The sequence below is a fragment of the Micromonospora sp. URMC 103 genome (genome assembly GCF_051386435.1).
In the GTDB taxonomy this organism is placed as follows: Bacteria; Actinomycetota; Actinomycetes; order Mycobacteriales; family Micromonosporaceae; genus Micromonospora.
Window position 1 is genome coordinate 339,613 of the sequence record NZ_JBPQTR010000003.1, and the last position, 112,314, is coordinate 451,926.

Annotated in this window: 106 protein-coding genes, 4 tRNA genes, 1 pseudogene and 1 riboswitch (2 of these 112 cut by a window edge); of the genes and pseudogenes, 47 read left to right on the plus strand and 64 right to left on the minus strand. The window is 72.2% G+C overall.

All coding sequences use genetic code 11. The annotated features are described in order from the left end of the window. The 3 genes from ACSNOA_RS01980 to ACSNOA_RS01990 form a co-directional block, all read left to right on the plus strand. Window positions 1-319: the 3' portion of a hypothetical protein gene (locus tag ACSNOA_RS01980; protein WP_436655598.1), read on the plus strand. It extends 86 nt beyond the left edge of the window; the window shows 319 of its 405 coding nt (coding positions 87-405); its start codon lies off the left edge, out of view; the stop codon is at window positions 317-319. Between the two features lie 701 nt (window positions 320-1,020). Beyond that, window positions 1,021-1,422 carry a hypothetical protein gene (locus tag ACSNOA_RS01985; protein ID WP_436655600.1) on the plus strand — a complete coding sequence of 134 codons (402 nt, stop codon included), beginning with the start codon at window positions 1,021-1,023 and terminating at the stop codon, window positions 1,420-1,422. A 274-nt stretch (window positions 1,423-1,696) separates the two neighbouring features. Continuing rightward, the gene (locus ACSNOA_RS01990; protein WP_436655601.1) at window positions 1,697-2,170 is read left to right on the plus strand and encodes a YcxB family protein; all 474 of its coding nucleotides are present in this window, start codon (window positions 1,697-1,699) and stop codon (window positions 2,168-2,170) included. A 7-nt stretch (window positions 2,171-2,177) separates the two neighbouring features. On the opposite strand, the gene ACSNOA_RS01995 is transcribed toward ACSNOA_RS01990, so the two are convergent. Continuing rightward, complete coding sequence (locus ACSNOA_RS01995; protein WP_436655603.1) at window positions 2,178-2,804, minus strand: hypothetical protein; 627 nt, start codon at window positions 2,802-2,804, stop codon at window positions 2,178-2,180. Window positions 2,805-2,926: 122 nt separating this feature from the next. Here ACSNOA_RS01995 and ACSNOA_RS02000 point away from each other — a divergent pair, with 122 nt between their 5' ends. After that, the gene (locus ACSNOA_RS02000) at window positions 2,927-3,235 is read left to right on the plus strand and encodes a hypothetical protein (RefSeq protein ID WP_436655605.1); all 309 of its coding nucleotides are present in this window, start codon (window positions 2,927-2,929) and stop codon (window positions 3,233-3,235) included. A gap of 781 nt (window positions 3,236-4,016) precedes the next feature. Here ACSNOA_RS02000 and ACSNOA_RS02005 read toward each other — a convergent pair. Beyond that, window positions 4,017-4,424, minus strand: coding sequence for a hypothetical protein (locus tag ACSNOA_RS02005; RefSeq protein ID WP_436655607.1), 408 nt, complete (start codon window positions 4,422-4,424; stop codon window positions 4,017-4,019). Window positions 4,425-4,849: 425 nt separating this feature from the next. On the opposite strand from ACSNOA_RS02005, the gene ACSNOA_RS02010 reads away from it, so the two are divergent. The 3 genes from ACSNOA_RS02010 to ACSNOA_RS02020 all read left to right on the plus strand — a co-directional run bounded on the left by ACSNOA_RS02010 (window position 4,850) and on the right by ACSNOA_RS02020 (window position 7,420). Next, complete coding sequence (locus ACSNOA_RS02010) at window positions 4,850-5,149, plus strand: hypothetical protein (RefSeq protein ID WP_436655609.1); 300 nt, start codon at window positions 4,850-4,852, stop codon at window positions 5,147-5,149. After that, window positions 5,125-6,297 carry a tyrosine-type recombinase/integrase gene (locus tag ACSNOA_RS02015; RefSeq protein ID WP_436655611.1) on the plus strand — a complete coding sequence of 391 codons (1,173 nt, stop codon included), beginning with the start codon at window positions 5,125-5,127 and terminating at the stop codon, window positions 6,295-6,297. The genes ACSNOA_RS02010 and ACSNOA_RS02015 overlap by 25 nt, the downstream gene beginning before the upstream one ends. Window positions 6,298-6,952: 655 nt before the next feature. Further along, a complete protein-coding gene (locus ACSNOA_RS02020) occupies window positions 6,953-7,420 on the plus strand; it encodes a hypothetical protein (RefSeq protein ID WP_436655613.1) in 468 nt (155 codons plus the stop codon). 158 nt (window positions 7,421-7,578) lie between these two features. On the opposite strand, the gene ACSNOA_RS02025 is transcribed toward ACSNOA_RS02020, so the two are convergent. Next, complete coding sequence (locus ACSNOA_RS02025; RefSeq protein WP_436655615.1) at window positions 7,579-8,190, minus strand: GrpB family protein; 612 nt, start codon at window positions 8,188-8,190, stop codon at window positions 7,579-7,581. Between the two features lie 95 nt (window positions 8,191-8,285). On the opposite strand from ACSNOA_RS02025, the gene ACSNOA_RS02030 reads away from it, so the two are divergent. Further along, window positions 8,286-8,900, plus strand: coding sequence for a tyrosine-type recombinase/integrase (locus tag ACSNOA_RS02030; protein WP_436655616.1), 615 nt, complete (start codon window positions 8,286-8,288; stop codon window positions 8,898-8,900). Between the two features lie 89 nt (window positions 8,901-8,989). Here ACSNOA_RS02030 and ACSNOA_RS02035 read toward each other — a convergent pair. Next, window positions 8,990-9,063, minus strand: a tRNA-Gly gene (locus tag ACSNOA_RS02035). Between the two features lie 285 nt (window positions 9,064-9,348). Here ACSNOA_RS02035 and ACSNOA_RS02040 point away from each other — a divergent pair. Beyond that, entirely contained in the window at window positions 9,349-10,329 is a 981-nt protein-coding gene (locus tag ACSNOA_RS02040; protein ID WP_436655617.1) for a zinc metalloprotease, read from the plus strand. Between the two features lie 76 nt (window positions 10,330-10,405). Here ACSNOA_RS02040 and ACSNOA_RS02045 read toward each other — a convergent pair whose 3' ends face one another. Next, window positions 10,406-10,957 carry a pyridoxamine 5'-phosphate oxidase family protein gene (locus ACSNOA_RS02045; protein ID WP_436655618.1) on the minus strand — a complete coding sequence of 184 codons (552 nt, stop codon included), beginning with the start codon at window positions 10,955-10,957 and terminating at the stop codon, window positions 10,406-10,408. 78 nt (window positions 10,958-11,035) lie between these two features. Between ACSNOA_RS02045 and dcd the strand changes: the two genes are divergently transcribed. Beyond that, the gene (gene dcd / locus ACSNOA_RS02050; RefSeq protein ID WP_436655619.1) at window positions 11,036-11,614 is read left to right on the plus strand and encodes a dCTP deaminase; all 579 of its coding nucleotides are present in this window, start codon (window positions 11,036-11,038) and stop codon (window positions 11,612-11,614) included. A gap of 58 nt (window positions 11,615-11,672) precedes the next feature. Here the strand turns inward: dcd and ACSNOA_RS02055 are convergent, their stop codons facing one another. Continuing rightward, window positions 11,673-12,713: an NlpC/P60 family protein gene (locus ACSNOA_RS02055; protein WP_436655620.1), complete on the minus strand. Its 1,041-nt coding sequence runs from the start codon at window positions 12,711-12,713 to the stop codon at window positions 11,673-11,675. Window positions 12,714-12,725: 12 nt separating this feature from the next. Continuing rightward, window positions 12,726-12,860: riboswitch (cyclic di-AMP (ydaO/yuaA leader) on the minus strand. A 244-nt stretch (window positions 12,861-13,104) separates the two neighbouring features. On the opposite strand from ACSNOA_RS02055, the gene ACSNOA_RS02060 reads away from it, so the two are divergent. Then, a complete protein-coding gene (locus ACSNOA_RS02060) occupies window positions 13,105-15,126 on the plus strand; it encodes an N-acetylmuramoyl-L-alanine amidase (protein WP_436655621.1) in 2,022 nt (673 codons plus the stop codon). A gap of 64 nt (window positions 15,127-15,190) precedes the next feature. Here ACSNOA_RS02060 and ACSNOA_RS02065 read toward each other — a convergent pair whose 3' ends face one another. The 3 genes from ACSNOA_RS02065 to ACSNOA_RS02075 all read right to left on the minus strand — a co-directional run bounded on the left by ACSNOA_RS02065 (window position 15,191) and on the right by ACSNOA_RS02075 (window position 18,681). Beyond that, window positions 15,191-16,189 (minus strand): NlpC/P60 family protein, encoded by a 999-nt coding sequence (locus ACSNOA_RS02065; protein WP_436655622.1) that lies wholly within the window; start codon window positions 16,187-16,189, stop codon window positions 15,191-15,193. A gap of 184 nt (window positions 16,190-16,373) precedes the next feature. Continuing rightward, entirely contained in the window at window positions 16,374-17,375 is a 1,002-nt protein-coding gene (locus ACSNOA_RS02070) for a hemolysin family protein (RefSeq protein ID WP_436655623.1), read from the minus strand. Further along, window positions 17,368-18,681, minus strand: a complete 1,314-nt coding sequence (locus ACSNOA_RS02075) for a hemolysin family protein (RefSeq protein WP_436656189.1) — start codon at window positions 18,679-18,681, stop codon at window positions 17,368-17,370. Before ACSNOA_RS02075 ends, ACSNOA_RS02070 begins: the two co-directional genes overlap by 8 nt. Before the next feature lie 140 nt (window positions 18,682-18,821). Between ACSNOA_RS02075 and ACSNOA_RS02080 the strand changes: the two genes are divergently transcribed. After that, window positions 18,822-19,502 carry a GOLPH3/VPS74 family protein gene (locus ACSNOA_RS02080; protein ID WP_436655624.1) on the plus strand — a complete coding sequence of 227 codons (681 nt, stop codon included), beginning with the start codon at window positions 18,822-18,824 and terminating at the stop codon, window positions 19,500-19,502. A 98-nt stretch (window positions 19,503-19,600) separates the two neighbouring features. Here ACSNOA_RS02080 and ACSNOA_RS02085 read toward each other — a convergent pair whose 3' ends face one another. Next, on the minus strand, window positions 19,601-21,799 hold the full coding sequence (locus ACSNOA_RS02085) for a (Fe-S)-binding protein (RefSeq protein ID WP_436655625.1): 2,199 nt from the start codon (window positions 21,797-21,799) through the stop codon (window positions 19,601-19,603). Between the two features lie 312 nt (window positions 21,800-22,111). Beyond that, window positions 22,112-22,375 carry a cell division protein CrgA gene (locus ACSNOA_RS02090; protein WP_120783551.1) on the minus strand — a complete coding sequence of 88 codons (264 nt, stop codon included), beginning with the start codon at window positions 22,373-22,375 and terminating at the stop codon, window positions 22,112-22,114. Between the two features lie 233 nt (window positions 22,376-22,608). On the opposite strand from ACSNOA_RS02090, the gene ACSNOA_RS02095 reads away from it, so the two are divergent. The 4 genes from ACSNOA_RS02095 to ACSNOA_RS02110 are packed head-to-tail and all read left to right on the plus strand — an operon-like array spanning window position 22,609 to window position 26,036. Further along, window positions 22,609-23,418, plus strand: a complete 810-nt coding sequence (locus ACSNOA_RS02095) for a DUF881 domain-containing protein (protein ID WP_436655627.1) — start codon at window positions 22,609-22,611, stop codon at window positions 23,416-23,418. After that, the gene (locus ACSNOA_RS02100) at window positions 23,411-25,093 is read left to right on the plus strand and encodes a class E sortase (protein WP_436655629.1); all 1,683 of its coding nucleotides are present in this window, start codon (window positions 23,411-23,413) and stop codon (window positions 25,091-25,093) included. Before ACSNOA_RS02095 ends, ACSNOA_RS02100 begins: the two co-directional genes overlap by 8 nt. Window positions 25,094-25,099: 6 nt before the next feature. Further along, the gene (locus tag ACSNOA_RS02105; protein WP_436655631.1) at window positions 25,100-25,381 is read left to right on the plus strand and encodes a hypothetical protein; all 282 of its coding nucleotides are present in this window, start codon (window positions 25,100-25,102) and stop codon (window positions 25,379-25,381) included. Window positions 25,382-25,385: 4 nt separating this feature from the next. Next, window positions 25,386-26,036, plus strand: coding sequence for an aminodeoxychorismate/anthranilate synthase component II (locus ACSNOA_RS02110; RefSeq protein ID WP_436655633.1), 651 nt, complete (start codon window positions 25,386-25,388; stop codon window positions 26,034-26,036). A 150-nt stretch (window positions 26,037-26,186) separates the two neighbouring features. Here the strand turns inward: ACSNOA_RS02110 and pknB are convergent, their stop codons facing one another. From pknB to ACSNOA_RS02145, 7 genes are read right to left on the minus strand one after another with little or no spacing between them, the layout of a single operon-like run. Continuing rightward, window positions 26,187-27,998 (minus strand): Stk1 family PASTA domain-containing Ser/Thr kinase, encoded by a 1,812-nt coding sequence (pknB, locus tag ACSNOA_RS02115; protein WP_436655635.1) that lies wholly within the window; start codon window positions 27,996-27,998, stop codon window positions 26,187-26,189. Continuing rightward, window positions 27,995-29,443 carry a protein kinase domain-containing protein gene (locus ACSNOA_RS02120; protein WP_436655637.1) on the minus strand — a complete coding sequence of 483 codons (1,449 nt, stop codon included), beginning with the start codon at window positions 29,441-29,443 and terminating at the stop codon, window positions 27,995-27,997. The genes pknB and ACSNOA_RS02120 overlap by 4 nt, the downstream gene beginning before the upstream one ends. 1 nt (window position 29,444) lies before the next feature. Then, entirely contained in the window at window positions 29,445-30,950 is a 1,506-nt protein-coding gene (locus ACSNOA_RS02125; RefSeq protein ID WP_436655639.1) for a peptidoglycan D,D-transpeptidase FtsI family protein, read from the minus strand. After that, entirely contained in the window at window positions 30,947-32,440 is a 1,494-nt protein-coding gene (locus tag ACSNOA_RS02130; protein ID WP_436655641.1) for an FtsW/RodA/SpoVE family cell cycle protein, read from the minus strand. The genes ACSNOA_RS02125 and ACSNOA_RS02130 overlap by 4 nt, the downstream gene beginning before the upstream one ends. 28 nt (window positions 32,441-32,468) lie before the next feature. Next, the gene (locus tag ACSNOA_RS02135; protein ID WP_436655643.1) at window positions 32,469-33,956 is read right to left on the minus strand and encodes a protein phosphatase 2C domain-containing protein; all 1,488 of its coding nucleotides are present in this window, start codon (window positions 33,954-33,956) and stop codon (window positions 32,469-32,471) included. Beyond that, window positions 33,953-34,438: an FHA domain-containing protein FhaB/FipA gene (locus ACSNOA_RS02140; RefSeq protein ID WP_436655645.1), complete on the minus strand. Its 486-nt coding sequence runs from the start codon at window positions 34,436-34,438 to the stop codon at window positions 33,953-33,955. Before ACSNOA_RS02140 ends, ACSNOA_RS02135 begins: the two co-directional genes overlap by 4 nt. A 6-nt stretch (window positions 34,439-34,444) precedes the next feature. Continuing rightward, a complete protein-coding gene (locus tag ACSNOA_RS02145) occupies window positions 34,445-35,236 on the minus strand; it encodes an FhaA domain-containing protein (protein ID WP_436655647.1) in 792 nt (263 codons plus the stop codon). Window positions 35,237-35,443: 207 nt separating this feature from the next. Between ACSNOA_RS02145 and ACSNOA_RS02150 the strand changes: the two genes are divergently transcribed. The 3 genes from ACSNOA_RS02150 to ACSNOA_RS02160 all read left to right on the plus strand — a co-directional run bounded on the left by ACSNOA_RS02150 (window position 35,444) and on the right by ACSNOA_RS02160 (window position 37,510). Next, window positions 35,444-35,529 (plus strand) — tRNA-Leu (locus ACSNOA_RS02150). Window positions 35,530-35,594: 65 nt separating this feature from the next. Further along, window positions 35,595-36,710, plus strand: a complete 1,116-nt coding sequence (locus tag ACSNOA_RS02155) for an NAD-dependent epimerase/dehydratase family protein (protein ID WP_436655649.1) — start codon at window positions 35,595-35,597, stop codon at window positions 36,708-36,710. Continuing rightward, a complete protein-coding gene (locus ACSNOA_RS02160; RefSeq protein WP_436655651.1) occupies window positions 36,707-37,510 on the plus strand; it encodes a WecB/TagA/CpsF family glycosyltransferase in 804 nt (267 codons plus the stop codon). Before ACSNOA_RS02155 ends, ACSNOA_RS02160 begins: the two co-directional genes overlap by 4 nt. A gap of 85 nt (window positions 37,511-37,595) precedes the next feature. On the opposite strand, the gene ACSNOA_RS02165 is transcribed toward ACSNOA_RS02160, so the two are convergent. After that, a complete protein-coding gene (locus ACSNOA_RS02165) occupies window positions 37,596-39,473 on the minus strand; it encodes a S8 family peptidase (RefSeq protein ID WP_436655653.1) in 1,878 nt (625 codons plus the stop codon). A gap of 212 nt (window positions 39,474-39,685) precedes the next feature. On the opposite strand from ACSNOA_RS02165, the gene ACSNOA_RS02170 reads away from it, so the two are divergent. After that, entirely contained in the window at window positions 39,686-40,312 is a 627-nt protein-coding gene (locus tag ACSNOA_RS02170) for a hypothetical protein (RefSeq protein WP_436655655.1), read from the plus strand. Here ACSNOA_RS02170 and ACSNOA_RS02175 read toward each other — a convergent pair. The 3 genes from ACSNOA_RS02175 to ACSNOA_RS02185 form a co-directional block, all read right to left on the minus strand. Next, window positions 40,280-40,681, minus strand: a complete 402-nt coding sequence (locus ACSNOA_RS02175; RefSeq protein ID WP_436655657.1) for a hypothetical protein — start codon at window positions 40,679-40,681, stop codon at window positions 40,280-40,282. The two genes, ACSNOA_RS02170 and ACSNOA_RS02175, sit on opposite strands and share 33 nt — an antisense overlap. A 225-nt stretch (window positions 40,682-40,906) precedes the next feature. Beyond that, on the minus strand, window positions 40,907-41,128 hold the full coding sequence (locus ACSNOA_RS02180; RefSeq protein ID WP_436655659.1) for a DUF397 domain-containing protein: 222 nt from the start codon (window positions 41,126-41,128) through the stop codon (window positions 40,907-40,909). Further along, complete coding sequence (locus ACSNOA_RS02185; protein ID WP_436655661.1) at window positions 41,098-41,979, minus strand: helix-turn-helix domain-containing protein; 882 nt, start codon at window positions 41,977-41,979, stop codon at window positions 41,098-41,100. Before ACSNOA_RS02185 ends, ACSNOA_RS02180 begins: the two co-directional genes overlap by 31 nt. A gap of 490 nt (window positions 41,980-42,469) precedes the next feature. Between ACSNOA_RS02185 and ACSNOA_RS02190 the strand changes: the two genes are divergently transcribed. Both ACSNOA_RS02190 and ACSNOA_RS02195 read left to right on the plus strand, forming a co-directional pair. After that, window positions 42,470-42,754: a hypothetical protein gene (locus ACSNOA_RS02190; protein ID WP_436655663.1), complete on the plus strand. Its 285-nt coding sequence runs from the start codon at window positions 42,470-42,472 to the stop codon at window positions 42,752-42,754. Window positions 42,755-42,855: 101 nt separating this feature from the next. Further along, a complete protein-coding gene (locus ACSNOA_RS02195; protein ID WP_436655665.1) occupies window positions 42,856-43,308 on the plus strand; it encodes a hypothetical protein in 453 nt (150 codons plus the stop codon). A gap of 13 nt (window positions 43,309-43,321) precedes the next feature. Here the strand turns inward: ACSNOA_RS02195 and ACSNOA_RS02200 are convergent, their stop codons facing one another. Together ACSNOA_RS02200 and ACSNOA_RS02205 are read right to left on the minus strand one after the other, a co-directional pair. Further along, on the minus strand, window positions 43,322-44,167 hold the full coding sequence (locus ACSNOA_RS02200; protein WP_436655667.1) for a PASTA domain-containing protein: 846 nt from the start codon (window positions 44,165-44,167) through the stop codon (window positions 43,322-43,324). 103 nt (window positions 44,168-44,270) lie between these two features. After that, window positions 44,271-44,945, minus strand: a complete 675-nt coding sequence (locus ACSNOA_RS02205; protein ID WP_436655669.1) for a PASTA domain-containing protein — start codon at window positions 44,943-44,945, stop codon at window positions 44,271-44,273. Window positions 44,946-45,070: 125 nt separating this feature from the next. Here ACSNOA_RS02205 and ACSNOA_RS02210 point away from each other — a divergent pair, with 125 nt between their 5' ends. Beyond that, window positions 45,071-46,423, plus strand: coding sequence for a hypothetical protein (locus tag ACSNOA_RS02210; RefSeq protein WP_436655671.1), 1,353 nt, complete (start codon window positions 45,071-45,073; stop codon window positions 46,421-46,423). A 4-nt stretch (window positions 46,424-46,427) separates the two neighbouring features. Here the strand turns inward: ACSNOA_RS02210 and ACSNOA_RS02215 are convergent, their stop codons facing one another. Both ACSNOA_RS02215 and ACSNOA_RS02220 read right to left on the minus strand, forming a co-directional pair. Beyond that, the gene (locus tag ACSNOA_RS02215) at window positions 46,428-47,906 is read right to left on the minus strand and encodes a glutamate--cysteine ligase (RefSeq protein ID WP_436655673.1); all 1,479 of its coding nucleotides are present in this window, start codon (window positions 47,904-47,906) and stop codon (window positions 46,428-46,430) included. Between the two features lie 276 nt (window positions 47,907-48,182). Next, a complete protein-coding gene (locus ACSNOA_RS02220) occupies window positions 48,183-48,764 on the minus strand; it encodes a YceI family protein (protein ID WP_436655675.1) in 582 nt (193 codons plus the stop codon). A 100-nt stretch (window positions 48,765-48,864) separates the two neighbouring features. Between ACSNOA_RS02220 and ACSNOA_RS02225 the strand changes: the two genes are divergently transcribed. Then, window positions 48,865-49,362 carry a MarR family winged helix-turn-helix transcriptional regulator gene (locus ACSNOA_RS02225; protein WP_436655677.1) on the plus strand — a complete coding sequence of 166 codons (498 nt, stop codon included), beginning with the start codon at window positions 48,865-48,867 and terminating at the stop codon, window positions 49,360-49,362. A gap of 218 nt (window positions 49,363-49,580) precedes the next feature. On the opposite strand, the gene ACSNOA_RS02230 is transcribed toward ACSNOA_RS02225, so the two are convergent. From ACSNOA_RS02230 to ACSNOA_RS02240, 3 genes are all read right to left on the minus strand, one after another. After that, complete coding sequence (locus tag ACSNOA_RS02230; RefSeq protein WP_436655679.1) at window positions 49,581-52,214, minus strand: ATP-binding protein; 2,634 nt, start codon at window positions 52,212-52,214, stop codon at window positions 49,581-49,583. Window positions 52,215-52,307: 93 nt separating this feature from the next. Then, window positions 52,308-53,456, minus strand: a complete 1,149-nt coding sequence (locus ACSNOA_RS02235; protein ID WP_436655681.1) for an acyl-CoA dehydrogenase family protein — start codon at window positions 53,454-53,456, stop codon at window positions 52,308-52,310. Window positions 53,457-53,523: 67 nt separating this feature from the next. Further along, the gene (locus tag ACSNOA_RS02240) at window positions 53,524-55,056 is read right to left on the minus strand and encodes an acyl-CoA carboxylase subunit beta (RefSeq protein ID WP_436655683.1); all 1,533 of its coding nucleotides are present in this window, start codon (window positions 55,054-55,056) and stop codon (window positions 53,524-53,526) included. 155 nt (window positions 55,057-55,211) lie between these two features. Between ACSNOA_RS02240 and ACSNOA_RS02245 the strand changes: the two genes are divergently transcribed. Further along, window positions 55,212-55,784, plus strand: coding sequence for a snapalysin family zinc-dependent metalloprotease (locus ACSNOA_RS02245; protein ID WP_436655685.1), 573 nt, complete (start codon window positions 55,212-55,214; stop codon window positions 55,782-55,784). Between the two features lie 147 nt (window positions 55,785-55,931). Here ACSNOA_RS02245 and ACSNOA_RS02250 read toward each other — a convergent pair whose 3' ends face one another. The 3 genes from ACSNOA_RS02250 to ACSNOA_RS02260 form a co-directional block, all read right to left on the minus strand. Further along, window positions 55,932-56,843, minus strand: coding sequence for a hydroxymethylglutaryl-CoA lyase (locus ACSNOA_RS02250; RefSeq protein ID WP_436655687.1), 912 nt, complete (start codon window positions 56,841-56,843; stop codon window positions 55,932-55,934). Window positions 56,844-57,123: 280 nt separating this feature from the next. Beyond that, window positions 57,124-58,461, minus strand: a complete 1,338-nt coding sequence (locus tag ACSNOA_RS02255) for an acetyl-CoA carboxylase biotin carboxylase subunit (protein ID WP_436655689.1) — start codon at window positions 58,459-58,461, stop codon at window positions 57,124-57,126. A gap of 201 nt (window positions 58,462-58,662) precedes the next feature. After that, a complete protein-coding gene (locus tag ACSNOA_RS02260; RefSeq protein WP_436655691.1) occupies window positions 58,663-59,274 on the minus strand; it encodes a TetR/AcrR family transcriptional regulator in 612 nt (203 codons plus the stop codon). A gap of 116 nt (window positions 59,275-59,390) precedes the next feature. On the opposite strand from ACSNOA_RS02260, the gene ACSNOA_RS02265 reads away from it, so the two are divergent. Continuing rightward, the gene (locus tag ACSNOA_RS02265) at window positions 59,391-60,668 is read left to right on the plus strand and encodes an MFS transporter (RefSeq protein WP_436655693.1); all 1,278 of its coding nucleotides are present in this window, start codon (window positions 59,391-59,393) and stop codon (window positions 60,666-60,668) included. 45 nt (window positions 60,669-60,713) lie between these two features. Here ACSNOA_RS02265 and ACSNOA_RS02270 read toward each other — a convergent pair whose 3' ends face one another. Next, on the minus strand, window positions 60,714-61,871 hold the full coding sequence (locus tag ACSNOA_RS02270) for an FAD-dependent oxidoreductase (RefSeq protein ID WP_436655695.1): 1,158 nt from the start codon (window positions 61,869-61,871) through the stop codon (window positions 60,714-60,716). A gap of 103 nt (window positions 61,872-61,974) precedes the next feature. Between ACSNOA_RS02270 and ACSNOA_RS02275 the strand changes: the two genes are divergently transcribed. The 3 genes from ACSNOA_RS02275 to ACSNOA_RS02285 all read left to right on the plus strand — a co-directional run bounded on the left by ACSNOA_RS02275 (window position 61,975) and on the right by ACSNOA_RS02285 (window position 64,337). Further along, the gene (locus tag ACSNOA_RS02275; RefSeq protein ID WP_436655697.1) at window positions 61,975-62,550 is read left to right on the plus strand and encodes a TetR family transcriptional regulator; all 576 of its coding nucleotides are present in this window, start codon (window positions 61,975-61,977) and stop codon (window positions 62,548-62,550) included. 69 nt (window positions 62,551-62,619) lie between these two features. Further along, the gene (locus ACSNOA_RS02280; RefSeq protein WP_436655699.1) at window positions 62,620-63,147 is read left to right on the plus strand and encodes a SigE family RNA polymerase sigma factor; all 528 of its coding nucleotides are present in this window, start codon (window positions 62,620-62,622) and stop codon (window positions 63,145-63,147) included. Beyond that, the gene (locus ACSNOA_RS02285) at window positions 63,144-64,337 is read left to right on the plus strand and encodes a hypothetical protein (RefSeq protein ID WP_436655701.1); all 1,194 of its coding nucleotides are present in this window, start codon (window positions 63,144-63,146) and stop codon (window positions 64,335-64,337) included. The genes ACSNOA_RS02280 and ACSNOA_RS02285 overlap by 4 nt, the downstream gene beginning before the upstream one ends. Window positions 64,338-64,378: 41 nt before the next feature. Here ACSNOA_RS02285 and ACSNOA_RS02290 read toward each other — a convergent pair whose 3' ends face one another. The 3 genes from ACSNOA_RS02290 to ACSNOA_RS02300 form a co-directional block, all read right to left on the minus strand. After that, the gene (locus ACSNOA_RS02290) at window positions 64,379-65,281 is read right to left on the minus strand and encodes a sulfurtransferase (protein WP_436655703.1); all 903 of its coding nucleotides are present in this window, start codon (window positions 65,279-65,281) and stop codon (window positions 64,379-64,381) included. A 70-nt stretch (window positions 65,282-65,351) separates the two neighbouring features. Continuing rightward, window positions 65,352-66,119, minus strand: a complete 768-nt coding sequence (locus ACSNOA_RS02295) for an SGNH/GDSL hydrolase family protein (RefSeq protein WP_436655705.1) — start codon at window positions 66,117-66,119, stop codon at window positions 65,352-65,354. A gap of 105 nt (window positions 66,120-66,224) precedes the next feature. Beyond that, a complete protein-coding gene (locus ACSNOA_RS02300; protein WP_436655707.1) occupies window positions 66,225-66,554 on the minus strand; it encodes a hypothetical protein in 330 nt (109 codons plus the stop codon). A 154-nt stretch (window positions 66,555-66,708) separates the two neighbouring features. Between ACSNOA_RS02300 and ACSNOA_RS02305 the strand changes: the two genes are divergently transcribed. From ACSNOA_RS02305 to ACSNOA_RS02320, 4 genes are all read left to right on the plus strand, one after another. Then, window positions 66,709-68,478 (plus strand): proline--tRNA ligase, encoded by a 1,770-nt coding sequence (locus ACSNOA_RS02305; protein WP_436655709.1) that lies wholly within the window; start codon window positions 66,709-66,711, stop codon window positions 68,476-68,478. A gap of 57 nt (window positions 68,479-68,535) precedes the next feature. After that, window positions 68,536-68,961: a CBS domain-containing protein gene (locus tag ACSNOA_RS02310; RefSeq protein ID WP_436655711.1), complete on the plus strand. Its 426-nt coding sequence runs from the start codon at window positions 68,536-68,538 to the stop codon at window positions 68,959-68,961. Between the two features lie 66 nt (window positions 68,962-69,027). After that, complete coding sequence (locus ACSNOA_RS02315) at window positions 69,028-69,450, plus strand: SufE family protein (protein WP_436655713.1); 423 nt, start codon at window positions 69,028-69,030, stop codon at window positions 69,448-69,450. A gap of 20 nt (window positions 69,451-69,470) precedes the next feature. Next, complete coding sequence (locus tag ACSNOA_RS02320) at window positions 69,471-70,106, plus strand: DsbA family oxidoreductase (RefSeq protein ID WP_436655715.1); 636 nt, start codon at window positions 69,471-69,473, stop codon at window positions 70,104-70,106. A gap of 130 nt (window positions 70,107-70,236) precedes the next feature. Here ACSNOA_RS02320 and ACSNOA_RS02325 read toward each other — a convergent pair whose 3' ends face one another. The 6 genes from ACSNOA_RS02325 to ACSNOA_RS02350 all read right to left on the minus strand — a co-directional run bounded on the left by ACSNOA_RS02325 (window position 70,237) and on the right by ACSNOA_RS02350 (window position 73,931). Next, window positions 70,237-70,785 (minus strand): YbaK/EbsC family protein, encoded by a 549-nt coding sequence (locus ACSNOA_RS02325; RefSeq protein WP_436655717.1) that lies wholly within the window; start codon window positions 70,783-70,785, stop codon window positions 70,237-70,239. A 115-nt stretch (window positions 70,786-70,900) separates the two neighbouring features. After that, window positions 70,901-71,095, minus strand: a complete 195-nt coding sequence (locus ACSNOA_RS02330) for a hypothetical protein (protein ID WP_436655719.1) — start codon at window positions 71,093-71,095, stop codon at window positions 70,901-70,903. Window positions 71,096-71,132: 37 nt separating this feature from the next. Continuing rightward, on the minus strand, window positions 71,133-71,918 hold the full coding sequence (locus ACSNOA_RS02335) for an SDR family oxidoreductase (protein ID WP_436655721.1): 786 nt from the start codon (window positions 71,916-71,918) through the stop codon (window positions 71,133-71,135). Window positions 71,919-72,032: 114 nt separating this feature from the next. Beyond that, window positions 72,033-72,167: a hypothetical protein gene (locus ACSNOA_RS02340; protein WP_436655723.1), complete on the minus strand. Its 135-nt coding sequence runs from the start codon at window positions 72,165-72,167 to the stop codon at window positions 72,033-72,035. 30 nt (window positions 72,168-72,197) lie between these two features. Further along, entirely contained in the window at window positions 72,198-73,568 is a 1,371-nt protein-coding gene (locus tag ACSNOA_RS02345) for an MFS transporter (RefSeq protein ID WP_436655725.1), read from the minus strand. A gap of 102 nt (window positions 73,569-73,670) precedes the next feature. Continuing rightward, window positions 73,671-73,931, minus strand: coding sequence for a hypothetical protein (locus tag ACSNOA_RS02350; RefSeq protein ID WP_436655727.1), 261 nt, complete (start codon window positions 73,929-73,931; stop codon window positions 73,671-73,673). 219 nt (window positions 73,932-74,150) lie between these two features. On the opposite strand from ACSNOA_RS02350, the gene ACSNOA_RS02355 reads away from it, so the two are divergent. Beyond that, complete coding sequence (locus tag ACSNOA_RS02355; RefSeq protein ID WP_436655729.1) at window positions 74,151-78,599, plus strand: HAD-IC family P-type ATPase; 4,449 nt, start codon at window positions 74,151-74,153, stop codon at window positions 78,597-78,599. Window positions 78,600-78,645: 46 nt separating this feature from the next. Beyond that, a complete protein-coding gene (locus ACSNOA_RS02360) occupies window positions 78,646-79,455 on the plus strand; it encodes an MBL fold metallo-hydrolase (protein WP_436655731.1) in 810 nt (269 codons plus the stop codon). Between the two features lie 147 nt (window positions 79,456-79,602). Here the strand turns inward: ACSNOA_RS02360 and ACSNOA_RS02365 are convergent, their stop codons facing one another. The 13 genes from ACSNOA_RS02365 to gyrB form a co-directional block, all read right to left on the minus strand. Beyond that, window positions 79,603-80,022, minus strand: coding sequence for a CBS domain-containing protein (locus tag ACSNOA_RS02365; RefSeq protein ID WP_436655733.1), 420 nt, complete (start codon window positions 80,020-80,022; stop codon window positions 79,603-79,605). A gap of 92 nt (window positions 80,023-80,114) precedes the next feature. After that, complete coding sequence (locus tag ACSNOA_RS02370; RefSeq protein WP_436655735.1) at window positions 80,115-80,882, minus strand: class I SAM-dependent methyltransferase; 768 nt, start codon at window positions 80,880-80,882, stop codon at window positions 80,115-80,117. Window positions 80,883-81,068: 186 nt separating this feature from the next. Further along, window positions 81,069-82,025 carry a serine hydrolase gene (locus ACSNOA_RS02375; RefSeq protein WP_436655737.1) on the minus strand — a complete coding sequence of 319 codons (957 nt, stop codon included), beginning with the start codon at window positions 82,023-82,025 and terminating at the stop codon, window positions 81,069-81,071. A gap of 198 nt (window positions 82,026-82,223) precedes the next feature. After that, window positions 82,224-82,868 (minus strand): hypothetical protein, encoded by a 645-nt coding sequence (locus ACSNOA_RS02380; protein WP_436655739.1) that lies wholly within the window; start codon window positions 82,866-82,868, stop codon window positions 82,224-82,226. An 11-nt stretch (window positions 82,869-82,879) separates the two neighbouring features. After that, the gene (locus ACSNOA_RS02385; RefSeq protein ID WP_436655741.1) at window positions 82,880-83,377 is read right to left on the minus strand and encodes a sigma-70 family RNA polymerase sigma factor; all 498 of its coding nucleotides are present in this window, start codon (window positions 83,375-83,377) and stop codon (window positions 82,880-82,882) included. Between the two features lie 169 nt (window positions 83,378-83,546). Beyond that, a complete protein-coding gene (locus ACSNOA_RS02390; RefSeq protein ID WP_436655743.1) occupies window positions 83,547-84,203 on the minus strand; it encodes an HAD family hydrolase in 657 nt (218 codons plus the stop codon). Window positions 84,204-84,234: 31 nt separating this feature from the next. Further along, complete coding sequence (locus tag ACSNOA_RS02395) at window positions 84,235-84,627, minus strand: VOC family protein (protein WP_436655745.1); 393 nt, start codon at window positions 84,625-84,627, stop codon at window positions 84,235-84,237. A gap of 149 nt (window positions 84,628-84,776) precedes the next feature. Further along, window positions 84,777-84,852: transfer RNA gene (locus tag ACSNOA_RS02400), tRNA-Ala, on the minus strand. A gap of 47 nt (window positions 84,853-84,899) precedes the next feature. Further along, window positions 84,900-85,028: a DLW-39 family protein gene (locus ACSNOA_RS02405; RefSeq protein WP_436655747.1), complete on the minus strand. Its 129-nt coding sequence runs from the start codon at window positions 85,026-85,028 to the stop codon at window positions 84,900-84,902. Window positions 85,029-85,070: 42 nt separating this feature from the next. Continuing rightward, window positions 85,071-85,144: transfer RNA gene (locus tag ACSNOA_RS02410), tRNA-Ile, on the minus strand. Window positions 85,145-85,285: 141 nt separating this feature from the next. Further along, entirely contained in the window at window positions 85,286-86,161 is an 876-nt protein-coding gene (locus tag ACSNOA_RS02415) for a DUF3566 domain-containing protein (RefSeq protein ID WP_436655749.1), read from the minus strand. Between the two features lie 4 nt (window positions 86,162-86,165). After that, window positions 86,166-88,685 carry a DNA gyrase subunit A gene (gyrA, locus tag ACSNOA_RS02420; protein ID WP_436655751.1) on the minus strand — a complete coding sequence of 840 codons (2,520 nt, stop codon included), beginning with the start codon at window positions 88,683-88,685 and terminating at the stop codon, window positions 86,166-86,168. A gap of 128 nt (window positions 88,686-88,813) precedes the next feature. Beyond that, window positions 88,814-90,760 carry a DNA topoisomerase (ATP-hydrolyzing) subunit B gene (gyrB, locus tag ACSNOA_RS02425; protein WP_436655753.1) on the minus strand — a complete coding sequence of 649 codons (1,947 nt, stop codon included), beginning with the start codon at window positions 90,758-90,760 and terminating at the stop codon, window positions 88,814-88,816. A 550-nt stretch (window positions 90,761-91,310) separates the two neighbouring features. On the opposite strand from gyrB, the gene ACSNOA_RS02430 reads away from it, so the two are divergent. Further along, a complete protein-coding gene (locus ACSNOA_RS02430; protein WP_436655755.1) occupies window positions 91,311-91,892 on the plus strand; it encodes a hypothetical protein in 582 nt (193 codons plus the stop codon). Window positions 91,893-92,051: 159 nt separating this feature from the next. On the opposite strand, the gene ACSNOA_RS02435 is transcribed toward ACSNOA_RS02430, so the two are convergent. Then, window positions 92,052-92,519: a MarR family winged helix-turn-helix transcriptional regulator gene (locus ACSNOA_RS02435; protein ID WP_436655757.1), complete on the minus strand. Its 468-nt coding sequence runs from the start codon at window positions 92,517-92,519 to the stop codon at window positions 92,052-92,054. A gap of 94 nt (window positions 92,520-92,613) precedes the next feature. On the opposite strand from ACSNOA_RS02435, the gene ACSNOA_RS02440 reads away from it, so the two are divergent. Next, window positions 92,614-92,838, plus strand: coding sequence for a hypothetical protein (locus ACSNOA_RS02440; protein WP_436655759.1), 225 nt, complete (start codon window positions 92,614-92,616; stop codon window positions 92,836-92,838). A 323-nt stretch (window positions 92,839-93,161) separates the two neighbouring features. Here ACSNOA_RS02440 and ACSNOA_RS02445 read toward each other — a convergent pair. From ACSNOA_RS02445 to dnaA, 5 genes and pseudogenes are all read right to left on the minus strand, one after another. Beyond that, a pseudogene (locus tag ACSNOA_RS02445) lies at window positions 93,162-93,746 on the minus strand (DUF721 domain-containing protein); the annotation flags it as partial. Between the two features lie 106 nt (window positions 93,747-93,852). Beyond that, window positions 93,853-94,983, minus strand: coding sequence for a DNA replication/repair protein RecF (gene recF, locus ACSNOA_RS02450; RefSeq protein ID WP_436655761.1), 1,131 nt, complete (start codon window positions 94,981-94,983; stop codon window positions 93,853-93,855). 16 nt (window positions 94,984-94,999) lie between these two features. Next, window positions 95,000-95,872, minus strand: coding sequence for a phosphogluconate dehydrogenase (NAD(+)-dependent, decarboxylating) (gene gnd / locus ACSNOA_RS02455; RefSeq protein ID WP_436655763.1), 873 nt, complete (start codon window positions 95,870-95,872; stop codon window positions 95,000-95,002). A gap of 38 nt (window positions 95,873-95,910) precedes the next feature. After that, a complete protein-coding gene (gene dnaN, locus ACSNOA_RS02460) occupies window positions 95,911-97,044 on the minus strand; it encodes a DNA polymerase III subunit beta (protein ID WP_436655765.1) in 1,134 nt (377 codons plus the stop codon). Between the two features lie 784 nt (window positions 97,045-97,828). Next, on the minus strand, window positions 97,829-99,892 hold the full coding sequence (gene dnaA / locus ACSNOA_RS02465; RefSeq protein WP_436655767.1) for a chromosomal replication initiator protein DnaA: 2,064 nt from the start codon (window positions 99,890-99,892) through the stop codon (window positions 97,829-97,831). Between the two features lie 391 nt (window positions 99,893-100,283). Between dnaA and rpmH the strand changes: the two genes are divergently transcribed. The 8 genes from rpmH to ACSNOA_RS02505 all read left to right on the plus strand — a co-directional run bounded on the left by rpmH (window position 100,284) and on the right by ACSNOA_RS02505 (window position 106,652). Next, complete coding sequence (gene rpmH, locus ACSNOA_RS02470) at window positions 100,284-100,421, plus strand: 50S ribosomal protein L34 (protein ID WP_013289388.1); 138 nt, start codon at window positions 100,284-100,286, stop codon at window positions 100,419-100,421. A 36-nt stretch (window positions 100,422-100,457) separates the two neighbouring features. Beyond that, window positions 100,458-100,871: a ribonuclease P protein component gene (gene rnpA / locus ACSNOA_RS02475; protein WP_436655769.1), complete on the plus strand. Its 414-nt coding sequence runs from the start codon at window positions 100,458-100,460 to the stop codon at window positions 100,869-100,871. Window positions 100,872-100,915: 44 nt separating this feature from the next. Beyond that, window positions 100,916-101,161: a membrane protein insertion efficiency factor YidD gene (gene yidD, locus ACSNOA_RS02480; RefSeq protein WP_436656191.1), complete on the plus strand. Its 246-nt coding sequence runs from the start codon at window positions 100,916-100,918 to the stop codon at window positions 101,159-101,161. Next, the gene (gene yidC / locus ACSNOA_RS02485) at window positions 101,158-102,141 is read left to right on the plus strand and encodes a membrane protein insertase YidC (protein ID WP_436655771.1); all 984 of its coding nucleotides are present in this window, start codon (window positions 101,158-101,160) and stop codon (window positions 102,139-102,141) included. Before yidD ends, yidC begins: the two co-directional genes overlap by 4 nt. A 216-nt stretch (window positions 102,142-102,357) precedes the next feature. Next, window positions 102,358-102,954 carry a protein jag gene (locus tag ACSNOA_RS02490; RefSeq protein WP_436655773.1) on the plus strand — a complete coding sequence of 199 codons (597 nt, stop codon included), beginning with the start codon at window positions 102,358-102,360 and terminating at the stop codon, window positions 102,952-102,954. 103 nt (window positions 102,955-103,057) lie between these two features. Then, window positions 103,058-103,801 (plus strand): 16S rRNA (guanine(527)-N(7))-methyltransferase RsmG, encoded by a 744-nt coding sequence (gene rsmG, locus ACSNOA_RS02495; protein ID WP_436656193.1) that lies wholly within the window; start codon window positions 103,058-103,060, stop codon window positions 103,799-103,801. 496 nt (window positions 103,802-104,297) lie between these two features. Continuing rightward, on the plus strand, window positions 104,298-105,590 hold the full coding sequence (locus ACSNOA_RS02500) for an AAA family ATPase (protein ID WP_436655775.1): 1,293 nt from the start codon (window positions 104,298-104,300) through the stop codon (window positions 105,588-105,590). 27 nt (window positions 105,591-105,617) lie between these two features. After that, window positions 105,618-106,652 (plus strand): ParB/RepB/Spo0J family partition protein, encoded by a 1,035-nt coding sequence (locus tag ACSNOA_RS02505; RefSeq protein WP_436655777.1) that lies wholly within the window; start codon window positions 105,618-105,620, stop codon window positions 106,650-106,652. A 1,668-nt stretch (window positions 106,653-108,320) separates the two neighbouring features. On the opposite strand, the gene ACSNOA_RS02510 is transcribed toward ACSNOA_RS02505, so the two are convergent. Then, window positions 108,321-108,497: a hypothetical protein gene (locus tag ACSNOA_RS02510; RefSeq protein ID WP_436655779.1), complete on the minus strand. Its 177-nt coding sequence runs from the start codon at window positions 108,495-108,497 to the stop codon at window positions 108,321-108,323. A gap of 581 nt (window positions 108,498-109,078) precedes the next feature. On the opposite strand from ACSNOA_RS02510, the gene ACSNOA_RS02515 reads away from it, so the two are divergent. Both ACSNOA_RS02515 and ACSNOA_RS02520 read left to right on the plus strand, forming a co-directional pair. Beyond that, a complete protein-coding gene (locus ACSNOA_RS02515; RefSeq protein ID WP_436655781.1) occupies window positions 109,079-110,053 on the plus strand; it encodes a hypothetical protein in 975 nt (324 codons plus the stop codon). A 73-nt stretch (window positions 110,054-110,126) separates the two neighbouring features. Continuing rightward, window positions 110,127-110,684 carry a GNAT family N-acetyltransferase gene (locus ACSNOA_RS02520; RefSeq protein ID WP_436655783.1) on the plus strand — a complete coding sequence of 186 codons (558 nt, stop codon included), beginning with the start codon at window positions 110,127-110,129 and terminating at the stop codon, window positions 110,682-110,684. Window positions 110,685-110,711: 27 nt separating this feature from the next. On the opposite strand, the gene ACSNOA_RS02525 is transcribed toward ACSNOA_RS02520, so the two are convergent. Both ACSNOA_RS02525 and ACSNOA_RS02530 read right to left on the minus strand, forming a co-directional pair. Then, window positions 110,712-111,710: a D-alanine--D-alanine ligase family protein gene (locus ACSNOA_RS02525; RefSeq protein WP_436655785.1), complete on the minus strand. Its 999-nt coding sequence runs from the start codon at window positions 111,708-111,710 to the stop codon at window positions 110,712-110,714. A gap of 7 nt (window positions 111,711-111,717) precedes the next feature. Next, window positions 111,718-112,314: the final stretch of a PLP-dependent aminotransferase family protein gene (locus ACSNOA_RS02530; protein WP_436655787.1), read on the minus strand. The gene runs 717 nt beyond the window's last position; only the last 597 of its 1,314 coding nucleotides appear in the window; the start codon falls outside the window, past its right edge; it ends in the stop codon at window positions 111,718-111,720.

Below are 112,314 nucleotides of genomic sequence, written 5' to 3' on the forward strand. Positions count from 1 at the left end.
CGATGAGGCCTACGCCCTGGCCCTCTGGCCAGAGGCATTCATCGCTGCTGTCGATACTGCTCTTGACGCTTATGAAGCAGACGTTCGGTCCTTCTCGTCACCGTCAGACGACGAGGTCTTCGCGTCGGTCGAGCGGGTCGTCATGGCTCTTAACGCGATTGATGAGGAACACGACAGCCCGATCGAGACGGGCGAGCGCGAGGAGCTGTGTGAGTACATCGACGAGGTCCTGACAGACGCGGGTATTGATGTCGACGGTCTCACCGCCCGACGAAACATCGACCGGGCAGAACTGACCGACGAGTGGCGCGAGTGGTGAGCATTGATCCAGCCACCGGAGCCTCGCCTTCGCGTCGCCGTCGACCCGCCCTTGTGGGAGCGGGCCGCCGCCGCGGCCGCCAGGTCAAAACGGCATTGACGCACGGACGGACGCTGGCGGCCCCGGCGGTGGTCTGCTCGGCTCGTCCCGGGTCGTCGGCGGTGGGATGGGCCTACCGCAACCACCCACGGACCGTGACCCGCCGACGGAGCCCCGGCCATTTTGGAGCCGGAGCGCCCCCGCCGGAGGCGCCGTAACCGCAACCCCGCGACCACCGCCAACTCGCCGACGCAGACGGCGTGCGCTCCCCTACGCCGCGCGGGCTCTTGACCGCGCGGCCCGGCCGGCTGCCGGCCCCTGCCCAACCAATCAACGGTCTGTCGTCCCCGGCGGCCCTCCGGGCTTTCCGCTCTCCGCGCCAGCCGCCGGGCGTCAGGCGTGACGGCCGCAGAGCGACAGCGGCAGCGGCCGGCGCGCGCCCTGGCGGCGGCGCGTGCGGCCCGTCAAGGGCCGCCTTGAAGACGTACAGAAACTTTGAACAACTCGCCGGCTGCCGGCCGGCTGTCCTGCGGCGGATAATGCTTGACGTCGTGGCCTCGGAAGGCGCTAGACATGCTCCCGAGCCGGCAACCGCGCGACTCGCGGCAGATCCGGATGCCGGCTTGATTCATTGACTGATCACCGATGGGAGGCTCGGCGGTGTGATCGAACTGCCTGAGGGGTCTTGGTGGGACTGGGACGTGCTGCACTTCGACGGCTCCCAGCTTCGGTTGGCCGCGGGATACGACCTGACCTACCACCACGGCCTCGAGGTGGTCTTCACCGATGTCGCATACCTGGCCTGCCCGATCCAGTTCCGGGATCCTCGGTTCCGGGTACCTAGCCTCGACGAGCGCGCACTGGTGCGCCGGCACGTCGGTGAAGAACCACCAGTCATCGTTGCCTTTGACGTCGACGCACCGGCCGGGGCTGATCTTCTTACCTGTCTCGTCGCAGCAGGATCGGTTGAGGTGGTACCCGGCCTGGTCTACCGCTACTGGCGCGACAACCTCGCTGTTGGAGAGCGACTGGCTCCGTACGTGCGGCCGCCGGAGCCATCGTAAGGTCCGCACTTCTCGGAGCCGCGGCTGTTACTGACGGCGACACGCGACCCGGCGCAAAGCGCGCACGATCGGCGGCAGATCCGGATACTGAGTCGCCGCAGCAGGGACAGATGATCCGTCTGGCGGGCGGAGGGCCTCATGGGCGCGATGCCGGGTAGTTGTCTGACGTGGTGGACCATGGTCTTCACTCGGCAGGTTCCCGACGCTTCGGGCGGCTATCGCTGTTACCTGAGCGACGCGCGACTTGCGGCGATGCCGTGCCATACTGCGGCGCGTGCACGTGACCGGGGAAGTGCAGATGACGTACGGCTTGCTGCGGCGGATGAGCCAAGACGCACAGGGCCGCTGGCAACGCGTCATGCGGGCGCTCCTGCTCGCCCTCACCGCGCTGACTGTGCTGCTCGCGATACTGACCGGGTTCAACGGCCGGCTGCTCTACCTCGTGCTGGTGTTGTGCGCCGCGTTCGCCGTGACAGAACTCCTTCCAGCGCTGGGTTGGTTGTTGCAGCGCCGCCTCTTCGTCGAGCCGTTCCGGTACGACGTGAGCACGTCGGGCGTCGACATCCAGACCGCGAGCAGCCGGACCCAGATCGACTGGTCCGGCATCACCCGGATTCGGCGGCGACGCCACACCTGGCTGCTGAAATACGGCATGAGCCAGATCCCGGTGCCGCGGACGGCGTTCTCGCCTGAGGATCAACGGATCGTGGACGACTTCATCGTCAGGCGCCCCGAGTTCGCCGGGTGACCGTCCGTCACTGGTAGGAGATGCCTGCCAAGTGGTCGGCCAGATTGAATCGAGTACTACAACTGGGACAGCTAAACCGACCAAAGAGGCGTGTCAGGCCAACGGCGACGGACTCTCGGCCTGCCTGCACCGCCTCGGCATGTAGGCGCCTAGCCAGTTCCGACGACAGCCCCGATTCGATCCCGGAGTCCTCGGACTCCAGGTCGAGCAGCAACTCCTCGTCGCATTCGGGACATTGCACGTCGACTTCCCCGTCGTTGAGGTGATCGAGCTCTTTCCCCCATATCTCGTCACCGTCGAAACCGAGTACGGCCTGTTGTAGGTATACGAACATACTGTCGCTCGATGCATTGGGCAGGCAGTCCACCGCGAAGGCGCGCAAGGTCGTGATCTCGTCCGCGTATGCGGCGAGGCTGGCGTCATCGGCGTCCAGTGCGATGAAGCCGGCAAGCACCACCTTCTTCTCGCGATCTTCCCGGGCAAAGGCGGCGCAGGTCTGAGCCAGCCAGGGCAGCAAAACCGCGCGGGTCGGGTCGCAGGTGCCCTGATGACACGACTCTTGCCAGATGAAGTCCCAGGCAGGAGAAGTCGGGTCAGCCCCAGCAGAAGCCAGAACCTCTGAGGGGATCGTCACCGACGAAGTTTTGCACGTCTCAAGATCGGACGCACTGTCCTCGGCATGAGAGGACGTCTCGCCAGCGCGGCCCCGCAGGCAAGCGCTGGCGGTCAGACCATCGCGATCATGTAAAGCATCAGGTGAGGCCGGTCCGTCGTGACATCCGCGCACACCTGGACGACTTCGTCGACGAGGACCAGGACGCGCTCGTCTTCACCGGAGCGAAGGGAGCCACCCTGCGCCGCTCCAACTTCCAGAGCGCCTGCAAATGGCGCGATGCGGTGGCGGCGGCCGGCCTGCCTGGCTTAAGCGCAAGTAGCGGCAGCAACGATCAAGGCCCCAGCCAGGAAACCTGTCCTGAGCTGGGGCCTCGCCTGGAGCGGGTGACGGGAATCGAACCCGCACTGTCAGCTTGGGAATTGCCGATGCCCGCCTGCCTAACGGGTTGACGGCCTGCTCTCGGCGGTCTCACGTGGCCTCGGCTGACCTCTGCCGTCCTGGCCCTATGGCACGGTAATGGCACGGCGGATTGCTCTCCTCGACCGCCGGCCGGGTACGTCAGGGACCCCTGCCTTGCAAAGATCAAGACTGCTGTGGTGGACGTCAGTCACTGCCGCCGGCCTGCTCGCCGTGTCGCCGCCGTCGATCTCGGACCACCTCGGTCAGTAGGCTCGGCCGTACGGGTAGCTGTACAGCCACCTACTGATCGTAGATTCCCAAGGCCATGTCGAGGCCGTCCGGTCCGCCTGGTCCTGGTATTCGGCAGCTCGATCGGTTCCGGTCCGTCCGGTCCAGTCCGCCCCGGTGGCCCCACGGGGTGGCCCCCAGGCTGTCAGCAGTGTTTGAGATCATGCCGCAATGTCACGTGCACGCCTGCTGACGGTCAGCGGGGCTCTCCTGATGACTGCCTCGTGTCTACTTCCCTGCCTTACGGTCTGGAACGGAATCACCCTGCCTGATCAGGACCCGACACCTGAGGCTATTCAGCAGCAGAACGCGGAGGCGCTCGCGTTCGAACAGCGGTTCAAACTGGCTGCCTTGATAGCTGCCACTCTTGCGATTCTTGGTTTGGCAGCCTTCATTTACGCCTGGAAACACCGCCAGCGGCCCGTCCCGGTCGAGGCTGAGTCCGCCCCAGTGGCTCCCACGGATGGCTCCCCAGGTCAGACCCTTTGATCTGTAGCGTCCTCAAGCAGGAAAGTGTGCCTCCGACAACCACTCGGGTTCGCTTCACCGGTCTCCGTGAAGTTTCCGTTGGTAGTAGGCGGCGACCCGAGCCAAGTGCTCGCCGTACTCTGGCTCGCTCAGGTGATACTCGGTCGTCCGGTCGTCCGGTCTGGTGAGCCAGCGATGGTAGGTTTGCTCGCGTTCAGCGGCGTGGATCGTGCGGAGAATGACAGGGCGATAGACCAGCTCCGCCCGCCAGTTTCCCAAGTACTTGGCCTTGATGTGGGCAATCACCGGTCGGCGCCGGCCGTGGGCGTACCCGATCACGGTGATCGTCTCGTGTCCCATACCGGCGAAGCCGCCGACCACGCCGACCACGTAGAGCTTCGCCCCGGCCGGAAAGATCTTCTGACTGCGGTAGTCCGGCCGCGGTCCGTCTGGGCTGTACGGGTACGGCAGCAGGTTGCCCACGATGCACCACTCTGGGCTCCGTGCCTTCTCGCTCGTGGGAGGACACTAATGGGACTAAACCAACGAGCTCTGTAGCGGATCTCCTCGTCGGGCAGTCGTCAGACCATCCAGCCTCCCCGCAAGGGGACAAGGTGGAGCGCCTCACCAGCCGAACGACCTTGGCCCCGTGCGGGGAGGCTGGTAGCCCTTGTGGTGCCCGGCGAGGTTAGCCGCGGCGGCATCTCTGAGGAGGGCCGGGGTTCGGGGCAGAGCCCCGAGGTCTTCAAGCTCCTGCAGCTCGTAAACGTGGCCGGCCGGCCCGGCCGATGCCGGCCGAAGGTCGCCAGCAGGCCGGGGCCGGGCCGGCGCGGCCCGCTTTGCGGGCCGCCTTGATCGACCAGCGGCCAAACCTGCGGCCCCGAACGATCCACCTGTACGGCTGGCTGTTGAACAAGCACCTCGTGCCGTACCTGGGCGGGGTCGAGCTGGGCCGGCTGGACACGCCGATGGTCCGCGACTGGCGGGCGAAACTGCTCGGCAACGGTGTCTCGGAGAGCATGGCGGCCAAGGCGTACCGGCTGCTGCGCGCAGTGCTGATGACGGCGGTCAAGGAAGACGAGATCCTGAGCCGGAACCCGTGCCGGATCCCCGGGGCCGACCAGGAGAAATCAGCGAAGCGGCCGGTGCTCACGCTCGCCCAGGTCTTCAAGCTGGCCGAGATGTGCCGCCCCGGTACCGCGCCCTAGTCCTGGTCACCACCTTCGGCTGCCTGCGCTGGGGTGAGGTCGCCGCGCTGCAACGGCAGGACATCGACACAGCAGCCGGCACCATCCGGGTACGGCAGGCGTACACCGAACTCCGCGGGGTCGGCTTGGTGCTCGGTCCGCCGAAGTCCCGGGCCGGCCGCCGCACAGTCAGTCTGCCGCCGGCTGTCGTCGAGGTGGTCCGCGACCACCTGGCCGCCGAGGTCGACGACAACCTGGATGCGTTCGTGTTCACGACGGAAAGCGGGCGCCCGATCTGGCGCGGCAACCTGAACAAGCTCATCAGCTGGAAGGCCAACGTTGCGCGGATCGGGCAGCCGGACCTGCACTTCCACGACCTGCGGCATACGGGCAACACGCTGGCGGCCCGTACCGGGGCGAGCACCCGGGACCTGATGGCCCGGATGGGACACGACTCGACGCAGGCCGCGCTGATCTACCAGCACGCCACGGCGGAAGCTGACCGGGCCATCGCCCAGGCGCTGCACGATGCAGTGCGTGCGGACCAGAAAAAGGCCAAGAAGACGACTGGCGGCGGCAAGGACAAGGGCGGCAAGAAGTCCGTGGCAAGAAGGGCAAGAAGCGCTCGGCCGACCGGGACGAAGCCAGCGGCGAGCAGGGCTAATGGCACGCCAATGGCACGCAGGATGATCCTTGACCTTCAAGCATCGAAGGCCCTGGCTGGGGCTGTCGTCCTGGCCAGGGCCTTGATCGTGGAGCGGGTGACGGGAATCGATCCCGCACTGTCAGCTTGGGAATTGGACAAGATCGGATCGTCGTGCTGGGTAGCCGCTGGTCGGTCCGGTCCTGGGCGGCCTGGCTTGGCCTCTTGTGGCACCCGCTTGTGGCCCGTGGATGGCCCGGCGCTCCTGGCTGTCGCCGCTCTGCCCCCGTCCCCCGATAGGTGCCGGATCCTCGGCTCTCGGACGGGGTCAAGGGTGGCCGCAGGCCATCGGCGTAGCCGACGCGAAGCGCCCTTGACGCCGGCCGAGAGGCGGGGAGAGTTGAGCACCGGGGGACGGGACACGGCTCCTTGCCTGGTTGCGTCGCGCCGGGTCGACTCGACTATCAGCCGTGGTGCTGTCATGATCCCCGTCATGACGGACACACGAAAGGATCATGCCGCGTAGGCGGCCATCGCAGCTTCGCCCTGGTCCTCAGTCTCCCCCAAGGGCGCGCCACTCATCCCTGCCTGGCCTATCGGGAAAAGGGCTCGCCGCGCTCGCGCGGTTGGAGCGAACCCGGCTATGGCCTCGCGCGGCGGAAGAGGCCCTTGAGGAGTGGGCCGCGTTCGTCCAAAGTCCGTACCACCGGCTATACGACCCGAGGTACGAGGGCTGCGGCTACTGGGGCTGTTGCACGGATCCGGCGCGCGTTCGCGCCGTACTAGACGTGGTGGCGCATGCGCTGCCCACCCGCGATGCGCGGGTGTTTCGCAAGCTCGTCGCCGATCTGGATGAACTCTGGTGATCCCGCGCTGCCTGATGCGGCCGGCCGGCCCGGCCGATGCCGGCCGGAGGTCGCCAGCAGGCCGGAGCCGGCCGGCGCGGCCCGCTTGCGGGCCGCCTTGATCCTTAAGAGGTCAATTCGGCAACGCGACGCGGTCGAGCCTGTCCCTCCGTCGACTGACGTGCCACGCACTCTCCTGCCGCACTCCGTGCGCCGACTGTGGCGGATCAGTTGGCGGACTCCTGTCAGGCAGCAGCACGCCTAACCGCGGCTCGCGAGGCGAGATTAGGCATCGGCCGGAAGTAGTCATGGTCCCTCGGGTCGATACCATGAGCCATGGACGTCGACGTGTTTCGCTGCCGACCGCTCCACCGTCTCGCCGAACTACCGGCCGTCCCCTGGTTGAGCATTCACGTGCTGCTCTACCTTGGCGTGGGCGTCACGGGCTTTGTTCTATGGGATCTCCCGCCCGACAGGAACCTCGCCGAAGCTCTCGTTCTGATGATCCTCGGGGTCGTGTTCGTGCTACTCAGCCCTGGGGGGGCGTTGTTGGGTGTCGCGGCCGCCTTCTGTCTGGGAGTGCTGCGCCTGCTGTCCGAGGTTCGCTGGTACTGGTTCAGGTTGGCCGCGATCCTGCTCTTCGCCGTGCCGTTTCCTCTGCTCTTGCTCAGCGTCTATGGTCCAGAGACGGCGCTGCTCGTGGCTGCCATCCAATTGGCGGCGGCGCTCCTCATTGTTCAGCCCCGGAAGAGACCAGGCGGATGGGCGGACCGGGAACCTGCCATGGAGGACCATCGTTGGTAGCAGGATCCGGTCCAGCGGATGGCATTGAGCCGTTCCGGGGTTACCGCCCGGCGTCGCCGGTAATCGCCCTCACGTACGCTCCCGGCCTCTAGTCCGACGCGCTCATCTCGGCATGAGCGCGCGGATCGCGGCAGATCACCGCACTGTATCGAGTGTGATCATGCGGGGCCTACCTCGCCGGTTACTGCGAAGATGCGCGCGAGGATGGCATCGATGACGTCGTTCTTCGCTAGGCTGTAGTCGCTGGGATGATGCGCGGTGTCCCGTGCAAGGCGCCGCTTGGTCGAGGCGTACAGCTCCCGATCTTCGGGATGCGAGCGCAGCCAGTCGCGAAAGAGCCGGTGCCGTACCGGCTCAGGAGCGGTCTGCGGCCAAACGTGCAGATTGATGTCCTCCGTGGAGCTGACGAGCATGCGGTGTCCGTGCCACCACGGCTCTCGAAGAATGAGCCGGTACCCGATCCTTTCGAGGGTGGGGATGTAGCGGGACTCATCCGCGGTGTCCGCGATGATGAGATCGATATCGATGGTCGGCTTGGCGGCCAGGCCCGGCACCGATGTGGATCCGACATGTTCGACATCGATGATCAGGTCACCCAGAGCGTTGTGGAGCGTGGAGTTGGCAGCGGCGAATCGGTCCGCCCAGGCCGGGTCGTAGTCCTCGATGACGATGGACTTCCAACTCCTTGGCGGTTCGCCCACGAGAGCGGTAGCCATCTGCTCGGGGCTGCCGTGGAAGCGCTGCGTGACTTCCGGCGGATACTCGGTCAACTCAACCTCCGTAAGAATCAAAGTCGGCCAGACTATGACATCGGAAATTGCTGCACTGAACCCGCCTGCCCATCCGCTCTTCGGCATGTGAGTTGATGGACGAGCGGTACTGCGCCCTGGTCCTGGTGACCACGTTCGCCTGCCTGCGGTGGGGCGAGGTATCCGCGCTGCAACGGCAGGACGTTGACGCCGACGCCGGGGCGATCCGGGTTCGGCAGACGTTCACAGAGGTGCGCGGCGTCGGGATGGTTCTGGGTCCGCCGAAGTCGCGTGCTGGTCGGCGTGCCGTGTCGGTGCCGGCGGCGATCCTGCCGGCCCTGCGTGAGCACCTGGCGGCGTTCGTCGACGACAACCCGGAAGCGCTGGTCTTCACGACGCCTTCCGGCCGGCCGATTTGGCGCGGCAACCTGAACAAGGTCATCGGGTGGTCGACGGCGGTCGGCAAGCTCGGCGTTCCGGGTCTGCATTTCCATGACCTGCGGCACACGGGTAACACGATCGCGGCGCGGACGGGCGCGAGCACCCGGGAACTGATGGCCCGAATGGGTCACGACTCGGCGCAAGCGGCCATGATTTACCAGCACGCCACCTCGGAGGCGGATCGGGCCATCGCCCAGGCGGTGAGCGACGCGGTGAAGGCCGAACGCAAGAAGGCCAAGAAGGCGTCGGCCGGCTCCTCACCCAAGGGCAAGGGCAAGAAGCGTGGCTAGTGGCCCGTGGATGGCCCGCCGGGCGCTGTTGGCCGCAGCAACATCGAAGGCCCTGGCGGGGACTGTCGTCCTGGCCAGGGCCTTTCGGTTGGAGCGGGTGACGGGAATCGAACCCGCACTGTCAGCTTGGGAAGCTGATGTTCTGCCATTGAACTACACCCGCAGGCGGGACCACTGTACCCGAGTCACCAGCCTGGTGCACCCAGGTACCCCCCGTAGCCGGGCTTGATCCACACCAGGTCGCCGATGTGGCGGTATCCGGCGGTTCGGGACACCGCCAGATCGGCGATGTGGAGTGGATCAAGCCCGCGCCCCCGGCGAAGAGAAACTTTCACCACAGCAACCTATGGGCGTTCTCAAATCTTTCGATCGGTTGTAACGTCTGCCACACGTTTCACGACCACGGCGTGACACACCCCCTGTCGCGCTGCGAGAAAGAGGTAAGCCAATGGGGCTTCGTCCCAACCTGCTGACCCGGCGCACCGCCGGCGTCGCGTCGACGACCCTCGCGCTGCTGCTCAGCACCGCTGCGGTGGGCGTCGTGCCGGCGGCCTCGGCCTTCTCCGCCGCCCCGGGTGGCAGCTGCGCCGAGCCGGCGGACGTCCACGCGGATGCCCGGGTCAAGGCGGGTGGCGCCGCCAAGCACGAACCCAACGAGCTGAACGCCGCACAGGTGAAGGAGCGCGAGGCCGACCTGGCCGCGGCGCTGCGTGAGCGGGCCAACCGCCGTGCGGACGCCGTCGCCCCGCTGGCCAGCGTCACCATCCCGGTGGTCGTGCACGTGGTCCAGGAGAACAGCACGCGAGCCGGGGGCAACATCCCGGACTCGATGATCACCAACCAGATCTCGGTGCTGAATCAGGCCTACAGCGGCGGGACCGGTGGCGCGGCCACGGCCTTCGCCTTCCAGCTCACGAAGATCAACCGAGTGACGAACCCGGCCTGGTACCCGATCATCGAGGGTTCCTCGGCCGAGCGCACCATGAAGTCGACGCTCCGCGAGGGCGGCAAGAACACCCTGAACCTCTACCTGGGTGACGTGACCCCGGGCCTGCTCGGCTGGGCGACCTTCCCAGAGCGACGGCTGAACAGCATGGACGGCGTGGTGGTGCTCAACGAGTCGCTGCCGGGCGGCAGCGAGGCCAACTACAACCAGGGCGACACCGCCACCCACGAGGTCGGCCACTGGCTGAACCTTTACCACACCTTCCAGGGCGGTTGCTCGAACTCGGGCGACGGTGTCGGGGACACCCCGGCCGAGGCGACTCCGGCGTACGAGTGCCCGACCGGACGGGACACCTGCGCGGCCGCCGGCCTGGACCCGATCACGAACTTCATGGACTACAGCTACGACTCGTGCATGTACCAGTTCACGCCGGGGCAGGCGAGCCGCATGCTGACCGCGTGGAACGCCTATCGGGCCGCGTAGCGCCCACACGTACCACCGGTGCCGGCCCCGTGGCGAGGGGGCCGGCACCGGTGTCTCTCCTCCCCAGGAGCGTCTTTCAGGCGGCCGAGCGGTGCGCGTCGCGGCGACCGCGGCGGGCCGGCCGGGACCGCGGGACGACCGGCGTCGGATCGGCGGCACGCGGGTCGAGCCAGACCTGCACGGCGGGGCGGCCCCGCTCCTCGCCGGGCCCGCCGGCGCTGCCCGAGTCGCGCCGGGCCAGCATGGCCACGTCGACCGTGAACTCGAACAACCGCCAGTCGACCTGCGGCGCGGCCCCGGCGCACGCCGCCAACCGGGCCACCCGCGCCTGGTCGGTGACCGGGCGGGCGTGGCCGGCCACGTACGCCTCGTCGTCGCTCTCCTCCGGCGGGAAGGAGTGCAGCGCGTAGCGCCCGTCCCGTTCCAGGTCACGCCGCTTGGGCGAGTCGATGATGAAGCAGAAGAGCCCCTCGTCGGTGATCACCGGCGAGACCGGGTGCACCCGGGGGCCACCGTCGGCGCGGACCGTGGCCAGGTAGCCGAAGCCCGGGCCGTACTGCTGCATGAGAACGCGGATCCCGTCGGCGAGCCGGGGCTCGTCAGCGGCGAATTCGGACCAGGAAGCCATGCCGGCATTCTATCGAACAAATGTACGAGAGGCGACGGCGACGCGCAGGTCACGCAGGAGCCTCGCTATGGTGGTGCGATGCTGCTCTCCGACCGCGACCTGGTCTCCGAGATCAAGGCCGGCACGCTCGGGCTGGAGCCGTTCGAGCCCACCCTGGTGCAACCGTCGAGCATCGACGTCCGTCTCGACCGCCTCTTCCGGGTGTTCAACAACCACCTCTACACGCACATCGATCCGGCCGTGCAGCAGGACGACCTGACCTCCGTGGTCGAGGTGCCCGACGGCGAGCCGTTCGTGCTGCACCCGGGCGAGTTCGTGCTGGCCTCCACGCTCGAGGTGATCTCGCTGGGCGACCAGCTCGCCGGTCGGCTGGAGGGGAAGTCCAGCCTGGGGCGGCTCGGGCTGCTCACCCACTCGACGGCCGGCTTCATCGACCCCGGCTTCTCCGGCCACGTGACGCTGGAGCTGTCGAACGTGGCCAACCTGCCGATCACGCTCTGGCCGGGGATGAAGATCGGCCAGCTCTGCATCTTCCGACTCTCGTCGCCGGCCGAGCACCCGTACGGGTCGGCCGTCTACGGCTCGCGCTACCAGGGGCAGCGCGGCCCGACCCCGAGCCGGTCCTGGCAGAACTGGCGCACCTGGCCAACCCGCTGACCACCACGAAAGAGGGCCCGCTCCGAAGTCGGAGCGGGCCCTCTTTCGCGTACGTCGGTCAGCCCGGCCGGCCGTAGCTGTGGATCGGCCCGTCGTCGACCTTCTTCATCTTGACCGGCTGGCCCGCCTGCGAGGCGTGCACCACCCAGCCGCCACCCACGTACATGCCGACGTGGTGGATGTCGCTGTAGTAGAAGACGAGGTCGCCCGGTCGCAGCTCGCCGCGGCTCACGTCCTTGGTCACCCGGCTCTGCTGCGCCGCGTTGTGCGGCAGGGACACCCCGGCCTTCTTCCAGGCGGCGAGCATGAGCCCCGAGCAGTCGTACGAGTTGGGGCCCTCGGCGCCCCAGACGTACGGCTTGCCGATCTGGGCGCAGGCGAACTTGACCGCCACACCGGCGGCCCCACCCGGGTAGGTGGCCGGGCAGGGCGCCGGGCGCAGTGGCCCGCCGCCGCCGTTGCCGTACACCTTGATCCGCAGCTTCTGGAGCCGGTCGATCTCGGCGTTGATCTGCTTCTTCTTGGCCGCCAGCTGCGCCTCGGTGACGGCGAGCCGCGAGACCATCTCGTCCAGCGGGGCCTTCTGCCGGGCCAGCTCGTCCCGCAGCTCGACCACCTGCTGGACGTCCTGCTGCTGGTTGTGGGCGAACCGGTCGAGCATCTCGAGCTGGCCGACCACCTCGCCGGGGGTCCGGCTGCCGAGCACGGCGTTGACGGTGGAGACCGTCTCACCCTTGTACGCCCGGACGGCCAGCGCGCTGACCTTGTCCATGGCCTCGTCGACCCGCCGCTGCAGCGGCTTGATCCGGGCGGCCAGCGCGTCGGCCTCCCGGCGCTTGGCGGCCAGGTCCTGACGCGTGGCGTTGTGCTTCTCGATGACGGGTTCGAGCTTGTTCCAGTCCTCGTCGATCTGGCGCTCGATCTCGGCGACCGACGGGTCGGCGTGTGCCGCGGTGGCGCCGCCGGTCAGGACGACGGCGACGCCGATCAGGGCGGCGAGGGCGGTGGTGAAACGGGACCAGCGTGAACGCGGCGCAACCGTCGTCGGGCCGGCGGGAGCCGGCCGTCCGGACGGAGGCCGCGGGGCATGGTGGGCCACCGGGCTCCGTACTCCTTCTTCCCTACCGCCTACCGGGTTAGCTGACGGGTTCGGGCGGGAAGGGTTCGCCCTACCGCAGTGACTGCGGATTCACCCCGGAAACCTGGGTCCCCGGCTCGCTCGTGAGCGACTCGGCGGTGTCGGACCGTTACCGCCCGGGTTGGGCGGACCTGCTGCCGGCCGACGATTGACCAGAGTAGAGAGGGCCGTTATCCATCCGCAACCCGTCGGGCCGTGACACTCCGTACCGAAGAGCGGAGCGGACGCCTACCGAAGGTTTTCTTCCAAACATGCCGAGAGATGGAAAGGTATTGACCGCGCGGGGGCGGCGGGGCGAAGGTGACCACATCCTCACCCGTCCGATCCGGGGGTATCCATGCATCGATCAGCCATGTCGAGGAGCAGGCGAGCCCTGCTCGCCGCCGCGGTGGCCGCCGCGGTGGCCGTGCCGCTCACCGGCGGTCCCGCCGGCGCCGCGCCGCTCACCGCCGGTCCCGGCGCAGCGACCGGGGACCGCCAGCAGCAGTACGCCGGCGCGGCCGCCGAGTACGGCGTGCCGGAGAGCGTCCTGCTCGGCGTCTCCTACCTGGAGTCCAGGTGGGACACCCACGCCGGCACACCCAGCACGAGCGGCGGCTACGGTCCGCTGCACCTCACCGACGCCGCCCACGTCGCGAGCCTGCCCGGCAGCGGGCACGTCGACGCCGGCGAGGACCCTCGCGGTGACGAGTCCCGGCCGCTGACCCTGGCCGCACCGGCCGCGTCGAGGGCGAGCGCCCTGCCGAACGCGGCGCTCCGAACGCTCCAGGCCGCCGCCACGCTCACCGGCGCCTCCCCCGACGTGCTGCGCAGCGACCCGGCCGCCAACATCCGCGGTGGCGCCGCGCTGCTGGCCGCGTACCAGAAGGAACTGGGCGGCCCGGTCGGCGCCGGCACCGACCCCGGCGCCTGGTACGGCGCGGTGGCCCGCTACTCGGGCGCGGACGCCGAGGACACCGCGGCGGCTTTCGCCGACGAGGTGTACGCCCAGATCCGGGCCGGCGCCAGCCGGCAGACCGACGACGGCCAGCAGGTCACCCTCGCGGCCCGCGCGGTCACCCCGAAGCAGGACGCGCTGCACCGCCTCGGGCTGCGCCGGACGGAGCGGCCGGACGGGCTGGAGTGCCCCGTCGGGCTCGGCTGCGAGTGGGTTCCGGCCCCGTACGAGAAGTACGGCCCCGGCGCCGGCGACTACGGCAACCACGACCTCGCCAACCGGCCGGCCCAGCAGAAGATCGAGTACATCGTCATCCACGACACCGAGGAGTACTACGACCGCAGCGTCGACCTCGTGAAGCAGGCCGACTACCTGGGCTGGCACTACACGCTGCGGTCGGCCGACGGCCACGTGGCCCAGCACATCAAGACCAAGGACGTCGGCTGGCAGGCCGGCAACTGGTACGTCAACACGAAGTCGGTCGGCATCGAGCACGAGGGCTTCGCGGGCCTCGGCACCTGGTACACCGAGGCGATGTACCGGTCCTCGGCCAAGCTCGTCGGGTACCTGGCGCACAAGTTGAACATCCCGCTGGACCGGCAGCACATCATCGGCCACGACAACGTTCCCGGCACGATCGCGGCCAACGTCGAGGGCATGCACTGGGACACGGGCCCGTACTGGGACTGGTCGCACTACTTCGACCTGCTCAAGGCCCCGTTCCGGACCACCGGCACGAAGCGGACCGGTCTCGTCACCATCGACCCGGACTTCGCCGCCAACCGGCCGGCGTTCTACGGCTGCAACCAGCAGCCGCCGGACCTGCCCGACCCGGTGCCGCCGGCCGAGCCCTGCCCCCTGCGCGGCTCCTCGGCCGTGATCCTGCACAGCGCGCCCAGCGAGGACGCGCCGCTGGTCAACGACCGCGGCCTCCGCCCCGACGGCTCGCCCGACACCATGTACATCTCCGACCACGGCGCCCGCGCCTCGGCCGGGCAGACGTACGCGGTCGCCGAGGTGCGCGGCGACTGGACGGCGATCTGGTACCTCGGCCAGAAGGCGTGGTTCCACAACCCGGCCTCCGCCCCCACCGCGAAGTGGGCCACCGGTCTCGTGGTCACGCCGAAGCCGGGCCGCGCGACGATCCCGGTCTACGGTCGGGCGTACCCGGAGCAGGACGCGTACCCGGCCGGCGTGCCGTACCAGACGATCTCGCCGTTGCAGTACACGTTCGCGGCCGGCCAGCGGTACGCGGTGGGCGGCATCCTGCCCAGCGAGTACTACCAGGCCAGCACCTTCGACGGCTCGTCACCCGGCGACTGGACCGTCATTCGGGGCGACCTGAAGTACGTGCAGGTGCAGTTCGGTCACCGGATCATGTACGTGAACCTCGACGACGTGCTGGTGCTGCCGTCCCCGATCGGGGCGCCCCGGTAGCCGCAGCCGGAAACGCGAGGGCCCCCGGTCGGTCGACCGGGGGCCCTCGTCGTACGCGGTGGGATCAGCTGGGCCGGCGGAAGCCGGCGACCGGCATGTAGTTGATGCTCGCCACCTGGACCGGTTTGCCGGCCCGTGGCGCGTGCACCATCTTGTCGTTGCCGAGGTAGAGGCCGACATGGTGCAGGTCGCTGAAGAAGAAGACCAGGTCACCGGGGCGCGCCTCGGAGCGGGGGATGGACTTGCCCTCGTTCCACTGCGCACCCGTGAAGTGGGTGAGGGAGATGCCCGCGGCCTTGTAGGCGTACTGGGTGAGACCGGAGCAGTCGAACGAGTTCGGACCGGTGGCACCCCAGACGTACGGCTTCCCGATCTTGCCGCAGGCGGTCCGGATGGCGGTGCGGGCCGCCGCGCTGACCACACCGCTGATGGTCGGGCACCCTTCCGTCTTGACCGTGGTCACCGGCAGCAGCTTCTCCAGCCGCTTGATCTCGGCGTCGATCTTCTTCTTCTTCGCCGCCAGGTCGTTCTGCTGCTTGGTCTGCGTCGCGATCAGCGCGTCGAGCCGCTGCTTCTCACCGTCGTACTTGGCCCGGACCTTGAGCACACCCTCGACCTCCTTGTGCTCCTGCTTCGCCAGGCGGTCGAGGATGGTGAGCTGCTCGGTGAGGGTGTCCGGCTTGGCGCTGACCAGCAGCGCGCCGATCTCCTGCGAAGGGCCCTCGATGTAGTAGCGGGAGGCGAGGTCGCCGACCCGGCTCATCGCCAGCTCGCTCTGCAGAGCCAACGGCTCGATCTTCTTCCGCAGGTCGTCGGACTTCTTGCGGTTGACCTTCAGCTGCGCCCGCACCTTGTTGTACTGCTCGATCGTGGGTTCCAGCTGCTCCCACTGCTTGTCGATCTGCGCCTCGATCTCCTCGACCGAGGGCGCGGCGTGCGCCGGCGCGGCGAGCATGCCGGCACCGACGGCCGCGGCGGCGACCAGGGTGAGCAGGCGGTGGGCGACCCGGCGCAGGCCACCCGGACGAGCGGACCGTCCCGGTGCGTGACGATGGGGGGGCATGGTTGCCACCGGCACCGACTCCTTTTGCGACCGACCGCCGGGCGCCTCGCGGAGGGGAAGCGGCGAGGGCAGACGACCCACAGCGGTCGGTGCCCCACGATAGGGAAGCGCCGGAGCGGAATCAAGGCGAGGCCGCGCACCGTCACGCTGACGCAACCGCTTGCGTACCAACGGTGTTCGCCACTCAGCCGACGATGGCCATCAATACGTCGTCGAGCGTCACGACGCCCAGGGGTCGCCGGCCGTCGCTCACGAGCACCATGTGCCGCCGCTCGCGGCGCATCGCGAGCAGCAGGTCGGCCAGCGTACGCTCCGGCGGCACCACCGCCAGCGTCCGGTAGACCGCGGGCGGCACCGGTGCCCGCCGGTCCGGACCGGCGTACCCGAGCACGTCCTTCACGTGCACGAAGCCCAGCACCCGCCGTGTGGCCCGCTGCACCACCGGAAACCGGGACCGGCCCGTCCGGGTGGCCAGCACCTCCAGCGACGCCGGTGAGACGTCCTCGGCCACGGTGACGACGGTCGACCACGGTTGCAGGGCGTCCGCCGCCGTACGCCGGTGCAGCGCGAGCGCGCCCGTGATCCGCGCGTGCTCCTCGGCGTCGAGCAACCCCTCCGTCCGCGCCTGGGAGACCAGGCCGGCCAGTTCCTCGGCCGTGAAGACGGTTTTGACCGCCTCGGTCGCCTCGATGCGCCAGAACCGCAGCACGTGGCGTGCCGCCCACTTCATGGCCAGCAGGAGCGGCTTGGTGGCCAGGCAGAACGCCAGCATGGCCGGCCCCAGCCAGAGCGCGGACGGCTCCGGGCCGGCGATGGTGATGTTCTTCGGCACCATCTCGCCGACCACGGTGTGCAGGAACACCACCACGCCGAGCGCCAGCACGAACGCCACCGGATGCACGGCCCGCTCCGGCAGCCCGACCGCGTGGAACGGCACCTCCAGCAGGTGTGCCAGCGCCGGCTCGGCGATCGCGCCCAGCCCGAGCGAGCAGACCGTGATGCCGAGCTGCGCCCCCGCGATCATCAACGGGATCTGGTTCATCGCCGACAGCGCCCACCGGGCCCGCTTCGACCCGGCGGCGAGGGGTTCGAGCACCGTACGGCGTGACGCGATCAGCGCGAACTCGCTGCCCACGAAGAACGCGTTGCCGAGCAGCAGCAGCACGGTCAGCCCCAGCTCAGCCATCGACGTCCGGCTCCTCCGGGCGGACGACGCGCACCTGCTCGATCCGGTGCCGGTCGACCTCCACCACCGTGAACTCCCAGCGGCCCGCCTCGACGGTCTCGCCGACCACCGGGATGTGCCCCAACCGGGCCATCAGGAAGCCGCCGAGCGTCTCGTACGGGCCCTCCGGGAGCCGGAACCCGGTCCGCTCGGCCAGCTCGTCGGCGCGCAGCACCCCGTCGACGAGGACCGTCCGCTCGCCGCCCGGCACGGTCAGCTCGACCGGGCCGGCGTCCACCACGGCGGCCGGGTCGAACTCGTCGGCGATCTCCCCGACCAGCTCCTCCACGAGGTCCTCGACGGTGACGAGGCCGTCGGTGCCGCCGTACTCGTCGACCACGATGGCCAGGTCGGCGCCCGCGGCACGGAGCGCGGCGAGCACACCGTCGAGGTCGAGGCTCTCCGGCACGTACACCGGCTCGCGGGCCACCCCGCCGACCGTGGTGGCCGCCCGCCGGTCGGGCGGTACGCCCAGCGCGTCCCGCACACCGGCCACTCCGGTCACCAGGTCGAGCGTCTCCTCGTACACCGGAAAGCGCGTCCGACCGGTGTCCCGCGACAGGGTCAGCAGCTCGGCCACGCTCGCGGACGCCCGCAGCGCCACCACGTCGACCCGCGGGGTCATGGCCTCCGCGGCCCGCTTGTCGCCGAACCGGATCGTCCGGCGGAGCAGCATCGCGGTGTCCGGCGGCAGCGCCCCGGCCCGGGCCGAGATGGCGGCCAGCAGTCCCAGCTCCTCCGGCGAGCGCGCGCTCGCCAACTCCTCCTGCGGCTCGACCCCGAGCGCCCGGACCAGCCGGTTGGCCGACCCGTTGAGGGCCCGGATGAGCCAGCCGAACGTACGCGCGAAGCCGCGCATCGGCCCGGCCGTGGCGAGCGCGGACGGCATCGGCCGGGCCAGTGCGAGGTTCTTCGGCACCAGCTCGCCGAAGAGCATCGAGATCAGGGTGGCCAGCGCCAGGGCGAGCAGCGGGGTGAACCGGTCGGTCGCGTCGTCGGCCAGCGGACGCAGCAGCGGAGCGAAGATCCGCGCGAGCGCCGGCTCGGCGAGGTAGCCGGTGAGCAGCGCGGTGATGGTGATCCCGAGCTGCGCACCGGAGAGCTGGAACGAGAGTTCGCGCAGCGCCCGCCGGACCCCGGCCGCGGCGGTGTCGCCGCCGTCGGCCCGCCGGTCGATCTCGGCCCGGTCCACGGTGACCAGCGCGAACTCCGCCGCCACGAAGAACGCGTTGCCCGCGGTCAACGCCGCGAAGCCGGCCAGCGGCAGCAGCGTGGCGAATAGCAGACCGTCGATGATGGCCTCACCTCGGCGCGATTGTTCCACGGGGGAACCACCGGCACGAGCCCGCCGCGGCCGGCCCGTTCGTGCGCCTCCGGTCGGTGGTCGGGCGGAGTTACCGTCGGCTCATGGCGGATCTCACCCTCGCACACGAGCTGGCCCTGCTCGGGCACGACGACGCGGGCCTCAACCGGCTCGGCGCTCCGCACCTCGGCTACGGGCTGGCCGGCGCGCTCCTGCTGGAGCTCACGCTCGCCGGCCGGTTGACGGTCACCGACGGTCGGGTCACCGTGACCGGCGCCGAGCCGCTCGGCGAACCGCTGCTGGACGACGCGCTGGCCCGCATCGCGTCCGACGGGAAGCGCCGCAAGCCGAAGGACTGGGTCGGCCGGCTCGCCAAGGGCCTTCCGGAGCAGGTGCTGGACGGGCTGGTCGACGCCGGCGTGCTGCGCCGCGAGTCCGACCGGGTGCTCTGGGTCTTCCCGCGTACCCGCTACCCCTCTCCGACCGGCGCCGAGCCGGCAGTGGAGGCGGACGCCCGCCGGCGGATGCTCGCCGCCATGGCGGCGCAGGGCCCGGTGGAGCCGCGGACGGCCGCCCTCATCAGCCTGACCCGCGCTGTCGGCCTCGACCGCAAGCTGTTCCGTGACCTGCCGAAGGAGCAGGTCAAGCGACGACTAGCAGAGATCGGCGAGGGCAGCTGGGCGTCGGACGCCACGCGCCGGGCGATCATGGAGACGCAGGCGGCGGTGATGGCGGCCACCAGTGCCGCCACCACGGCAGCCGTCATCAGCACGACAGGCTCCTGACCCACCCGACGTCGACGGCGGTGGCACCGGGGGTGCCACCGCCGTCGGCGGTGCTCCTGGCGGGCGTACGCGCGCCGCTTCCGGCCGCGCCGGCGGGGTCAGCCGGCGACCGGCTCGGCCTCCTTGTCGCCCCGGGTCTGCTCGGGCTTCACGGACCGGAGCAGCACGCTCGCCACGTCGATGACCTCGACCTGCTCGCCCGCGCCCTTGCCGTTCACCCCGTCGCTGAGCATCGTCGAGCAGAACGGGCAGCCGACCGCGACCGTCTTCGCGCCGGTCGCCATGGCCTCCTCGACCCGCTCGACGTTGATCCGCTTGCCGATCTTCTCCTCCATCCACATCCGGGCGCCGCCGGCCCCGCAGCAGAAGGAGCGTTCGCTGTTGCGCGGCATCTCCGTCAGCTCACCGGCGATGGCGGTGCCCAGCACCTCGCGCGGCGGGGCGAAGACCCGGTTGTGCCGGCCGAGGTAGCACGGGTCGTGGTAGGTGACGCCGCCGTCGACCGGCTGCACCGGGGTGAGTCGGCCGGTGGCCACCAGGTGCGCCAGCAACTGGGTGTGGTGCACGACCTCGAACTCGCCGCCGAGCTGCCCGTACTCGTTGCCGAGCGTGTTGAAGCAGTGCGGGCAGGTGGCCACGATCTTGCGCTTGCTCTTCTCCCGACCCTCGAACGCCTCGTTCAGGGTCTCCACGTTCTGCTGGGCGAGCATCTGGAAGACGAACTCGTTGCCGATCCGGCGGGCCGGGTCACCCGAGCAGGTCTCGCCCTCGCCGAGGATGGCGAACGACACGCCGGCCTCGTTGAGCAGCGTGGCGACCGCGCGGGTGGTCTTCTTCGCCCGGTCCTCGAACGCGCCGGCGCAGCCGACCCAGAACAGGTACTCGAAGTCGTCCACCTCACCGACGCGGGGCACCTCGAAGTCGAGACCCTTGGTCCAGTCCTCGCGGGTGTTCTGCGGGGCGCCCCACGGGTTGCCCTTGTTCTCCAGGTTGCGGAGCATCACGCCGGCCTCCGAGGGGAAGCTCGACTCGATCAGCACCTGGTAGCGCCGCATGTCGACGATGTGGTCGACGTGCTCGATGTCCACCGGGCACTGCTCGACGCAGGCGCCGCAGGTGGTGCAGGACCAGAGCACGTCCGGGTCGATGACCCCGCCCTCCTCGGCCGTGCCGACCAGCGGCTTGTCGGCCTCGGCCAGTGCGAGCACGTCGACGTGGGCGAGCTGGGCCTCGGTGGCCTTCTCCTCGCCGGTGAGGTCCTTGCCGCCGCCGGCCAGGAGATAGGGCGCCTTGGCGTACGCGTGGTCGCGGAGGCTCAGCACGAGCAGCTTCGGCGACAGCGGCTTGCCGGTGTTCCAGGCGGGGCACTGCGACTGGCAGCGACCGCACTCGGTGCAGGTGCTGAAGTCGAGCAGGCCCTTCCAGGTGAACTGCTCCACCTGCGCCACGCCGAACTGGTCCTTCTCCGGGTCGGCCTCCTCGAAGTCCAGCGGCTTTCCGTTGCTGGTCATGGGCCGCAGCGCGCCGAGGCCGGAGCCGGCGGGCTTGGCCGGCTCCCGCTTGAAGAAGATGTTGGGGAAGGCCAGGAAGCGGTGCCAGGCCACGCCCATCGTGACGTTCAGCGAGATCACGATGAGCCAGGTCATCGAGATGACGATCTTGATGAGCGCGGCGACGGTGGCCCCGTCCTGCCACTCCGGCAGGACGGCGCCGACCGCGTGGCTGAGCGGGGTGGCCCAGACCGGGTGCGCGAAGTGGTCGGTGGCGACCTTGAAGCCCCGGATCACGAAGCCGAAGATCAGAACCAGGAGCACGACCCACTCGACGAAGTAGCCCTGCCACATCGTCGAGCCGGTGAACCGGGATCGACCGCCCGGCCGCGTGGGTCGGTTGCGGAGCCGGATGGCCATCAGCACGAGGATGCCGACCAGGCCCAGGATGCCGATCCACTCGGTGGCGAGCCCGAAGAGCGTCCAGTCCCCGATGATCGGCAGACCACCGGTCGGCGTGACCACCTCGAAGTACGCCTCGAGCACCAGCAGCGACAGCACGATGAAGCCGACCATCACGAACCAGTGCGCGGCACCCACCACGCTCCACTTCAGCATGCGGGTGTGGCCGGCGGTCTCCACCAGCATCTTCTTCGTGCGGGCGCCCTTGTCGCCGAACCTCTCCGGCGCCGGTTGCCCGAGCCGGATGACGGCCGTCATCTTCAGGACCGCGCGTACCGCAAGCCACACCGCCACGGCGGTGATGGCGGCCGCGAGGATCGTGGTCACGATCTGGACGCTGCCCATCGAGTTGGCCTCCCGGTCTGCTGCCTGTCGAGCGGCTCGGCGGCCGGGGCCGGCGTCAGGGCGCCATCGGCGAGCCGCCGTCGTCGCACCCTCGACCGGGCCGGTCGATGACCTCGCTCCGCTCGGTCATGCAGTGCAGCCTACGCGCAAGGTTACCCAGCAGTAACGTGAGTCATCTCGCACCCGGGCCGCGCCGCCCTGCGCACACCATAGGGGCCCCCGCCCGGAACTGCCGGGCAGGGGCCGCGTCGAGTGACGTGGATCGGTCTCGCGGGCCCGGGCCGGTGGCCCCGCCCGCGCGAAGGGGCGGGGTCAGCGCCAGCGGGAGAGCAGGATCAGGGAGGCGACCATCGCGCCGAAGCCCACGGCGAGGTTCCAGTAACCCCACGACATGACCGGGTACGCCTGCTCGGACAGGTAGTAGACCACCAGCCAGGCGATACCGACGACGATGAGCGCCACCGCCGTGATCGGCAGCCAGACCGGGCTAGGCTTGCGCGTCGCCGCCGTCGCCGTCGGGCGCACGTCCGTCGGCGGGGTGTACACCTTCTTCTTGCGGACCTGAGACTTGGGCACGACGCTCTCCAGAGGGGGTTATTACGACCTCGTCCGGCCTGACAACCGGGCGCGGGGGCGACGGTCCATGGCCAATAATGTTCGACAGCTAGCGTAGTCCGGAAGGCTCGCCCAATCCATGAATGGGGCCAGGCCGGTGCGCGGAGTGACCGGAAAGTGTGCAGTGTTCCAGGTCACGACGACGCCGCTCGGGCCACCGGGGGCCGACGCGGCACGACGGAAAGGGACGCTCGGTGGAGTACACAACCGGCGCGGCCTCCTGGCAGAAGGTGCTGCGGCGCGCCGTGGCCGGGCTGCTGCCACGGCGACCGCGGCAACGGCGACCTGGCTGGTCGGTCGGTGTGCCGCTGATCGCCGCCGCGGCCGGGCTGCTCTTCACCACCACGGCGACGACGGCGGGCGGCACCGCCCTGCGCGAGGACCGGCGCCCGCAGCTCAACCAGCTGATCGAGGAACGCCGGCAGCAGGTGGCCGCCAGCGAGCAGCGGGCCGCGTCCCTCCGGCAGGAGGTCGAGGAGCGGACGGACGCCCTCGCCGAGCAGGACGGCCCGATCAAGGCCCAGCAGGACCGCGCCGCCGGCACGCGGGAGGCCGCCGGCTTCACGGCGCTCACCGGCAGCGGCGTGACCGTCGAGCTGAACGACGCGCCCCGCCGCAGCGACCAGCGTCTGCCCGAAGGGGTGAGCAACGACGACCTGGTGGTCCACCAGCAGGATGTCCAGGCGGTGGTGAACGCTCTCTGGGCCGGCGGCGCGGAGGCCATGTCCATCATGAACGTCCGCGTGCTCGCCACGAGCGCGGTACGCTGCGTCGGTAACACCCTGCTGCTGCACGGCCGGGTGTACTCCCCACCATTCAAGATCGTAGCGATCGGCGACCCGGCTGCCCTGCAGAAGGCCCTCGCCGACTCCCAGGGAGTCCGGTTGTTCAAGGACGCGGTCGACCATTACCAGCTCGGTTACCAGGAGAACGTCTCGACGGTGACCGTGCCGGCGTTCGAGGATTCGACCGCCCTGCGCTCGGCGAAGGTGCTCCGTGACTGACGAGGAGCGGCCCGACGGCCGGCACCGGGGCTCCGGCGACGACCAGACCGCGCACCTGCCGAAGATCGACCGCGTCGAGTCGCCTCCGCACCGCCCCCGGGGCGCCTGGCCCGACCCGGTGCTGCCGCCGCGCGTGCCGGCGGACCGCCAGCCCGCGCCCGAGCCGCCCGTCGGGCCGGATCCGCTGCCCCGCCGGGGCACGCCGCCCACCGGCCGGGCGGCCGACACCTCGGGTGACGCCTCCGGCTGGTCGACCCCCGAGCGGCCGGCGGCCCGTCCGGGCCCGACCGACGCCCCGCCACCGTGGCCCGGCGCCACCACCGCCCGTCCCGCCGCCAGCGAGCCGCCCGCCTGGTCGGCTCCTCCGGCCGAGCGCGCCGTGCGACCGGCGACGGCGGCCGAGGGCGCGCCCCGGCCCGCGGACACGCCGGCCCGGTCGGACGCCTTCGGCGACCGCCGCCATCCCACCGAGGTCCCCGTGCGGCCGCCCGCGCCGGGGGCCCTCCCGACCCGTGCCGCCGCCGCGGACTCCGGCCGGCCGGGCGTTTCACCCCGGGCCGCGTCGCCCGAGCAGCGGACGGCCGCCGCCGGCCCGTCGCCCGAGCAGCCCACGACCGGCGCCGCGCCCGGGCGCCCGCGGTCCGTCGAGACCGAGGGCCCGACCGCGTTCCTCCCGCCGGTCGCGTCCCGCGCGGAGCGGACGCCGGCCGCGTCGGCCTCCGGCCAGCCGGGCGGGTCCGTCCCGCCGTCCGCCGACCCCGGCGCGACGGCGCTGATCCCGAAGATCCCGACCGGCGGGCAGCCACCCCGGCACCCGGCGCTCGACTCCACGGCGCTGATGGGTGCCGTACCGCTGACGCCGGAGACCGGCGACCCGGCCGAGTCCTCGCCCGGCGAGCCACCGCGACCGCGGCGGGGTGAGCGGGTCGTCCAGCTCCGCCCCGAGCAGACCGGCGAGGGTTACAAGAGCGTCTACTCCGAGCTGACCCGGCCGTCGCTCGCCTCCCGCATCCGGTCCGGCCTGCGCGTGAGCGGCGAGGTGCTGATCACCTTCGGCCTCGTCGTGCTGCTCTTCGCCGGCTACGAGGTGTGGGGCAAGTCCGCGATCGTCGACGCCCACCAGAACGACCTCAGCCAGCAGCTCGCGCAGGCGTGGGGGCCCACGGGCGACCCCACCGTCTCGGCCGCCCCCACCCCCTCGGCCAAGCCGTCGCCGCCGGTGCACGGCAAGCCCATCGCGGGTCTCTACATCCCGAAGCTCGCGAAGAACTGGGTCGTGGTCGAGGGCGTCACCCAGGCCGACATCCGGTACGCGCCCGGGCACTACCCGAAGAGCGCGCTGCCCGGCCAGGTCGGCAACTTCGCCGTGGCCGGGCACCGCAACCGCGCCACCTTCTGGCGGCTCGACGAGCTCCACGACGGCGACGCGATCGTGGTCGAGAGCAAGACCGACTGGTACGTCTACAAGGTCTCCCAGACCCGGATCGTGCGGCCCACCCAGGTCGAGGTGGTGGCCCCGGTGCCGGGCAAGCCGGGCGAGAAGCCGAGCCGGCGCATGCTCACCCTGACCACGTGCAACCCGAAGTTCGACAACTACCAGCGGCTGATCATCCACGCCGAGCTGGACCGGACGCAGCCGAAGTCCGAGGGTCGCCCGGCGGAGCTGGGAGGCTGACCGGCGATGTACTCGTGGATCTGGCGCAAGCTCCCGTTCGGGATCGTTGGCAAGCTGACCGGGTCGGTGCTGCTGCTCGCCGCCACCGTGGCCCTGCTCTGGTACGTCGTCTTCCCGTGGGCCGAGCCGCTGCTCCCCTTCGACGACGTGCAGGTGACCCAGGACGCCGACGTGACCGGCGACCCGGCGGGCGACGTGGTGCCCGGCGACGCCCCGCCGGGCGACGAGCACGACCTGCCGTACGACACGGACCGGAACAACACCCCGCCGCCCTCTCCGAGCCGGTGAGCCGATGCGCGTCCTGGTGATCGACAACTACGACTCGTTCGTGTTCAACCTCGTGCAGTACCTGGGCCAGCTCGGTGTGGAGTGCGACGTCCGGCGCAACGACGAGATCGACGTCGCCGAGGTGGGCAGCGTGGGCGCCGGCGGCGTCCTGCTCTCACCCGGGCCGGGCAGCCCCGACCGGGCGGGCATTTGCCTCGAGGTGATCCGGCGTTACGCCGGTGAGCTGCCGATCTTCGGTGTGTGCCTGGGTCACCAGGCGATCGGCGAGGCCTTCGGCGCCACCGTGGCCCGAGCCCCGGAACTCCTGCACGGCAAGACCTCGGAGGTCCGGCACCACTCGGCCGGCGTCCTCGCCGGCCTGCCCGACCCGTTCACCGCGACCCGCTACCACTCGCTCGCCGTGGTGCCGGAGACGCTGCCCGACGAGCTGGAGGTCACGGGCTGGACCGGGTCGGGCGTGGTGATGGCGATGCGCCACCGCAGCCTGCCCATCGAGGGCGTGCAGTTCCACCCCGAGTCGGTGCTCACCGAGGGCGGTCACCTCATGCTCGCCAACTGGCTCGCGGGATGCGGTTACCCCGAGGCGCTGGACCGCGCCCCGGCCCTGGCCGCCGAGGTCGACGCCCGCCGCCGAGCAGCCTTCGCCGCCGCCTGATCCCCCGGTCTCTCCCGCCTGCGGGCCCTGCTCGTAAGGGCGGCGGCTCGATCATGAAGTTATTGCGCCGACACGCCGGTGTGGCGGGCAATAACTTCATGATCAACGCGTCGGTGCGGCGCGGGCGTCGCGCTCGTGCGGGCGGGCGCCTCAGTTCTTCCAGGGGTGCGCGGACGGCGGCGGGAACACCGGAAGGCCGCCACCGGTGCCCGGCGTGGTGGGCGTCGCCGTCGGCGTGGGCGACGACGGCGTGCTGCTCGGCGGCGTCTCCGGCTCGGACACGGAGACGACGATCTTCACCGTGCTGCCTCGCGCCTTCTTGTTGCCGCCCCGCGGGTTCTGCGCGAGGACCTTGCCCGCCTCCTCGGGCGGAACCTCGTCACCGAGGTCCACGTCCACGTCGAAGCCGGCGTTCTCCAGCGTCCGCGTGGCTTCCTCCCGGCTCAGGCCCACCACGTTCGGGACCTCGCGGACGTTGCCCCTGGAGACCGTCAGGGTCACCTTGGTGCCCTCGGGCACCCGCTGACCCTCGCCCGGCGAGACGTCGAGGACGATGTCCTCGCTCTCCTCGTTGTCGATCTCCTTGATCGAGACCACGAACTTGTCCTCTTCGAGCCGGGCCCTCGCGCTCTCGACCTTGCTGCCCTTGAGCCCGGTCGGGATGGTGGCCTCAGGCTTGCCGCCGCAGACCTGGACCGTCACGGTCTGGTCGCGCTCCAACCGCGCGCCGGGCGCCGGGTCCTGACCGGCCACCGTGTCCTTCTTACAGGTGGCGTTGAAGATCGGCTCGCCGGTCTGGGGAGCCAGCCCCGCCTTCTGGATCTCCTGGAACGCCTGCGCCCGGGTCAGGCCGGTCACCGTGGGCACCGGGACCTGCTTCTCGTCGTCCTGGTTCCACTGGAGCGCGGCGGCCAGGGCGATGACGGCGAGCACGCCGACCGCCGCGAACGTGGCGATCAACCAGGACGACGCGCGGCGGCGGCGGGGATCGCCGACCCGGGCCGGGATCTGGCCGGTCGGCGGGGCGGCACCGCCCCCACCGGCGTACCCCGGCGCGGCGGCCGGCGCCATCGGCATCGTCTCCTGCTCGCGCATCACCGGCGTGGCCAGCACGGGGCGGCCGGCGGCGGCGCGGAGCAGGTCGGCCCGCATCTCGGCGGCGCTCTGGTAGCGGTTGAGCGGGTTCTTCGACAGGGCCTTGAGCACGATGGCGTCGACCGCCGGCGACACCTCGGGGTTGATGTCGCTCGGCGTGGGCGGCGCCTCCCGTACGTGCTGGTAGGCGACACTCACCGGGCTGTCGCCCACGAACGGCGGGTGGCCGCAGAGCAGTTCGAAGAGGACGCAGCCGGCCGCGTAGACGTCGGAGCGGGCGTCGACCGCCTCGCCCCGCGCCTGCTCCGGCGAGAGGTACTGCGCGGTGCCGATCACCGCGCTGGTCTGCGTCATGGTGGTGGCGCCGCTGGCCAGGGCCCGGGCGATGCCGAAGTCCATGACCTTGACCTGGCCGGTCTGGGTGAGCATGACGTTGCCGGGCTTGATGTCCCGGTGGATGATGCCGTGCCGGTGGCTGAACTCCAGCGCGGCACACACGTCGGCGCAGATCTCCAGCGCCCGGCGGGGCTGGAGCCGCCCCTCGGCGCCGAGCACCTCCTTGAGGGTCCGCCCGTTGACGAACTCCATGACGATGAACGGCAGCGTCTCGCCGGTCGGCGCGGTCTCCTCGCCGGTGTCGTAGACGGCCACGATCGCCGGGTGGTTCAGCGACGCGGCGTTCTGCGCCTCCCGGCGGAACCGCATCTGGAAGGTGGCGTCCCGGGCCAGGTCCGTGCGGAGCATCTTGATGGCGACGTCCCGACCGAGTCGGAGGTCGCGACCGCGGTGCACCTCGGCCATGCCGCCGTAGCCGAGCAGCTCGCCGACCTGGTACCTGCCACCCAGCAGGCGGGCCTGCGCTGTCATCGCGTCTGTCGTCCTTCGCTCGTCGTCGTCTCGTCGCTCGCGGGCCGGAGCCGCTCGCTGCGACGGTACGGCGTCACGGTCAGATCGTCGCGCCCGTCGGCGGGTAGCGCGCCGGACGTCACGGTCGGCGGCGTGAGCACGCCGGGTTCGCCGGCCTGCGCGCCCTTCCGCAGCTTGTAGGAAATCACGCCGGAGCAGAGCAGGACCAGTACGGCCAGGAGGACGGCCACGAACACCATCCCCGGTCGGGAGCGACCCGTGGTGGGCGGCGGCAGCGCGGGGCCGGGCTGCCGGGCGTACGCCGGTGCGGAGTCCTGGCGGGCCGGGGCCGGCGGCACCGACGCGGCGCCGCGCGGATAGCTGGCCTGGGCCACTGGGGGCCGGGGCTGCGCCACGGCGGCCGGGGCCACCACGGTCGGTCGCGGGGGCTGGGCCGGCGCCGCCACGCCGGGGCGGGGCGCGGTGGCGGCCGCCCGTGCCGGCGGTGTGCCGGTCGGCGGCCGGTGCGGCACGGCCGGCGGGCGTGCCTGCTGCGGAGGGGGCACCTGGGCGCGCCCGGGCGCGGGCGCCGGCGAGGCGGGCGCCCCGGAGATCGGGCGGGACTGCGTGTTCGCCCGTGCCTGCTGGGACAGCGCCGCCTTCGCCTGGCGGGCCACCCCGGCCAGCGCGGCGGCGCTCGGCCAGCGGGCCGCCGGGTCCTTGGACATGGCCCGCTCGACGATCGCCCGGACCTGCGGCGGGATGTCGGCCGGCAGCGACCGGGGTGAGTCCTGGACGTGCTTCATGGCGATCTCGAGCGGGTTGTCCCCCTCGAACGGGCGCCGGCCCGCGAGGCACTGGTACGCGACCACGCCGAGCGCGTAGACGTCGGAGGCGGGTGACGCCACCTGGCCCATCGCCTGCTCGGGCGAGATGTACGACGCCGTGCCGAGCACCGAGCCGGCCGCCGTGAGCTGCCCCACGAGGTCGGAGCGGGCGATGCCGAAGTCGGTGAGCACGAGCGTGCCGTTGGGCCGGACGAGCAGGTTGCCCGGCTTCACGTCGCGGTGCACGATGCCCTTCGCGTGGGCGGCGTGCAGCGCGTCGGCGGCCTGCGCGACGAGGGCCATCGTGCGGGCCGGGGTGAGCCGGCCGACCCGGCTGAGCGTCGCCGAGAGCGGGTCGCCCTCGACGTACTCCATCACGAGGAAGGCGATCTGCTGGTCGCTGCCGAAGTCGTAGACGTCCACCACCCCGGGGTGGTTGATGGTCGCCATGGTCCGGGCCTCGCCGCGGAACCGCTCGGCGAAGCCCGGCTCGTCGAGCAGTGCGGGGAGCAGGCTCTTCACGGCGACCGTCCGGCCGAGCACCTGGTCGGTGCCGCGCCAGACGTCGCCCATGCCACCGCTCGCGATGCGCTCGTCGAGGCGGTAGCGGTTGCCGAGCTGGACCCCGGGGCTGAGCATGTCACCGGCCCCCGGGGTCGGTGACGGCCGCCCGCATGATCTGACCGGCGATCCGGGCGGCCTCGGCGCTGCCGCCGGGACCGGCCTGCTCCAGCTCCACGCAGACCGCGGAGACCGGCGTGCCGTCTTTGTCGAGGGCGAAGCCGATGAACCAGCCGTGGTCGGGCCGGTCCGGCGCCGACTGGGCGGTGCCGGTCTTGCCGCCGACCGTGTAGCCGTTGAACTTCGCCTTCCCGCCGGTGCCGTTCTCGACCACGCTGACCATCATGTCCCGCAGGTCGTTGGCGACCTGTCCGCTGATCGGCCGGCGCAGCTCGCGCGGCTTGGCGGCGTCGTAGACGGTGGTCCGGTCCGGCCCGAGGAGCTGCTTGACCAGGTACGGCCGCATCTGGCTGCCGCCGTTGGCCACCGAGGCGGCGATCAGCGCGCCCTGCAGCGGGGTCATCCGGACGTTGTTCTGGCCGATGGAGGACTGGGCGAGCGCAGCCGGGTCGGTGGTGCCATCCGGGTTCAGCATGTCGCCGGTCCGGCTGGCCGCCGTGCGCAGCCCGTCCTCGCCGAGCTGGCCGACGGTCAGGTCGTCCTGCTCGAAGCCGAACTGCCGGGCCTTCTCCTTCAGCACGTCGGCCCCGAGCCGCACGCCGAGCTGCGCGAAACCGGTGTTGCACGACTCGGTGACCGCGTCCATGAGGGTGACCTGCGACTCCGGGCAGATCGACGCCGCCGCGTTGCGGATCGGGGAGCCCGAGGTCGGTGGCGTGTAGCTGGAGCCAGCCTTGATGAGCGTGTCCTTCGTGACCCCGTTCTCCAGCGCCGCGGCAGCCACCACGATCTTGAAGGTGGAGCCGGGTGGCAGGGTCTCCGAGAGCGCCCGGTTCTTGAGTGGGCCGTCCGGATTCTGCTCCAACTGGTTGTACGCCGCGGCCGCCTTGTCGATGTCGTGGCTCGCCAGCGGGTTCGGGTCGAAACTGGGCATGGAGACGAGCGCCTGGACCGCACCGGTACGCGGGTCGATGGCGATCGCGGCGCCCCGCTTCACACCCAGCTCGTTGTTCCGCAGCTGGTTGTACGCGACGTCCTGGGCCTTCTTCGAGAGGGTGAGCAGGACGTTGCCGCCGCCGGTCTGGTCGCCGGTGAACATGTCCTTGATCCGGTCACCGATCAGCTGGTCGCTGGTGCCGGCCAGGAAGTCGTTCTCGATCCGCTCGATGCCGGTGTCCGCCAGGTTGACGGGCTTGTAGCCGAGCACGTGCGCGTACTCCGCCCCGCCGGGGTAGGTGCGCAGGAACTTCAGCTTGCCGTCGGTCTCCTTGCTGGTGGCGAGCGCCGTGCCGCCGGCCTCGATGTTGCCGCGCTTGCGCTCGTACTCGGCCACCTGGACCCGGCCGTTGTAGTCGCTGTTGCGGTACTCGTCGGCCTTGTAGGCCTGGATCCAGTTCAGGTTCGCGAAGAGGAGCCCGAAGAGGATCATGACGACGACGCCGACCCGCCGCAGGGGTGCGTTCATGGCCTGATCACCTCCGTGGGGGCACCGTGCAGCTGCTCGGGCGGGCCGGCCGACGGCCGCGCCGCCTTGCCCCCGCCGCCGGTCACCGGCCGCCGCGCGCCGTCGGAGACCCGAAGCAGCACGGCGATGAGCAGCCAGTTGGCCATCAGCGACGAGCCACCGGCGGAGAGGAACGGCGTGGTCTGGCCGGTGAGCGGGATCAGCTTGCTGATGCCGCCGACGATCACGAAGACCTGGAGCCCGAGGGTGAAGGCGAGGCCGCCGGCCAGCAGCTTGCCGAACGAGTCCCGCACGGCGAGCGCGGCGCGCAGGCCGCGCTCCACGACCAGCAGGTAGACGACCAGCAGGGCGGAGAGCCCGAAGAGGCCGATCTCCTCGCCGATGCCCGCGAAGATGAAGTCGTTCTGCACCTCGGGGATCTCGAGCGGCTGGCCGCCACCGGGGCCGGCGCCGAACAGACCACCGGTGCCGAGCCCGAGCAGGCCCTGGACCAGCTGGTAGCCCTTGTTGTACGGATCGCCGAACGGGTCCAGCCAGATCTGCGCCCGCAGGTAGAAGTTGGCGAACGGGCCGCCGACCATCTCGCCGAGGAAGTACGCGAGGTAGGCGCCGCCGAAGAAGAGGATCAGACCGATCAGCAGCCAGCTGACCCGTTCCGTGGCGATGTACAGCGTCACCACGAACATGCCGAAGTACAGCAGCGAGGTGCCCAGGTCCTTCTCGAAGATGAGCACCAGGAGGCTGATCAGCCAGACCACGACGACCGGCCCGAGGTCCCGACCGCGGGGGAAGTCGATGCCGAGGAAGCGCCGACTCGCCAGCGACAGCACCTCGCGCTTGCGGACCAGGTAGTAGGCGAAGAAGACCAGCAGGGCCAGCTTGGCGAACTCACCGGGCTGGATCGAGAAGGTCGGCGTGAACTTGATCCACAGCTTGGCGCCGTTGATCTCGGAGAACCGGGCGGGCAGCACCGCCGGGATCATCACGAGCACGATGCCGGCCAGGCCCAGGGTGTAGGCGTACCGGGAGACGGACCGGTGGTCACGCATCAGCACGAGCAGCCCCGCGGCGAGGATCCCCGAGATCAGCGTCCAGGCCAGCTGGCGGCCACCCTGGCCGGCGAAGATGGCCAGGTGCTCCCGGTCGGCCGGGAGGGCCTTCGCGAGGTCGATCCGACGCAGGAAACCGACACCCAGGCCGTTGAGCAGGGCCACCGCCGGCAGCAGGGCCGGGTCGGCGAACGGTGCCAGGAACCGGATCACCAGGTGCAGGCCGAGGAAGACGGCGCCCAGCGCGGCGGCGGGAAGCCAGAAGTCCGGGGTCACCGTGTCGAGCACGTTCGCCTCGACGGTCGCACCGTAGGCCGCCACCAGCACCATGGCCAGCACCAGCAGGGACAGCTCGGCGTTGCGCCGGGACCGGGCCAGGCGTACGCCGGGCTGCTCGCCCGTGGTGGCGGGCGAGGCTGCCGGTGTGGCCGCTGCGGTCACGGAAGGATCCTCGGGGTCGGGCCGACGCTCACTCGGGCGACCGGCAGGTGGCCGGGTCGAGCACCGGCGGGGCCGAGTCGGAGGGCGGGGCGTCGGGCGTGCCGGTCGGCTCGGTGCCGGCCGGACTGCTGGTGGGACTGCCGTTCACGCTGGCGCTGGCGGTCGCGCTGGGCGCGCGGCTGCCGGCGGTCGGCGCGCCGACCGCCGCGGTGCCGGACGGAACGGGCGAGGTCGCGACGGCCGTCGGCGACGGCGTCGGCGAGCCGGACGGCACGAGCGGGTTCGCCGGGCAGATCGGCTTGAGGTTCGGGTTGGTCGGGGTGTCGCTGGTCAGCTCGGCCAGCCGGCGCTCGGCGTCGGGCTCGCTCTTCGCGGGAATGCCCTGCTTGACCTGCTCCTGGGCGGCCAGGGTCAGGTCGTTGAGCTCGGCGGGGCTGGTCGAGTGGACCGTCGACAGGTCGAGGCCGGCGATCTGACCCTGTATCCCCCGGAACACGGCCACCTGGCCGTCCTCGGTGGCGCCCACGTAGTACTGCCGCTGGGTGTAGCTCCACCCGGCGAAGAGCCCGCCGCCGAGGATCACGAGCAGGGCCACCGCCATGGCGGCGGCCCGTACCGGCCGGTGCCGGCCCCGTTCCGGTTCGTCGTCGTCGCAGGCGGCGGGCTCCTCCGGCGCGGCGGACCGGGGCGCGGAGAGCGCCGAGGCCCGGGCGGCCGGGGTGGAGTTGTCGGCCGAGGTCGCCATGCCGCGGTCCCGGGCCGCCGCGCCGCCCACGATCGGCGTCGCCTCGACGATGTCCTGGTCGGTGGCGTCCGCGATGATCACGGTGATGTTGTCGGGGCCGCCGCCACGGAGCGCGAGCTGGACCAGGCGCTCGACGCACTGCTGCGGGTCGGCGTACTCCCGCATGGTCTCGCCGATGGTGTCCGCGCTGACCACCCCGGAGAGCCCGTCGCTGCAGATCAGGTAGCGGTCGCCCGGCAGCACCTGACGGACCGAGTACTCCGGGTCGATGTCCCGCCCGTCGAGCGCACGGGTCAACAGCGACCGCTGCGGGTGGCTGCTCGCCTCCTCGGCGCTGATCCGGCCCTCGTCGACGAGCATCTGGACGTACGTGTCGTCCTTGGTGATCTGCGCGAACTCACCGTTGCGCAGAAGGTAGGCCCGCGAGTCACCGATGTGCACCATGCCGAGCTTGCTGCCGGAGAAGAGGGTCGCCGTCAGCGTGGTGCCCATCCCCTCCAGCTGCGGGTTGGCGTCCACAGTCTCGCGGAGCTGCTGGTTGGCGGTGCCCACGGCCGAACGCAACGCGTCGACGAGGGCGTCACCCGGGACGTCCTCGTCGAGGGGCGCCATGGCACCGATGACGATGTTGCTGGCGACGTCACCGGCGGCCATGCCGCCCATGCCGTCGGCGACGGCGAGAAGCCGCGGCCCGGCGTAGACGGAGTCCTGGTTACCGTCTCGGATCAGACCGCGGTCGCTGTGGGCCGCATAGCGCAGGGTCAGAGTCATGGCCGTAATTCGAGGGAAGTGCGGCCGATCCGGATCGGCACGCCGAGGGGGACGGGGGTTGGTCCGGTGACCTTAGCGCGATCCAGATAGGTGCCGTTAGTCGAACCGAGGTCCTCGACGAACCACTGCCCGTCGCGCGGCACGAGCCGGGCGTGTCGCGCCGAGGCGTAGTCGTCCGTGATCACGAGGGTGGAGTCCTCCGCACGACCGATCGTGATCTGCGCGTCACCCAGCGTGATCCGCGTGCCGGCCAGCTGACCGGCCGTCACCACCAGCTGGTGCGCGGCCCGGCCCCGCTTCACCTTGGCCGGTCGGGCCGCCTGCCCCGTCGAGGCGCCGACCGTGCGAGGCGCGGCCACCAGCCGGCCCGAGCGGGCACCCGCGAAGAGGTCCCGGCGGATGACGCCGACCACCGTGAACACGAAGATCCACAGCAGGATCAGGAACCCGAACCGGGCGACGGTGATGACGAGTTCCGGCAAGGCTGATCAGCCGTCCACGCGGAAGGTCAGGGTCGTGGTGCCGAGCTGGATCATGTCGCCGGGGTTGAGCGCGACGGCGGAGACCCGCTGGCCGTTGACCATGGTGCCGTTGGTCGAGCCGAGGTCGGTCAGCACGACCTGACCGCCGTCGAAGTCGAGCCGGGCGTGGCGCCGGGAGATCCCGACGTCCGGCAGGCGCAGGTTGGCCTGGTCTCCGCGGCCGATGACCGTCGAGCCCATCTGCAGCGGGTAGGTGCGCCCGTCGCCGGAGACCAGCCGGACGTTGCGGGTGCCGCCGCCGTGCCCGGGCGGGGGGCCGTAGCCGCCGCCCTGGTCGTACGACGGGTAACCGGGCGGGCCGGCGTCGTAGCCGGGCGCCGGGGCCGGGGCGACGTCGCCACCGGTGTAGACCTCCGCGGTGACCCGGAACATCCCGGTGTCCAGCCCTTCACCGCGCTCGATCTCGACGATCACGTCGCCGTAGACAGTCCACGCCTGCTCGCCGATGAACTCCGCCTGCGACTGCGCCAGCTCCTGGGCGAGCGCGGCGGCGTACGGCGCCAGCCGACTGTGGTCGTACGGCGAGAGATCGATCACGTAGCGGTTGGGCACCAACGTGCGCCCACCGGCCAGGATCGCCTTGTGCGCCTCGGCCTCCCGCTGCATGGCGTTGAGGATCTCCACGGGGTGGACCACCCCTTTGAAGACCTTGGCAAAGGCCCCCTCGACCAGGCCTTCCAGACGCTTCTCGAAGCGTTGCAGCACGCTCACCGGCTCCTCCTCGGGTCCCGAGGACATGATGGTATCCGGCCGGCGCGCGCGCAGCTCACACGCCGCTCGGCCGCCTGCTCCCGGCCCGTTCGGACCGGCCCCTCTCATCGTGCTACTCTTTCGTCCGCCACGAACGGTAACCGCTCGTGGCGATGACCGGGACAGCGTAATATGTGCCGGGCCCCGCCGGAGACGGCGAGGTCGGTGCGGATTACAGTGATCCGGTCGTGCCACGGGGAAGTGGCGGAATGGCAGACGCGCACGGTTCAGGTCCGTGTGCCCGAAAGGGCGTGGGGGTTCAACTCCCCCCTTCCCCACCACAGGACGAGGGCTCCGCACACAGCGGGGCCCTCGCGGCGTATCGGGGCGTGCCGGGCGTCACGCTATGCTCCGATGGTTTCTGCCTCCGATGGACCAGGAGTGGCGTGTGACTGTCGCGTTGGTGACCGGATCGGGCGGTCTGATCGGCTCGGAGGCGGTGCGGCACTTCGCCGGCCTCGGGCTGGACGTGGTCGGCATCGACAACGACATGCGGCAGACATTCTTCGGCACGGAGGCGTCGACCGCCTGGAACGTGCGGCGGCTGACCGACGAGCTGGGCGCCGCGTACACGCACCACGGCATCGACATCCGCGACCGGGACGCCCTGGCCGCGGTGTTCCGGCGGTACGGGTCCGACATCGCCGTGGTCATCCACACGGCGGCCCAGCCGTCGCACGACTGGGCGGTCCGCGACCCGTTCACCGACTTCGACGTCAACGCCGGCGGCACGCTGAACGTCCTCCAGAACGTCCGCGACCACTGCATCGAGGCGCCGGTCGTCCACTGCTCGACCAACAAGGTCTACGGCGACCGGCCGAACAGCCTGCCCTTCGTGGAGCTGGAGACCCGCTGGGAGATCCAGCCCGGGCACCCGTACGAGCAGGGCGTCCGCGAGGACATGTCGATCGACTCCTCGCTGCACTCGATCTTCGGGGCCTCCAAGGTCGCCGCGGACGTCATGGTCCAGGAGTACGGCCGTTACTTCGGCATGCGTACGGCGTGCTTCCGGGGCGGCACGCTGACCGGTCCGGCGCACTCCGCCACCGAGCTGCACGGCTTCCTCGGGTACGTGATGCGGGCCAACATGGAGCGCCGCACGTACCGCATCTACGGCTACCAGGGCAAGCAGGTGCGGGACGCGATCCACAGCTCGGACGTGGTGGCCGCGTTCGAGGCGTTCTTCCGCAACCCGCGCCCCGCCGCGGTCTACAACCTGGGCGGCGGCCGGCACTCCAACACCTCGATGCGGGAGGCCTTCGCCGAGGCCGAGCGCATCACCGGTCAGGAGATGATCTCGGAGTACGTCGAGCAGAACCGGGTCGGCGACCACAGGTGGTGGATCGGCTCGAACGAGGCGTTCCAGGCGGACTACCCCGAGTGGAAGCAGGTCTACGACGTACCGATGATCATGCGCGAGATCTACGAGGCCAACGCGGACAAGTGGGTACCGTCGGCATGATCCACGGCAAGCGCAACGTGCTCGGCGTCCTCGTGGACGCCACCGACTACGCCACGGCGACGGAACAGGTTGTCGCCGCCGCCCGGGAGCGCCGGCCGCTCGCGCTGACCGCGCTGGCCGTGCACGGGGTGATGACCGGCGTGCTCGACCCGGCGCACAACGCCCGGCTCAACTCCTTCGACGTGGTCACCCCGGACGGGCAGCCCGTCCGCTGGGCGCTCAACCTGCTGCACCACGCCGGTCTCACCGACCGGGTCTACGGCCCCACGCTGACCCTGCACGTGCTCTCGCGGTTCGCCGAGGAGGGCCTGCCGGTCTACCTGTACGGCTCCACCGACGAGACCCTCTCCCGGCTGATCCCGGCGCTGGAACGGATGTTCCCCGCGCTGAAGATTGCCGGGGTGGAGCCGTCGAAGTTCCGGGCCGCGCAGCCGGGCGAGGACCAGGAGATCGCCGACCGGATTCGGGCCAGCGGCGCGCGGCTCGTGCTCGTCGGGCTCGGCTGCCCCCGCCAGGAGGTCTTCACGTACGCCATGCGGCCGCTGCTCGACATGCCGCTCATGGCGGTCGGGGCGGCCTTCGACTACCACGCCGGTCTGCTGCGCAAGCCACCGCCGTGGATGCAGCGGGCCGGCCTCGAGTGGTTCTGGCGGCTGGGCCTGGAGCCGAAGCGGCTCTGGCGCCGGTACGTGATCCTCAACCCGGCGTACCTCTCGCGGCTGCTGGCGCAGAAGGTCGGCCTGTGGAAGGCGAGGCCGCCGGCGCCCGCCACCGAGCGGCCCGCCGGCTTCGCGGTCTGACCCGACCGCCGTCGCCCACCCGACGCGTCCCGGACACGGTGCGGGGCCCCTCCCCGGGAGGGAGGAGCCCCGCGATGGTCGCTGGTCAGAGGGTCAGCGTCCAGGTGTTGAGGTAGCCGGTGTCGCCCGCGTAGACGTCCCGCACCCGCAGCTGCCAGGTGCCGTTCGCCGCCTCGCTGGAGAGGTTGGCGGTGTACGTCGCGTTCACGTTGTCGGCGCTGTCGAAGTAGCTGCTGTTCTTCAGCCGGTACGACGAGCCGTCCGGTGCCACGAGGTCGATCACCACGTCACCGCGGTAGGTGTGCACGATGTTCACCGCGACCTGGGAACTCGCCGAGGCGTTGCGGCCGCACACGGAGATCACGATGGAGCTGGCCACCGTGGCGCCGGTGTCCGGGATGGCGACGTCGGTGCCGTTGGTGCCCGAGCAGCCGCCACCGCCCGAGCCCGTCACGGTCAGCGTGTAGGTGGCCGTACGCGAGGCCGACGCGCCGGTGCCCGTGATGGTGATCGGGTAGGTGCCGGCCGACGTGCCGGCCGACGTGGTGATGGTGAGGGTCGACGAGGCACCCGAGGTCACCGTCGACGGGCTGAACGAGGCCGTCGCACCGCTCGGCAGGCCGCTCGCCGAGAGGCTGACCGACTGGGCGGAGCCGCTCGTGGTGGCCGTGCCCACGGTGGCGGTCACCGAGCCGCCGGCCGCCGTGGAGCCGGAGGTCGGCGACACGGAGACCGAGAAGTCGTTGGTCGGCGGCGGCGTGGAGCCGTTCACCACGTACAGCAACCGGTTCGGGGTGCCGGTGCCCACGTTGCTCACCACGTTCGGGGTGGCGTTGTTGACGAGGTCGTCGCGCACCTGCTGCGGGGTCCACGTCGGGTTGGCCGAGAGCACGAGCGCCGCGGCGCCGGCGACGTGCGGCGAGGCCATCGACGTGCCGCTGATGGTGTTCGTGGCGCTGGCGCTCGTGTACCAGGCCGAGGTGATGTTGACCCCGGGAGCCAGGATGTCGACGCAGGTGCCGTAGTTGGAGAAGCTCGCGGCGGCGTCGTTGTTCTGCGTGGCGCCCACGGTGATCGCCGAGGCGACCCGGGCCGGCGAGTAGTTGCAGGCGTTCTGCCGGTTGCCGAGGAGGTCGCCGTTGCCGGCCGCGACCGCGTACGTGATGCCGGAGTTGATCGAGTTCGTGACCGCCGTGTCGATCGAGCTGTTGGCCGAGCCGCCGAGGCTCATGTTCGCCACCGCCGGCTTGACCGCGTTCGCCGTCACCCAGTCGATGCCGGCCACCACCTGGGCGTTGGTGCCGCTGCCCTGGCAGTTGAGCACCCGGACACCGACGATCTGGACGCCCTTGGCCACCCCGTACGAGGAGCCGCCGACCGTGCCCGCGACGTGGGTGCCGTGGCCGTTGCAGTCGTCGGCCGAGCCGCCGTCGACCGCGTCGTAGCCGGAGACGGCCCGTCCGCCGAAGTCGTTGTGCCCGTACAGCACGCCCGTGTCGATGATGTAGGCCCGCACGTTGGACGCCGTGTTCGGGTAGGTGTAGGAGCTGTTCAGCGGCAGGTTCCGCTGGTCGATCCGGTCCAGGCCCCACGACGGCGGGTTGGGCTGGGTGCCGGAGATCGAGACGGTGTGGTTCTGCTCGACGTACGCGACGGCCGGGTCGGCGGCCATCCGCGCGGCGGCCTTCGCGTCGACCCGGACCTCGAAGCCGCGCAGGGCGGCGCCGTACGTGCGTGCCACCGCGCCGCCGTGCCGCCCCACCAGGCGACTGGCGTTGTCAGCGACGGTGTTCCGGCTGACGGCGGTGTCCTTGAAGACGACGATGTAGCTGTCGGCCACCGCGGTGTCCCCACCCGCCGCCCGGATCGTCCCGGTCGGCTCGGCGGCCAGCGCGGGCGTGGCGGCGGCCAGCATGGCCAGCGTCGTCACCCCGACGAGCACGGACCTCTGGGCAAGAGCCATCTCTCTACCTCCCTCCGACCGGCTGCCGCCCGACGCGTTCCGCTCAGATCGACGGCCGCCGATCCAGCCGAGGGTAGATCATGACAGTGGCGAAGATAAACATGTCGAATCTTTCATAACGCGGCGGGATGCCCCCCTTACGGGACGTGTCCGGGGCGAACGGGGGTGCGGCCCGGATTCGGGAAGCGCGGCCGTGGGCAAGGCTGTCCAGCATGGAGAGTCATCTCGCCGTCCTGTTGCCGATCGCCGCGGTGTGGCTGGCCGCCGGCTTCCTCGCGGACGGGCTGCCCCGGGTGGATCAGGCGTACGCGCTGCGCCGACGTGCCGGATGGCTGCTCGTCCTCGTACTCACCGGTCTGACCCTGACCGCGGCCGTGCTCACGGCCGGGCTGCTCAGCCCCGGCGGTGCTCCGGCGGACCGCGCCGCCGCCGCCCTCGACGTCGCCGCGCTGCCAGCCCTCGTGGTCGCCGCCTGCACCGTACGCCGGGTCCGGTGGCTGTGGGCGGGCGCGGGGGCGTTCGCCACGGCGCCCGGCACCCCGGCGCCGCACGGGCTGCGTGCCGCTTCCGCGCACCCGTTGATCGGGGTGCCGTTACAGGTCACCGGCCTGCTCTCGGTGCCCGCCGTGATCGCGGCGAGCGGCAGCGACCGCCTCACCGCGCCGGGCGTCACGGGCCCGGCGATCACCGTGGGCGCCGTCGTGATCCTCGCGGTCGCGATCCGGCACGCCCTGCGGCACAACCGGCTCACGGAGCGGGCGGCCAGGCCGGGGGCGGCGCGTTCCGCCCGGCCGGAGGAGCCGGCCTCAGCGCGAGCGGGTCGCCCCCTGCACGTATAGCAGTTCGAGGATGGCTCGGGTCGCCTCGAACCAGCGGTCCAGCCACCCCGGAGGCGGCACGCTGCCCCGCGGCGGCAACTCCAGGAGCAGGCCCCGCATCAACGGGTGGTCGACCAGCGACTCGCCGACCTCCCCGGGCCAGCCGGCCGGGGGGAACGACGGTTCGTTGAGCGGGTTCGGGTCCAGCGAGGGGAGGGTGAGCGGCGGGCCGCTCTGCTCGGGCGCGGCCGTGCCGCGGTCGTCGAGATCGTCGTCGGTCGAGACCACCTCCGTGAGCACGGTGTCCCGGCGCGCCCCGCGGTACTTCCCACCGAACCGCTCCGGCTTTCCCGGCCCGTTGGTGAGGTTGTCTGACCCGATCGTCGTCATCCGTCTCGCCTGCCTCGCTCGGTTGCCGATCCCGCGGCCGGTTGTCGACCGCCGCCGTACCGACGGGTACAACGAGGCGGGGCGGCTGTGGCGACGGGACCCACCGGGGAACCTGCTGTGCGGGCCGAGGGCGGTCACGGGCCGTTCGGCGTACGGCAGGGGCGGGTCCTCGTCCGGCCGTCGACCGGACGAGGACCCGCCCCTTTCTCAGCTACGCCCGGCGGTTCAGGCCGGACCGAACACGCCGTCCCTGGTGCCGGCGACGAAGGCACGCCAGCCACCCGGAGCGAAGATCAGGGCCGGCCCGGTCTTGTCCTTCGAGTCCCGAACGCCGACCGCTCCGGTCACGTACGCCACCTCCACGCAGTTGTCACAGTTCGGCCCGCTCTTCGAGCTCTTGAACCACGTTGCCTGCGTCAGGTCCACGGGGAACCCCTTGGTCGCCATTTCCACAACGGCTCCTCTGCCAGTTTCGCGATGTGTGCGATGGATTCCTCCGGACGGATGGCCGCCGCTCGAATGTGATCGAAGATGAAGCTGTACTTCTGCAGTTCGTCGCTCTTCTCGAGGAAGAGCCCACCCGTGGCGTTCTCCGCGTACACGACATCCGGATCACCGGGCTCGGGGAAGCTGAGGATCGTGAAGGTGCCGTCCATGCCGGCGTGCGCCCCCACCTCGAACGGCAGGATCTGCAACGTCACGTTCGGCAGTTCGGCCACTTCGACGAGCCGTCTGAGCTGGTTACGCATGACCTCGTCCCCGCCCACCGGCCGGCTCACCACCGCCTCATCGAGCACCACCCACAAATCGACCGGATCGTCCTGAGTCAGCAACGACTGTCGACCGAGGCGGACACGGACACGTTGTGCGACCTGGTCCGCGCTGAAGTCCGGCCGGGCGGCGCGGATCATGGCGCTCGCGTACTCCTCGGTCTCCAGCAGCCCGGGCACGACCTGCTGCTCGTACGCCCGGATGGAGCTCGCGGCCGCCTCCAGCCCGACGTACGCGCCGACCAGCACCGTGCTGTAGGGGTGCCACCAGCCCTTCTGTCGGGCTTCCCGGGCGATCTGGACCAGCTCGTCGCTCTCCGCGCCCACCACCCCGTAGATCCGGAGCATGTCGCGCACGTCGCGCGGGGTGGCCGTGGTGTGGCCCGTCTCGATCCGGGAGACCTTCGACGCCGAGCACTCCAACTGCTCGGCCACCGCCTCGATGGTGATGCCGGCCGCCTCACGCTGGCGGCGCAGCTCCGCGCCGAGCCGGCGCCGCCGGATGGTCGGACTGCGCCGTTCGCTCACCGCTCAACCCCGATCCGCCGGCGGGCGGGCACCTCCACCCGCTCGGAAACCGGTCCTCAGTGTGCCGCCCCGGTGCGGAAGGCTTCAAGCGCCGGTTTGCGGGGCGCACTCACGTATCGGCAAAACTCGACGTGCAACTTGCATGTCGCATGCGGCTGGTGCAGTCTGTCCGTATGCGCGGGTCACTCACCGTCCCCGTCCGAACTCCCATAGTGATCATCCCATCGCGGGGGACGGTCGGAGCGGCGGGCCCGGGCCACGACAACCAGACCTGCACCGGGGAATGTCCCCGCCGCTGTACGCCAGCAGGCTGCGGCGGCGGGCGCGATACCGGGAGCAGCCGGGTGATGGTCGGGTGGCGGCACGCCACCAGCGGGCACGGCCCGACCACCACCACCGGCAGAGGCACGACCCCGTCCACCGGTGAGAGACGCCCCCGACCCCGACAAACGCCGGCCCGCACGCCGGCCGACCCTCTCCAGGAGCCCATGTGCTTCCCCGCTCTGGTGACGTACTGCACGTGACTCGCGCGGCGAGTGTCCAATTCCTCCGGCCATTCATGTTCCGGGTGATCCGGGTGCTCGACTGGCCGACCTACGACGGCTGGATCTGGCTCGACGGCTACGAGTTGAACGCGGCGGGGGACGCGGTCAACCGGCGGTCGATCTTCGTCCAGCGGCAGGGGCTGCGTCAGCTGCGCGCCGCGCCCGAACAGCGACCGCACACCGTACGGCAGCGGCGGCCCGTCGCCCGTACGCCGGTCCGGGTGGGCTGACCACCGGCGAAACCGCCGTTCGTGGGCGTGCCTCGCCTTAGACTCAAGGCACGCCCACCCCGGCACGTTCCACCCCGCGCGTCCAGGACCCCGAACCTGGGATGGCCATGGTCAATATGCCCGCCGCGCGGCGGCCCCACCGCTCCCGTATCTCCTACGCCTTCGGACTCCTGGCGCTCTTCGGCGCCGCGACCACGCTCGTGGTCCTGGTCCGCGATCCCGCTCTCTCCTCCACCCAGCTGGCCGAGCCGGTGCCCGCACCGGAGATCACGGTGATCGGCGAGGGCGCCTCGCCCGGCCCGGACGACGAAATCGGCTGGAACGGCACGCCCGCTGCCGACGATCCGACGCCGGACGCGAACAGCGGCGTCGGCACCGACGGGCAGGACCCGGCGGGCGGTGGCGCGGGCGCGCTCGCCGGCGAAACCGCGCCCGCGGCGAGCGCCGCCTCGGCAGCGGACATCCGACGCTCGCTCTTCTGGTCCGGGGTCATCGGGCTCACCATCTCGCTCGCCGGGCTCGGCCTGGTGGGCACGAGACGACGAATGTGGTGAGCCCTCCGCGCCGTCAGGGAGTGCCCGTGGCCGTGGGGCTCGCCGGCGGCGTGCTGCGCGGCACCGACGGGGCGGCCTGCGAGACCAGGAGCAGGACCTCCTCGTCTTCCGTCACCGGCTCACCGACCCCGGGCTCCGTGCCGATCACCCGCCCGGGTGGCAGCTCCGACGGGCGGTACTCCACCCGGTGGTTCAGCCCCAACCGGTCCAGCAGCGCCTCGGCCGTCTCCTGCGGCAGGCCGGCCAGCGGGGGCACCGCCACGGACGCGGGTTCCGTGGTCGGCGGGGCACTGCTCGGCGACTCCGTGGTCGGCTCGGCCGAGGTCGGGGCGGCGCTGGTCGGGGCGGCGCTGGTCGGGGCGGCGCTGCTGGTCGACGCGGGGGAGAGCGTGGGCCTCGGGTCCGTTGGGTCGCCGTCGTCGGTGGTGCTCAGAAACCACAGCCCGGTGCCCAGCAGGGCGACCAGGACCAGCGCCAGGACACCCCAGAGGATCGGCAGCCACCAGCGACGGCCACCCTGGTCCTCCGCGTACCACTCGCCCGACGGATCCCGGTAGTCCGACGGCCGGGGCGGTGGCACCTCGGCCCGGCCGGACCAGGGCCGTTCCGGCGGCGGAGCGGCGCGGGCCATGGGCGCCGTGGCGTCCGGCGGCATCGAGCCCGCCCCCGGGGCGGTCGACCCGCCGCTGTCGGCGGGAGCGGACAGCCGCCGGGTCGCGTCGGCGGGTTCCGCGGCGGTGTCGGCGGGGGCGGGAAGCCGCCGGGTCGCATCGGCGGGTTCCCCACCGGGGCGCGGCAGGGGCCGGGTCTCGTCGGCCTCGTGGTCTCCCGCGGACGGCTCCCGGTGGTCGTCGCTCATGGCACGTCCTTTCCCGAGCCGGGCGGGCGTCATGGCCCTTCGACAGCCAACCTAGCCGTCGGTGGCACGATCGGCCCGGATCGGAGTGCCGACCCGCCCGGGATCAGGGCGTCGGGGGCGTAACGGAATTCTCGGCCCCGCACCAGACCCCGACCTGGTCGTTCCAGCGCGCCACGGCGCCCGCCGTCGGCTCCTGCCGCACGACCCGGCCGCTGCGCCCGGTGGGGTACCGCGGATAGAGGCCCTGCTCGCCCAACTCCTCGGCGACGTCGTCGCAGCCGTCGCCCACGACGTCCGGCACCTCGGTGTCCGGCGCCGGCCCGGACACGTAGAGGGTCACCGTCGTTCCCCGCCGCACCGGGGCGCCGACCGCGGGGTCGGTCCGCTCGACCGTGCGGCCCGCCCCCGCCCCGAAGACCAGGCGCCAACCCAGCTTGCGGTCGTGCAACTCGTCCCGAGCCTCGACGAAGTCACTGCCGATCACCGGGGGAACGGACAGGCCGGATGCCGTCGCCGCCGACGTGCGCGGCGCGGCCGGCGTGGTGCGGGCCGGGGTCGGCCGGTGCGAGGGGGAAGCGCTCGGGCCACCCGTCGCGCTCGGCGCCGCGAGCGGTCGGTCCTCGGGTACGTCCCCCTCGCCGGCCAGTCGCCAGCCCACGGTCGCCCCGATCGCGGCGAGCAGCACGGCGACCAGCCCGCCGCCCAGCACGAGGGGAAGCCGCCCCGAGCCGCCCTCGCCGCCCGGGGGCAGGGTCCCGCTCGCGTTCCCGTCCGTCATGCCGCCACCGCCTCAGTCACCGGCGACCGTACCGGCCGCCGCCAAGCCGCCACCGCCACCGTCCAGGAGGGACGGTCGTCGGCGACGACTCGCCGCGCCGACGACGGGACGTTACGCTGCCCGGCATGGCCAGACGCGGCTGGGGAGGATCGATCGCCACGGCGGTCGGCGTTGCTGCCGGCGCCGGTGCCGCCCAACTGGGCTTCGGCTACGGCCTGGGCATCGTCGACTGGGCGCCGGCCGATGCCGGTGCGGCCCCGGCGGCCTGGGTCGCCAGCCTGGTCTGGGCCACCTGGATCGCCGCGACCTCGACCGTCCTCGGTGCGGTCTGCGCCTACCGGCTGCACGAACGGGCCCTCGCCGAGCCCCCGCCGCCGGCCGACGCGACAAACGCCGACCACCCGCCGGTCACCGGCCCGTCCGCCGGCGGGCCGGGCGTGTCGCCGCCGGCCGACCGGCCCGGGTCGGCCGCGGGGCGCCTCGGCCGTGCGGGCCTCGCGGTCGCCGCCGGGCTGGGCGGCCTCATCACCGTGCTGCTGGTCGCGGTGCCCGCGCGGGTGGCGGCGGCCCCGGACACCGGCACCCCGCAGCGCGTCGCGGCCGGATACGCGGCGATCGGCGTGCTCATGGGCGTGCTCACCGCGCTCTGGGCACTGCGGTCCCGCGCCGCGGCGGCCAACGTCATCGCCACGGTGGCCTGGCTCTGGCTGCTCGCCGTGGTCGCGGTGGTCGACGGGGTGCTCGCGGGCCGTGGCCTGGCCAGCGCCCAGCTCGGCATCTGGCAGATCAGCGCGGACCGGCCGCAGTTCTGGATCCGGGACTACCTCTACTGGCCGGGCGCCGTGCTGTCGCTCGGCTCCGCGCTGGTGATCGGAGTGCTGGCCGCCCGCCGCGCCGCCCGCGCTCCGGTGCACCGCATCGGCGCGGCGGCCTCCGGCGCGGCCGGTCCGCTGCTCGTCGCGGTCGCCTACCTGCTCGCGGTGCCGCGGCTGTCGGCCATCAGCCCCGAGCAGGTGTCGGCGCACCTCATCGCCCCGTACGCGGTGATCGTGGGCGTCGGCGGCTCGGTGCTGGTGGCCGCCCTCGCCCAGCGCGCCGGGCGGCGTCCGGCGACGCGCCACACCGGGTCGGCCGCCACCGTGGACGAGGGGACGGCTCCTGCCGGCGAACGGGCTCCCGCCCTCGCCGACGGGGCGGCCACCGAACGGCCCGCGTCCGACGTCCCGGTGCCCGCCGGACCGCAGCCGGCGCGTCCGGGGTCCGACGCGCCCCCGGCCGATCCCGGGCAGCCGGACGGCGAGGCAGCCGCCCCGGCCGCGCCGCGCACGTCCTCGGTGCCGCGGGTGCCCGCGCCGCGCACCGGCGAGGCCGACCGGCTCGACCCGGTCGACGCCGTCGCGAACGGGCCCGACGCCACCCCACCGGAGCCGGACGCGCCGGCCCGTCGGCGGGGCGGCCGTCGCACCGGCCGGAGCTGACTGCTCAGTCGACCGGCCAGGTGTGCACCGGCTCGTTGCTGCGCTGGAGGTCGGCGTAGCGCCGGAGCATGTGGTGCAGGGCCGCGGGACGGTCCATGCCCCGGTGCCGCTCGGCGGCCCACACCGCCTCGGTCTGCCAGGTCGCGCCGTTACGGCCGGTACGGCAGCGCTGCTCGATGATTCCCAGCAGCCGGTCCCGTTCGGCCGGGGCGACGCCGAACCCGTCCAGGCCGTCGGCGGCCCGCGGCAGCAGCACGTCCAGCACCAGATCGGTTACGGGCACGTCGCCGAGCCGGGGCCAGTGCAGGACGGCGTCCATCCCGCGGCGGGCGGCCGCGTGGAAGTTCTCCTCGGCGGCGCTGAAGGTGAGCTGGCTCCAGATGGGCCGGTCGGCCTCGGCGAGCGCGCGGGCCAGGCCGAAGTAGAAGGCGGCGTTGGCCAGCATGTCGACCACCGTGGGCCCGGCCGGCAGCACGCGGTTCTCGACGCGCAGGTGGGGGCGGCCGTCCATGATGTCGTACACCGGCCGGTTCCACCGGTAGACCGTGCCGTTGTGCAGGCGCAGCTCACCGAGCTGGGGCACCCCGCCCGCGTGCAGCACCTCCACCGGATCCTCGTCCTCGCAGATCGGTAGCAGCGGCGGGAAGTACCGGACGTTCTCCTCGAACAGGTCGAAGATCGAGGTGATCCACCGCTCGCCGAACCAGACCCGGGGCCGTACGCCCTGCGCCTTGAGCTCGTCCGGCCGGGTGTCGGTGGCCTGCTCGAACAGGGCGATCCGGGTCTCCGCCCAGAGCTTTCGCCCGTACAGGTAGGGCGAGTTCGCTCCGACCGCGACCTGGACCCCGGCGATGGCCTGGGAGGCGTTCCAGTAGTCGGCGAAGCTGTCCGGCGCGACCTGGAGGTGGAACTGGAGACTCGTGCAGGCCGCCTCGGGCGCGATGGAGTCGGTGTGCGTACGCAGCCGTTCGACGCCGCGGATGTCGAGTTCGATGTCCTCGCCCCGGGCGCCGACGATCTGGTCGTTGAGCACCCGGTAGCGCTCGTTGGTGGAGAGGTTGTCCTCGACCAGGTGGCCCTCGGTGAGGGTGGGGAGGATGCCGACCAGCACGATCTTCGCGTCCGACTTGGCGGCCCGCTCGTCCGCCCGGGCCAGGCTGCTGCGCAGGTCCTGCTCGTAGTCGGCGAAGCCGGTGCCCTCGATGAGCCGGGGCAGCGCGTTCAGCTCGAGGTTGAACTGGCCCAGCTCGGTCTGGAAGAGCGGGTCCGCGATGTCGGCGAGGATCTCCTCGTTGCGCATGGCCGGCTCGGCCGCCGAGTCGACCAGGTTCAGCTCGATCTCCAACCCGGTCATCGGCCGGTCGGCGTCGAAGCCGAAGTCGTCAAGCATCAGGGCGAAGACGTCGAGGCACCGCCGGACCTTCTGCCGGTAGCGGACCCGGTCCTCGCGGGTGAAGGCGCCCTGCGAGACGTCCCTGCCCATGTGCCCTCCCGGCATAAGGCGCACCCGGTCGTGCCGGCTTGGCGCGCGTTGTCAGCCAATTACGTTAGGAGCGCCCACCGCACCAGACCAGAGGCCCATTCGGGTTGTCCGTCCGCCGGACGGCCGGCTCCGGACCGGCGGGCACGCCCACGCGGCATCTCTACCCCGCCCGGGTTGCCGGCCACCGCCTCACGTGACGAACAAGTCGTGACAATCCGCACGTGCACGTCGGGCCCGCGCCGGAGTGCGGCGCGGGCCCGAGCGTACGGACGGGGTTCAGGCCTGGCGGATGGCCTCGCCCTCGATCTCGATCTTGATCTTCTTGCTGACCAGCACGCCGCCGGACTCGAGGGCGACGTTCCAGGTGAGGCCGAAATCCTCGCGGTCGATCTCGGTGTGCGCCGCGAAGCCGAAGATGTCCTGGCCGAAGGGGCTGCGGCCGACACCCTCGAACCGGACCTCCAGCTCGACCTGGCGGGTCACATCCTTGATCGTCAGCTCACCGAGGAGGACGAACTCGTCGCCGTCGCGGGACTTCACACCGGTGCTGCGGAACTCCAGCGTCGGGAACTTCTCCACGTCGAGGAAGTCACCGCTGCGCAGGTGCGTGTCGCGGTCGCCCTGGCCGGTGGTGATGCTGGCCGCCTGGATGGTGGCGGTGACCGAGGACTGCATCGGGTCCTCGGCGACGGTGATCGTGGCGCTTGCGTCGAGGAACTCGCCGCGTACCTTGGAAACCATCATGTGACGTGCCACGAAGCCGACCCGCTTGTGCCCGGCGTCGAGCGCGTAGGTGCCGGCGGTCGGGATGGTGAGGCCGTCCCAGTCGCGGGTGACCGCTCCGGTGCTGCTCGTCATGGTGCGCTCCTCCAGGAAAATTGTTTAGTAGCCCAACGGCTGCTTGAGCAACTATAGCCAGCGCAATATTCCCTGTGTCAAGGACTGGTAGGATGGACCTGTGAAGAAGGAGTTGGACGACCCCCGGCTCACCGCCATCGGCCTCCTGTACGAGGTGCACGCCGGGCTGTCAGCCCGGTTCGCCGACCAGTTCGAGGAGCACGGCCTCTCGGCGGTCGAGTTCGAGGTGCTCACCCGGCTCGCCCGCTCACCCGACAACCAGCTCCGGATGACCGACCTGGCCGCGCAGACCTCCCTCTCGACGAGCGGCGTCACCCGGGTCGTCGACCGGATGGAGCGCGACGGGCTGCTGGCCCGCCGCGCCTGTGCGACCGACCGGCGCAGCTCGTTCGCGGTGGTCACCCCGGCCGGGATGCAGCGCCTTCACGAGGTGCTCCCCGACCACCTGCGCATCATCGAAGAGTGGTTCACCGGGCAACTCGACCCGGATGCCCTGGGGGCGATGCTCGACGGGCTCCGCCGGATCCGCGACGCCGTGCATCCGTGCGCGACGGCCGGCAGCACGCGGGACGACCGGCCGGGCGGCGCCAACTGCTGACGGCCAGCCAGACTGGCACCGGCAGAAAGACCGGCAGAACTGCCGACGGCACCGGACACCGCGCCTGAAATCGGACGAACCGCCTGGTGAGGGCTGGCTAGTGTTCGCCCCAGCGGGGATTCACCGGGGGGTGACGGCGCGGGCGAACAGCGAGGGGTAGCAACGAGGGGGCTCTTCGCCCGCGCCACCCCCGGCCCCGCTCCCTCCCCGGCCCGTCGTCAGTGCGGCGGTCGCGCGCGGCGCCCGGCGACCAGGGCGTACAACAGGCCCTCCTCCTGCGGCAGCAGACGGATCCCGTTCTCCCGGCAGACCTGCTCGAGCCGGTCCAGCACGGCCGGGTCGCCGGTGCTGGCCGCCAGCCCGACAAGCGCCTCGACCACGTCCCGCTGGTGCTGCTCCTCGGCGCCCGCCTCGGCCGCGGCGAACCACTCCGCCGCCAGCTCCCGGTCACCCCGGTACAGGGCGAGGTTGCCCTCGATGAGCGCGCAGATCCCCGCCTCCGGGTGGGTCCACTCGCCGGCATAGCGGGCCGTCGACGACGCGGACCGCTGCCGGGGCACGGGGTGGGCCGACCGCGGCCGGATCCGGCCCGGAGCACAGGCACGCACCTCGGCCAGCACCTCGGCCGCCTCGCCCGCCCGGCCGTCCTGGGCCAGCGCCAGCCCCACCCGGGCCAGCACCCGGCGGTGCTGCCCCGGATCACCCAGCTCACCGAGCGCCGCCGCCACCCGCCGGCCCTGGTCCACCGCGTCGCCGTACCGGCCCTCGAGCCGGGACACCTCGGCCAGGTTCGCCCGCGCCAGCGTCCGCAGCCGCTGCTCACCGCACTCGGCCGCCAGCCGGTCCACCGCGGCGAGCCGGCGCCGGGCAGCCGCGAGGTCACCCACCCGGATCTCGTGCCAGGCCAGGTTGTTCTGCGCCACCGCCATTTCCCGAACGCGGCCGTGCCGCACGGCCAGCCGCAGCACCGACTCGGCCTGGACCCGCGCCTCGGCCTGGCCGCCCCCGGCCACGAGCAGGGCACCGAGCACCGTACGCGCCGCGAGCTCGCCCGTGACGTCACCGGCGTCGCGGAACGCGGCAAGCGCCGCCCGGGCCGCAGGAAGCTCCTCGGCGCCCGCCCCGTGCTCGGCGGCGAGCCGGGCCACCCCGAGCGAGGCCCACGCCCGCAACAGCGGGTCGGCCTCGGCGGTCCGCGGATCGGCAAGCAGACGGCGCAGCCACTGGCGTCCCGCCACGTCGCGCCCGCGAAAACGCCACCAGCGGGCCAGGCACGACGCCAGGCGCAGCGCCGTGAGCGGGTCGTCGGTGGCCGCGTACGCCAGGGCCGAGCTGATGTCGCTGCTCACCTGGTCGAGCTGGTGCACCGCGGCGGGCAGCCGGGGGCCGACCAGGTCCGGTGCCGTCCGCCCGACCAGCCCCGCGATCACCGTGGCGTGCCGCCGGCGGATGCGGGCCAGCTCGCCGGCCCCGGCCGCCTGCTCGGTCGCGAAGTCGCGCACGGCGTCCAACAGACGGAACCGGAACGGTCCGGTGCCGCGGACGCCCAGGAGGCCGAGTTCGGCGAGCCGGTCCAGAACCGGGACCGGGTCGATCGCCACGGTGCCGTCCTGGTCCGCGTCGTCGGCGAGCATGGCCTCGGCCAGGTCCACCGACCAGCGGTTGCCGAACGCGGCGAGCCGGCGCAGCGCGGCCCGCTCGGCCGGGGCGAGCAGCCGGTAACTGGCCGCCACCGCGTCGCGGAGTGTCACCACGCCCGCGCCGCCGCCCTCGGCTCCGGCCGTCTCGTCCCAGCCGCCGCGTGTCCCGCCGCCGGGCCCGGCCAGGTCGAGGACGCGATCACCGTACCGGTCGAGCAGTTCGGTGGGGTCGAGGATCCGGCCGCGCGCGGCCATCAGCTCGATGGCGAGCGGCAGGCCACCGAGCCGGCGTACCAGCGCGGCGAGCGCCGGCAGCTCGGCCGGGACGGGTGACTCCCGCCGCACCTGGGCGAGGCGGGCGATGAAGAGCGCGACCGCCGGCCAGGCGGCCAGCGCGTCCGGCCCCGACTCCTCGGCCTCGGGCGGTGGCACCTCCAGCGGCGCGACCGGCCACACCCGCTCCCCGGCCAGACCGACCGGGTGCCGCCCGGTGACCAGCACCCGGATCGACGGCACGGCGGACGTCAGGCGGTGCAGCGCCTCGGCCACCGCGTCCGGTGCCCGCTCGGCCGCGTCCACCACGAGCAGCGCCGGCCGGAACGCGAGGCGGGCCGCGAGTTCCGGCAGCCGGGACGCGTCGAGCACGGCCACCGACGCGGCCAGCACGTCGGCCGCGTCCGACCCCTCCCCGATCAGCACGCCGGCGACGCCGCCGGGATGGCTACCCGCCACCGCGTGGGCCACGGTCAGCGCCAGCGCGGTCTTCCCGACGCCCGCGAGCCCGACCAGGCTCACCAGCCGGGGTCCCAGGTCGTCGGTGAGCATCGCCGCCAGCTCGGTGACGTCCCGGTCGCGTCCGATCAGGTCGGTCGGCGGTGGAAGCGCCACCGGTGGCCCCCCGTTGCTGGGGCCGGCCGGAGCCGCGAGCCGCGGCGGTGCGGGTGGCTCGGCGACGGGCCCCCGCGCGGCCGCGAGGAAGGCCGCCCGGGCCGCGCCGTCGAGGTCGAGGGCACCCGCCAGCAGCTCGATCGTCGTGCGCTGGGGTCGCGAGGACCGGCCCCGCTCCAGGTCGCGAACCGTCCGGACGCCCACACCGGACCGGGCCGCCAGCTCCGCCTGCGTGAGGCCAGCAGCCAGCCGGTGCGAGCGCAGCAGGTCCGGCAACGCGGGACGACCACCCGGGCCGGGCGGTCGGTCGTCAGCCGGAGTCATGGGGTCGAAGAGTACGGACCTGGTACGACCAGCGGCAGCCGAGCGTCGGGGTGCCGACGCCCGATCGCCGAAACCCGACAGCTGCCGGTCGGATCAGAGACCGAGGTCGCGCGCGATGATCATGCGCTGCACCTCGCTGGTGCCCTCGCCGATCTCCAGGATCTTCGAGTCGCGCCAGAACCGGGCCACCGGGTACTCGTTCATGAAGCCGTAGCCGCCGTGGATCTGGGTGGCGTCGCGGGCGTTGTCCACCGCGATGGTGCTCGCGTGCAGCTTGGCGATCGCGGCCTGCCGCTTGAACGGCTCGCCCGCGAGCATCCGCGCGGCCGCGTCGTAGTACGCCAGCCGGGCGGTGTGCGTCCGCAGCTCCATGTCCGCGATCTTGAACTGGATGGCCTGGTAGTTGCCGATCGGCTGGCCGAACGCGTGCCGCTCCCCGGCGTACCGGACGGACTCGTCGACGCACCCCTGGGCGAGGCCGACGGCGAGCGCCGCGATGGCGATCCGCCCCTCGTCGAGGATGCGCAGGAACTGGGCGAAGCCCCGCCCCCGCTCGCCGAGCAGGTTCGCGGCCGGCACCCGGCAGTCCTCGAACGTCAGCTCGTGCGTGTCAGAGGCGTTCCAGCCCACCTTCGAGTAGGCGGGCGCCACCGTGAAGCCGGGGGTCCCCGAGGGCACGATGATCGTGGAGAGTTCCTTCGACCCGTCCGGGCGGGTGCCGGTGACCGCGGTGACGGTGACCAGCGACGTGATGTCGGTGCCCGAGTTGGTGATGAACGCCTTCGAGCCGTTGATCACCCACTCGTCGCCGTCCAGCACGGCCCGGGTCTGGGTGCCGCCCGCGTCCGAGCCGAAGCCCGGCTCGGTGAGCCCGAAGCCGGCGAGGGCCTCACCGCTGACCAGCTTCGGCAGCCACTGGGCCTTCTGCTCCTCGGTGCCGAACCGGTAGATCGGCATCGCACCGAGGGAGATCGCGGCCTCGAGCGTGATGGCCACGCTCGAGTCGACGCGGGCCAGCTCCTCCAACGCGAGGCAGAGCGTGAAGTAGTCACCGCCCATGCCGCCGTGCTCCTCGGGGAACGGAAGCCCGAACAGCCCCATCTTGCCCATCTGCCGGACCACGTCGTACGGGAAGGTGTGCTTCTCGTAGTGCTCGGCGATGACCGGGGCGACCACCTCGCGCGCGAAGTCCCGCACGCTCTCCCGCAGCGCCTCTTGCTCCTCGGTGAGCCGGAAGTCCATCGGTTCCTCCTGTACGGACGGGCCGCCGGGCGCTCGTGGCACCGGAGGCGGACGCGGGGTTGGTCGGTCAGACCGGGGTGACGCCGTGCCGGCGCCGCGAGAACTGTCGGTCCTTGCCCCGGGCGGCGGCGAACCGGCGGACGAGTTCGGCGCGCAGGTCGTGCGGCTCGACGATCGCGTCCACCACCAGCTCGCTGGCGAGCCGGACGATGTCGATGTCCCGCTCGTACTCCTCGCGCTTCGCGGCCACGAAGGCGGCGCGTTCGGCCTCGTCCGTGATCGCGGCGATCTTGTTGGCGTAGACGGCGTTCACGGCCGCCTCGGCGCCCATCACAGCGATCTTGGCGGTGGGCAGCGCGATGGTGGCGTCCGGCTCGAAGCCGGGCCCGGCCATCGCGTAGAGGCCGGCGCCGTACGCCTTGCGGACGACCACACAGATCTTCGGCACGGTCGCCTCGGAGATCGCGGTGATCATCTTTGCGCCGTGCCGGATGATCCCCTGCTTCTCCACGGCCGTGCCGACCATGAAGCCCGGTACGTCGGAGAGGAAGAGCAGCGGCACGTTGAACGCGTCGCAGAGCTGCACGAACCGGGTGGCCTTGTCGGCGGAGTCGACGAAGAGCACGCCGCCCTTGAACATCGAGTTGTTGCCGACCACGCCGACGACCTCGCCGTTCAGCCGGCCGAAGCCGATGGTCAGCTCCTTGGCCCACAGCGCCTGGATCTCGAAGAAGGAGCCCTCGTCGAGCAGGCCCTTGACGTACCGCCGCATGTCGAACGCCTGCCGCTCGCTCGCCGGCACCAGCGCCGCGAGGTCGGCCTTCTCCGGCGCCTCCGCGGCGTCTGCCGCGGGCGGCGCCTGCGTCCAGTTGGCCGGCAGGTACGACAGGTAGCGCTTCACGACGTCGAGCGCCTCGGCCTCGGTCTTGCAGAGGAAGTGACCGACGCCGGACTCGGCGCAGTGCACCTTGGCGCCGCCCATCGCCTCGAGGGTGGTCTTTTCGCCGGTGACCATCTCGACCATGCGGTCGGAGCCCAGGTACATGCTCGCGTTGCCGTCGACCATGGCCACCACGTCGCAGAACGCCGGGATGTACGCCCCACCGGCCGCGCTCGGCCCGAAGAGCGCGCAGACCTGGGGGATCGAGCCGGAGGCGCGGACCTGGTTCCAGAAGATCTTTCCGGCGCCGCGCCGGCCGGGGAAGAGCTCGACCTGGTCGGTGATCCGGGCCCCCGCCGAGTCGACGAGGTAGACCATGGGAACGCCGGTCGTGTAGGCCCGCTCGATGATCCGGATGATCTTCTCGACGGTGCGGGCGCCCCAGCTTCCGGCCTTCACGGTGGAGTCGTTGGCCATGAGGCAGACCGGCCGGCCGTCGATGGTGGCCGTGCCCGTGACCACGCCGTCGGCCGGGAGCCCGTCGGCCATGGCGTTGGCGTAGAGGCCGTCCTCCACGAAGCTGCCCTCGTCGACCAGCAGCGCGACCCGCTCGCGGGCGAACAGCTTGCCCTTCGCGGCGTTCGCCGCGTGGTACTTGTCCGCACCGCCGGCCTTGGCGCGCTTGCGCAGCTGCTCCAGTGCCTCACCGTCGAGCGTCACGCCGACTCCCTCACCGTACCGACCTGAACGATCGTTAGGCTAGCGCATCGCAGCGACCGCGGACCACTCGACCGGCTTACGCCAACGTATTGATAGATCTCTATATCTATGGCTAGGCTCCTGACACCCCGACACCTTCCGGATTGGAGTGAGCCATGACCTCACGGATCACCCGGCTCGCGGTCGCGTCCGTCGCGACGGCGGTGGCCACGCTCGGCATCACGGTCGCGAACCCCGGCCCCGCGTCCGCCGCCATGACCATCTGCTACAACACCAGCCAGGCGCCGAGCTACGCCAGCATCGCCAACCAGGCCGCCTCGATCTGGAACAACGCCACCACGAACCTGACCCTGTCGGCCAACTGCGGCTCCAACCTCCGGATCTACCAGATCACCGGGGGTGGCTCCTACGCCGTCCGGACCAGCCTCGGCAACGGGCGCGTCTACATCGACACCCAGCAGGCCCAGCAGTACAGCCCGCTGCGGATCATGACGCACGAGATCGGGCACATCCTCGGCCTGCCCGACAACTACAACGGGAACTGCGCGATCCTCATGTCCGGCGGCAGCGCCGGCACGAGCTGCACCAACCCGTACCCGAGCACCACCGAGGCCAACCGCGTCAGCAGCCTGTTCGCCGGCACCCTCAGCAGCGAGCGCGCCACGGACAGCACCGGAAGCCAGGTCTTCCGCGACAGCTGGCCGGCCGTCCCCGCGACCGTGGGCTGACCGACGGATCCCGCCACGACGGAGGGGCCGGCAGCGTGCTGCCGGCCCCTCCCCGCGTTTCCGGACCGCCGGCCGGGCCCGAGCGTCGCGGCCCACTTCCGGGCCCTGTCGCGCGTCCGGGCCATGTCGCGCCTGGTCCGGGCGTCCTCAGCCGGCCAGGCGGGTACGCGGGCCCGCGCGCAGCACCCCCGAGGGGAGCTGGCGGCCGACCAGCTTCTCGGCCAGCTCGGCCACCTCGATGAGCGCGTCCAGGTCGATGCCCGTGTCGATGCCCATGTCGTGCAGCATGTGCACCGCCTCCTCGGTGGCCAGGTTCCCGCTGGCCCCCGGGGCGTACGGGCACCCGCCGAGACCGCCCACGCTCGCGTCGAACTCGGTGACCCCGAGCTCCAGCGCGGTGAGCAGGTTCGCGAGGGCGGTGCCCCGGGTGTTGTGGAAGTGCAGCAGCACCGGGACGTGCGCGTTGCGGTCGCGTACGGTCGTCAGCAGCTCGCGGACCCGCCGCGGCGTACCCATCCCCGTGGTGTCGCCGAACGCGACCCGGTCCGCCCCGTCACGGACGACCCGGTCCACGATGCCCGCGACCCGCTGCGGGTCGATGTCGCCCTCGTACGGGCAGCCGAAGCTGGTCGCCACGATCACCTCGGCGCGCGCGCCGGCACCGTGCAGCAGGTCGATCAGCTCGGCGATGTCGTCCAGCGACTCCTCCGTCGAGCGGTTGACGTTGCGCCGGTTGTGCGTGTCGCTCGCCGACACCACCACCTCGATCTCAGTGAACCCGGCGGCCAGGGCACGCTGCGCGCCGCGGGTGTTCGGCACCAGCGCCGAGTAGCGCACCCCGTCGACCCGGCTGGCCCGCTGCCACACCTCGTCCGCGTCGGCCATCTGCGGGATCGCCTTGGGGTGCACGAAGGACACCGCCTCGATCCGCTTGACGCCGGTGCGGGAGAGCGCGTCGAGCAGGCGCACCTTGGCGTCGGTCGGGATCGGGTCCTCGTTCTGCAACCCGTCGCGGGGCCCGACCTCGCGGATCGACACGGAGTTCGGCAGGCTCGTCATAAGGGGTCACCTCACTGTGACGCGGTGCTGGTGCTGGGTTCTCCCAGCATGTCACCCCGGCGGCCGTCCCCGCCCCCGCCAACCCGCCGCCCACCCGGCACCCGCCGGGCGGGGGCGCGGCGCCCGCCCGGGCGGGGCCCCGGCGCCCGCCCGGCGGGTTGATCATGAAGTTATTGCCGCGACACGCCGCGATGAAGGGCAATAACTTCATGATCAACGAGGAAAGCCGGGGCGGGTCGGGGGGCCAGGGCGGCCCCGGCGGGGCGGGTGGGCCGGCGGGTCAGCGCATGCGGGACACGATGGCGGTGTCGTAGTCGCCCGAGACGAACTCCCGGTTCTCGAGCAGCTCGGCGAAGAACGGCAGGTTGCACTTCGGGCCGGCGATCTCGAACGCCGCGACCGCCGCCCGCGCCCGCTCGACGGCCTCGGCCCGGTCCGCGCCGCTGATGATCAGCTTCGCCATGAGGCTGTCGTAGAACGGCGTCACCGTGTTGCCCGCCACGTACCCCGAGTCGACCCGGATCCCCTCGCCGACCGGCTCCGTCCACACGCGGATGGCGCCGGGACCGGGCAGGAACCGCTTCGGGTCCTCGGCGTTGATCCGCAGCTCGATGGCGTGTCCGCGCGGGTCGAGGGCGTCCGGGTCGAACGTCGGCGCGAGCCCCGAGGCGACCCGCAGCTGCTCCTCGACCAGGTCGATGCCGTGGACCAGCTCGGTGACCGGGTGCTCCACCTGGAGCCGGGTGTTCATCTCGAGGAAGAAGAACTCGTTCGTCGCAGGGTCGAGCAGGCATTCGACGGTGCCCGCGTTGCGGTAGTTCACCGCCTCGCCCGCGCGCACCGCCGCGGCCAGGAACCGCTCCCGCAGCTCCGGCGAGACGGCCGGCGACGGGGACTCCTCGACCAGCTTCTGGTTGCGCCGCTGCACCGAGCACTCCCGCTCGCCGAGCGCCACCACCCGGCCGTCGGCGAGGCCGAGGATCTGCACCTCGACGTGGCGTACCCGGGGGAAGTAGCGCTCGATGAGCACGGAGCCGTCGCCGAACATCCGCTCGGCGAACGAGCGCACCTTGTCGTACTCCGTGCGCAGCGCCGCCTCGTCGGTGGCCACGCCCATGCCCATGCCTCCGCCGCCGGCCGCGGCCTTCACCATCACCGGGTAGCCGATCTCGGCGGCGGCCGCGACGGCCGCGGCCAGGTCGGCGGCCGGCTCGGTGGTGCCGGGTGCCACCGGCACGCCGGCCGCCGCCATGAGGTTCCGGGCGTTGATCTTGTCGCCCATCGCGGCGATCGCGTCGGCGCCGGGCCCGACCCAGGTCAGCCCGCTCGACTCGACCGTACGGGCGAAGTCGGCGTTCTCCGACAGGAAGCCGTAGCCGGGGTGGATGGCCTGGGCGCCGGTCTTCCTGGCGGCGGCGAGGATCGCCTCCACGTTGCGGTAGCTCTGGGCCGGGTTGGCCGGGCCCACGCACACCGCCTCGTCCGCCTCGGTGACGAACGGCAGGTCGGCATCGGCCTCCGAGTGCACCGCGATCGCACGGATCCCGAGCTTCTTCGCGGTACGGATGATCCGGCGCGCGATCTCGCCACGGTTGGCGATCAGCAGCGACTCGATCATGGTTTCCTCCAGCGTCCAGGGGTGGGGACGGTGTCAGAAAACCACGCGACCACCAACCCTCACAAAACCCCCGCCCCGGGCCGCACAGTCGCCTCGCCGAGTTGATCAAGAGCATTGCGTCACGCTCCGGCCCGAAATGAGGCGAAGGTCTTGATCAACAGACGCCGGCGGGCGGAGCGGGGGGTGGTGCGGGTGGGCTGATCAGGCCAGCAGGGCTGCCAGGGTGGCGCCGCGGAGCAGTTCGGCTCGACGGCGGCGGTCCACCTCGCCGCCGAGGAACGGCGTCGAGTTCATGAGGCCGAACGCCGCGTGCGCCAGCACCCGGGCCTCGCCGTCGGGCATGCCGGGGTGAAGGGCGGTGAGCACGGTCACCCACTCCTCGACGTAGAGGCGCTGGAGCCGCCGGATCCGGCGGCGCGGCTCGTCGGGAAGGCGGTCCAGCTCGTGCAGGTGCAGGGCGATCACCGCGGGGTTGGCCAGCGCGAAGTCGACGTGGAACTCGATCAGCGACACCAGGGCGGCGCGCGGGTCGCCGGGGTGGGCCGCGGCCCGCTCCCGGCCGCCGGCGAGCAGGTCCTCGCTCACCGGGACGAGCGCGGCGACCAGCATGGCCTCCTTGCCCGCGAAGTGGTGGTACAGCGCGGGCCCGGTGACCCCGGCCGCCGCGCCGATGTCGTCCATGGAGACACCGTGGTAGCCGCGGGCCGCGAAGAGCCCCATGGCGATCTCGAGGATCTCGTCCTTGCGGGAGCGGCGCCGGCCCGCGTTCGTCGCACCGCCCGCCGCGCCCCGTGCCTGCTGCTCCACCGTCACCGGGCAAGCGTAGACCCGCGCCGACGGCGAGGTGGAGGCACGGTTACCGACCGGTTCGGCCACCTTTCCGCAGGCGGCTTGACCCTCGAGCGGGTCGAGCCCGCACGGTGGCCGGCATGCCCAGGAACCGTCTCGGTCGCGACTACCACCTGCTCTGGTCGGCGGCCGTCTCCTCCCGTCTCGGCGACGCGCTGCGTACCCCGGCCCTGGCCCTGCTGGCCGCGACCCTGACGCGCGACCCCCGGCTCATCGCGGCGGTCACCGTGGCCGGGCAGGTGCCGCCGCTGCTCTTCGGCCTGTTGGGCGGCGTGTACGCGGACCGCTGGGACCGGCGACGGACGATGGCGGTGGTGGACGGGGTACGCGCCGCCGTGGTGGCCACGCTCGCCGTGGCAGTCGCCGTGGAACGGGTGGACGTCACGACCCTGCTGGTGGCGGCGTTCCTCCTCGCCACGCTGGGCACCCTCTTCGACGCCGCCTCGTTCGCGCTGCTTCCGGCGCTGGTGCCGCCGGCGTCGCTGTCCCGGGCCAACGGCCGCCTCCAGGCGGGTACGGCGATCGCCGGCGGCTTCGTGGGCGCCCCGGCCGCCGGCGTGCTCTTCGCGGCCGCGGCCGCGCTCCCGTTCGCCCTGGACGCGCTCACGTTCGCGCTCGCGGCCGCCCTCGTCCTCGCCCTCTCCCCGCGATCTTGCACTTTCCGCCCGGACGACTCGGGATCAAAGCTGCGAACCGAGGGCCGAAACTCCAAGATCGCGGACAAGGGATCGGTGTGGGGGGAGATTGGTGCGGGCCTCCGGTTCCTTCGAGGGGATCGGACACTGTGGCGGGTCACGCTCCTCGCGGCGGCCACCAATCTCGCCATCAGCGGCCTGCTCGCGATCGTCGTGCTCTACGCGCTGGAGGTGCTGCACGTGCCGCCGGCCGCGTACGGGCTGTTCACGGCCTCCGCGATCGTGGGCGCCGTGGGCGGGGCGCTCGCTGCGGGCCGGCTCGCCGCCCGGCTCGGCACGCTGCCGGCGCTGCGCCTGGTGCTGGCCGCGCAGACCGTGGCGCTGGCCGGGTTCGCGCTGGCCCGCCAGCCCGTGCCGGGCGGGATCGCGCTGGCCGTCTTCGCCGCCGGCACGTCCGTGTGGAACAGCCTCTGGGCGTCGTACGGGCAGCGGAACGTCCCGGCCGCGCTGCTCGGTCGGGTGGGCGCCGCGCAGCGCATGGTGGGGCTGGTCGCCGCCCCGGTCGGCGCGGCGCTCGCCGGGCTGGTCGCGGCGGCGTACGGGACGATTCCCGTGGCGGTGGGCGCCGCCGGCGCCTTCGCCGCGGTCACCCTCGCGGCGTGGCGGGTGCTGAGGCGACCGGGCACGCCGGCGTGGTCCCGCGAGACCGTCACCGCCGGATAGGCGGCCGTCCACGGCCGGTGCGCGAGCCCGGAGAGGCGATGCCGGCTAGCCCGGCGTCCGCTCCCGGTGCGCTAGCCCGGAGAGGCGCAGGGCGATCCGCTGCCGGGCCGGCGGCACCGCGCCGAGCAGCCGGAGCAGCAGGTCCCGCGCCGGCCGGCGGGCCGGTGGCAGGGTGGCCAGCCGGGTCAGCCCGGCGGCGAAGCGCAGGACGTCCTCGGCCAGCGGCCGCTGGCGGGCCGCGTACGCGTCGAGCAGCGCGTCCGGCCCGCCGGCGAGCACGTCGGCCAACGCGGTGCCGAGGGCCACGGCGTCGCAGATGCCGAGGTTCATGCCCTGACCGCCGGCCGGGCTGTGCACGTGTGCCGCGTCGCCCGCGAGCAGCACCGGCCCCGACCGGAACGTGGCGGCGATCCGGTGGTGCACCCGGAACCGTGAGCCCCAGAGCACCTCGGTCACCCGGTCGGGCCGGCGCGCGGGCCCCCGCTCGTCGAGCAACGCCTGGAGGTACGCGGTGTCCGGCGCCGAGGGCGCCTCCGGTGCGGTGGCCACCAGCCGCACCACCTCGTCGGGCAGCGGCGCCCAGATGAGCGGGCCCGACCGGGCGAGGAAGAGCGCCGCCTCGTCGCGCGGCAGCGCGCTGCGCACCCGGACGTCGGCGAGCACGAACGACTCCTCGTCGGCCGGCCCGGTGAAGTCGATGCCCGCCTCCCGCCGGACGGTGCTGTGCATACCGTCCGCGCCCACCACGAACCGGGCGCGCAGCTCATCGCCGTCGACGTGCGCGACCACCCCGTCGGCGGTGCGGGTCAGGGCGGTGAGCCGGCACGGCCGCCGCACCCCCACACCGAGGTCGGCCAGCCGTTCGGTGAGCACCGCCTCGGTGACCGACTGGGAGACCATCAGCGCGTAGGGAAAACGGGAGGGCAGCCGGTCGAACGGCACCGCGAGCAGCATGCGGTCGCGGTCCCGCACGGTGAAGCGCGGCGCCCGCACGCCCCGGGCGACGAGCGGCGCGGCGGCGCCGATGCGGTCCAGCATCTCCAGGGTGTACGCGTGCACGACGGCCGCGCGGGAGGTCACCGGCGGCCGGTCCAGCTGGTCGAGCAGGGTGACCTCGACGCCGCGTCGGGCCAGGGTCAGCGCGGTGGCGAGCCCGGTCGGGCCGGCCCCCACCACCAGGACGTCGGTGCGTTCGGGGAGCATGAGCCACCTCCGGTTGCCAACGCGTGTTTGCCAACGCTTGTTGACTGAACAGTAGAGGTGGGTCGTCATCGATGTCAACGCTTGTTGGCATACAGTCGCCGACATGACCGCCGCGACCCCCCGCGCCCGCCGCTCCGACGCCACCCGCGCCGCCATCCTGCGCGCAGCCCGCGAGCGGTTCGCCGCCGACGGATACGACCGCGCGACCATCCGGGCCATCGCCGCCGACGCCCGGATCGACCCGTCGATGGTGATGCGCTACTACGGCAGCAAGGAGGGGCTGTTCGCGGCGGCCGCCGAGTTCGACCTGCGGCTACCGGACCTGACCGACGTGCCGCCCGGCCAGCTCGGTGAGGTGCTCGCCCGGCACTTCGTCCGCCGGTGGGAGGGCGACGAGACGATGGCCGCCCTGCTCCGTGCCGCCAGCACGAACCCGGGGGCGGCCGAGAAGATGCGCGGCATCTTCGCCGACCAGCTCGTCGCGGCCGTGGCCGCCGCCGGCACGGACCCGGCGGACACCGCCCAACGGGCCGGCCTGGTCGCCGCGCAGGTCCTCGGCCTCGCCTTCACCCGCTACATCGTCCGGTTGCCGCCCATGGTGGAGATGTCGCCCGACGAGGTGGTCGCCTGGGTCTCGCCGACCCTCCAGCGTTACCTGACCGGGCGGCCCGGACGATGACCCAACCATTCACCGCTTCCCGTGCGTCTGGCAGGTGACGCGGAACGCGACGGCCGGGGAGGAGGGCGGATGGGACCGGCGGCGGGCGACGGGCGGGACGGTTACGTGGCCTTCGTGGAGAGTCACCAGCACCGGCTGCTGCGCGCCGCGTACCTGGTCTGCGGCAACCGGCACCAGGCCGAGGACCTCCTCCAGGACGCGTTGCTGAAGCTCGCGCTGCGGTGGTCCGCGGTGCGCGAGGGCGACCCGGCCGCGTACGTGCGGTCGATCCTCTACCGCGACGCCGTGTCCTGGTGGCGACGGCGACGGCGGGAGTGGCTCAGCGCGCACCCGCCGGAACAGGTGGTCGCCGACCGCGACGGCGCGCTCAAGCTCGCGCTGCATCAGGCGCTCGGCCTGCTGCCGCCGCGCCAACGCGCGGTGCTCGTGCTGCGCTACTTCGAGGACCTCACCGAGGCGGCGACCGCCGACGTGCTGGGCGTGAGTGTGGGCACCGTGAAGAGCCAGTGCCACGACGCGCTGCGCCGGCTCCGCCAGGTGGCGCCCGAGTTGGGCCGCGACGACGGCCTTGCCAGCGGGATGGAGGTGAACCGGTGACCGAGGAGACCATCGCCCGGCTGCTGACGAGCGCGGCAGAGGACGTCCGGCCGTCGCAGCCCGCGGCGGCGAGCTGGGAGCGGGCCGCGCGGGTCAGGCGTACCCGCCGGGCCGCCGGAGCGGCCGCCCTGGCGGTGGCGCTGCTGAGCGGCGGCGCGGCGGTGGCGCTACGGCCGGCCGCCGAACCACGTCCGACGGCGACCGCGTCACCGTCCGCCGCACCATCCGCGTCGCCGTCCGCCGCTCCCGTCGTCACGCCGCCGGCCGAGCTGCACTATCCCGGCCATCCGCTGGGCCGCCTCCTCGACCCGCCGGTCGCCCCGCTGTCGACCCGACCGGTACGCCAGGCGCTGGCCCTCTACCAGCCGATCGACCGGAACACCAGGGCGGGCGGCGTCATCCGGGTGCTCGGCGACGACGGCTTCGTCCGCACCCTTGACGTCGTCACCCCGGGGCCCACCAGGGATCGGGGCGGCAACGAGGCTGCCGCCCTCAAGCCCGGAACGCTCTCACCGGACGGGCGGACGGCGGCCTTCGCCCAGACCGGCGGGCTGATCCTGGTCGACCTGACCACGGCGACGTCCCGTCGGGTGACCCTCGACGGGTACCTGGAACTGGTGGTCTGGTCGGGCGACCGGGTGCTGGTCGGCGGCGACGACCGGACGTACGCGGTAGATCCCGCCTCGAACACGGCGACCCCGATCGACGTGTCGACCTGGGACGTGGTCGCGCCCGACCCGGCGACGCCGGCCGACACCCTGCTGGAGCTGTCCGGCGGCCGCAGCGGCATTGTGCTGACCAGGAAGTCCGCTCAGGACGGCGCGCTGCGCGCCGCCGGGTCGGCCGGCTGGAGCACGGACCTGCCGACGGACTACGAGATCAACGAGTTCTACGGACACGGCTGGCAGCACGGCTTCCAGGTGGCCCGCGCGGCGTGGCTCAAGGCGAGCCAGTTCGACGGCGTGGAGGGCGTGGCCCTGTTGGACACCCGCACCGACCACGTCACCCGCCTGCTCGATCTCGGCCGCGAGGGCCGCTACAAGGCCTGCTGCGAGGTGCTCGGTTGGGATGCACGCGGCGGCGTGCTGCTGCGGCACAACCCCGGCGGGATCATCCGGTGGCAGCCCGGGACCGGCGAGGTCACCGGCGTGCTGCCCGAGCTGCCCGGCCAGGTGTCCCTGGCGCGCTGACGGCCCGCCCCGTTTCCGGGACGGGCCGTCGGGAACGCCGGTCAGGGGTTGAGGCCGCCCGGCTGGTCGCCCTTCACGACGGGCGCCCGGACGAGGTTGCCCCACTCGGTCCACGAGCCGTCGTAGTTGCGCACCTGCGGATAGCCGAGCAGGTGCCGCAGCACGAACCAGGTGTGGCTGGACCGCTCGCCGATCCGGCAGTACGCCACGATGTCGTCGTCCGGGCTCAGCCCGAGCTGGTCGGCGTAGATGGCGCGCAGCTCGTCGGCGGACTTGAACGTGCCGTCCTCGTTGGCCGCGGACTTCCACGGCTTGTTGACGGCGCCCGGGATGTGCCCGCCGCGCAGCGCGCCCTCCTGCGGGTAGTCCGGCATGTGCAGCATCTCGCCCGTGTACTCGCCCGGCGACCGGACGTCGACGAGCGGCCGGCCCGCGGCGACGTGCGCCATGACCTGCTCGCGGTACGCCCGCAGCGGGGCGTCGTCACGCTGCGGCACCGGGTACTCGGCGCGCGGCCGGGTCACCTTGTCACGGCTCAGCTCCCGCCCCTCGGCGATCCACTTCTGCCGGCCGCCGTCGAGCAGCCGCACGTCCGGGTGGCCGAAGAGGGAGAAGACCCAGAGGGCGTACGCGGCCCACCAGTTGAAGTTGTCGCCGTAGAAGACGACGGTGTCGTCCCGGCCGATGCCCTTGGCGGCACACAGCTCGGCGAAGCTCTTGGCGTCCAGGTAGTCCCGGGTCACCTGGTCGTTCAACTCCAGGTGCCAGTCCACCTTGACGGCGCCCGGGATGTGACCGGTGTCGTAGAGCAGCACGTCCTCGTCGGACTCGACGACGACGAGGCCCTCGTCGCCCAGGTGCTCGGCCAGCCACTCGGTGGTGACCAGGCGCTGCGGCTCCGCGTACGACTGAAGGCGGGGATCAGGATCGCTCGGCACAGACATGATCCCCAAGGTACGCCCGATGGCCCGCGGCCGACCCCCAAACGTGACGGGGCAGGCAGGCCCCGAGACCTCAGTCGGCGATCGGGCCGAGCGAGGGGCGCTTCGCGGTGACCGTGTCGCCGGACGAGCGGCCGGTGAGCCGCCGCTTCAGCCAGGGCGCCAGGTGCTGGCCGGCCCACCGCAGGTCGGCGGCGCGCGCCGACAGCCACGGCGTGGGCTGCGGGTGCGGCGGCACCATGAGCCACTCCTCGTCGCAACCCACGCCGAGCGCGTCCAGCACCTGGCCGGCGACGCGGCGGTGCCCCGCCGGGGAGAGGTGCAGGCGGTCCGTGCTCCACAGCATCGGGTTGAGGTACGTGTCGTCGGCGTACAGGTCCACCATGATCGCGCCGTGCCGCTCGGCGGTCTCGCCGACCGCCCGGTTGAGCAGGTCGACCCGGGGGGCGACCAGGCGCTGACCGGGGAGCCGGGCCATCACGTCCGCGAACCGGAAGATCAGGACGTCGGCGCCGATGGCCCGGAACTGGCCGACGATCTCGTCGAAGCGGGCTACCAGCGACACCCCGTCGAAGCTTCGCCGCAGCACGTCGTTGCCGCCGGCCGCGAAGCTCACCAGGTCGGGCTTCATCGACAGCGCCTCGGGGACCTGGTTGGCGACGATGTTGGGGAACAGCCGGCCGCGGATGGCCAGGTTCGCGTACCGGAAGTCGGGGCCGGCCTCGGCGGCGAGCCGGGTCGCCACCAGGTCGGCCCAGCCGCGGTACGTGCCGTCCGGGTAGGGGTCGTCCATGCCCTCGGTGAAGCTGTCCCCCACCGCCACGAAGCTGCGCCAGCGCACCGCGGCCTCCCTCACGATCCCTGGTTGCCTGCGGCGACCAGTTTGGCACCGTGCCCCGCCTGCGCGGTGCCCGCCGAGGAACGAACGTGGCGGAGGTCATCGGTTTCACCCGGGCTCGACGATGCCCCTCCGGTACGGCCCCCAGGCGACGAACCGCTCGAGCAGATCACGCGGTGTCGGGCCGTCGTGCGGGTTCAACCGGAACAGGTCGTGACTCGCCTCGTGATAGAGCCCGGACAGATAGATCGCCAGATCGACCGGGCTGGCGTCGTACTCGACCCGGAGGAGCAGCCGAGCCTCCGCGCACGGCCACGGCCGCCCGCACGCCCGGCAGAGCCAGATCGGGCGTACGGGCAGGTGTGGCGGGCCCGGTGCTGACCTTCGACCCCCGGGCCTGGCGGGCCTTCGTCGAGCGCACCAGGGGCCACTGACCACCGCTTGATCCACACCAGATCGGCGAAGTCGCGGTGTCCGACGCACCGGGACACCGCAACTTCGGCGAAACGGTGTTGATCAAGCCCGAGTCGGCGCCGACCGAGCACCCGGAAACCCGTCGCCCACCCGGCGGTCCCGGTCGTACGCTGCGCCAATGTTGCTGCGTATGTCGACTCTGCTGCTCCGGACCCTGCGCGAGGACCCGGCGGACGCGGAGGTGCCGAGCCATCGGCTCCTGGTGCGGGCCGGCTACATCCGCCGTGCCGCGCCGGGCGGCTACGCCTGGTTGCCGCTCGGCAAGCTCGTGCTGGACCGGGTCGCCGAGGTGGTCCGCTCGGAGATGACGGCCATCGGCGACCAGGAGGTGCACTTCCCGGCGCTGCTGCCGGCGGAGCCGTACCGCACGAGCGGCCGGTGGGCGGAGTACGGCGACGACATCTTCACCCTCGCCGACCGCAGGGGCGCCGAGCACCTGCTCGCACCGACCCACGAGGAGTTGGCGGCGCTGCTCGTCAAGGACCTGTTCTCGTCCTACCGGGACTTCCCGACGACGCTGTTCCAGATCCAGACGAAGTACCGGGACGAGGCCCGGCCGCGGGCCGGCCTGCTGCGCGGGCGCGAGTTCCTCATGAAGGACGCCTACTCGTTCGACCTGGACGAGGCGGGCCTCCAGGCCGCGTACGACCGGCACCGGGCCGCGTACCGGAAGGTCTTCGACCGGCTCGGTCTGGAGTACACGGTCGTGCACGCGATGTCCGGGGCGATGGGCGGTTCGGCCTCGGAGGAGTTCCTGGCCGCCACGCCGGTCGGGGAGGACACCTTCGTCGGCTGCACCGCCTGCGACTACGCGGCGAACACCGAGGCGGTCACCACCCGGGCGCCCGCGGCGGGCGACCCGGACGCCCACTCGCCGGCCGAGGTGCACGACACGCCGGACACCCCCACCGTCGCCAGCCTCGTCGACCTGGCGAACGCCCGCCGTTACGGCGGCCGGGACGACTGGACCGCCGCCGACGTCCTCAAGAACATCGTGCTGACCGTACGCCGGCCGGACGCCGACGAGGCCGAGGTGCTGGTGATCGGTCTACCGGGCGACCGCGAGGTGGACCTGAAGCGGGTCACCGCGGCGCTGCACCCGGCCACGGTGACCGTCTTCGAGGACTGGGAGCAGCACCCCGAGCTGGTCCGCGGCTACATCGGCCCGCAGATCCTCACCAAGCTCGGGCTCCGTTACCTGGTCGATCCCCGGGTGGCGCCCGGATCGGCCTGGCTGACCGGCGCGAACGAGCCCGGCCGGCACGCCGTCGACGTGGTCAGCGGCCGTGACTTCACACCGGACGGCACGATCGAGGCCGCCGAGGTGCGGGCCGGGGACCCCTGCCCGGCCTGCGGCACCGGCGAGCTGACCATCCGCCGGGGCATCGAGATCGGGCACATCTTCCAGCTCGGCCGCCGGTTCACCGACGCGTTCACCCTGGACGTGCTCGGCCCGGAGGGCAGGCCGGTGCGGCCCACCATGGGCTGCTACGGCATCGGGGTGTCCCGGGCGGTGGCCGCGATCGCCGAACAGCACCACGACGACCGGGGCCTCGTGTGGCCGGCGTCGGTGGCGCCCTGCGACGTACACCTGGTGGCGGCCGGCAAGGGGCCGCAGGTGGAGGCGGCGCTCGACCTCGGCGGTCGGCTCGCCGCGGCGGGCCTGCGGGTGCTGGTCGACGACCGCGCGGGCGTCTCGGCCGGGGTGAAGTTCACCGACGCCGAGCTGATCGGCATCCCCTACGCCGTCGTGGTCGGCCGCCGCCTCGTCGAGGGGTACGTTGAAGTACGCGACCGGTCGACCGGCGAGCGGACCGAGCTGCCGGTGGACGAGCTGGTTGACCGGCTCGTCCACCAGGTGCGCCCGGCGCGCGGGCACCTGGTGTAGCCGGCGCGTCACGGGGTACCGCACCCGGATAGGCGGTACGCGTTCCTGGAGGCTCTCATGACCGGTTACCGGGTCAGTGACGTGATGACCAGGCAGGTGGTGTACCTGCCGGCGGAGACCACTCTGGACGAGGCGGCCACCGTGATGAAGGAGGCCGACATCGGCGACGTGGTGGTCACCGACGGCGCGAGCCTGGCCGGCATGCTGACCGACCGCGACATCGTGGTCCGGGCCGTAGCCGAGCGGGCCAACCCGGCCACCACCACCATCGGCTCGATCGTCACGCGCGAGGTGGTGATGATCGACCAGCACGCGACGGCCAACGAGGCCGCCACCCTGATGCGTGAACGCGGGATCCGGCGGGTGCTGGTCTGCGACAACGACCGCAAGCTCGTCGGCGTCGTCTCGCTCGGCGACCTGGCGATGCAGCTCGACCCGCAGTCCGCGCTCAGCGAGATCAGCGAGCAGGCGCCCACGGTGTGACGCACCGATCAGGGCCCCCGACCGGTAGCGGTGGGGGGCCCTGATCAGCGGCGGTAGCCTCGACGCATGTCTGCCATGCCGGCCAGGTTGGCCGAGATCGTCGACGAGTTCGCCGCCGCGCCCCGGGACGTGGTGCTGGAGATGCTGCTCGAGTACGCCGATGTCATTCCTCCGCTTCCGCCCGGCGACCGGGAGGGCATGGAGCAGGTGCCCGAGTGCCAGACGGCATTCTTCCTGCGCGCCCGGGTGACACCCGAGAAGACGGTCGAGACGCTCTTCGACTGCCCGCCGGAGGCGCCGACCACCCGCGCGTTCGCCGGCATCCTGGCCGAGGGCCTGGCCGGCGCCAGCGCCGACGAGGTGCTCGCCGTGCCGGACGACCTCTACCAGCGGATGGGGTTGGCCCAGGCCATCAGCCCGCTGCGGGTCCGCGGCGGCACGGCGATCCTGGCCCGGCTCAAGCGCCAGGTCCGGGAACAACTGGGCTGACGTGCGGGTTGCCACCGATCATGGAGATCGAGATCTACGCCGACGTGGTGTGCCCGTGGTGCTACATCGGCAAGCACCGGCTGGAGCAGGCCCTCGCCTCGTACGACGGTGAGGTGACGGTGCGCTTCCGGCCGTTCCAGCTCGACCCGTCGCCCGTACCCGAGCCGCTCCCGGTGGTCGACGCGCTCGCCGCCAAGTTCGGCGGCCCCGCCAACGCCCGGCAGATGGTCGCCCGTGTCACGGAGGCGGCGGCGGGCGCCGGGCTCCGGCTCGACTACGACCGGGCCATCGCCGCGAACACGTTCGACGCGCACCGGCTCGTCGCGTACGCCACCGAGCGCGGCCGGGCCGCAGAGGTGGTGGAGGCGCTCTACCGGGCGCACTTCGTCGACGGGATCGACGTCGGGTCACGCGAGGCGCTCGCCACCCTCGCCGGGCAGGTCGGGCTGGACGCCGCCGACGCGCGCCGCTTTCTCGACTCACCGGAGGGGCGCAAGGAGGTGGCCGCCGAGCTGGCGAAGGCACGCGACCTGGGCATCAGCAGCGTGCCGACGTTCGTGCTGGCCGGCAAGTACGGCATCAGCGGCGCCCAGGAGCCCGAAACGATGCTCGCCGCGCTCGCCGAGGTCGAGCGCCTGGAGTCCGGCGCGAAGTGACGCCCGTCGACCCGGTCGGCCATCGACGTCCGTGATGTTTCACGTGCAACGGTATCGACGGCGATGATCGGCCGGGCGACACCGGGCCGCCGCTGAGCCGCGACCGGCGCGCCTTCTCAGCCGCGCTTCCTCAGGCCGGACGCGCCAGGTCCTCGATCACCTGCGCCCCGGGCAGCGCGCCGAGCGCCGGGCCCGGCAGCACGATCTTGCTGTGCCGTACGCCGGAACCGATGATCACGTGCGGCGTGGCAATCACCCGGGAGTCGACCAGGATCGGCCACTGCTCGGGCAGGCCGATCGGCGTGATCCCGCCGTACTCCATGCCGGTCAGCTCGACAGCGTCCGCCATCGGCGCGAAGCTGGCCTTGCGCACGTCGAGCGCCCGGCGGGCCACCCCGTTCACGTCGGCCCGGGTCGTGGCGAGGATGACGCAGGCCGCGTAGCGGACCACGCCCTCCCGCTTGCCGGCCACCACCACGCAGTTCGCGGAGACGTCGAGCCCCACCTCGTACGCCGCGCAGAACGCGGCCGTGTCGGCGAGGTCGGCGTCGATCGGTGCGACCAGCACCTGGTCGGCGTCCACCGGAGCGTCGGCGGGCCACAGCCCGAGAGCCGCGGCGACCGGCGGAGCGAGCAGGTCGGGGCGGGTGCGGGCGGGTTCGGTCTTCAGCGTCCCCATCACGGGTGCGATCCTCGCACCCGCAGCCCGGACTCGCCCACCCGCAGCGCCGCCGGTCCGCCCGGTGGGAAGGCCGGCGGGCCACCCGGGCGGGGCCCGGACGACCCCGCCGCGGTCAGCTACCGGTGAGGAACGCGTTCTCCTTGATGAACGTACGGTCCCGGTGGGCCGCGAGTTCCTCGGCGCGCAACGCCTGGGCGCGGCGCACCTCCAGGTCCTCCATGGCGTGCCGGACGGCGACCCGGATCACGCCGTAGAGGAAGACGAAGCCGAAGCAGTACAGGATGACGGCGGTGACGACAGCGAACATGCCGTCACGTTAGGTCGAACGTGAACGGGACACGTTCTCATCTCCCGCCGGTTCCCCCGTACGTGTCCGCGAGGTGGTCCGCCCAGGTGCGGGTGCCCCGGGGCAGGGCCGTCGTGACCAGCCCGCCGTCCCGCAGGGCGCGGCCGAGCCGCCCCGGGATCCGCACGGGCAGCAGCGGCCGGCGGGAGTGCCGGGCGGCTCGCCAGGCGCGTACCGCCTCGTCGAAGCGCAGCACCTCGGGCCCCCCGTACTCCTCGATGCCGCGCAGCGGCCCCGCCGTGAGACGGGCCGCGAGCCGTGCCGCGACCTCGCCGGGGTCGACGGGCTGGGCGAGGATCGCGCGGTCCCCGATCATCGGGCCGAGCCGGCTCGACGCGCGCAGCAGGTCATCGAGGAGCTGCGGGAACTGGGTGGCCCGCAGCACCGACCACGGCACCGGGCCGGCCGCGACGACCTGCTCGGCTGCGAGCTTGTGCCGGTAGTACGGGATGGGCACCCGGTCCACACCGACGATCGAGATGTACACGAGGTGCCCGACGCCGGCGCCGCCGGCGGCGACCGCCAGCCGGCGGGTGCCGAGCACGTCGACCTGGTGGGTGCGCCGCCCCGTGTTCGTCGCGGACGCCAGGTGCAGGACCGCGTCGACACCGGCCACCGCCTCGGCCAGTCCCGCGCCCGTGGCCAGGTCGGCCACCGCCCACTCCACCGTCGGATCCGTACGCGGCCGCCGGCTCATGGCCCGTACCGTGTGGCCGTCGTCGAGCAGCCGCGGCAGCACCGCCTGGCCGAGCCGACCGCCGGCCCCGGTGACCAGCACCCTCATCTCGTCCTCCTCGTCCACGTGCCGGGCCTCGCCCGTCCCGCCACCCGGACGGGGCTGCCGGCCCCGAGGTGACCGGTTGTGCGCCACGTCACGGCGGCCCCGACCGGCACCGTCTCAGCTCACCAGGTCCAGCACGGTCACCACCGCGTAGAACGCCATCACGATCTCGCCGATCACCCAGGCGTGACGGTCCGACCAGTGCCGGGTCCGGGGCAGCTCCGCGACGGCCCGCCGACCGGCCAGAATCACGCGGGCAGGGGCGGGGCGGCCGGGTCGGGGTCAGGCCGGTCGGGGGGTTACCCGGGTGGCCAGGAGTGCGCCGAGGAGGGCCAGGCCGGCGGCCACGGCGAGGGTCGCGAGGTAGCTGCCCGCGCCGGGCGCCGACCCGGCGGCGAGCACCGCGCCGGTCAGCGCCAGCACGGTCGCCGCGAACAGCGAGTCGCCCAGTTGCAGCGACGAGCTGTTGCGACCCTGCTCACCGGGGGCGGACAGCTCCAGGGTGAGCACGGACAGCGACGGGTAGAGCAACCCCATGCCGGTCCCGGCGACGGCCCAGCCGAGCACGCCCACGGCGATCGGCGTCCCGGGCGCCACGGTCGACGCCACCGTGCCGATGCCGACCGTGATGCAGGCCAGCCCGACACGCGGCAGGGTGGCGCGGGAGGCCGGGGCGGGCATCCGCCCCTGCACCCACGAGCCGGCGGACCAGGCCAGCGCCCCGACGGTGAGCACCAGCCCGGCGGCCGTCGGCGAGAGGCCGCGCTCCCTCGACAGCATCAGCGGGATCACCACCTCGGCGCCCACGAACGCCGCCGAGGCCAGGCCACGCAGCCCGATGACGGTGGGCAGCCCACGGGCGGCCCGGAGGAAACCGGCGGGCAGGAGGCGGGGGGCGCAGACCAGCAGCCCGGCCACCGCGACCGCCGTGAGGACCACGGCCGACGCGCCGCGCTGCTGTCCCCCGATGTGCAGCAGTGCGGCGCTCACCCCCGCCCCGCAGGCCCAGCCGACGCGCGCCACCGCGCCGGCCGGTGGCGCCGTCACGGCGATCCGGGCGATCGAGCGCAGCCCGGGACGGATGAGCAGCCCGGCCGGCACGGCCACGGCCGGCACCGCCAGGAACACCCACCGCCAGTCCAGGTGCTCCACGACGAGGCCGGCCACCGCGGGGCCCACCAGGGACGGTACGACCCACGCGGCGGCGAAGGCCGCGAAGATCCGCCGGTGCAGTTCCTCCGGGTACGCCTGACCGACGATCACGTACAGCGCCACCGACAGCAGCCCGGACCCGAAGCCCTGCACGACCCGGCCGACGACGAGCACCGCCATCGTCGGGGCGGTGCCCGCGACGACGAGACCCACCACGAACCAGACGAGCCCCTGCCACATCGACGGCCGGGGTCCGCGGGCGTCGCACCAGATGCCGGAGAGCACCATGGCGAGCACGCTGGCGGCGAACGGCCCGCCGAACGCCAACCCGTACAGGGCGAACCCGTCGAGGCTGCGGGCGACCGTCGGCATCGCCGTACCGACGGCCAGGGATTCGAAGGCGAGCAGCGAGATGAGCGCGACACTGCCCACCGTCATGGCGCGCAGCCGTGGGGCGAAGAGCCCCGGTGCCGGCGGCGCGGGCGCGACCGCCGCGGTCACGGACGGCCACCGGGCGCGGCGACCCTGAGCGCAGTGTTCAGCATGCGCCCAGCCTGCGACCTCAACCCCGATTCAGGTCAACCGGGGGTGACCCGGCTCTCGTCACGCCGTCTGGAACGCCTCGCCGATGCCCTTCACGAGTCCCGAGAAGTGCTGGTCGGCGAGGAGGTGCCCGGCGGTGATCACCAGGGCCATCGGCCACTCGATGACCTGGAACGCGGCGAGCAGCCCGAGCCCCGCGTAGTAGGCGAGCTTGTCGGCGGGTGGGACCGCGACCTCGCCCAGCATCGGCACCTGGACGCGGCGGGAGTACATCTGGACGGTCTCGCGCGCTCCGTTGAGGTGTCGGGTCAGTGTGCTCATTCCGGCCTCCCCCGATCGACGCCTGACAGCCGCCGCTTTCCACGACCGATCCGGTCCATGCGCCGCCGACGGCGGAAAGTCGCGCCGCTCGGGGGGCATAACGGACGGTACGCCGGGAAGCCAGGCCGCCGGACGCGAACGAGTGGGAGGCGAGATGGCGTACGGCAGGGTCGTCGGCACCGGGGAGTCTGGCCGGTACTCGTCCGGCCGCAGCCCTCGATGACGGCGGCGGGCCGCGTCGCCGCCCGGCTCCTGCCGCCGGTCGGCGTACCGCAGCTGGTGGGGGAGGCCTCGCGGACCGTCGGCTCCGCCGCGTCGCGACTGGCCCGCTTCGCCGGGCTCGCCAACCGCCGGGTCTGGTCCCGGCCCGGCCGGCACCACATCGAGGTGCACGGTGTGTGCCAGGACGGCGGGGACGCCCTGGCCCGGCAGGTCGAGAGGGCGCTGGAGGGCATGCCCGGCGTGGCCTGGGCCCGGGTGAACGCGCCGTCCGGCCGGGTGGTGGTGGCCGTCGAGTCGCCGGAGCCGAAGCTGCGCGACCTGATCGCGACGATCGCCCGGGTCGAGCGGACCTGCCCGTACGAGCCGGACCCGGAGGTGCCCCCGCCGCATCCACCCGAGGAGGGCCCCCGCACCCCGCGGACGCTGGGCGCGCTCGCCTCGGACGCGCTGGGCCTGGCCATCTCCGCAGCCACCCGGATCCTGCCGTTCACGCCGGTCCCCGGGGAGGTCGCGGGTCTGCTCGGTGCCGTGGACATGCACCCGCGACTGCACGCCCTGGCCGGTCGCGGGCTGCGCGCCGACCCGCGCGCCGACCTGATCTTCCCGCTCGCCGAGGCGGTGGTGCAGGGCCTCACGGGCGGCTGGGCCGGGATCGTCCTCGACGGCGCGCAACGGATCGTGCAGTGGGGCGAGGACCGGGCCCAGCTCATCGTGTGGGAGAAGGCCGAGCCCCGGCTGACCGGCGACCCGGAGCGGGCCGTGGCCCGGTGGCCGGTGGCCGAGCGTCCCCGCCCGAAGCCGGACAGCCCGCTCGAGCGGTACGCGATCCGGATGATCGCGGCCGGCGCGGCGGCGACGGCGGGCGCCCTGCCGGTGGTCGGGAGGAAGCGGGCGGCGGCGCTCGGACTCTCCGCGCTGCCCAAGGCGCCGGGGAGTGGCCGCGAGGGGTTCGGCGCCCAACTCGGCCGGATCCTGGCCCGCCGCGGTGTGATCGCCATGGACCGGGGCGTCCTGCGCGAGCTCGACCGGATCGACACCGTCGTGCTGGACGCCGCCGTGCTCGGCTCCGACCGTGGCGTTCTCGCCGACCTGGCGCCACTGCCGGGCGCGGACATCGGGCAGGTGGCCGAGCGGGCGTTCGCCCTGTTCGACCCCGAGGACCCGGACCGCCTGCACGAGGCCGACGGCTGGCGGATCGGCCCGCTGGACCGGCTGGACGCCGACGACCCGGGCGACACCGACCACAGCGCGCGGCTCCGCGCCGAGCGCGGTCGACTGCTGGGACTCGCCACGGGGGGCACCCTCGCGGCCCTGCTGCGGGTGGACGCCGAACCGGCGCCGGGCGTCGACGGGCTGCCCGCCGCGGCCCGGCACGCCGGGTTGCGGCTTCTGGTGGCCGGTGACGACGAGCGGCGGCACGGCTTCGCCGACGCCGTCCTGCCCGGCGGCGACCGGCTCGCCGAGTCGGTCCGCTCGCTGCAGCGCGACGGCGCCGTCGTGATGCTCGTCTCGGGAGACCGGGCGGCGCTCGGCGCCTCTGACTGCGGTCTCGGGATCTACGGCCCCGACGACCTGCCGCCGTGGGGCGCCCACCTGCTGGTCGGCACCGACCTGCGGGTGGCGGCGCTGCTCATCGGGGCGGTCGGGGTGGCACGGCGGAACACGCGGCAGAGCATCCGCCTCGCGATGGCCGGGACCGGCCTCGGTGCGCTCAACGCGTTCACCGCCGCACCCGAGCAACTGCCCAACCGGAGCCTGCTCGCCGTGAACGGCGCGGCGGCGTTGGCCTTCGGCAACGGCGTGTGGCGGGCCAGCCGGCTGCCCAAGCCGGACGACACGCCGGCACCGGTCGTCACCGCCTGGCACCTGATGCCGGTGTCGACAGTCCTCGACCGGCTCGACACCACGCCGGACGGGTTGACCAGCGGCGAGGCGCAGCGACGACACACCGGAGGGGGCGGCGACGCCCAGACGGGCGGGCTGCTCCGCGCCTTCGTCGACGAGCTGTCCAATCCGCTCACCCCCGTTCTGGCGGCCGGCGCCGTGCTGTCCGCGGCGTTCGGCTCGCTCGTGGATGCCGCCCTCGTGGGCGGGGTGGTCGGCGGATCGGCGCTGATCGGCGCGGTGCACCAGCGCAACACGGAGCGCTCTCTCGCAGAGCTGCTGTCCCGTTCGGCGGTCACCGCCCGAGTGCGGCGCGACGGCACGGACCGGGTGATGGCGGCCGACGACCTCGTACCGGGCGACGTCATCCAGCTGGAGCCCGGGGACGCGGTGCCCGCGGACTGCCGGGTCATCGAGGCGGTGGGTCTGGAGGCGGACGAGTCCTCCCTCACGGGCGAGTCGCTGCCGGTGGGCAAGAGCGCGGACCCGGTGGTGGCCGCCGCCGTCGCGGAACGCCACTCCATGGTCTACGAGGGCACGACGATCGCCGCCGGGCACGGCACCGCCGTGGTGGTGGCTACCGGCGCCGAGACGGAGGCCGGTCGCAGTCTCGCGCTGGCCCGGCAGGCGCCCCCGTCCGGCGGGGTGGAGGCTCGACTCGGCCGGCTGACCCGAGCCGCCATCCCGCTCGCGGCCGGATCGGCGGTGGCCGTGGCCGGCGCCGGTCTGCTCCGGGGCGTGCCGCTGGCGCAGACCGCCGCGACCGCCGCGAACCTGGCCGTGGCGTCGGTGCCGGAAGGGCTGCCGTTCCTCGTCAGCGCCGCGCAGCTGGCCGCGGCCCGGCGGCTGGCCGACCACGGCGCGCTGGTCCGCAACCCGCGCACGATCGAGGCGCTCGGCCGGGTGGACGTGCTCTGCTTCGACAAGACCGGCACCCTCACCGAGGGACAGTTGCTGCTCGCCGGGGTCGGCGACGGCGACGCCACCCGGTACGCCGCGGTCGACCACCTCGACGACCGCCTGCGGCTCACCCTGGGTGCGGCGCTGCGCGCCACCCCGGGCGCCGCAAATCCCGAGGAGCTGAGCCAGCAGACGGACCGCGCCGTCCTCCAGGGCGCCTCGGCCGCGGGCGTGGTCGAGCAGACCGGCGCGGCGGGCTGGCGGGCGGTCGGTGGCCTGCCGTTCGAGCCGTCCCGGGGTTATCACGCGAGCGTCGGCGAGGGTGCGGACGGCCTGTTGCTGAGCGTCAAGGGCGCTCCCGAGTCGGTGCTGCCCCGCTGCGCGTCCCGCCGGGTCGACGGACGGGAGCAGCCACTGGACGACGCCGGCCGCGCCGAGCTGTATCGACTGCTCGCCGACCGGGCCGGCGCCGGCCACCGGATCCTGGCGGTCGCCGAGTGCCCGGTGACCGACCGGACGGTCACCGACGAGCAGGTCCGCGACCTCAGCTTCGTGGGTTTCCTGGCCCTCGCCGACGGCGTACGCAAGAGCGCGGCCCCCGCCGTGCGCCGCATCCGGCAGGCCGGGGTGCACACCATCATGATCACCGGCGATCATCCGGCGACCGCCGAGGCGATCGCCGCCACCATCACCGAGCACGACGAGCAGCGGGTGGTGACCGCCACCGACCTCGACCCGCTCGACGACGAGGCGCTCGCCGAGCGGCTGGCCCGCACCGACGTCGTGGCCCGCTGCACGCCGGCCCACAAGGTACGGATCATCCAGGCGTTGCAGAAGTGCGGCCGTACCGTCGCCATGACGGGGGACGGCGCCAACGACGCTCCGGCGATCCGCCTGGCCGACGTGGGCATCGCGCTCGGTCAGCGGGGCACCCCGGCCGCCCGGGCCGCGGCCGACCTGGTGGTCACCGACGACCGGCTGGAGACCATCATCGCGACGCTCGTCGAGGGACGGGCCATGTGGTCGTCGGTACGCCACGCGCTCAGCATCCTGGTGGGCGGCAACCTCGGCGAGATCGCGTTCAGCATCCTGACGGCGGCGGCGACCGGCCGGTCGGCGATCAACGGACGCCAGCTCCTGCTGGTCAACCTGCTCACCGATCTGGCTCCCGCCCTCGCCATCGCGGTGCGTCCGCCGGCCGCCGACCACGCCGACGACCTGCTGCGGGAGGGCCCCGACACGTCGCTCGGCGAGACGTTGAACCGGGAGATCGGCCTCCGTGCCGCGGCCACCACCCTCGGCGCCACCGCCGGCTGGACGTTGGCCCGCTACACCGGTACGCCCCGGCGCGCCGGCACGGTGGCGCTGGTGTCCCTCGTCGGTACGCAGCTCGGCCAGACCGTGCTGGCCGGCGGTACGAGCCCCGCGGTGCTCGCCTCCACGGCGGCCTCACTCGGCGCACTGGTCGCCGTGGTGCAGACGCCCGGGCTCAGCCAGTTCTTCGGCTGCACGCCGCTCGGCCCGGTCGGGTGGGGGATCGCCGCCGGTTCGGCGTTCGGCGCCACGTTCGCCAACGGCGCGCTGGGCCGGCTGGTGGAACGCCTGCCGCAGGCCACGCGCCCGGCCGACGTCGAGCACGGGGGCCACGCGCCGAAGGGGTGAATCCTCCGCATGGCGCGGTCGTTCCCGGGTACCGAAACCCGTGGAGGTGGGCGCGTTGGCAGAGCAGCCGGAGGTCATGTTCGTCGGTACCGCCACGACGGTGCTGCGCATCGGCGGGTTCACCCTGCTCACCGACCCGAACTTCCTGCATCGCGGGCAGCGGGCGTACCTCGGCAAGGGGATGTGGTCGCGACGCCGCACCGACCCGGCGCTGCGGATCGCCCAGCTTCCGTCACTGAACGCGGTGGTCCTCTCCCACCTGCACGGCGACCATTTCGACCGGGTGGCCCGCCGGGAACTCGACCGCGCGCTGCCGATCGTCACCACGCCCGCGGCCCAACGGAAGCTGCGCCGCTGGGGGTTCCGGGCTGCCGAGGGGCTGCCCACCTGGCAGTCGCACGAGCTGCACCGGGACGGCGAGACCCTCCGGCTCACGTCGATGCCCGGCCAGCACGGCCCCGGTGCCCTCGACCTGCTCCTACCCGACGTGATGGGCACGATGGTCGACCTCCTGCGCGGCGGCACCCGGCAGTTCCGCCTCTACATCACCGGTGACACCCTGAACCGGCCGCAGCTCGCGCAGATCCCCGAGCGGTACCCGGACATCGACGCGATGCTCATCCACCTCGGCGGCACGAAGGTCGCCGGGATTCTGCTCACGATGGACGCACGGCAGGGCACCGACCTCGTGGAGCTGATCCGGCCGAAGCTCACGGTGCCCATCCACTACGACGACTACACGGTCTTCCGCTCACCCCTGGCGCACTTCGTGGAGGAGGCGCGCCGCCGGGGCGTCGTCCAGGAGGTCCGGACGATCGCGCGCGGCGAGACGGTGCCGCTGACCCCGCCCGCCTGAGCGACCGGCCCACGGTCGACGGGTCGTCGCGGGCGCTGTCGAGCTGCCCCACGGGCAGCCCGGGAATGGCCGGCGTCGCGACACCCGTACGCCGATCGCCGCCCCGGCCCGGTGCCGGCGGCGGCGATCGGTGGGGCGTCGGGGCGGTCAGGCGCGCTCGGAGATGGCCTCGATGAGGTCGCCGACCGGGCGCTCCGGCAGCGAACGGGCCACGTCGGCGACGGCCACGATGCCGACGAGCTGGTGGCCGTCGATCACCGGCAGGCGGCGTACCTTGTGCTGCCCCATCGTCCGCAGGATCTCGGCCGCGTCGTCGTCGGCGCCGATGGTCACCGCCTCGCCCTGGGCCAGCTCGCCGGCGGTCACGTTGGCCGGGTCACGGCCCTCGGCCAGCACCTTCACGACGATGTCGCGGTCGGTCAGCATGCCCTTGAGCCGGTTGTCGTCACCGCAGATCGGCAGGGAGCCGACGCCGAGCTGGGCCATCTGCTTGGCCGCGGTACGCAGGTCGTCCTGCTCATGGATGCAGGTCACGTCGTTGGTCATGATCTCGCGTGCGGTCGGCATGGCACACACCTCACTTCCGGGGGTTGTTGCCGTTTCTCCTACCCCGGCCCGCCCGCGCCATGCGGAGATGGCGCGGGCAGCGGGGGCGACCGCTACAGGTCGCGGCGCCGACGGGCCAGGTGGACGGTGATGTCGGCGTCGACCTCGACCGTCCCGGGCAGCACCCGCTCGATCCGGCCGTACACCTGCTCCTGCTCGGGGGCCGGCAGTTCGAGGTAGGCCGAGACGGTCGAGAGAAGACCCACGTAGTCGCGCGCACCCAATGTGAGGCGTCGCTCGATCACGGCCTGCCGGACATCGGTGAACCACTCCGACCGCTGGAGCTCCGACCCCGGCCACTGCAGTTCCCGATCCGGCGGCGTCCCGTCCGGCGACGGAACCTCGTCGGTGTCGAGGAACGGCGCCCGCGCCGCGCGCACCGCCTCCTCGACGGCCGGGTCGGCCAGCCGCAGCGGTCCCCCGAACGAGGCGAACACGCCGCCCGGCTCCAGCAGCGCGGCCACCCGCGACCACCGCCCCCGCGGGTCCGTCCAGTGCAGCGCCGCCGCCGCGTAGACCAGCTCGTACCGCTCGCCCGGTCCCAGATCCTCGAACGCGGCGCGCACCGGCCGGACGGTCGCCGGCACGTGCCTCCGCAGCTCGGCGAGCATGGCGCCGTCGGGGTCCGTCGCGGTGACCGTGGTGCCTGGCCGGGCGAACAGCCGGGTCGCCTTGCCCGTCCCCGCGCCGATCTCGAGGGCGGTCCGGAGCGGCCGACCCGCGTACGCCGTCACCAAATCGAGAAGCGCCACGGGATAGCCCGGCCGGAACCGTTCGTACGCCCGCGCCACCGCTCCGAAACTCAGTGCGCGACCAGACATGCCGAGCATCGTGGCACGATCGCCGCCGTCGACCCGGCCTTCACCGGGCCGAGGTGCTGTTCAGTTTCGAGAGCCTGGCGGCGTACGAGCGTTACCGCGCCCGGTTAGGCACCGACCCGGAGTTCGTGGCAGCCGACCGACTGAACCGTCGGACGACGGCTGGCCGCGCCGTCCGACGGCGACCGTTCACGCCGCCGCCGTGGGAATCTTCCGCAGTTCGCCGAGGGTGTACCTGGCCACCGTCTCGACCATCCGGACGCCGGCCGCCTGCGTCTCGTGGTGGTTGGAGAGCACCGCCACGAGCCAGTCGTGCCCCGGCTCGACGAGCCGCCCGATCGTGTTGACCTGCCAGAGACCGTCGTCGGCGGAGACCGTGTCCCACCCGTTCTTGACGTACACCCCGGTGGTCGCCGCGGTGGCCGCGGCGGGAACTCCCCAGTCCTGCTCCTCGTCGACCTGGCTCATGAGCTCCAGGAGGTAGCTCCGGTTGTCCTCGTCCAGCGGGCCGTTCTCGTCCGTCAGCGAGGTGAGGAGACGGATCTGGTCGGCCGCGGTGGTCGTGGTCATCCCCCACGACGTGTTGGCCGTGGTCTCCTTCATGCCGAACGTCCTGTTCGCCGAGGTCAGTCCCGGCTTCCGGCCGATCCGGCCGTACAGGGCGGTCGCCGCGACGTTGTCGCTCGCGGTGATCATCTTCTTGGCGTTGCGCCGATCGGTCCCGGTTATCTCGTCGTTCCGCTGCTGCGCCCGCAGCAGCAGGGCGGCCAGGATGTCGACCTTGACGATGCTGGCCGTCTGGAAGCGGGTGGTGCCGACCGTGAGCGTGACGTCGGACGTCCGGTCCTTCACCGCCACCGTGAGGTGGCCGTTCCCGACCCGCTCCACGTACGCCGCGACCCGCCTCCGGGCCGCCCCCAGGTAGTCGGGCGTCGGACTGGGCGTGGGCGAGGCCGCACCTCCCCGACCCGCCGTCCGGGGCGTGGACGCGTCGTCGTCGCCGCCGGACAGCCGCCAGACGGCGCTCGCCTCCGCCACGCCGCCGCCCGTGAGGGTCAGCGCCGCGACAGCCAGCAGCCCGCGACGTGACAGGCCGCACCCGCTCGCTCGGCCCGCGCCGTCGTTGCGTCGCCGACGAGTCTTCATGAGGGTCCCCAATCGCATGACGCCACAGACGGCGCACCCCTAGAGACGGAGGTGCCGTACCGAGGGGTTGCGTGATGCGAGCCACCGGCGCGGCGGCCCGTCGGGCGCCACGACCGTGGAGCCGGCGCCGCCGACGGCCGATGAGCGGGCCCACTCACCGACCGTCATCCGCATCGTCGCGGGTCTCCTACGACGGGGTCAGGAGCCGGGCACGAACTCCTCGTCGGACCGGCAGCTCATCGGGTCGTCGTTCGACACGAGGAACTGGCCGACCTTGTTGAACTCCTCGCCTCCCCGCACGTTGAAGACGCTGAAGTAGAGGCGGCTGTTCTTTGGCATCTCGCGCGGCGTGATGACGAGGACGTACTCCTTGGGCGACCCGTCGGGCCCGTCGATCCGCTCGGTGCCGTAGACCTCGTCGGCCTGCGGCAGTTCCGCGCCCTTGGGCGTGCACAGGGCGTGGGCCTTGACGACGGCGGGGATACCCGCGTCGGTGAGCGCCGTCTGCAGACCCGCCGGATCCAGGAACTTCTTGTAGTTCAGGGTCAGCTTCACCGTGCTGTCCGGCTGCTGGGCCAGCGTGAACCCGGCCGGCACCATCGTGGTCGTGCCGCCGCCGGCCGTGCCGCCGCCGGCCGGGGCCGCGGCGGGCGGCTGGGTGGCCATCGGCAGGGCCAGCGAGAGCGCGGCCACCGCCGCGAGGCCACCGCCGGCCGCCACGCCGAACAGGCCACGGTTGCGCCGCCGCGCCCGGCCGCGCTGCTCGATCGCCTCGACCGGACGATCCATCCGTACGTCGGAAAGGGTCTGCTTCACCGCGCCCAACACCTCATCGTCGTTCATGGTCCAATCTCCTAACTGGCCACGGGCACGAGCTGCGCCCGCAGGGTTGCGGTGGCACGGGACAGATGGACGGCCACGGTCCGGGCGGAAATGCCCAACACCTCGGCCACGGCCTTGGTGTCCAGGTCGAGCCAGATGCGCAACACGACCACCTCACGCTGCCGCTTCGGCAGCCCGCGGACGGCGGTCAGCAGGGCGTCGTCCATGCCGAGCCCGTCGTCGGCGAGCTGCGCCCGGTCGTGGCCGTCGAGGGCCACCTCGCGTCTGCGCCGCCGCCACCAGGACACCCGGAGGTTCAGGGCGGTGCGCACCACCCACGCCGCCGGGGCCGGATGCCGGCTCACCTTCCGCCAGGAAGCCCAGGCCCGCGCAAACGCCTCAGCGACCAGGTCCTCGGCCAACGCGCGATCGCCCGTACCGGCCAGCACGGCGCGCAGGCAGTCGTCCCGAGAGCGCTGGTAGAAGTCCGCGAAGTCCTTCTGTTCACGTTCCACACCCGGCTTACGCACCAGCGCCCCGATCCATTTACCGCGACCCGGAGAAAAACGACGGGCCCGCCACGCACGATAGCGTGGCGGGCCCGGGACGCAGATGGGCGTCTAGCTGGGGAAACGGCCGGCTCGACCAGGGTGGGCGAGCGTGGCCGTACGGGTGGCGGTAACCCGCGGTGCCGGCGAACTAGCCGCTTGCCGCGTTGTGCTTCGCCACCAGACTCGGGAGCTCGCCCAACGAGTCGATGCGGAACAGGCACTGCTCGGACACGGCCGGCATGTCGAGGATGTAGCCCCACGGACCGCGCCGGATCAGGCAGGTCTTCATACCGGCCTCGACGGCCGGGCGTACATCGTTGTCCGGCCGGTCGCCGACGTACAGGATCGACGAGGCGTCACCACCGCCCTCCCGGACGACGTGCGCGAAGAAGGCCGGTGACGGTTTCGCCACGCCCCAACCGTGCGACGTGCCGATCACATCCACGGGCAGGGCGAGAGCACGGAGCATCCCCTCGGCATGCGCCGGCTGGTTGCCGGCCAAACCCACGAACAGGCCCTGCTCCTTCAAGGAGGCGAGGCACGATCGCGCGTCGGGGTAGAGATCCTCTTCGCCGAACGACTCCGGTTTGCCAGCGGCTGCTCGGCGTTCGAGCTCGACCGCGAGATCGAACCCTGGCCGGAAGACCCGGAACGGTTCCTGCCAGTCCAGACCCCGGGCGATCGCCGCGCCGAAGACCGCCGAAAACGTGTGCCGTGGGACGCCCAACCAGTCCGCCCAGGTCCCGAACTCGCGGGACTCGTCGAGGATCGTCCCGCCGATGTCGAAGAAGACCGCGTGGATCACGTGCGTTCCTCCGTCAGGGTCGCCGCGCGTCTCAGCCGAGCTGAGTTGGTGTAGCCGTGGCCTCCCACGTCGTCAGGCAGAACGGGTGGCCAGCGGGGTCTGCGTAGACGTAACACTGTTCGCTGTTGGGCTGGAAGTCGTACTTTGTCGCTCCGGCAGCGAGCACGCGGGCCTCGGCGGCGTCCCGGTCCACGACCATGAAGTCGAGATGCATCATGATCGACGAGGTGGGGTCGGGCCAGGCGGGTGGCGTGTATCCGGGCACCGTCTGGAAGTTGATCCGCCCGGCCGGGCTCAGCACGCAGGCCCAGCCGTCGCCGGCGTGTGTCAGGGTTCCGCCGGTGATGCTGGCGTAGAACTCCGCCAAGCCGACGGCGTCCGGGCAGTCCAGCGTGACCGCGCTGAGCCTGATCTCGTCGGACATGTCGCCTCCTGTGGTCCGGGTCGGGCGGGTGCTCGGCAGGCCCGCACCGATGCGACGACCAGCACGCTCGACAAGCCCGGATGTCGGCGAGGAGGGCACGGCGTGACCGATTGGCTGCACCCGGACCGGAGATCAACCAAGGAAAGTGCTGGTGGAGCCCAGGGGACTCGAACCCCTAACCCCTGCCTTGCAAAGGCAGTGCTCTGCCAGTTGAGCTAGGGCCCCGAGGGCGGCGTTGCCGCCGGTGTTACTGGCCGCCGAGGCGGAGCGCCTCAGCGCAGGTCGGGGGCGGTGGTCGCCTCGTGCCAGAGGGCGCGCTCGTCGTTGGACGCCTTGATCCTCTTGGCCACGACGGCGGCCACGCCGACAACGCCGACCAGAATCAGAAGCTTCTTGACCATGGGGCGACCCCTCGCGCTCGGCTGCCGTCGGACGACGTGCGGTGGGGCTAGCTGGAATCGAACCAGCGACCTCAGAGTTATCAGCTCTGCGCTCTAACCGACTGAGCTATAGCCCCGCGATGCGACGAGCAAGGTTAACCCATCCGCGGGTGCCGCCCCAAATCGGGGTGCGCCCGCGCGCCGCCGTCGCGTCGAACCTACCGGAGTACGGAACGCCGGGGCGACCGCTTTCCGCGGCGCCCCGGCGTCCGGTTGTCTCAGTCGCGCTCGGCGAGCGTCAGCTCGATGCCGCCGACCAGGTCGGCGCACACGTTGTAGACGAACGCCCCGAGCGTGGCCAGCGCCGTGAACAGCACGACGTTGACCAGGCCGATGAGGGCCGAGCTGAGGATCACGCCCTTCGCGGTGATCTGGAAGCCGTCCGTGCTCTGCCCACCGCCGGCGTTGACCAGGTCGGTCAGGCTGTCGTTCACGCTCTGGAAGACGCCCATGGCGTCGAGCGCGAGGTAGAGCACCGAGGTGGCCACCACGACCACGATGAAGAGCACCACCGAGACGGCGAACGCGAACTTCATCACCGACCAGGGGTCGATGCGCTTCAGGTTCAGCCGGGCCCGCCGGGGTCCGCGGGACGCGGCCGAGCTGACCGAGGTACGCGCGGCGCGTACCGCGTCACCGACCCGAGCGGCCCCCACCGCGGCCGCGTTGCCGATCCCCGGTGGCAGGCCACCGCCGTTCGGTGTCCGGCCGGCACCCGGGCGGGTGGCGTCCGCCGCACCGCCGATCCGTGGCTGGGTGCCGGTCGTCCCACCCACGGACACGCCGGCCCGGACCGGGATCTGCTGGGTGCTGGTCGGACGGGCCGCGCCGCCGCCCGCCGTCCCGGCAGCGGCGGCGGACTCGGCCGGCACGGCTTCCGTCTTGTCACCGGAACCCGCGTCGTCGGTCGGCTTGTCGGGCGGAGGAGTCATCCCGGGGGCCCGGGTGAATTTCGGGGCAGGCGCGTCGGCGGGGACCGTTGCCCGGCCCACGGCCGCGCGGCCGGTCGCTGGTGTGCCGCCCCCTGCGGCCTCCTCATCGACCGGGTTGGCCGAGGTCCCCGTGTTCCCCGACTTCGCCTGTGTCTCCGTCATTCAACTAGTCCTGTTCGTCAGGCTCGTCGGCATTGCGAGCAATCGCCACGATAGTCACGCCGTCCGGAAGGTCCATCAGCTTGACCCCCATTGTGTTCCGGTCACGCGTACGGCGTACAGGCTTCACCGGAGTCCGGATGACACCACCGTTGCTGGTGATCGCGAACAGCTCGTCGTCCGGGTCGATCACCACCGCGCCGACCAGACCACCACGTCGCTCAGTGATCTTCGCAGTCAGCACGCCCTTACCTCCCCGGCCCTGCACCGGGTATTCCTCGATGGGGGTACGTTTCGCGTATCCCCCGTTCGTCGCCACCAGGACGTCCATGCCGGGCCGGACCACCTCCATGGCCAGCAGCACGTCGTCCTCGGTGAAGCGCATCCCGATCACGCCCGAGGTGGCCCGGCCCATCGGCCGCAGCGCCTCGTCGGTGGCGTTGAACCGGATCGCCTGCGCCTTCTTGGAGACCAGCAGCAGGTCGTCCTCCGGGCCCACGAGGGCAGCACCGACCAGCTCGTCCTCATCGCGCAGGTTGATCGCGATGATGCCGCCGGACCGGTTGGAGTCGAACTCCTCGAGGCGCGTCTTCTTCACCAGGCCGTTCTTCGTGGCCAGTACCAGGTAGGGAGCCACCTGGTAGTTCGGGATTTCGATGATCTGTGCGATCTGCTCGTCCGGTTGGAACGCGAGCAGGTTGGCCACGTGCTGGCCCTTGGCCACCCTACTGGCTTCCGGAAGCTCGTACGCCTTCGCCCGGTACACCCTGCCCTTGTTGGTGAAGAACAGGATCCAGTCGTGTGTCGAGCAGACGAAGAAGTGGCTGACGATGTCGTCCTGGCGCAGCGAGGCACCGCTCACGCCCTTGCCGCCGCGGCGCTGAGACCGGTACTGGTCGACCTTGGTCCGCTTGGCGTACCCCGTCCGGGTGATCGTCACGACGACGTCCTCGCGGGCGATGAGGTCCTCCATGGAGACCTCGCCGTCGAACGGCACGATCTGCGTACGCCGGTCGTCGCCCCACTTGGCGACGATCTCGCCGAGCTCTTCGGAGACGATCCGCCGCTGGCGCTCGGGCTTCGCGAGGATGTCCTTGAGGTCGGCGATTTCCAGCTCGAGCTTGGTCAGGTCGTCCAGGATCCGCTGCCGCTCGAGCGCGGCGAGGCGGCGCAGCTGCATGTCGAGGATCGCGGTCGCCTGGATCTCGTCGATCTCCAGCAGCCGGATCAGGCCCTGCCGGGCGTCCTCGACGGTGGGCGAGCGCCGGATCAGGGCGATGACCTCGTCGAGGGCGTCGAGGGCCTTGGCCAGACCGCGCAGGATGTGCGCGCGCTCCTCGGCCTTGCGCAGGCGGTACGCCGTCCGCCGGCGGATGACCTCGACCTGGTGGTCGACGTAGTAGCGGATGAACTGGGCCAGGTTGAGCGTGCGCGGCACCCCGTCGACCAGCGCCAGCATGTTGGCGCCGAAGGTCTCCTGGAGCTGGGTGTGCTTGTAGAGGTTGTTGAGCACCACCTTGGCGACCGCGTCGCGCTTGAGCACGAGCACCAGCCGCATGCCCGTACGCCCCGACGACTCGTCGCGGATGTCCGCGATGCCGCCGAGCTTGCCCTCCTTGATCAGCTCGGCGATCCGCTCGGCGAGGTTGTCCGGGTTGACCTGGTAGGGCAGCTCGCTGACCACCAGCGCGGCGCGGCCCCGCTGGTCCTCCTCGACCTCCACGACGGCGCGCATCCGGATCGAGCCCCGCCCGGTCCGGTACGCGTCCTGGATGGCGGCGGTGCCGACGATGAGGCCGTGGGTCGGGAAGTCCGGACCCTTGACGATGCCGAGCAGCGCCTCGAGGGTGGTCGCCTCGTCGGCGTCCGGGTGCTCCAGGCACCACTGCACGGCCGCGCCGATCTCGCGCAGGTTGTGCGGCGGGATCTTCGTGGCCATGCCGACCGCGATGCCCTCGGAGCCGTTGATCAGGAGGTTCGGGATCCGCGACGGCAGGATCGTGGGCTCCTTGGCCCGCCCGTCGTAGTTGTCCTGCAGGTCGACGGTGTCCTCGTCGATGTCCCGCAGCATCTCCATGGCCAGCGGGTCGAGCTTGCACTCGGTGTACCGCATGGCGGCGGCCGGGTCGTTGCCGGGCGAGCCGAAGTTGCCGTTGCCGTCGACCAGCGGGTAGCGCAGCGACCAGGGCTGCGCCATCCGCACGAGCGCGTCGTAGATCGCCGAGTCGCCGTGGGGGTGGAACTGACCCATGACGTCGCCGACGACGCGCGAGCACTTCACGTAGCCGCGGTCCGGCCGGTAGCCGGAGTCGAACATCGCGTAGAGGATCTTGCGGTGGACCGGCTTGAGCCCGTCCCGGACGTCCGGCAGCGCGCGCCCGACGATGACGCTCATCGCGTAGTCGAGGTAGGAGCGCTGCATCTCCACCTCGAGCCCGACCGGTTCGATCCGGTCGTGCGCGACCACGGCGCCGGCGGCCTCGGCGGCCTCGGGCTCGTTCGGTGTGGACTCGGGGGAATCGGTCACTGTTTACCCTTATCAGACTCAGAGTCGTTTTCGTGCTGTGGATAACCGTTGTGGATACCGGCCAAGCTGTGGATAACTCTGTGGACCGGTGGCCGGCCGGTGGAGCCCGGCCGGCCATTCGGTGACCGTCAGATGTCCAGGAACCGCACGTCCTTGGCATTGCGCTGGATGAACGACCGGCGCGCCTCGACGTCCTCGCCCATGAGGACGCTGAAAAGCTCGTCGGCGGTTGCCGCGTCGTCGAGAGTGACCTGACGCAGGGTACGGGTCGCCGGGTTCATCGTGGTCTCCCACAGCTCGGGATAGTTCATCTCGCCGAGACCCTTGAACCGCTGGATGTCGTCCGGCTTGGCGTTCGGCTTCTGCTGCTGGCGCAGCGCGATCAGCCCGTCGCGCTCCCGGTCGGAGTACGCGTACTGCGCGTCGTCGCCCTTCTTGTTCCACTTGATCTTGTAGAGCGGCGGGGCAGCCAGGTAGACGTGCCCCAGCTCGACCAGCGGACGCATGAAGCGGAAGAGCAGGGTGAGCAGCAGCGTCTGGATGTGCTGGCCGTCGACGTCGGCGTCGGCCATCAGCACGATCTTGTGGTAACGCAGCTTCTCGATGTCGAAGTCGTCGTGGATGCCGGTGCCCAGCGCGGTGATGAGCGCCTGGACCTCGTTGTTCTTCAGCACCCGGTCGATCCGGGCCTTCTCCACGTTGAGGATCTTGCCGCGGATCGGCAGGATCGCCTGGGTCCGCGGGTCGCGCCCCTGCTTCGCCGAGCCACCCGCCGAGTCGCCCTCGACGATGAAGACCTCGGACTCCCGCGGGTCGGTGGACTGGCAGTCGGCCAGCTTGCCCGGCATCGAGCCGGACTCGAGCAGCGACTTGCGTCGGGCCAGCTTGCGCGCCTGCTGGGCCGCGATCCGTGCCCGCGCCGCCTGCGACGCCTTCTGGATGATGGTCTTCGCCTCGGCCGGGTTCCGGTCGAACCAGTCGACGAGCCACTCGTTGCAGACCCGCTGCACGAAGCTCTTCACCGGCGTGTTGCCGAGCTTGGTCTTGGTCTGCCCCTCGAACTGCGGGTTGGCCAGCTTCACCGAGATGATCGCGGCGAGCCCCTCGCGGATGTCCTCGCCGGAGAGCTTCTCGTCACCCTTGAGCAGCTTCCGGTCGGTGCCGTAGCGGTTCACCACGCTCGTGAGCGCGGCCCGGAAGCCCTCCTCGTGCGTGCCGCCCTCGTGGGTGTTGATCGTGTTGGCGAAGGTGTAGACCGACTCGCCGTACGACTCGTTCCACTGCATGGCGATCTCGACCGACATCCCCTCCTCCTCGGCGCCGAACTCGACCACCGTCCGGTGGATCGGGTTCTTCGAGGCGTTCAGGTGCCGGACGAAGTCGGCGATGCCGCCCTTGTAGAGGAAGGTGACCTCGCGCTGCTTGCCCTCCTCGCCATCCGCGACCCGCTCGTCGAGCAGGTGGATGGTGAGCCCGCGGTTGAGGAAGGCCATCTCCTGCAGCCGGCGGTAGATGGTCTGGAAGTCGAAGTCGACCGTCTCGAAGACGCTCGGGTCGGGCCAGAAGGACACCGCCGAGCCGGTACGGTCGGTCTCCTCGCCCTTCTCCAGCGGGCTCGGCTTGGAGTTGGCGTAGCTCTGGCGCCAGAAGAAGCCGTCCTTCTGGATCTCCACGAACATCCTCGTGGAGAGCGCGTTCACCACGGACACGCCGACGCCGTGCAGACCGCCGGAGACCGCGTACGCCTTGCCGTCGAACTTGCCGCCCGCGTGCAGCACGGTCAGCGCCACCTCGACGCCGGGCTTCTTCAGCTTCGGGTGCAGGTCGACCGGGAAGCCGCGGCCGTTGTCGGTGACGCGGACGCCGCCGTCGGCCAGCAGCACCACGTCGATCGTGTCGCAGTAGCCGGCCAGCGCCTCGTCGACCGCGTTGTCCACGACCTCCCACACGAGGTGGTGCAGGCCCCGCTCGCCGGTCGACCCGATGTACATACCGGGCCGCTTCCGGACGGCCTCCAACCCCTCGAGAACGGTGATCGATTCTGCGCCGTACTGCTGATTTTCCTGCGCTGCCACCCTCGGCCACTTTCTCGCCCCGTCGGCGCCGGGCAGGCGCGTCTGGTGCGGGTTCGGCGGACAGGACGCGACGTCGGCGCGGACCGGTGCCGGAAGGATTCCGGTCACGGGTCGGTACGCGCCGTTCGCCGCGGTTGCCCGCGGATCGCGATCGGCTCGACCCGACGTGGACAATGATCGCGGGCCCTTTCCGGGGCCCGTGTCCGTCGCTCCGCACCGGGTCTTCGTCTCTGTATCAATCTTACTGGGTGCTGGCGGTTAAGCCGCCACTCGGCACCCTCGCAAACGGGCTCAGAACTCCGTAGCCGGCCGAATCGTGCCGCCCACGACTCCCCCTACACGCCAGCCTCCGATCGAGGTGCGGTGCCGCCGGGCGGGTGCACCCGCTGCCGGGCGGGTCGGGGGGTACCGGAGCGCACGGTGGTGCCGTACGTTGGCGGCGGTCCCGGATCCGGTTCGTTCCCCTCCGAGCCCGACTTGATCTTTTGCGAGCGGAACCGGACGATCGACCCGATCGACCCCCACACGTGCTCTTAAGAGGTGACCCCAGATGGGGCTGGACAACGTCGCGGTGCACTGGCCGCGGACCGGCCGCTTCTACGATCCGGTCGCACCGGCCGAGTTCGTCGACTTCGGCGAGATCGTCGACCTGCCACGGATCTCCGCGCCGACAGCCGCCCTGGCCGAGCTGATCGCCAAGACCGGCACGGTCCGGGCGACCGCGTACACCGAGCTGGTGGACCTGCTGCTCGGTCTGGACGGTGTGCTCTACGCCACTGACGCGGCCGCCGAGGACGAGGACCCGGTGATCGACCCGGACGGCTGCGCCTGGATCGCCGACGGCATCGAGCGGTTCGTGGCCGGCCACCGTGAGCACGGCGAGGCCGTGACGTTCGAGTCGGTGAGCGCGGTGCTGCGGTCGCTGCTGGGCGACGGGCGCCTCGCCGAGCAGCAGTTGCGCTGGCTGGACGGGCGGCTCGACGCGCTGCGCGACGAGCGCGGCGAACCACCGCAGTGGGACTTCACCTGCGCCGAGCTGGGTGTGCTGGCCGCCTTCTACCGGCGCTGCGCCGACCGTGGCTTCGCCGTCTACGCCGAGTCCGAGGCCCCTCGACGGGCCACGCACTCCTGAGAACGCCGGCAGCCGGACGGGGCGCACGGGCCGCGGGCGGCGGGGCACGGGCCGCGGGCGTCGGCCCCGCGGGCTGCGGCCCCCGCGGGCTGCGGCGCACGGGCGTCGGGCGCACGGGCCGCGGGCTACACGGGCCGCGACCTCACGGGGCGCGCGCCGCTAGCCGACGGGGCCCGCGCCGGCGCGGTTCGCCGCCGCGATGACCTCGGTGAGCGCGCTGTGCAGCTGCCGCAGATCCGCGAGCGGCATACCGAGACGCGCCACGATCGCCGGCGGGATCTCCTCGGCCCGGGCGCGCAACGCCTGCCCGCTCGCCGTCAGCGTGACGGCGAGGCTCCGCTCGTCTGCGGGATCCCGCTCGCGGCGCACGTAGCCGTTCGCCTCCAGCCGCTTCAGCAGCGGTGAGAGCGTGCCCGGGTCGAGTTGGAGCAGCCGGCTGAGGTCGCGCACCGACAGCGGGGCGTGCTGCCAGAGGGCGAGCATCACCAGGTACTGCGGATGGGTCAGGCCCATCGGCTCCAGCAGGGGGCGGTAGACCGCCACGACGCTGCGCGCGGCAACCGACAGCGCGAAGCACACCTGCTCTTCCAGCGCCAGCGGGTCCCCGTCGCCCAACTCGTGATCCACTGCTCGACCCCCTCCTCGACCGGCTGCTATGGTACCGACGTTTGGTACACCAATGGTTGGTACCCCAATCGTTGGCGGATGGAAGGCGGGCGGCATGGGCGACGACAAACCGGTCCGGGCGCCGGGCGAGGGCGGACCGTTCTGGCGGTGGGCGTACCGGTACCTCGCCGGACCCGCCGAGGTGCAGGGCGCGATCTACGGCGGCTCGGCCGAGGCGCGCGAGATGTGGAAACGCGACCTGGAGAACCGCAAGCGCTACAGCCGGGAGCAACGAGAGCGCAGGCGGGCCGCCCGCGAGGCCCGGCGCGGCGGGGCCTAAAGGTGGGGCTTGAAGGGCGGTGCGTGACGCGGGCGTCGCCCGTGGGGCCGCGCTAGGGCCGCCCGGCCGGCGGCTCCCCGCTCCGGCACACCTCCTCGCGGGCCGTCGCCCACGGCCGCCCCCAAGATCCGCACAACATCAGGGATGTTGCTGTCTCCGGGGGTGCGGCAGGGGACAACTACAGGGAAGTTGCGCGGATCATGGGCGGGCCGGCCCCACCGGCCCACCGGCCCACCGGCCCACCGGGCCGCCCGGGCCGCCCGGGCCGCCCCACCAAGCCGGCCGGGCCACCCCAACCGGGCCGCCCCGGTCGGGCCGGCCGTTCAGCCGTACGTGTCCCGGGGGCCACGGCCGCGCACCCGGCGGGGCCCGCGCGACCAGGACGGCGCCGCCGGGCCGTGGATGTGCAGCTTGCGCACGACGTTGTGGCCGACCTCGCGCGCGATCTGCTTGAGCAGCGATCCCGCGAGCAGGCGCAGCTGGGTCGCCCACGCGGTGGACCGGGCCTCCACGGTCAGTTCGCCGTTCTCCAGCTTGACGGGGCGGCTGTGCTGCGCCACCTCGGGCCCGACCACCCGCTCCCACGCGCCGAAGACGGTCGCCTCGGCTGCCTGCTGCTGCCAGCCGCGGGCCTTCACGAGCCGGTCCAGCACCGCGCCGAGCGGCTGCGGGTCGCGCGGGTCCGGGCCCGGGCCGGAGTAGCCGCGCAGCCGCCGCTCTCCGCCGCCGGCACCACCGGACCCCGCCCGCGGGCGGCTCTTTCTCGCGGCCTCCCGCCGCGCCTTCGCGGCGTCCAGCACCGCACGTGCCAGCTCCGGCCCAGACGGACCGTCCCCCTCGCCGCCGGCCCCGGCATCGCCGCCAGCCCCAGCCCCGGCCCCGCCGCCGGTTCCGGCACGCGGCGCCGCGCGGTCACCGCCCTCGGTTCCTCCGGCGGCGGTACGCGCACCGCGTCCCCCGGTCGAGGCGGCGCGGCTCGGTCCGCCGGCCCGGCCGGTGGCGGTCCGGTCCGGTTCATCCGACACGGCGCACCGCCCCCTCGCCCACCTCGTACCGAGCCCCCTGCAGGGTCGCGGGGACGTCGTCGTCCACGGCACACGTCACGAGCAGTTGGCTCGCCCCGCCGACCAGCTCGGCCAGCCGGTCCCGCCGCCCGGCGTCCAGCTCGGCGAAGACGTCGTCGAGCACGAGCACCGGCTCGATGCCGTCGGCGCGGAGCAGGTCGTAGCCGGCGAGGCGCAGCGCCAGCGCGAACGACCAGGACTCACCGTGGCTCGCGTATCCCTTGGCAGGGAGCGGGCCGAGCGTGAGGGCCAGCTCGTCCCGGTGCGGGCCGACCAGGGTGGTGCCCCGCTCGATCTCCGCCGACCGGGACTCGGCGAGGGCCGTGGTCAGCGCCTCGGCGAGCACCGCCCGGTCGCTCGTGTCGGGAAGTTCCACCGACGGCCGGTACGCGATCCCCGCGGCCCCGCGCCCGGCGGCCACCGCGTCGTACGCCTTCGCCACGTGCGGCGCCAGCGCGGCGACCAGCTCCAGCCGGCCGGCGAGCAGGTCCGCGCCGTGCTGGGCGAGGTGGGCGTCCCAGACGGCGAGGGTGGAGAGGTCACCGCCGCGCGACCCGCCCGTCTTGCGGGCGAGGTACGAGGTGCGCAGCAGGGCGTTCCGCTGCTTGACCACCCGCTCGTAGTCGGCCCGTACCCCGGCGAACCGCGGCTGGCGGCTGACCAGGAGGTCGTCCAGGTAGCGGCGGCGCTCGGCCGGGTCGCCCCGCACGAGCTCCAGGTCCTCCGGGGCGAAGAGCACGAGCCGGAGCGCGCCGAGCACGTCCCGGGCCCGGCGGGCCGGTGAGCGGCCCAGCCGGGCCCGGTTCGCCTTGCCCGGGACGATCTCCAACTCGACGAGAAGCTCCCGGCCGTCGTGCACGATCGCGCAGCGGATCACCGCCGAGGCGGCGCCCATCCGCACCAGCGGTGCGTCGGTGGCGACCCGGTGGCTGGCCAGGGTCGCCACGTAGCCGAGTGCCTCGACCAGGTTGGTCTTGCCGACGCCGTTGGCGCCGGTCAGGACGTTCGCCCCCGGTTCGAGGTCCACGTCGACCCGCTCGTACGACCGGAAGTCGACCAGTTCGAGCCGGCGGACGTACACGGGCTGTGGATGCCGGTCAGCGCTTGCGGACGGCGTGCCCGCCGAACTGCTGGCGCAGCGCGGCCACGGCCTTCATGGCGGGCGAGTCGTCCTGACGGGAGGCGAACCGCGCGAAGAGCGAGGCCGTGATGACGTTCAGCGGCACGGCCAGCCGGATCGCCTCGTCGACCGTCCAGCGGCCCTCGCCCGTGTCCTCCGTGTAGCCGCTCAGCTCCGACAGCTCCGGGTCCTCGTCGAGGGCCCGGTCGAGCAGGTCGAGCAGCCAGGAGCGGACCACGGTGCCCTCGCGCCACGACTTGAACACGCCCGGCACGTTGGTGACCAGCTCGGAGGCGGCCAGCAGCTCGTAGCCCTCGGCGTAGGCGTGCATGAGGCCGTACTCGATGCCGTTGTGCACCATCTTGGCGTAGTGCCCGGCGCCCACCGGGCCGGCGTGCACGAAACCGAACTCCCCGGCGGGCTTGAGCGCCTCGAAGATCGGCATGAGCCGCGCGACGTGCTCCTCGGCGCCGCCGACCATCAGCGCGTACCCGTTCTGCCGGCCCCAGACGCCGCCGGACACGCCGACGTCGATGTAGCCGATGCCCTGGTCGTTCAGTCGCTCGGCCCGGGGCGCGTCGTCGCTGAACCGCGAGTTGCCGCCGTCGATGATGATGTCGCCCTCGCCGAGCACCCCGGCGAGCTCGTCGATGGTGGCGTCGGTGACGCCGGCCGGGACCATGACCCAGACGGCCCGCGGCGACTCGAGCTTCTCCGCCAGCTCCGCGAGGGAGGCGACGTCGCTCAGCTCCGCGTTGTGGTCGAAACCGACCACCTCGTGCCCGGCGGCACGCAACCGCTCGCGCATGTTGCCGCCCATCCGGCCGAGACCTACCAGGCCGAGCTGCATCTGTACTTACCTCCGGTGCGTGGGTGTTGCGGGTGCGATCAGCGGGAGACGCGGATCGGCATGATGAGGTACCGGTACCCGGGCAGGACCTCGCCATCCTCTCCCGCGGGCGAAATCACCGCGGGCTTGAACGCGTCGACGAACGAGAGCACGGCGGTCTGCGCGCCCAGGTTCGACAGGCCGTCGATCAGGTACTGCGGGTTGAAACCGATGGTCAGCGCGTCGCCGGTGAAGGAGGCCTCCATCGCCTCACTCGCCCGCGCCTCCTCGGAGCCGCCGGCCTCGACCACCAGGCCGTCGGCGCTGAAGCTGAGCAGCACCGGGGTGGTCCGCTCGGCGACCAGCGCCACGCGCTTGACCACCTCGATCAGGGTGCTGACCGGCACCCGGGCCTCGGCATTGTGGTTCGCCGGGAAGAGCGAGCGGACCGGCGGGTAGTTGGCGCCGTCGAGCAGGCGGCTGGTGGTCCGCCGGGTCCCACCGGCGAAGCCGATCATCCCTTCGCCGGCGCCGCCCGTGGCGAGCGCCAGGGTGACCTCACCGCCGAGCGGGCCGAGGGCCTTGGCCGTGTCGTGCAGGGTGCGCGCGGGCACCAGCGCGTTGATGCTCACCTCGGGGTCGTCGGGGTTCCACTGCATCTCGCGCAGGGCCAGCCGGTAGCGGTCGGTGGCGAGCATGGCGAGGGTCCCGCCGGACAGCTCGATGCGGACGCCGGTCATCATCGGCAGCGTCTCGTCCCGCCCGGCGGCCACGGCCACCTGGGCGACCGCGGCGGCGAAGGCCGCGGCGTCGATCGTGCCGGCGCTCTCCGGCATCTCCGGGAGCGACGGGTAGTCCTCCACCGGCATGGTGGGCAGGGTGAAGCGGGCGCTGCCGCAGACCAGCTCGAGATGGGCACCCACGGCGGCGATGTCCACCGGCTTGGCCGGCAGCGCCTTGGTGATCTCGGCGAGCAGCCGGCCGGAGACCAGCGCCGCACCGTCGGCGTCGCCCTGGACCTCGACGGTGACCTGGCTGGAAACCTCGTAGTCGAACCCGGAGACCTGCAGGGTGCCCTCGGTGACCCGGAGCATCACACCGGCCAGCACCGGAACGGACGGCCGGTTGGGCAGGCTCTTCGCGGTCCAGGCCACGGCCTCGGCGAGCGCGTCGCGCTCCACTCGGAACTTCATCAATGCCTCCGCGTCGACGTCAGCGACAACTCTCTCATGCCGACCGCTGCCTGCCGACCCGCCTGACCGTGCGGGTACCCATCGCACCTTAGGGCGCGGGGGCATCGGCTGTGCGCCCGACCCCGTCCCGGGAGTCGGTGCTCACCGCCTGCTCGGCAGCGTCCGGCCCAATCCACAGAAAGTCCAACGGTGATGATTGGTTTTTGTTCTTTCAGAAGAGATAACTCATCGTCTTCATCGCACCTGTGCAAACTGTGGAGAACCGGCGTCCGCGCAGGTGGGACACGTTATCCACCGGTGTTCTCGCTGTGGAGAACCGGGGTGCAAACCCGTGTCGTGGTCCACAGCCCCCGTCCGGACGCGAGTTGTCCACCGCTGTCCACCGGTTGTCCACCGGTTGTCCACGGACTTTCTCCCCAGGCCTGTGGACCGTCCGGCTCGTCACTCCGGCCGTCATCCCCAGAACCTTCAACAGGTCGCCCACAGGTCGACCGTCATCGGTGGATGACGAGGACCGTTGTCCCCACCCGTCCACACCCTGTCCCCAGGGGTCGTCCACAGGCTGTGGGTAACCGGCGGCGGACGGACGGTAGTTATCCACCGTCGGTGGACAACGGGGTGTGGACAACGAGCGGCGGCGGTGGACGGACACGGCCCGATCGTGCGGGCTCGACCGGCTCGAGGGTCAAGCGCGTCGGGCTGTGGACAAGAAAAAAGCCCGGCCGTTGCCACGGCCGGGCGGGCGGATCGCGAGCCTCGGGGCGCCGGGAGGCTCGCGTACGCCTCAGGTGTTCTGCTTGATCCGGTTGGTCAGCTCGGCGATCTGGTTGTAGAGCGAGCGGCGCTCGGCCATCTGCTGACGGATCTTGCGGTCGGCGTGCATGACGGTGGTGTGGTCGCGCCCGCCGAACGCCTGCCCGATCCGGGGCAGCGACAGGTCGGTCAGCTCCCGGCAGAGATACATGGCCACCTGACGGGCGTTGACGAGGACCCGCGAGCGGGAGTGCCCCCGCAGGTCCTCCAGGCTCACGCCGAAGTAGTCGGCCGTGGAGACCATGATCTGGTCCGCGGTGATCTCCGGGCCGGCGCCGTCCGGGATGAAGTCCCGCAGCACCTCCTCGGCCAGCGACAGCTCGACCGTCGACCGGGTGAGGCTCGCGAACGCGGTCACCCGGATCAGGGCGCCCTCGAGTTCGCGGATCGAGTTCGACACCCGCGAGGCGATGAACTCCAGCACGTCCGGCGGCGCGAAGAGACGCTCCTGCGCCGCCTTCTTCTGCAGGATCGCGATCCGCGTCTCCAAGTCCGGCGGCTGGATGTCGGCCAGCAGGCCCCACTCGAACCGCGTACGCAGCCGGTCCTCCAGCGTGGCGAGCTGCTTCGGCGACCGGTCGGAGGTGATCACGATCTGCTTGTTGGCGTTGTGCAGGGTGTTGAAGGTGTGGAAGAACTCCTCCTGCGTCCGCTCCCGGTTCTCCAGGAACTGGATGTCGTCGATGAGGAGGATGTCCACGTCCCGGTAGCGCCGCTGGAACGCGCTCGTCTTGTCGTCCCGCAGCGAGTTGATGAAGTCGTTGGTGAACTCCTCGGTCGAGACGTACCGGACCGAGCGGGCGTTGCCCAGGGTCGTGGCGTAGTGCCCGATGGCGTGCAGCAGGTGGGTCTTGCCCAGCCCGGAGCTGCCGTAGATGAAGAGCGGGTTGTACGCCTTCGCCGGCGACTCGGCCACCGCGACGGACGCCGCGTGCGCGAACCGGTTGGACGAGCCGATGACGAACGTCTCGAACATGTACTTCGGGTTGAGCCGGTTGCCGCCCGTGTCGGCGCCGGGCAGGCGGCGGTCGTCGCGCATGCCCGGCCGGTGGTCGGGACCACCGCGGCCGGGCCCGCTGTCCGTGCCGCCGTCGCGGGGCAGCGGGCGGATGACGTGCTGGTCGCGCGGCGAGCCGGCGTCCTCGCGGTAGCGGGGGTCGAACGCCCGGGTGTCCGGTCCCGGCGGGTCCAGCCGGGCGGCCTGCTCGTCGAAGCCGCGGCGCTCGGGCGCCGGCCGGGGGGCGGGCGGTGGCGCCGGTTCGGCGAAGGCGGTGCTGAACAACGCCTCCTGGGCGTCCCGGCCGGTGGCGGGTCGTGCCTCGTACGGGCCGACGCCGGCGGGAGCCGCCAGGCCCGGATGGTGCGGGTCGCCGAGCGGCGGCGGTTCCGGCGCGCGGTCGGCCTGTGGCTGCTCCGGGATCGGCAGGAGCGGCAGGCCCGGCCCGACCGGCTCGTCGAGCAGGGTCGGTGGCCCGACCTCCGGGTCGAGTGGTCCCGTCTCCGGGGTGCTGCGGTAGACCGTGCCGGCGGGGCGGCCGCCAGCATCCTCGGCGACCCGGACGGTGACGGCCACCTGGATCGGCCGGCCAAGCCGGCGCGTGAGTGCCTCGGTGATCGCGGGCCGCAGCCGCGACTCGATCACGTCCCGGGTGAAGGCGTCCGGCACGGAGAGCAGCGCGGTGTCCTCGACGATGGCGCGCAGCCGGGTCAGTCGCAGGTAGGCACGCTGCTGGGCGGAGATGATCTCGTCGGCGAGCTCGTCCGTCGTCGCCGTCCACACCGCGGCAAGGTCGGTCGTACCGGCCACCGTCGTGCCACCCCCTCGCCTCTGCTCCCGGCCGCCGCTGTCTCCAGCGGGCCGTTCCGGGCCGCCGCGTTCGCGCGGGTGGCCCTCACCACCCGAACGGCCGACCAGTCGTCCACAAGTTATCCACAGCCTGTGTACCGACGATTGTGGCCGTTCGTCGGACGCGGGTGGGACCTGCCCCCTGCCTGAACGGGCGCTGAAGCGGGTACACCGTGCCGAACGATTCACTACCTTGTCCGGTCTTGCCGGCCGGCGACGACCGCACCCCCGGACGCCGACCGCAATCGGGCACGGTAACAGCGTTGTCCCTGAGCCATCAACCGGCGACGCGTCCCCGCCGTTGTCGGTATGAGTGAAAACCGCCGCTTCGGTCGTCGGCGCGTCCGGGTGGACCCGCGCTGCCCTGTTTGACGGTCATTGCCCCCCTGCGTAGGCTGGAGCGGCTGCTCTCACGCCCTCTGCTAGGGTGATGGGTGCTTGCTGTCCGCGACCACCGCCCGGCCCCACCGAGGCCCGCGTCGCCGGGCAGCGCCGATCGGAGGCCACCGCGAGTGGCCTGGACCACCATCGACTCCGGGTCCTCACCACCCCGGGACGTACGACATACGGAGAGCCTGACGTGAGCAAGCGCACCTACCAGCCGAACAACCGCCGGCGCGCGAAGACCCACGGCTTCCGGCTGCGCATGCGCACCCGGGCCGGTCGCGCCATCATCTCGACCCGTCGCTCCAAGGGCCGCGCCCGCCTGTCGGCCTGAGGCCGACCGGGGCAGGTCCGGGGGACGTGGGCAGTCGTGCTGGCGGCCGCGCAGCGACTGCGGCGCAGCACTGACTTCGCCGCAGCGGTTCGTGGTGGCCGGCGCGCCGGCCGTGGCGCCGTCGTGGTGCACCTGAACCTGCCGATCTCCCCCGAAACCACGACAGACACCTCGCCGAAGCCGGCGCGGAGCACCGGTACGGAGCAACCCTCCGCACCGACCCGCGCCGGCTTCGTCGTGTCCAAGGCCGTGGGGCCCGCCGTCGTCCGCAACCGGGTCCGTCGCCGCCTGCGCCACCTCGTCCGCGAGCGGCTGGCCGGGCTGCCGGCGGGCAGCACGCTGGTCGTCCGGGCGCTCCCGGCGGCCGCCGACGCGTCGTACGCGCGGCTCGGCGCCGACCTGGACGCCGCGATCGTGGCGGCCCGGGCACCCCGTGGACGGCGTCGGTGAGCGCCGGGCCCACCGTCCCCCGGCCCGGCAGCGCCGCTGCCCGTGTGCTGACAGGGCCCATCATCGCGTACCGTCGGTGGATAAGTCCGGCACTGCCGGCCCGCTGTCGGTTCTACCCGTCGTGCAGTGCGTACGCCCTCGAGGCGGTGGCCCGGCACGGCGCGGTCCGAGGAGCCGGCCTCGCGGTCCGGCGGTTGTTGCGCTGCCACCCCTTCCACCCAGGTGGACATGACCCGGTGCCGGAGCCGGGCGGTCGCCGCCGTGCCGATGTGACTGGAGCTCCGAATTGAGTCTCGACTGGGTCTACTACGCGATTTCGTGGATCCTGCTGACCTGGCATTCCGCATGGGACGCCATCGGAGTGCCGGTCGACGCCGTGATCGGGACGAACTTCGCCTGGATCCTGGCGATCATTTTCCTGGTGGTCACCGTCCGGGTGATCCTGTTCCCGGTCTTCGTCAAGCAGATCAAGTCGCAGCGCGCCATGCAGGCGTTGCAGCCCCAGCTCAAGGCGCTGCAGGAGAAGCACAAGGGTGACCGGGAGACGCTCCAGAAGGAGATGATGGAGCTCTACCGGAAGGAAAAGGCCAACCCCCTCATGGGCTGCCTTCCGATGTTCCTCCAGATTCCGGTCTTCCTGGGTCTCTTCCACGTCCTCCGGCGGCTCGACCCGGCCAAGCAGGCCAAGACGCTGTACGGCTGGTCGGTCGACCAGTTCGACAGCGCCTCCAACGCGAAGCTGTTCACCGCCCCGATCGCCGGCAAGTTCCAGTCGACCGCCGACGAGCTGGCTCGGCTCGGCGCGAACGGCACCACCGTCAAGATCATCGCCGGCGTCCTGGTCCTGGTCATGATGGGCACCACCTACCTCACCAGCCGCCAGATGATCCTCAAGACCGGCTGGGCCGAGGACCCGCAGCAGCGCATGATCCAGCGCCTGATGCTCTACGGCATCCCGCTCTCCCTGCTCGTCTCGGGCGCGATCTTCCCGATCGGCGTGATCATCTACTGGGTGACCAACAACCTCTTCACCCTCGGCCAGCAGCAGTGGGTGCTGCGCAAGTACCCGCCGCCGGTCACGGCCACCAGCAAGGCCACCTCGGGTGCCCGCGGCCCCGTTCAGCCGGCCCGGAACGCCGGCCTGTTCGGCCGCGGCAAGCCGGCCCCGCAGCCGCCCGCCAAGGCGACCGCGCCGAAGATCGCTGGGCCGAAGCCGGGTGCCAAGCCGGTGAACCCGAAGAAGGGGCGCCCCGCCAAGCGGCAGGGCTAGCGTGACTCCGGGCCGCCGCGTGGGAGACCGCCGGCGGCCCGTTCCGCACCGTGCAGCCGCCGTACGGCCGGCGCCGGGCGGAATGCACCGCGCACGGCGCGGGCGCGGGCGACACTGCCCGTACAGACGTGCCCGTGGGGCAGCGGCGACCACCCGCCGGCCCTCGGGAGACCAGCGGACCCGACGGTCCGGCCGAGCGAGTACGGAGATGAGACCGTGACCGACACCAGCATCCCCCGCGCCGACGAGTCCCTGGAGGAGGGGACCGCCCCCGTCGAGGCGAACGACGACAGCGACGTGGAGGCCGAGGAGACCGGCGCCGAGGCGGGGCGGGAGAAGAAGGCCCCGGCCGACAGCGACCTGTTCCGGCAGAGCGAGATCGCGGCCGACTACGTCGAGGGCCTGCTCGACATCCTCGACTACGACGGCGACATCGACGAGCTCGTCTCCGGCGGGCGTCCGGTGGTCGAGGTCGTCGGCGGCCGGCTGCAGAGCCTCGTGGGCCAGCGCGGCGCCACCCTGGAGGCGCTCCAGGAGCTGACCCGCCTCGCCGTCTTCCGGCAGACCGGCACGCCGAGCAGGCTGCTGCTCGACGTCGGCGGCTACCGGGCCACCCGCCGCAAGGAACTCGCCGCGGTGGCGCGCAACGCCGTCGAGAAGGTCAAGGAGTACGGCGAGCCGGTGCGCCTGGAGCCGATGTCGGCCTTCGAGCGCAAGTGCGTGCACGACGTGGTCAACGCCATGACCGGGGTGGAGAGCGAGTCCGAGGGTGTCGAGCCGAACCGGCGCATCGTCGTCCGGCCGGTGGACTGACGGGGTGACCCACGACGACAACGCGGTGGACACCGCGGCCGGCCCGGGTGGCAACCCACCCGGGCCGTCGGCTGTCCGGCGCGGATCGCAGAGCGACCCCTCGCTGGCCGGCGCTCCCGATCCCGCCGGGGCCACCCTGCCGCCCGAACTGGCCGACGCGGCCCGTGCGCTCTTCGGCGACCGCCTCGACCTCGCCGCCGCGTACGCCGAACTGTTGGCGACCGACGGCGTGGTCCGCGGCCTCATCGGCCCCCGGGAGACGCCCCGGCTCTGGGACCGGCACCTGCTGAACTGCGCCGCGGTAGCGGAACGGATTCCCGAGGGCGTGGAGGTGTTGGACGTCGGTTCCGGCGCCGGCCTGCCCGGCCTGGTTTTGGCGATCGCCCGCCCGGACCTGATGATCACCCTCGTCGAGCCGCTCGCCCGCCGCACCTCGTTCCTCACGGAGGCGGTCGACGAACTCGGCCTCACCGGGACCGTGCGCGTGTTCCGGGGACGGGCCGAGGAGGCGGCAGCCGGCACGGCTGAGACGGCTCCGCTACGCGGCGACGTGGTCACGGCACGCGCCGTCGCGCCGCTGGACCGGCTCGCCGCCTGGTGCCTGCCCCTGACGGTCGTGGGCGGGCGGCTGGTGGCCCTGAAGGGCGCCTCGGCCGCCGACGAGATCGCGGAGCACGCGGCCGCCGTCGCGAAGCTCGGCGGCGGCGAGCCCACCCTGCATCGGTGCGGCGTAGGTGTGATCGAGCCGCCGACGACTGTGATCGAGGTCGTGCACGAACGGGTGGTGGCCCCCGCCCGTGCGACGGTTGGCCGCAAGTCGCGAGGCGGACGGGCTCGCCGGCGCTGACGCGCGCGGCGTTTCCGATGCGAGCTCACCCCGGCCCGCCCGTCCCCATGTCGGCCGGCCCGTTTCCTTGTCGCGCGGCCCTCAGCCGTCAGCGATGAGGCGGGCTGGTTGTCACCAGCGCATGGGACGTCGACCGCGATCTTCGCCGACCTGCGTGTCGCAGACGTTGTGACGCCGATCGCCCCGCGGGAGGACCTACCGGCCGTCCTCGCCACGCCCCTGACCGTTGACCAGCGCCTCCGCCACGGCGGCGGCTTTCTCGACGGGTGGTTACGTCGTTGAACGGGTGCGGGTGGAGGAAAGGGATCAGAACCCGACGTGGACCCGCCGCGCCCGTCCACCGTAGGCTGGCCGCGCGTCGATAGTGTGGAGCGGGCGGCGACGGTCGTTGACGGAGCCGGTCGCTCCCGCCGGCCGCAGGCACCGCGGGGGGCACGCGCGGGTGTGGCCAGTTGACGGGTGCGGACCGACCATCCGAAGCGGGCAGGGATGACAGGTGCATGACGACGGCAGGTACGACGACCCACGCACGAATGGGTCGGCCAACGACCATGTTTCACGTGAAACCGGCTACTCCGGTTGGTCAATCGACGAGCCCTCGCGAACTGCGGATCCGGGACTGCCGGTGGGCGGCATGACGCCCGGCTCCGACGCCGTCGAGCCTCCGGCGATCCGCCGGGCGGCGGACGCCGCCTCACGTCCCGCGAACGCGCCGGCCGACGGTCGGCCGGATGGCACCCGCCGGAACGCCTCGGCCTCGGCCCGATTCGAGTCGGCGGTGCCGCAGCAGCCGACCCCCGACACCGCGCGGGACGCCGCCCCGGTGACCGTGCCGCCCGGCGTACCGGTGGCCGAGCCGTACCCGGACGCTGCCGTTGACCCGTCGTTCGTTTCACGTGAAACGGCCGAAGACGATGACCCACCGTTGGCAATGGAGGCGATGCGCGCCGTGCAGATCCTGAACCCCAGTGGCGAGGTGACGATGCCTCGACCGGAGCGGACCCGGGTCATGTGCGTCGCGAACCAGAAGGGCGGCGTGGGTAAGACGACCACCACCGTCAACCTGGCGGTGGCCCTCGCCCTGCACGGCAACCGGGTGCTCGTGATCGACCTCGACCCTCAGGGGAACGCGTCGACCGGGCTCAACGTGCCGCACCACACCGGTGTGCCGGACGTCTACGACTGCCTCATCAACAGCCTGCCGCTCGAGGACGTCGCCCAGGCGGTGGAGGGCATCCCCAACCTCTGGTGCGTACCGGCCACCATCGACCTGGCGGGCGCGGAGATCGAACTGGTCTCGGTCGTCGCCCGTGAGTCCCGGCTGGCCCGCGCCATCACGGCGTACCCCGGGCACTTCGACTACGTCTTCATCGACTGCCCGCCCTCGCTCGGCCTGCTCACGGTGAACGCCCTGGTGGCGGCCCAGGAGGTGCTCATCCCGATCCAGTGCGAGTACTACGCGCTGGAGGGGCTGAACCAGCTGATCAACAACATCAACCTGGTCCGGCAGCACCTCAACCCGAGGCTCGAGGTCTCCACGATCCTGCTCACCATGTACGACCGGCGTACGCGCCTGGCCGACGCCGTCGAGCAGGACGTCCGGAACCACTTCGGTGACAAGGTCCTCCGCGCGGTGATCCCTCGCAACGTACGTGTCTCCGAGGCGCCCAGCTACGGGCAGTCCGTGATGACCTACGATCCCGGATCGCGGGGCGCCACGAGCTACTTCGAGGCGGCGCAGGAGATTGCCGAGCGCGGGGTCAAGGAGCCGGTGGGCCGGAATGCGTAGCGTGGACGAGGCGTCGGGAGGCGTGGCATGAAGAACCGTCCTCGGGGCGGCCTGGGTCGAGGTTTGGGGGCGCTCATCCCGACCGGGCCGGTGCCGGGCGCTGACCCGGGTGGGGCCGAACCGGCGGGTGGTGCGCCGGTGGACGGTGGACCGGCGACCATCGCGGCCACCGGCTCGGCGAGCCTGCCTGCGGCGGACGTGCCCGTCCCGTCGGCGGAGCCCGAGCCGACGCTGAGCCCGGTGCCGGGAGCACGGTTCGCCGAGATCCCGGTCGACACGATCGTGCCGAACCCGAAGCAGCCCCGGCAGGTCTTCGACGAGGACGCGCTGGAGGAACTGAAGACCTCGATCCGGGAGGTCGGTTTCCTTCAGCCCATCGTCGTACGCCAGCTCGACGGCGAGAAGTACGAACTCGTCATGGGCGAGCGCCGCTGGCGGGCGGCCCAGGCGGTCGGCAAGGAGAGCATCCCGGCGATCGTGCGGGACACCCGGGACGACGCGATGCTCCGGGACGCGCTGCTGGAAAACATCCACCGGGCGAACCTCAACCCGCTGGAGGAGGCCGCCGCGTACCAGCAACTGCTGGAGGAATTCGGTGCCACCCACGAGGAGCTGGCCCGCCGCATCGGCCGCAGCCGCCCGCAGATCTCGAACACCATCCGGCTGCTGAACCTCCCCGCCCAGGTGCAGCGCCGCGTGGCCGTCGGGGTGCTGTCCGCGGGGCACGCCCGCGCGCTGCTGAGCCTCGACGACGCGGATGCTCAGGAGCAGCTCGCTCTGCGGATCGTGGCCGAGGGCCTGTCGGTACGCGCCACCGAGGAGATCGTCGCTCTGGCACTGAGCGACGGCCCCGCGAAGACACCAGCCGCGAAGCGGCGCCCGAAGCCGCACGCTCCGGCACTCACGGATCTGGCCGACCGCTTGTCCGACCGCTTCGACACCCGGGTGAAGGTGGACATCGGGCGGAGCAAGGGCAAGATCACGATCGAGTTCGCCACCGTGGACGACCTGGAGCGCATCGTCGGCATCATCGGTGTCGAGAAGGAGGAGTCCGGCGACTGATCGCCCCCGAACGCTCGACGGCCGCACGCCTCCAGGGGCGTGCGGCCGTTTGTTGTACGTGCTCGGTCGGAGGTGCCGTCCGGTGTTTCGGCGGCGCGTTTCGGCTCCATCCGTCCGGGGCCGGTCCGGCTCCCGCCCCGTGCGCCGTCCCAGCCGCCCCTCCACAGCCCTCCCCGGCGACCCGTTGCCGGCGGGCCGTTGCCGGCGGCTCGTTGCGGCGGCCGGTTCCCGTCGGCCGCGTTCCCGTCGGCCCCGTTCCCGGTGCCACAAGTCCGGTGTCCGGTGTCCGGGGACCGTCCGCGTCCGCTCGCTCTCGCTGCCTCGTTCCCCGGACGCCCCGTTCCCGTCGCCCGGATGCCCCGTTCCCGGCGCACGGACACCCCGTCCGCGCGACCCTCTCCGTGCCCCTTTCCGGCCCGACCGCGGACCCGACCGCGGACCTGGCCGCAGTGGGTGCGCCGCTTGTAGCGCCGACGGTCGCGGGCTCGTTCAGTGGAGAGTGATTGGCTCCGTCCGCGTCTTCGTCTCGCGGAGCTGGCATCGGAGGCCCGTCCTCCCCGGGCCGATGGCAGCGACCACCGGACCGACACCGATCAGGTCAGTCGCCGGACGTTCAGGAGGATCGCTTGCACGACGATCGTCTGGCCCCTCGGGGTGGGGCGGTTCGGGGCACGGTTTCACGTGAAACGAGCGCGCCCTCCCGAAGCTGGCCTCCTCGGTAGCCGGCTCTGCTCGCGCGGGCGGTCCCCGACGTCGTAGGGACCGATCCGACGCCCCTGGCCGTGCGTTGTGGCGCCCGAAAGAGGTGCGGCAGGGACTGCCTGCGCGGCGCCCAGCGGGCCGCTCAGCGACACATACGGCGAATTACTCAAGGCGGTGGGAGTTCGCCATGACGGCCGCTGGAGCCATCTCCGCGCCGCCATGCGGGACCGCAGTGGCGGCGCGAACTGGCGCGGACCGAAGGCACCGGCGCGACCAAGCCGCACCGTCCGCCGGCATCACGTGTTTGGCTGGCCGGGGACGGATCGGGGCCGTCTCGTGGCCCGGCTGTGAAGACGCGCGTCGTTTCACGTGAAACTCGCCGGCCCTGCACGCGGTCGACCCGACGTCCTGCACCATTCGGTTGCGAGCGGCCCGGGGGCACCCGAGCGGCCCGGGCGGCCCGGGCACCCGGGCGGCGCCGCCTCCCGGACACCGCGGCCCGCACCACCAGAGACGCCTCTGCGTCCCCGATACCCCGTCCGAGCCGTCAAGGCGCCTCCGCGCCCCTCCACCGCCCACGCAGGAGCGGGCTGCGACTTCTTCCCGCTGCGCCCGACCTCGGCCGGCGCCAGATCGCGTGTGGCGGTGGGGGTAGACACACCGGCGCCCCGGCCTGGTGGCCGGGGCGCCGCTGGTGTCGGTGTGCAGGTCGCCTCTCGGCGAGTGGCTCGACGCGGCTCCAGCCGGACGGTATTCCGCGAAGGCAATTGGGTGAGGCCCGGGGACACTGGACACACCGACACCTCACACAACCACGGGGTCCGGACGGGTCTTCCGGACCGCCGGGTGCCCTCCGTCACACCGCACCTTCACCGCGCCGAGGAGCGCTGGCGGGTGCCGCGTCGGCACGCCGAACGCCGCCTCGCATCTCTAGCGCTAGCGCCGCCCGGCACGCCGGCAGCGGCCTCACGCCGCCCGGCGCCGGGGCGCGGCGCCCAGCACGCCGGCCGCCGCCGGCACGCCGCCCAGCGCCGCCGCGCCCCACGCGGCCCAGTACGCCGACCGCGGCCCCACGCCGCCCAGCGCCGGCGCGCGGTGCCCGCCATGCCGACCGCCGCCCCACGCCCCCCACCGCCGCCCCACGCCTCCCACCGCCGCCCCACGCCGCCCAGCGCGCCGGCCGCCGCCTCACACCGCCCAGCAGGAAGCACCCGGCGACGGACGCTGCCGGGTCCGCCCTCCGAGCCGAAAGCGTCAACAAAGGCCGCAGGAGCAGCGACAGCGAAAAAGACCGAGACTGGCGACGGGCGCGAACGGCCATCGGCCGACGAGGACCGAAGGCGACTGCCGTCGGCCCCAGGACCAGGACGCCTCACGCCTCAGCCGTTTCACGTGAAACGGCCAGCCGTCCAACCTCGTAGAGGGCGCCTGACGAGCGGGACGTTTCAAGGACAAGGCGGGCCGCCCGACGGCGTGGAAGGCCTCCAGAACGCGGCGCCGGGTACCGCCGAAGTTATCCACAGCGGTTTTCCACAGGCCCCCCTCGTTTCACGTGAAACCGCGCGTGAAACGGGGCGTTGACCTGTGGACGACGGCGCGTGTTCGGGCCGTTCCGACCCTGTGGATATCGCTGTGGCGGGCCCGGTCCACGCGTCGACCATGTCGGTGAGAAGCGATGGGTTCAGATAGGGACAGCGGTGCCGGACTCGGTTAGGGTCAGCCTCGTGCACGACACCCCTCCGGGCGTTCCGGACTTCACCCAGTGGCCCTCGTTCCCCTTCGAGGGCGACCTCCGTGTCAAGCAACTCGATGAGCCGGTCCCGGTCGAACCACCCCGCAAGGGCGAGGGCAACCGGGAGTGCACGGCTTGCGCTGCGCCGGACGAGGCGTACATCTGGGTCGGCGAGCGGTGGCGGGTGCGTGCCATGGACCGTCCCACGGGGCTGCCCATGGTCCTCATCCTCGAGTCCCGGTCGCACCTGGACCTCGGCGACCTACCGAACCTGCTCGCCGCCGAACTCGGCGTGATGACGGTACGCCTCGAGCGGGCGATCCGGTCCCTCGACGGTGTGGCCCGGGTGCACGTGAACCGCTGGGGCGACGGGTCGGCGCACCTGCACCTGTGGTTCCTCGCGCGGCCGTACGGTCGACTCCAGCTGCGCGGCACGTTCCTCTCGCTGTGGGACTCGATCCTGCCGCCGATCCCCGAGGCCCAGTGGCGAGAGAATCTCGCGCTCGTCGCGGCCTGGCTCGCCGAGTTCGGCGGGCGTCCCCTGGCCGAGCCGCCCCGCATCCAGTGGCAGGCGCCGTCGAGCTTCGCCACCTCACCGCCCTCCGGTGGCGACGCCGGTACGGAGGACGAGAAGGTCTCGGTCATCGAGGCGGCCGAGGAGACGCCCGAGGCGACGGGAACGGGTCCGGAAATCGCGGCGGCCGGGACGACCGAAAAGGCGACGGGAACACCGGAGGCGGACGGGCTCGGAGAGGCCACCGCGACGACCGACGCCGTGGTGACCGCTGCGACGGAGCCGGCACCCGAGGACGCCGAGAATCGCCTCACGAGCGACGGCCCCCGCATCCCGGCGAGTCGGAAGCCCATCGAGCCACAAGGGGCCGTGGAACGCCCGGATCGCGTCCCGGCGGCGGACGGCGCCGAGATCGGCCCGCCGGTTGCCGGCACCCACCGGCCCGCTGGCTAGCGCCCCGGTCGCCCGAGCGGTCGCCCGAAAAAAACCGGGCGGCCCCGGCGCACCATTCCACTAGGGTCGGGCGATGCCCGAGCTGATGCGGCTGTGCGCGGACCATGCTGCGGCGGTCCTGGACTTCGAGCTGGCGAACCGCGCCTACTTCGCCGCCTCGATCTCCGACCGCGGCGACGCCTTCTTCGACCGTTTCACCGAGCGGTACACCGCTCTGCTGGCCGAGCAGGAGGCCGGCATCTGCGCCTTCCACGTGCTCGTCGCCGAGGACGGCTCGGTGCTTGGGAGGTTCAACCTGGTCGACATCCGGGACCACAGCGCGGAACTCGGCTACCGGGTCGCGCGGCACGTCGCCGGCCGGGGCGTGGCGACCGCGACCGTCCGGGAACTGTGTCGACTGGCGGCGGCCCGGTACGGGCTGCGTACGCTGCGAGCGGCCACGGCCCTCGAGAATGTCGCGTCCGAGAGGGTGCTGACCAAAGCGGGGTTCGTCGCCACCGGCCCCGCCGACCCAGCGCACCTCGGCGGTAAGCCCGGCACCTGGTATCAGCGCGACCTGGTGCCGCAGCCGGACAGCGCGCTCGTGCCGGGGGACGTGCAGCCCGCCGGAGACAGGCGCGCGGACCGGTGAGCGGGACAGCCGGCCGCGAGCGGCGAACTAGAGTCGGCGTCCCGCCGCGCGGGTGACCAGCGTGCTGAGGACCTGTCCGAAATCGAGGCCCGCGGCCGACACGGCGAGCGGCAGTAGCGACGTCTCGGTCATCCCCGGCGAGACGTTGACCTCCAGCACGTGCGGCTGCCCGTCGGCGTCGACGATCATGTCGACGCGGGACAGGTCCCGCAGACCGAGGGCGGCGTGCGCGGCCAGCGCCACCTCGGCGACGGCCGCCGCCGCGTCGGCGTCGAGCCGGGCGGGGGTGTGCCAGGTGGTCCGTCCTGCGGTGTAGCGGGCGGCGTAGTCGTACACGCCGTTGCGCGGCACGATCTCCACGGCGGGCAGCGCCTGCGGCCCGTCGCCGAGGTCCACCACGGAGACCGCCACGTCCATCCCGGGCACGTACCGCTCGACGAGGGCCGTCGGGTGGTACGCGAAGCAGCCCACCATGGCGGCCGGGAGGGCCGCGGTCTCCCGGACCACGGCGGCGCCGAGGCCGGAGCCGCCCTGCGCCGGCTTCACCATGAGCGGAAGGCCGAGCCGGTCGACGATCCGGTCCAGGACGGCCACGGCGCCCAACTCGGAGAAACGGTCGTGCGGCAGGGCCACCCAGTCCGGCGTGGGGATGCCCGCCTCGCGCAGCACGGCCTTCGCCGACGGCTTGTCCCAGGCGAGCCGGGAGGCCCGCGCGTCGCATCCGACGTACGGGACGCCGCAGAGGTCGAGGACCCCGCGCAGTGACCCGTCCTCGCCGGTCGCCCCGTGCAGGGCGACGACGACGGCGTCCGGCGGGTCGACGGCGAGCGCCGGCAGCAGCGCGACGTCGGCGTCCCGGAGCTCGGCGTCCATGCCGACGGCCCGCAGCGCGTCGAGCACCCGACGGCCGGAGCGCAGCGAGACGTCCCGTTCGTAGGAGAGCCCGCCGGCGAGCACCAGCACGTGCAGGTCGTCGGTGGCGGCGGGGTCGGTCACCTCGGCGCGTCCGGCAGCGGTCGTAGCCATGCCGGAATCATGCCAAGGCGGGTCCCGGGGTGTCCGAGCCGGCCCGGCCGCGGCGGGGGCCCTCCCCGCGTACGGCGCCGAAGACCCGCCGCGTCGCGATCTCCTGCTCCATCACCCCGGCGAGCCGGCGGACGCCCTCACGGATGCGCTCCGGCGGCGGGAAGCTGAAGTTGAGGCGCATGTGGCCACCGCCGGTGCCGTCGGCGAAGAAGCCTGTCCCCGGGACGTACGCGACCCGGGCGGCGACCGCGCGCGGCATCATCGCCTTCGAGTCGAGGCCGTCGGGCAGGGTCGCCCAGACGAAGAGGCCACCGCCGGGCGTCGTCCAGGTGGTGCCCTCCGGCATCAGGTCGGCGAGGGCGTCGAGCAGCGCGTCGCGGCGCTCCCGGTAGACCTCCCGGTAGACCTTGAGCTGCTCCCGCCAGGGCATGGTGCCGAGGTACGTGGCGACGGCCGACTGGGCGTACGCGCTCGGGCAGAGGATCTGCGCCTCGCTCGCGATCACGAGCTTGTCGCGTACGGCGTGCGGCGCCAGGATCCATCCGACGCGCAGGCCCGGCGCGAAGGTCTTTGAGAACGTGCTCAGGTAGAAGACGCCGTCCCG

Excerpts from the sequence above, each read along its gene's own strand:
- ACSNOA_RS02020 (WP_436655613.1), top strand. The coding sequence starts at position 6,953 with ATGGACGTCGACGTGTTTCGCTGCCGACCGCTCCACCGTCTCGCCGAA.
- ACSNOA_RS02030 (WP_436655616.1), top strand. The coding sequence starts at position 8,286 with ATGGACGAGCGGTACTGCGCCCTGGTCCTGGTGACCACGTTCGCCTGC.
- ACSNOA_RS02040 (WP_436655617.1), top strand. The coding sequence starts at position 9,349 with ATGGGGCTTCGTCCCAACCTGCTGACCCGGCGCACCGCCGGCGTCGCG.
- ACSNOA_RS02045 (WP_436655618.1), bottom strand. The coding sequence starts at position 10,957 with ATGGCTTCCTGGTCCGAATTCGCCGCTGACGAGCCCCGGCTCGCCGAC.
- dcd (WP_436655619.1), top strand. The coding sequence starts at position 11,036 with ATGCTGCTCTCCGACCGCGACCTGGTCTCCGAGATCAAGGCCGGCACG.
- ACSNOA_RS02060 (WP_436655621.1), top strand. The coding sequence starts at position 13,105 with ATGTCGAGGAGCAGGCGAGCCCTGCTCGCCGCCGCGGTGGCCGCCGCG.
- ACSNOA_RS02065 (WP_436655622.1), bottom strand. The coding sequence starts at position 16,189 with ATGCCCCCCCATCGTCACGCACCGGGACGGTCCGCTCGTCCGGGTGGC.
- ACSNOA_RS02070 (WP_436655623.1), bottom strand. The coding sequence starts at position 17,375 with ATGGCTGAGCTGGGGCTGACCGTGCTGCTGCTGCTCGGCAACGCGTTC.
- ACSNOA_RS02080 (WP_436655624.1), top strand. The coding sequence starts at position 18,822 with ATGGCGGATCTCACCCTCGCACACGAGCTGGCCCTGCTCGGGCACGAC.
- ACSNOA_RS02085 (WP_436655625.1), bottom strand. The coding sequence starts at position 21,799 with ATGGGCAGCGTCCAGATCGTGACCACGATCCTCGCGGCCGCCATCACC.
- ACSNOA_RS02105 (WP_436655631.1), top strand. The coding sequence starts at position 25,100 with ATGTACTCGTGGATCTGGCGCAAGCTCCCGTTCGGGATCGTTGGCAAG.
- ACSNOA_RS02110 (WP_436655633.1), top strand. The coding sequence starts at position 25,386 with ATGCGCGTCCTGGTGATCGACAACTACGACTCGTTCGTGTTCAACCTC.
- pknB (WP_436655635.1), bottom strand. The coding sequence starts at position 27,998 with ATGACAGCGCAGGCCCGCCTGCTGGGTGGCAGGTACCAGGTCGGCGAG.
- ACSNOA_RS02120 (WP_436655637.1), bottom strand. The coding sequence starts at position 29,443 with ATGCTCAGCCCCGGGGTCCAGCTCGGCAACCGCTACCGCCTCGACGAG.
- ACSNOA_RS02125 (WP_436655639.1), bottom strand. The coding sequence starts at position 30,950 with ATGAACGCACCCCTGCGGCGGGTCGGCGTCGTCGTCATGATCCTCTTC.
- ACSNOA_RS02135 (WP_436655643.1), bottom strand. The coding sequence starts at position 33,956 with ATGACTCTGACCCTGCGCTATGCGGCCCACAGCGACCGCGGTCTGATC.
- ACSNOA_RS02145 (WP_436655647.1), bottom strand. The coding sequence starts at position 35,236 with ATGTCCTCGGGACCCGAGGAGGAGCCGGTGAGCGTGCTGCAACGCTTC.
- ACSNOA_RS02155 (WP_436655649.1), top strand. The coding sequence starts at position 35,595 with ATGCTCCGATGGTTTCTGCCTCCGATGGACCAGGAGTGGCGTGTGACT.
- ACSNOA_RS02160 (WP_436655651.1), top strand. The coding sequence starts at position 36,707 with ATGATCCACGGCAAGCGCAACGTGCTCGGCGTCCTCGTGGACGCCACC.
- ACSNOA_RS02165 (WP_436655653.1), bottom strand. The coding sequence starts at position 39,473 with ATGGCTCTTGCCCAGAGGTCCGTGCTCGTCGGGGTGACGACGCTGGCC.
- ACSNOA_RS02170 (WP_436655655.1), top strand. The coding sequence starts at position 39,686 with ATGGAGAGTCATCTCGCCGTCCTGTTGCCGATCGCCGCGGTGTGGCTG.
- ACSNOA_RS02175 (WP_436655657.1), bottom strand. The coding sequence starts at position 40,681 with ATGACGACGATCGGGTCAGACAACCTCACCAACGGGCCGGGAAAGCCG.
- ACSNOA_RS02180 (WP_436655659.1), bottom strand. The coding sequence starts at position 41,128 with ATGGCGACCAAGGGGTTCCCCGTGGACCTGACGCAGGCAACGTGGTTC.
- ACSNOA_RS02195 (WP_436655665.1), top strand. The coding sequence starts at position 42,856 with ATGGCCATGGTCAATATGCCCGCCGCGCGGCGGCCCCACCGCTCCCGT.
- ACSNOA_RS02200 (WP_436655667.1), bottom strand. The coding sequence starts at position 44,167 with ATGAGCGACGACCACCGGGAGCCGTCCGCGGGAGACCACGAGGCCGAC.
- ACSNOA_RS02205 (WP_436655669.1), bottom strand. The coding sequence starts at position 44,945 with ATGACGGACGGGAACGCGAGCGGGACCCTGCCCCCGGGCGGCGAGGGC.
- ACSNOA_RS02210 (WP_436655671.1), top strand. The coding sequence starts at position 45,071 with ATGGCCAGACGCGGCTGGGGAGGATCGATCGCCACGGCGGTCGGCGTT.
- ACSNOA_RS02215 (WP_436655673.1), bottom strand. The coding sequence starts at position 47,906 with ATGGGCAGGGACGTCTCGCAGGGCGCCTTCACCCGCGAGGACCGGGTC.
- ACSNOA_RS02220 (WP_436655675.1), bottom strand. The coding sequence starts at position 48,764 with ATGACGAGCAGCACCGGAGCGGTCACCCGCGACTGGGACGGCCTCACC.
- ACSNOA_RS02230 (WP_436655679.1), bottom strand. The coding sequence starts at position 52,214 with ATGACTCCGGCTGACGACCGACCGCCCGGCCCGGGTGGTCGTCCCGCG.
- ACSNOA_RS02235 (WP_436655681.1), bottom strand. The coding sequence starts at position 53,456 with ATGGACTTCCGGCTCACCGAGGAGCAAGAGGCGCTGCGGGAGAGCGTG.
- ACSNOA_RS02245 (WP_436655685.1), top strand. The coding sequence starts at position 55,212 with ATGACCTCACGGATCACCCGGCTCGCGGTCGCGTCCGTCGCGACGGCG.
- ACSNOA_RS02250 (WP_436655687.1), bottom strand. The coding sequence starts at position 56,843 with ATGACGAGCCTGCCGAACTCCGTGTCGATCCGCGAGGTCGGGCCCCGC.
- ACSNOA_RS02255 (WP_436655689.1), bottom strand. The coding sequence starts at position 58,461 with ATGATCGAGTCGCTGCTGATCGCCAACCGTGGCGAGATCGCGCGCCGG.
- ACSNOA_RS02265 (WP_436655693.1), top strand. The coding sequence starts at position 59,391 with ATGCCCAGGAACCGTCTCGGTCGCGACTACCACCTGCTCTGGTCGGCG.
- ACSNOA_RS02270 (WP_436655695.1), bottom strand. The coding sequence starts at position 61,871 with ATGCTCCCCGAACGCACCGACGTCCTGGTGGTGGGGGCCGGCCCGACC.
- ACSNOA_RS02275 (WP_436655697.1), top strand. The coding sequence starts at position 61,975 with ATGACCGCCGCGACCCCCCGCGCCCGCCGCTCCGACGCCACCCGCGCC.
- ACSNOA_RS02280 (WP_436655699.1), top strand. The coding sequence starts at position 62,620 with ATGGGACCGGCGGCGGGCGACGGGCGGGACGGTTACGTGGCCTTCGTG.
- ACSNOA_RS02290 (WP_436655703.1), bottom strand. The coding sequence starts at position 65,281 with ATGTCTGTGCCGAGCGATCCTGATCCCCGCCTTCAGTCGTACGCGGAG.
- ACSNOA_RS02305 (WP_436655709.1), top strand. The coding sequence starts at position 66,709 with ATGTTGCTGCGTATGTCGACTCTGCTGCTCCGGACCCTGCGCGAGGAC.
- ACSNOA_RS02310 (WP_436655711.1), top strand. The coding sequence starts at position 68,536 with ATGACCGGTTACCGGGTCAGTGACGTGATGACCAGGCAGGTGGTGTAC.
- ACSNOA_RS02315 (WP_436655713.1), top strand. The coding sequence starts at position 69,028 with ATGTCTGCCATGCCGGCCAGGTTGGCCGAGATCGTCGACGAGTTCGCC.
- ACSNOA_RS02320 (WP_436655715.1), top strand. The coding sequence starts at position 69,471 with ATGGAGATCGAGATCTACGCCGACGTGGTGTGCCCGTGGTGCTACATC.
- ACSNOA_RS02325 (WP_436655717.1), bottom strand. The coding sequence starts at position 70,785 with ATGGGGACGCTGAAGACCGAACCCGCCCGCACCCGCCCCGACCTGCTC.
- ACSNOA_RS02330 (WP_436655719.1), bottom strand. The coding sequence starts at position 71,095 with ATGTTCGCTGTCGTCACCGCCGTCATCCTGTACTGCTTCGGCTTCGTC.
- ACSNOA_RS02335 (WP_436655721.1), bottom strand. The coding sequence starts at position 71,918 with ATGAGGGTGCTGGTCACCGGGGCCGGCGGTCGGCTCGGCCAGGCGGTG.
- ACSNOA_RS02350 (WP_436655727.1), bottom strand. The coding sequence starts at position 73,931 with ATGAGCACACTGACCCGACACCTCAACGGAGCGCGCGAGACCGTCCAG.
- ACSNOA_RS02355 (WP_436655729.1), top strand. The coding sequence starts at position 74,151 with ATGACGGCGGCGGGCCGCGTCGCCGCCCGGCTCCTGCCGCCGGTCGGC.
- ACSNOA_RS02365 (WP_436655733.1), bottom strand. The coding sequence starts at position 80,022 with ATGCCGACCGCACGCGAGATCATGACCAACGACGTGACCTGCATCCAT.
- ACSNOA_RS02370 (WP_436655735.1), bottom strand. The coding sequence starts at position 80,882 with ATGTCTGGTCGCGCACTGAGTTTCGGAGCGGTGGCGCGGGCGTACGAA.
- ACSNOA_RS02375 (WP_436655737.1), bottom strand. The coding sequence starts at position 82,025 with ATGAAGACTCGTCGGCGACGCAACGACGGCGCGGGCCGAGCGAGCGGG.
- ACSNOA_RS02380 (WP_436655739.1), bottom strand. The coding sequence starts at position 82,868 with ATGAACGACGATGAGGTGTTGGGCGCGGTGAAGCAGACCCTTTCCGAC.
- ACSNOA_RS02395 (WP_436655745.1), bottom strand. The coding sequence starts at position 84,627 with ATGTCCGACGAGATCAGGCTCAGCGCGGTCACGCTGGACTGCCCGGAC.
- ACSNOA_RS02405 (WP_436655747.1), bottom strand. The coding sequence starts at position 85,028 with ATGGTCAAGAAGCTTCTGATTCTGGTCGGCGTTGTCGGCGTGGCCGCC.
- ACSNOA_RS02415 (WP_436655749.1), bottom strand. The coding sequence starts at position 86,161 with ATGACGGAGACACAGGCGAAGTCGGGGAACACGGGGACCTCGGCCAAC.
- ACSNOA_RS02430 (WP_436655755.1), top strand. The coding sequence starts at position 91,311 with ATGGGGCTGGACAACGTCGCGGTGCACTGGCCGCGGACCGGCCGCTTC.
- ACSNOA_RS02440 (WP_436655759.1), top strand. The coding sequence starts at position 92,614 with ATGGGCGACGACAAACCGGTCCGGGCGCCGGGCGAGGGCGGACCGTTC.
- gnd (WP_436655763.1), bottom strand. The coding sequence starts at position 95,872 with ATGCAGCTCGGCCTGGTAGGTCTCGGCCGGATGGGCGGCAACATGCGC.
- dnaN (WP_436655765.1), bottom strand. The coding sequence starts at position 97,044 with ATGAAGTTCCGAGTGGAGCGCGACGCGCTCGCCGAGGCCGTGGCCTGG.
- ACSNOA_RS02505 (WP_436655777.1), top strand. The coding sequence starts at position 105,618 with ATGAAGAACCGTCCTCGGGGCGGCCTGGGTCGAGGTTTGGGGGCGCTC.
- ACSNOA_RS02520 (WP_436655783.1), top strand. The coding sequence starts at position 110,127 with ATGCCCGAGCTGATGCGGCTGTGCGCGGACCATGCTGCGGCGGTCCTG.
- ACSNOA_RS02525 (WP_436655785.1), bottom strand. The coding sequence starts at position 111,710 with ATGGCTACGACCGCTGCCGGACGCGCCGAGGTGACCGACCCCGCCGCC.